Raw genomic sequence first — 115,343 nt, 5'->3', positions numbered from 1 at the left:
TACAGCCTCATCTAGCATTGCCCACATAAAGCCTCCAGCAAAAAGCGGACTTTCCTTATAGCGGTTCCAGAAATCTTCCAGGGCTGCGCCGTGTCCGTTATCGTATGTTCCGTGCATGAATTCAGTTGGGAAAAATACATTTTCACCTGCGTTAAAACGATGCATTCCAGTTAAATAAGTAGGATAATGATGCGTGTCCCAGCCATTAAAATCAGCCCAAGGATGAATTACAATTCTCTTTTGTGGATCTTTTTCTGCAAAAACCTTATCAGTATCATAATTCCAACCGCCTTCATTTCCGTTATCCCAAATAATTACAGAGGCGTGATTCACATCGCGTGTAATCATTTCATTTGCTAATTTGGCTCCAGTCTCAGTATCGTACGAGTTTTGCCAGCCAGCCAATTCATTCAAAACAAAAAGACCTAGCGAATCACAAACTTCTAAAAAGTGCGTGTCCGGCGGATAATGCCCTCGAACCGCATTCATATTCATGTCTTTGATTAATTTGACATCTAATTCGCTGATGCGTTTGCTGGTGCTTCGTCCGCCTTCTGGCCAAAAAGAATGGCGGTTGATTCCCTTCATCAAAATTTTAGTACCGTTGACATAAATTCCGTCTTGTTTTTTAAATTCTAACGTTCTAAAGCCAATGCGTTTATTGTATTGATGAATTGTAGTTCCGTTTTGTTTTAAAACCAACTGCAAATCATATAAATTAGGATTTTCTGGATTCCAAGGTTTAATATTTTTCCATTGTGCTGCAATCGATTCCTTTATGCTTTTTGCTTTAATCGGAAAAGTAAAAGTTTGAAAATTTTCTCCATTTAATCCTTTAAGAGTGGCTTCTAAAGTTGTGTTTTTAGAAATATTTTTAAGATCCAAATCAACAGTCAGAGAGCCATCCATTTTTGGATTCACGGCAATATTTTCAATGTGAGTTTTAGGAGAAACTTCCAGCCAAACCGGACGATAAATACCTCCAAAAAGCCACCAATCTGCTCTTCTTTCTGCTGCATTTACTGATTTATTGGCAGAATGTTTCCAGACATGAACTTCTAAAGTATTTTTAACACCATATTTTAGTAAAGTTGAAATCTCATATTTAAATTCATAAAAACCGCCTTGATGAATTGCTCCCGCCAGTTTTCCATTTACTTTAACTTCTGTATCCGTCATCGCGCCTCCAAAAACAATCAAAACATCTTTGCCTTTATAATCGGCAGGAACCTCAAATTCGTATTTGTATAAGCCTTCTTCTTTGCTTGGTTCTTTTTGGTTCAATTCTTTGTACCATCTTCCATATGTATATTCGCCAAAACCTTCTAGTTCCCATTGCGACGGAACATTTATTTTAGACCAGGTTTTACTGTTATTTCCTTCCGTACAATAAAAATCCCATTGTACAGGATGTTCAAAATCTTTTCCGGAAAGATAAATTTTATTTGTTTGCTGTGCGTTGCTGTTTTGGGTCAGAAAAAGCGTAAACGCAATAATAGAGAGGTTTTTGATAGTGTTTTTTAGCAGCATAGTAATTGAATTCTTTGATGGTTAATTGCCATCTGGTTTTGAAATTTCAAAGCGAGCACTCATTGGTAGAGTCCAGTTCGAAATAGAATTTGGTTTTTTCGGATTGTAATTTGGTATTTCTTTTTTAATCTGTTTTTTTAATGGAATATCAAGCTCACGAATGCCGCTTAGTACACAAAGTGCGATCTCATTTGCTCCAAAACTATTAAAATGAGTATTGTCATCCAAAGCTTTTTCTTGTCCTGGAAAAGTATTGGCAGGGTATTGCACAAAAGCTTTTCTAGAAGGTTCGTCGCCCCAAGCTTCGTATAATTCTGTTGTTATTTTGGTAATGTCAATAAGCGCAATCTTATTTTTTTGTGCAACTGCGCGCATCGCATCAGGAAATTCGCCGTGTGTTTCTTTTAAAGTTCCGTTTTCATTAAAAAACCGGCGCTGTGTTGGCGTTACTAAAACCGGAATTGCACCTTTATCTTTGGCTGACTGAACAAATTCGGTTAATAAGATGGAGTACGATCCCCATGCGCCATTTCCTTCGCCTTTTATTTTTTCGTCGTTATGCCCAAATTCGACAAATAAATAATCTCCTTTTTTAATTTGAGTAAGAATCTTTTTTAAGCGGTTTCCAGCTTTAAAAGAACTCAGTGCTGAACCAGAATAAGCATAATTTGATACCACAACAGAATCATCAAAATAGTTTGTGATAAATTGTCCCCAAGAGGCCCAAGGCTCAACATCTTGATCTGTAACTGTTGAATCTCCCGCTAAATAAACAACGGTAAGATTATCTTTTGGCGTAATTTTTATACTTTGGATAGATGCTTCTCCCAAAAATTCTAGTGTCAGTTTATCATCCCAATCTAAAATATCTTTTTCTCTATCTTTTAGAGTAACATTAATATTGTCATCTATTTTTGGATTTCTCACATTTACGTTGAAAATTTTGGTAACTGTTTTTCCCTTTTTAATAAAAAGCTGATCGAGCATTAATCGTCGCGATTCTGCTTTTATAGTAACATTTGATTCTTTTTCAGAACTTCCGAGCAGAACTTCAATTTGATAATTTCCTTCAGGAAGTTTTACTGAAAAATAGGTTGGTTTTTCAACAGAAAAAGAATTAGAATTGATTTTTACATTCGAAACTGAGTTAAAATCAAAGCCATATCCTAAAGTTGAATTATAAACCAAAGCATTATTTATGATTTTTGCTTTTGAAGTTTTTAAAGCAGTTCCAAATTGAAATAATAGAGGTTTAGTATTTTTAGTACTATCAGCCGAAATTTCTTTTGATAAAATTAAATTTCCATTTGAATGCATAGCAAAGAAAACAGCTGGCATGCAAAGACAAAAAGAGACGAGTAATATTCTAATTTTTATCAATTTTTTGAGATTTTAATTTATTTGATTTTCAAATCTAGCGGTTCATTTTTGATATACTATCCTGTACTATGATGTTAAAAACAATTTGAAATCGCTAAAATTTAATATAGTTTTTATATTTAATGAATCAGGTAGGTACAGGATACTATACCACAAAAAAACAAAGAAATTGCATCATAATTATTGAATCAATAAAATAAATACATAATAATTTTATTTTATGTTTATTTATAATTAGTCATTTTTACCATTTTATGAAAACAAAACGGCATTCTATTCAAATTCTAATTGTGTTGTTCCTTTTATGTTCAGTTATAACATTTGGGCAGGAAAAAGCAGTTCGAAAAATTCATTATGCGCCTGATGGAAATAGTTTTGTATTAAAAAATGGTACCCGAAAATTCAATCGTGCTCTATACGGTTCTAATACCGGATTTAGAGTCGAAACGGGCGATTTGCCTGAATTTGCAATGTACATGCCAGGAATGGGAGGAAATCTTAAATTAGGTTTGATAAATGGAAAAGAAAGCAAATGGATTACCGAAGCATCAAAAATTGATACTCGTTATGTTTTGGGAACCATGTGCTACGAAATCCAAGACCCGATTTTAGGAAACGGAAAGCTCTTTATTGACGTTGTCGCTTTAAAAGAAAAAGAAGGTTTTATTGTAAAAGCTTATGGTAAAAATATTGATAAAAAAATCAATTTACTTTGGACTTTTGGCGGTGCAACCGGAAAGAAGTTCAGTCGTGACGGCGATATCGGTGCAGATCCAGAATCGGTCTTTTATTTACAGCCTGAATATTGCATCAATAATACATACACTTTAAATAAGGATTTTTTTTTACTGGAATACGGTTCAGAAAGCAACAAACAAAAAACAGGAAACAATAAAAGTCTGTTTGGCTTTTTTCCCGACTCAGAAACACATTTAGCCAATGCAAATCAGCAAAATTCGCCTTTAGAACTTTATAATGCTAAGCCAGAATCTTTGCCAGTCATTACTGGAAAAACAAAAAATGTTCAAAAAGATATTTATTGGCTATTTTCTACAGAAGATTTAAAACTTAATGTTTCGCAAAAAGGTTTAGCAGAGCTTTTTGATAAATCAGTTCAAGAAACAGCGATTTTAGCAAACAGAGTTAAAGTAGTAACGCCGGATCCTTATATTAATACTTTAGGTTCAGCTCTTTCAATAGCGGCTGACGGAATTTGGGAAAGTCCAGCTTATCTCCACGGCGCAATTGCATGGAGAATGTACCTGAACGCGTGGCGCGGCGCATATACTGCTGATCCTTTAGGATGGCACGACCGTGCAAAATCGCATTTCTCGAGTTACAGCAATTCGCAGGTTACAACGCCAGCAAACGGCCCAGTTGTTTTTGATACTGAAAAAAATTTAGCACGCCAGAAAGAAGAAATGGGAACATCTATGTTCAGCAGCGGTTACATCAGCCGTAGCCCGAATAAAAATACGATTCCGCATCATTACGATATGAATTTGGTTTTTATAGACGAAATGTTGCGTCATTTTAAATGGACAGGTGATACAGCTTTTATAAAAGAAATGTGGCCAACCATTCAGAGACATTTAGATTGGGAAAAAAGAAATTTTGATGCAGATGGCGACGGACTTTATGATGCTTATGCGTCGATTTGGGCTAGCGATGCTTTACAATATAGCGGAGGAGGCGTGATTCATTCCTCAGCTTATAATTATTACGCGAATAAGACAGTTGCAGAAATTGCTAAAAATATAAACGAAGATGCCAATCCATTTTCTGCGGAAGCGGATAAAATTATAAAAGCCACAAATGATCAGCTTTGGTTAAAAAATAAAGGAATTTTTGCCGAATATAAAGATGCTCTAGGAAATAGATTATTACATGAAACGCCGGGAATCTGGAGTATTTACCATACAATCGATTCTGAATTGTCAACGCCTTTTGAGAGTTATCAAATGTTGAGTTATATTGATAATCAGATTCCGCATATACCCATTTCGGCCGAAGGATTAGATAAAAAAGACCTTTATGTAATTAGTACAACAAATTGGCAGCCGTATACTTGGTCGATCAATAATGTGGCTTTGGCTGAACAATTGCATACTTCTTTGGCTTTCTGGCAAGGAGGAGAAGCCGATAAAGCCTACACAATGTGGGAAAGTGCATTGATAGAAAGTATGTATCTCAGTCCTTCGCCAGGAGGTTTTGAACAGCTGATGTATCAAGATGCAATGCGAGGTGAATTGTACCGAGATTTTGCAGACCCAATTGGTATGGCGTCGAGAACTTTGGTTGAAGGTTTGTACGGAATTCAGCCTGACGCAATCGCTGGAGTTTTGACTATTCAGCCCGGTTTTCCTTCAAAATGGGATAATGCTTCTTTAGAAATTCCAGATGTTTCTTTTTCTTTTAAAAGAGAAAATAAGACAGATACTTATCATATTGAAAATCATTTTACTTCAAAAATGAATTTAAAATTGGTTCTCAGCGCCCCTTATGACAGAATCGAAAGCATTACCGTAAACGGAAAAGCGCAGAGTTGGAAAGTGATTCCGGAAAGTATCGGAGCACCAAAAATTAGTATCGAAGCGCCTTATAATTCAGTTTATGACATTAAAATAAATTGGAAAGGCGGTACTCTAGAAAAAATGTTTTCGAAATTAAATTATGCTTCAGGCGACGCACTGCATTTAATAACGGCTAAAGCTGAAATTGTTTCGGTTTATGATCCGCAATCTTTTTTAGGGGAAATTTCGAAGACAGAGAAAACTTTTCATTCTAGTGTAAAGGGAGATGGAAATAAGATGTTTTTTTTGCAGCTGAAACAAGGCGATTTTGCATGGTGGCATCCTTTAGAAATTATACTAAAATCTAAAATTGAATCGCAGGTAAAACTTTCTAATAGTATTTTAGAAATTTCGCTTAAAAACAATACAAACCAAAAGATTGAAGGAAATGTGGTTTTTGATGCTTCCGCTAAAGAAAATCAGGATAAAATTATTTTAGATTTAAAAGAGCATCAATCAATTCAAATTCCCGTTCAGGATTTAATGCCGGGAACAAATAGCTTTTCAATAAAAAACGATTCAAAAGTTATTCAAAAAATAACTTTTACGAATTGGGATATCCCTCTAAACTCTAAAAATAAATTTGAAACAGTTTCGCTTTCAGCTTTTTTTAATGCAAAAGTTACCGATATTTTTAATAACGAATATGTATCACCAAGACCCAAAACCACGTCAATCCAACTTCCAAAACAAGGAATTGGGAATTGGTGTTATCCAAATTTAGCTGTAAAAATTGATGATTCTGGCTTGCGCCAAAAAGCAAAAGCAAACGGACAGATTAGAACTCCAGAAGGGATTTCGTTTCAAACACCATCTGATGAAAATCAGAAAAATATTGTTTTCACTTCTATGTGGGATAATTATCCTGAAAGCATTAATATACCGCTTGAGGGAAAAGCTTCACACGCTTATTTTATGGTTGCCGGAACAACAAACCCAATGCAAAGCCGTATGATAAATGGCGAAATAAAATTCGAATATACAGACGGAACTTTTGAGATTTTACAGTTAAAAAATCCAGAAAACTGGTGGCCAATCGAACAGGATTATTTTACAGACGGATTGGCGTTTACGACAGATGCTCCAAAACCGCCAAGAGTTTATTTGAAATCAGGTGAAGTTTCAAGGAATTTTAACCATTTCAGCATCATAAAAGGATTTACAAATTATGGTGTTGACGGCGGCGCTGCAACAATTTTAGATTTGCCACTGAACAAAAATAAAACATTAAAAAGCCTGACTCTTAAAACAATTGCCAATGATGTGGTGATTGGTTTGATGAGTTTGACGTTAATCAGGTAATTAGTTTAATTAGAGAATGTGTCAATTTGAAAAGTAGATAATGTGGAATGAGAAAAACGAAATATGAAGGACTGTTTTATTTTCTTATAACACAATATTGTCATCCCGAGGAACGAGGGATCACACTAGAAATTCTTCACAGAATGTCGCCAATCGTTGTCTAGCTACTAGTGTGATTTCTCCTTCGTCGAAATGACAATACTGTGAGAACTGTAACTGTTAAAAAATAACCAAATGAAAAAACAACTTTTAATTACTTTATTTCTAATTGCGATTTCGTTATCGGCACAGCAGAAAATTGACCGAAAAGCATTAGTAAATCGCCATAATATTCAAATTTCTGCTATAGATACTTTGGCTTCTTTAACTGTCGGAAACGGTGCTTTTGCTTTTACTGTTGATGCTACTGGACTGCAGACTTTTCCAAAAACCTATCAGCACGGAATTCCGCTTGGAACACAGTCAGAATGGGGCTGGGACAGTTATAAGAACACAAATGGTTATAAATTCTCAGAAACTTTAAAAGATTACAAACAGTACGGAAGGGATATTTCATACACCGTTCAGATAAAAGAGCCCGCTCGAAAAGTTGAAGCGGTAAATTGGTTTCGCCAAAATCCTCATTTATTGCAATTGGGAAATTTAGGTTTTGAAATTATCAAAAAAGACGGAAGTGCAGTAATCCCATCAGACATAAAATCGATTTCTCAAAAGTTGAATTTATGGACTGGAGAAATAGAAAGTTATTTTGAAGTTGAAGGAATTCCAGTTACCGTTTTAACGGTTTCACATCAGCAAAAAGACGCAATTGGCGTAAAAGTAAAATCAGATTTATTACAGCAAAAACGCTTAAAAATAAGTTTGAGAATTCCGTTTCCAACTGGAGATTGGGCCGATATGGGAACAAAATGGGAGGGAAAAGAAGATTATAAAAGTACGCTTGTCGAAAAGTCAAAAACAGAAGCTGTTATAACGCATGTTATGGACAGCATTTCGTATAACGTCAGTTTGAATTGGAAAGGAAATGCGCAGATAAAAAAGACTTCGGATCATTATTTTGTTATTGAAGCATCAAATACGAATACTTTAGAATTGAGTTGTCTTTTTGCTTTAGCAGATAAAAAAGTTTCAAATTCATCTTTCGCAGAAATCGAAAACAGCAGTATAAAAGGCTGGGAACAATTCTGGAAAAGTGGTGCTGCGGTAGATTTTTCAGGAAGCACAGATCCGCGTGCAAAAGAACTGGAAAGAAGAGTTATACTTTCTCAATATTTGACAAAAGTACAATGTACTGGAAAAATACCTCCACAGGAAACGGGATTAACTTATAACAGCTGGTATGGCAAACCGCATTTAGAAATGCATTGGTGGCACGGTGTTCATTTTGCACTTTGGGGGAGACCAGAATTATTGGAAAAAAGTCTTCCGTGGTATCAAAAGGTTTTTGATAAAGCAAAAAATATAGCAAAAAGACAAGGTTTTGAAGGCGCAAGATGGCAAAAAATGACCGACCCCGATGGTAATGAAAGTCCGTCATCAGTGGGATCATTTTTACTTTGGCAGCAGCCGCATTTTATTACATATGCCGAATTAATGTACCGCGACAAACCAACAAATGCGACATTAAATTTATACAGCGAACGTGTTTTTGCAACAGCAGATTTCATGGCTTCGTTTGCAAATTATGACAGTAAAACCGATCGTTATGTTTTGGGACCCGGTGTAATTCCGGCACAAGAACGCTTTAAGGCGATGGAAACTTTTAACCCAACTTATGAATTGGCTTATTGGAATTGGGCCTTAAAAACAGCAATCGTGTGGAAGAAAAAATTAAACCAAAAAGTACCTGAAAAATGGGAAAATGTGTTGGCTAAGTTATCTCCATTACCCGTTGCAAATCAAGTTTATCTGGCAACAGAAAGCGCAACTGATTCGTACACAAACCCAGAATTCAAAACCGATCACCCATCTGTTTTGGGAACTTTTGGCATGTTGCCTGAAACTTCTCTTTTGGATAAAAAAATCATGAAAAATACTTTTGATCTGGTTTGGAATACTTGGTCCTGGGATAAAACTTGGGGTTGGGATTTTCCGATGACAGCAATGACAGCAGCGCGTTTGCAAATGCCTGAAAAAGCAATTGATGCCTTGTTTATGAACGTGACAACAAATACGTATTTAAAAAACGGACATAATTATCAAGCAGAAAGATTGACGTTATACCTTCCCGGAAACGGAGGTTTATTAACAGCAGTTGCTATGATGTGCGCTGGATGGGATGGAAATACGGAAGAAAATCCAGGTTTTCCAAAAGACGGAACATGGAAAGTAAAAAGCGAAGGATTTAAGAAGTTTTTTTAGTTTTTAGAGATGCTAAGATACTAAGTTGCTAAGGTTCTGAGTTGCTAAGGTTTTTGAGTTTAGTTTGTCATTCCGAGGAACGAGGAATCACACACGAAACTCGACAAAGATTTGTAATTCTCGTTGCGGAGCTACTCGCGTAGATTCCTCGTTCCTCGGAATGACAAGAAGACTAAAAAAATCTGCGCAAATTTGCTAAAATCATTAATCTGCGTGAAAATTTACAATTAAAATAATCAAGCCAATTATGAAAAAAATAATTCCACTACTATTATTGCTTTTATCAGCTTCCCTTTTTGCGCAAAGGCAAATGGAAAACCTTGATCGAGGCATAATTGTTATAAAAGACAAAGGCCAATTTTTTATTGGATGGCGCGTTTTAGGCACAGACTCTGATGCTTTAGCTTTCAATTTATATCGAAAAAGCGGTTCAAAAAAAGCAATCAAATTAAACGATAAACCTATAACTGGCGCAACTAATTTTCTGGATACAAAGGCAAATGCTCAGGAAGAAAATACTTGGTTTGTAAAAACGGTTTTAAAAGGAAAAGAAACGGATGCAAAAGGAAGTTTTACGATTCCGGCTTCTAGTCCAGATAAAGATTATTTGTCAATTGCTATAAAACCGGTTGAAGGTTATATTCCAAATGATCTTTCAACAGGCGATTTAGATGGAGACGGAAAATATGATTTGATCGTCCATATGACGGGAAAAGCACATGACAATTCGCATACCGGAATTACGGATCCTCCTATTTTTCAGGCGTATACTTTAGAAGGCAAGTTTTTATGGCAGATTAATTTAGGAAAAAACATCCGCGAAGGCGCACATTATACACAATTTATGGTGTATGATTTGGATGGCGACGGAATTTCAGAATTTGTCTGTAAAACGGCGGACGGAACAACGGACAGCCAAAATAACGTAGTAGGAGATGCCTCAAAAGATTGGGTCGATAGGGATCCTGCTTCAGGTACTTTTGGAAAAATTTTAAAAGGACCTGAATTTCTTTCTGTTTTTGATGGAAGAACCGGAAAACTAATTACAACAGTAGATTATATTGCTGAAAGAGGTGATCTTGCTGGCTGGGGCGGACATGGAGGCAGTGGGGGAAATGATACAAAAGGAAATAGAATTGATCGTTTTACGGCTTGTATTGCTTATTTAGACGGCATACATCCGAGTGTTGTAATGTGCCGAGGGTATTACGGAAGAACCGTTTTAGCCGCTTGGGATTTTAAAAACGGCAAATTAACTTCGAGATGGGTTTTTGACAGTAAAGATGCCGAAAATCCGTATTCTGGAATGGGAAATCACGGACTTACAGTTGCGGATGTAGATAACGATGGAAAAGATGAAATAATTTACGGCTCGATGTGTGTTGACGATAATGGAAAAGGATTGTATACCACAGGTTTTAGACACGGTGATGCTTTGCATGTCTCTGATCTTGATCTGGATGTTCCAGGTTTAGAGGTTTTTGGAATACACGAAATAGAAAACGGAACAACTGGACCTGGAGTAACTTTGGTTTCAGCAGCCGATGGAAAGGTTTTGTTTACGGATTCAATCAATGAAGATGTCGGCAGAGGCGTTGCAGATAATATTGACCCGACTAGAAAAGGTGCACAATGCTGGTGGTCAGGCTCTCCCAATTTATATGACATGAAAGGAAAAGTGATAGGAAAAGCACCAAGCTCTATTAATTTTTTAATTTACTGGGATGGTGACACTTCAAGAGAATTACTGAATTCAAATTATATTGATAAATACGATAAAGGAAGATTATTTACAGCAACAGGAGCAGTTTCTAATAATGGAACAAAATCTACACCAGCACTTTCTGCAGATCTTTTTGGAGACTGGAGAGAAGAGCTGATTCTGAGATCTGAAGACAATACAGAGTTACGAATTTATTCTACGACAATTCCAACCGAAATTAGGCAATACACTTTGATGCATGATCCTCAATACAGATTGAGTATCGCTTGGCAAAATGTAGGTTACAATCAGCCTCCTCATACAAGTTTTTACATGGGAAAGGACATGATGCCGGCGCCTAAGCCAAATATTTTTTTGGTGGTTAAGAAATAGCTTTTATTTAAGGTGCTAAGATTCTAAGATACTAAGGTTCTAAGGTTTTTTTACAAGAGGTTTTGTTGCAGACACACACAGCAGTGCGTCTATCGCATTTTATGAACACAACATTATCATTTCGAGGAACGAGAAATCATACTAGAAACACTACAAAGAATGGCGAAAAGCTGTGTAGATAAACAAGTGTGATTTCTCGTTCCTCGAAATGACAAACGATGCGGAAAAGCCTTAGAACCTTAGTATCTTAGAACCTTAGCCCCTTAGATAGAATTTCGATCAATAAAATTAAAAGGCACTTTAACCTGACCTTTTTCTTTGTTCAAAATCATTCTCGCAGCGGTTTCTCCCATTACATTGAAATCGGTTGACATTACGGTTATTCCTAAAAGCTCTTTAAGTGGTGTGTCGTTATAGGAGATCACGCCAATATCTTTGCCTAAAACATATTCTTCATCGCGAATCTGTTTCATTAAATTCACTAGGTCAGATTCTTCAATAGTAATAAACAAATCACCTTTTTTAAGAATCATATCATCGTAAACTTCGCTTAGAATCTCAAAATTGATTTCATGTTCTACACAAAATTTTCTGAAACCATGCAGGATCCTGCGCGGATAAGGATAAACTGCTTTTTCAGGATATACAAGAATTAGTCTTTTATATTTTGATATTTTCGAAAGCCCTTCTTTTAAGGCGTTATAAATATCATTTTCAAAATCCTGATAAATCTTGATAATTTCGCCTTCCATTCCAAGTTTTATATTATCCATTAAAACGAGCTTTTCGTCAGGAATTTTCTGGATTGCTTTGGCTACTTCATCGGTAAAACTTAAATGTTTTAACTCATCCGTTTTAAAATGGGTTGTAATAACATAGTAATCGTAAGCGCCTTCAAATTTGTCTAACAAATTCAAAAACAGCGTTTCGTCGCAATGATAAATGTGCAGGTCTGTATGGGCATTGGCTCCCAGTGTATTAATAAAAGAGCTGTAGGTTTTCATCTTATATGCGCTCACTTTATTAATTAAAAACAAAATATTTACTTTCGATTCTAATTTAGTTCGCGTGATGTAATATCCTTTTCCTCTGATTGAAGAGATAATTTTTCGCTCTTTTAAGATATTATAAGCCTTTTCAACAGTATCCCGCGACATATAAAACTCTTCGCTGAAACTGTTTATGGATGGTATTTTTTGATTTATTTTTAGATTTCCATTGGCAATATTCTGCAGGATTGAATCTACAATCTGCTTGTACTTAGGAACCCTGGAGTCTTCATCTATTTTTATTAGTTTAATCATTTTGTAGGTTCTTGCAAATTATGCTGAAATTTTCGGGACATAATTCTGAATTATAATTTGTATTCAAAAGGTTTATATAAAACCTGAAAAATAAGCGGTTTTGGTACTTTTCTCACAAAAGCATCAAAATTAAATAAGGCTTATTTTATGTTTTTGCTGATTTGTTTATTTATGGCTTATCGAGGATATAATAATTACGAAATCGATTGCTAAAATAGAAATTTTAAATTTATATTTCGACTTTAAATGCATTCTTCTTTGCAATAATCTTCGCTTTTAACATAATTGCAAAATCATAAAGGATAGTACAGGACAGTTTTCTTTTTTACATTCTCTTATTTTACAAAACCAGATTAACTATCAAATAACCACAAACTAAAATTATTAAATGGAATCATTACTCGGTATTATTTTTCACTCCATAGGAGGTTTTTCTTCCGGCAGTTTTTATATGCCTTTCAAAAAAGTTAAAAATTGGGCTTGGGAAAGTTACTGGCTCGTAGGAGGTTTTTTCTCTTGGCTGATTGTACCGCCAATTGCTGCATATTTAACTATTCCAAATTTTACCGAGATTATTGTTCATGCTGCTCCGTCTGTTAAAGCGTTAGCATTCATAATGGGATTGATTTGGGGAGTAGGTGGACTTACTTATGGTCTTGGCGTTCGCTATTTAGGAATGTCATTAGGAAACTCAATTACTTTAGGATTCTGTTCTGCTTTTGGAGCTTTAATTCCCCCCATTTATTATCATTTCAATACAGTCGAAGGCAAAGAATCAATTAGTGATATGTTTTCGAATTCAGGTGGACAAATGGTTTTGGCTGGAGTATTGATATGTATTATAGGTATTGCTATTTTAGGAAAAGCAGGAATGCTGAAAGAAAAGGATTTTGCAACGGGTCATGAAGATAAAGACAAAGATTTTAATCTGGTAAAGGGGTTGATTATTGCTATTATATCAGGTGTTTTAAGTTCATTCTTTAACTTCGGAATCGAAGCGGCTAAACCAATGGCTGCTGTTGCAAATGAGGCTTGGAAATTAGCAAATCCAAATCAGGGGGAATTTTTATTCCAAAATAATGTAAGTTATATTGTTATACTCTGGGGAGGATTAACAACCAACTTTATCTGGTGTTTATACCTTAATTTCAAAAACAAAACTTTCTCAGATTATGTAAATACACAAACGCCAATTGCTAAAAATGTTATGTTTTCAGCCATCGCGGGAACAATGTGGTTTTTGCAGTTTTTCTTCTACGGAATGGGTGAAAGCAAACTAGGAAACGGAGCTAGTTCATGGATTCTCCATATGTCTACAATTATCTTGACCGCTAATTTCTGGGGATTCTATCTGAAAGAATGGAAGGGCGTTTCTAAAAAAACATTCCGAACTTTTTTATGGGGAATTGGATTGATTATGCTTTCGATCGTAATCGTTGGAATCGGAAATTCATTGTAATACAGTAATAAAAAAATAAACAACCAAATGTCGAATATAAATACAAATAATATGAATTTTAAGCATGTAAGCTATCTTTGGGATGAGGCTAAGGCGGCAGCATTGGCAGGAGATGAAGTAGGGCTTTTTATTTATCGCTCTAATTTATTAGGAGCCGATTTAAGATTGACAAACTATGGAGGCGGAAACACTTCTGTGAAAATAACAGATAAGGACCCATTAACCGGAGCAAGCTCTGAAGTTATGTGGATAAAAGGTTCTGGTGGAGACATCGGAACATTAACAAAATCAGGCTGTGCGGCACTTTATTTAGACAGGCTTCGCAATCTTGAAAATGTGTACAGAGGAATTGAATTTGAAGATGAAATGGTAGAGTTATTCAACCACTGTATTTTCGATTTAGCGTCAAAAGCACCTTCTATTGATACGCCTTTGCACGGATTTTTGCCTTTCAAACATATTGATCACCTTCATCCTGATGCGGCAATTGCTATCGCTGCTGCAAAAGATGGAGCAAAAATTACCGAAGAATTATTCGACGGAGAAATTGGATGGGTAGGATGGCAGCGCCCTGGTTTTGACCTTGGACTTCAATTAAGAAGCTGTTTGGAAGAAGCTGAAAAGAAAGGAAAAAAACTTCGCGGTATCATGTTAGGTTCTCACGGTTTATTTACTTGGGGAGATACGGCTTATGAAAGTTATATTAACACGCTTGAAGTAATCGAGAAATGTGCTGATTACTTAGAAAGCAATTACGGAAAAAAACGTCCCGTTTTTGGAGGCAAGAAAATCGAAAGTCTTCCAGAAGCTGACCGTAAATTAAAAGCAGCAAAAGTAGCACCAATTTTAAGAGGTTTCTGTTCTTCAGAACGTCAAATGATTGGACATTATACAGATGATGCAAGAGTTTTAGAATTCATTAATTCAAATGATCTGTCAAAATTAGCACCGCTTGGAACTTCTTGCCCGGATCACTTTTTAAGAACTAAAATCAGTCCGCTTGTTTTGGCATTAGACCCAAACGAAGATTTATCAGATGTTGATGCTGTAAAAGCAAAATTAACACCTGCTTTTGAGGCGTACCGTGCTATGTACAAAGACTATTATAATGCATGCAAAAAATCGAATTCGCCTGCAATGCGTGACCCAAATCCGGTGGTGATTTTATATCCTGGAGTTGGTATGTTCACTTTTGCAAAAGATAAAACAATGGCACGTTTGGCCTCAGAATATTATGTAAATGCTGTGAATGTAATGAAAGGTGCTGAAGCAGTTTCAGAATATACTTCGTTACCGCATCAAGAAGCATTTGATATTGAGTATTGGTTATTGGAAGAAGCTAAATTACAGCGTATGCCTAAACCAAAAGCCTTATCAGGAAGAGTGGCTGTAATTACAGGTTCTGCCGGCGGTATTGGTAAAGCGATTGCTAAAAAATTCGCTCAGGAAGGTGCTTGTGTAGTAATCAACGATATTAACGAAGAGCGTTTAGAATCGGCTACAGCTGAATTTATTACGCTTTTTGGAAAAGATGCTGTTGCCAGTACATTATTAAATGTTACCGATGAAGTAAGTACAGAAAAAGCATTAGATCAGGCATCTTTAGCTTTTGGAGGTGCTGATATTATTGTAAACAATGCTGGAATCAGTATTTCTAAATCAATAGCTGAACATACACTTGAAGAGTGGGACAGATTATATGATATTTTGGTAAAAGGACAATTTATTGTTTCTAAAGCCGGAATCGAAGTAATGCGCAAACAAGGATTTGGCGGCGACATTGTAAACATAGTTTCTAAAAATGCTGTTGTGGCTGGACCTAACAATCCTGGATACGGTTCTGCAAAAGCGGCTCAAGCACATTTAACACGCTTAATGGCAGCCGAATTAGGCGCTGATAAAATTCGTGTAAACACCGTAAATCCTGATGCAGTAATATCAGACTCTAATATTTGGTCTGGAGGATGGGCAGAAGGGCGCGCAAAAGCATACGGCGTTACTGTTGCTGAATTGCCAGCTTACTACGCAAAACGTACGTTATTAAATGAAATTATATTGCCGGATGATATCGCAAACGCTTGTTTCGCTTTCGTTGGAGGTTTACTTGGTAAATCAACAGGAAATGCCTTAAACGTAGACGGCGGTGTATCAATGGGCTTTTATAGATAAAATTGTTTAGTTTTTTTTAAGTTTGTTTAAGCAAAAGTGGTTTTTTGTAATATCTAACGTTCGATAAGTTTTCGAACGTTAGATTTTTTAAAATTATAGAAACTGCTCTTAAGCAAATAATAGAATAAATAATAAAATAAAACACGGGCACAATTATAGAATGTTATACATTGTATGCTCTATTAAAATTTACTACTATGCTAATCCAATCAACCACTATAGCATCTCATAATGATGATTTGCTAAAAAAACATCAAAATAAATTAGTTTTCACAGCATCAGAAATTGCAAATACAGAATCAATAATTCAAAAATTAATTGATTTTCAAATTGCAATTCCATCTTGGGCTTTAGGAACTGGAGGAACAAGATTCGGACGTTTTCCGGGAGGCGGAGAACCGCGGTCATTAGAAGAAAAAATCGAAGATGTTGGTTTGCTTCATGCGTTAAACAATGCTTCTGGCGCTATTTCGCTTCATATTCCTTGGGATATTCCTACAGATTATAAAGCAATCAAAAACCTTGCTGCACAACACGGATTAAAGTTTGACGCCATGAATTCGAACACTTTTCAGGATCAGGCTTCTCAGACAAATTCGTATAAATTTGGTTCACTTCAAAATGTAAATAAAGCGGTTCGTAAAGAAGCGATCGCTCATAATATTGAAGTTATTCAGCACGGAATTGAGTTGGGATCTGAATCATTAACCGTATGGCTAGCTGATGGATCTTCTTTTCCAGGACAGTTAAACTTCCGTAAAGCGTATCAAAATACTTTAGAAAGTCTTGAGGAAATCTATGATGCTTTGCCTTCAAACTGGAAATTATTTTTAGAATACAAATGTGCTGAACCTAACTTTTACTCTACAACAGTTGCAGATTGGGGTCAGTCGTATTCATATGTTCAAAAATTAGGAGATAAAGCACAGACTTTAGTCGATTTAGGACATCATTTGCCAAATGCTAATATTGAGCAAATCGTTTCATTATTATTAATGGACGGAAAATTAGGCGGTTTTCACTTTAACGATTCAAAATACGGAGACGACGATTTAACTGCTGGAGCTTTAAAACCCTATCAATTATTTTTGATATTTAATGAGTTAGTTGAAGGAATGGATGCAAGAGGAATGAATCACGCCAAAGATTTAGGCTGGATGATCGATGCATCTCACAATATAAAAGATCCTTTAGAAGATTTACTTCAATCTGTTGAAGCAATTATGATTGCGTATGCTCAGGCACTTTCTGTAGACAGAAAAGCGTTAGAAATTGCACAGCAAGAAAATGATGTTGTTAAAGCACAGGAAATTCTTCAAAATGCTTTCCGTACAGACGTTCGCGCACTAGTTGCTGAAGCTCGTTTGCGTTCTGGAGCAGCTTTAAATCCGGTTGAATTATATCGTTCTCTTGCGGTTAGAAATAATTTAATTGAAGAAAGAGGATTAAAAACAATGGCTACAGGATTATAATTATGAATTGTAAATTATGAATTATGAGTTATGAGTTATGTTGGTGTTAGCCATAATAAATTTGTAACTCATAATTCTCAATTCATAATAATCCGCATTCAAAATTCACAACTCACAACTCACAATTCACAACTAATTAAATGAATGTAGTAGCAATTTTTGATATTGGTAAAACAAACAAAAAGGTATTTTTATTCGATGAGAATTATAAAATTGTTTGGGAAAAATCAGTAAATCTAGATGAAACTGTTGATGAAGATGGTTTTGCCTGCGAGGATATTGAAGTGCTCAAAAATTGGATATTAGATCGACTTTCGGAAATTAAAGAAAGGACAGATTATGTTCTTAAAGCAATAAATTTCAGTACTTATGGCGCTAGTTTTGTTTATATAGACGGGCACGGAAAAGTATTGACACCGCTTTATAATTATTTAAAAGATTATCCGGCAGATTTAAAAACTGGTTTTTATAATAAATATAAAGGCGAAGAAGTTTTTGCTGTAAAAACGGCTTCTCCTGTTTTAGGAAGTTTGAATTCTGGAATGCAGATTTACAGACTGAAAGAAGAGAAACCCGAATTATTTGAAAAAGTAAAATATTGCCTGCATTTGCCGCAATATTTGAGTTTTCTTTTAACGAATGAAGCATACGCCGATATTACAAGCATTGGATGCCATACTAATCTTTGGAATTTCAAAAAGATGAAATATCATAAATGGCTTAAAAATGAAGGCATTTCAGATAAGATTCCGCCGCTTCATTACGGGAAAGATATCATTAAAAAAGAAGACGGATTAGCAGTTGGAGTAGGGCTTCACGACAGTTCTTCGGCTATTATTCCATATACAATCAATTTTACAGAACCTTTTGTTTTATTGTCGACAGGAACTTGGAGTATTTCATTGAATCCTTTCAATACAAAACCTTTGACTTTTGAAGAGTTACAGCAAGATTGCTTGTGTTATATGCAGTATACAGAAAAGCCCGTAAAAGCGGCGCGACTGTTTTCTGGCAATGAACACGAAATTCAAGCGAAAAGATTGGCAACACATTTTGATGTTCCGTTTGATACTTTTAAAGACATTTATTTTGATAAAAAAATAGTTTCGAATTTAAGAGCGCTCAATTACCAGATTGTGTATCCAAAGAAATATGATTTTGATATTTTGAAGGAATGCCCTTTTCAAAAAAGAGATTTATCGTCTTTTAAAAGTTACGATATCGCCTATCATCAATTGATGCTTGATCTCGTTGAACAACAGGTTTTTTCGACTAATTTAGTGATTCATAATAGCCCTGTAAAGAAAATTTTTGTAGATGGCGGTTTCAGTAAAAATTCAATTTTTATGAATTTGCTTGCAGAGGCTTTTCCAGATGTTGAAGTTTACGCAGCGTCAATGGCACAGGCGAGTGCATTAGGTGCGGCGTTGGCCATTCATCAAAACTGGAATCCAAAACCAATCCAGAATGATTTAATTGATTTGAAATTTTATAAGCATTAATTAACAATTACGATTTAAAAATTAAAATCTGCTCAATCTGCAAGATCTGCGTGAAAAAATTAAAATAATTACCTTGTCATGAAAATCGGACTTTTTATACCGTGTTATGTTGATCAATTTTATCCAAAAGTTGGAATTGCAACCTATGAACTTTTACAGAAATTAGGCTGCGATGTTCACTTTCCGATGGGACAGACTTGTTGTGGCCAGCCTATGGCAAACAGCGGTTATGAGCATTTAACGAAAGGCTGTGATGCGAATTTCATTTCTAATTTTGCTGGATTTGATTATATTGTTTGTCCGTCAGGAAGTTGTGTTTTGCATGTTAAAGAACATTTACACGACGAAAAAATGGAAGTTGTTGCGGCTGAAATGCGAAAAAGAGTATTTGAATTAACTGAATTTATAACGGATATTCTCAAAATAGATCATATCGACGGAAGCTTTCCGTACAATGTAGGAATGCATGTCAGCTGTCACGGTCAACGCGGATTAAAGCTTTCGCAGATGACCGAATTAAACGCGCCATTTTTCTCTAAACCTGAACAATTATTGCATAACATAAAAGGTTTGAATTTGGTTTCTTTATCTAGAAAAGACGAATGCTGTGGCTTTGGCGGCACTTTTTGTGTAACTGAAGAAGCAGTTTCTGTTAAAATGGGTCAAGACCGAATTAAAGATCATGAAAATCACCATGTTGATTATATAACCGGCGGCGATATGTCGTGTTTAATGCATTTGGAAGGAATTCTGAAAAGACAGAAAAGCAGCATTAAAACGATTCATATTGCGGAGATATTAAATTCAATGGCATAACAATAAATTTAAACACATAGGAACATAGATTTTCTTTGTGTAAAAAAGATTAAAATAAATGACAAATCATTTACACATAGCTCTGTTTTTTCAAAAAAGCGAACATTCTTTTTAAGTTATAAAAACTATGTTTCTATGTGTTTAAATATAAAAACATGAAAAAAATAATTCTTTGTCTAACCCTTTTGCTTTCGCTTCTTTTTTTATCATTTAAGAAAGGTCAATCTTCTGTAACACAAACAGAAGTTACTGTAAAGGCACCATTTGAAATGCCCACAATCAAGATTCCGAATTTCAGCAATTGCAAAGAATTTTCAATTGTAGATTTTGGTGCTGTAAAAGGCGATAAAAATAAAACTTCAGATGCGATAAATACAGCAATTGCAAAAGCCAATAAAGCGGGCGGAGGTACGGTAGTAATTCCAGAAGGTGAATGGCTTACGAAGAAAATACACTTTAAAAGCAATGTAAATTTGCATTTGAATAAAGGCGCAGTTTTGCTTTTTTCAGAAGATCCAAAAGATTATTTACCGGCTGTTCGTTCGACTTGGGAAGGTTATGAATGTTACAACTACTCGCCGTTGATTTATGCGTATCAATGTAAAAATATTGCCATTACAGGCGAAGGCGAATTAAAAGCGAAAATGGATGTCTGGACAAAATGGTTCGCGCGGCCAAAAGCACATATGGAAAGTCTGAAAAGATTGTACTATCTGGCTTCTTATAAAAAGCCTGTGGAAGAAAGACAAATGGTAAATGATACGGCAAATTTGCGACCTCATTTTATTCAGTTCAATCGCTGTGAAAATATTTTAATGGATGGTGTTAAGATAACAAATAGTCCATTTTGGACAATTCATCCGTTCTTGTCAAAAGATGTTGTCCTTAGAAATTTAAAAGTTTATGCCCACGGACATAATAATGACGGCGTTGATCCAGAAATGAGTCAGAATGTATTAATTGAAAATTGTGTTTTTGATCAAGGAGATGATGCTATTGCAATTAAGTCGGGATGTGGTATAGATGCTTGGAATCTGCATACACCTTCAAAAAATATTGTAATGCGCAATTGTACTGTTAAAAACGGACATCAATTGGTTGCCATAGGAAGTGAACTTTCGGGCGGAATCGAAAATGTTTTTATAGATAATTGCACTGTCGTGGATGGGGCAAAACTGAATCATCTTTTATACATCAAAACAAATGAAAGAAGAGGCGGTTTCGTCAATAATATTTATATGACAAACATTACATCGGGTAAAATTGATGCAGGAATTCTAGGTATAGAAACCGATGTTTTGTACCAATGGCGTGATTTGGTTCCAACAATTGAACGACGCCTTACGCCAATAAAAAATGTGCATTTAGAAAATATAAAAGCGACTGACGTAAAATTCATTTCGAGAATTCAAGCTCAAAAAGAACTTCCGGTAGAAAACATTTTCTTGACCAATGTAACTGCTGATAATGTTCAAGGCGAGAAAGCAATTCATGAAAATGTAATAAATTTTGACAGCAAATAAAGATTTTAAAATTCCAAACTCGTTTTATATTAAACTATTAAAAGATGTCTTCAGAGAAAATAATAGAACATAGTGAAGCTGCTGCGCGTTTTAACAAAGATGTAAAACGGGTAGACTGGCATGATGAAACGCTTTGGTTTGTCCGTGAGAAGCGTGACAAGGCAGCACATCAGATTGAGGATTGGGAATTGCTTCGAGAAACGGCTTCGAAAATTAAAAATAATGTGCTTTCTAATATTCACGATTATTTAGTTGAATTTGAAGCAAATGCGCAGAAAAACGGAATCATAGTACATTGGGCCGCCGATGCAAAAGAACATAATGAAATTGTGCATTCGATATTAGAAAAGCACCATGTAAAGCAAATGGTAAAATCAAAATCAATGCTTACAGAAGAATGTCACTTAAATGAATATTTGACTGAAAAAGGCATTGATGTAATCGATTCAGATTTGGGAGAACGTATTGTTCAGTTAAGAAAAGAACCGCCAAGCCATATTGTTTTGCCTGCCATTCATCTTAAAAAAGAAGATGTAAGCGAAACTTTTCATGAATATCTGGGAACAGAAAAAGGAAATATCGATCCGCAATATTTAACCGAAGCTGCTAGAATACATCTTAGGGATACTTTTTTAACCCGAAAAGCATCTTTGACCGGAGTTAACTTCGCTATTGCCGAAACGGGTGAATTTGTGGTTTGTACAAACGAAGGAAACGCAGATATGGGCGCACATCTAGCAGATGTTCATATCGCCTGTATGGGATTTGAAAAATTGATTCCACAACGAAAACATTTAGGTGTTTTCTTGCGATTATTAGCCAGAAGTGCCACTGGTCAGCCTATTACGACTTTTTCAAGTCATTTTAAAAAACCAAGAGAAGACAAGGAAATTCATATTGTAATTGTTGATAACGGAAGAAGTACGCAGTTAGGAAGAGAAGATTTTAGAAATTCATTAAAATGCATTCGTTGCGGTGCCTGTATGAACACTTGTCCTGTGTACAGAAGAAGCGGCGGACACAGTTACCATAATGCAGTTGCGGGACCAATTGGAGCCATTCTCGCACCAAATCTAGACATGAGCAAAAATGCCGATTTGCCTTTTGCCAGCACACTTTGTGGTTCCTGTACAAATGTTTGCCCAGTAAAAATCGACATTCACGATCAATTGTATAAATGGCGTCAGGTTTTGGTAAAAGAAGGCCATACACCAACATCTAAAACTATTGCGATGAAAACAATGGCGACAGTTTTAGCGAATCCGACTATTTTTAATTTAGCAGGAAAATCGGGAAGATTTGTAATGAAAAATGTACCGGGATTAGTAAATAACAAGATGAATAAATGGTACGATCAGCGCGAAATGCCAGAAGTTCCAGAAGAATCTTTTAGAGAATGGTACAAGAAAAATTCAAGAGAAGCAAAAGCAAAAGACAATGAGCAGTAAAGCCGAAATATTAAAAAAGATAAAACAGAATCAGCCTGATTTTGTGACTGATTTGCCAAATTTAAATGCATTAGGTTCTGAACAGTTTGATGTTTTGCAAACGTATAAAACGGTACTAAAAAACATTGGAGGAGATTTTGTTGAAGTGGCCAGTTACACCGAAATAATTGATTTTCTTAAAAATAATTATTCACTCGAAAAGAGAATCATAAGCATGATTCCGGAACTATCTGAAATTGCAAATTTAGATTGGACGAATGACGATGCGCATTCTCTTGAAAATGTAGAGTTAACGATTATAAAAGCACATATTGGCGTGGCAGAAAACAGTGCCCTTTGGGTAACTGATGATCTTTTAGGACAGCGTGTTTCGCCTTTTATTGCTCAATATTTAGCCATTATTGTCGATAAAAACAATATTTTACCAACTATGCATCAAGCTTACGAACACATAGCAAATCAGGAATATGGTTTCGGAACTTTTATTGCCGGACCTTCAAAAACTGCAGATATTGAACAGTCTTTGGTGCTGGGTGCACATGGTGCAAGGGGATTAGTTGTTTTTTTGTTGACTTAATATTTTAGATGTTCAAAATCTACCAAAGATGTTTTAGATGATTTATAAAAGTATGATTTGAAATTCAATCAAATCAAAAAGAAGCCTAGAAAATCAACATATTTTCTAGGCTTCTTTTTGATAAATATTTAATGATTTTCTCCTCGCTCCGCGAAGAGTTCCTTTTTGAAGCTGCGCAAATGTCTCTGACTTTGCGCATTTTTTTTGCCTGTTAGAAATTGTAAACGTTATAAAGTCTCCTGAATTTTACTAACTCTTCTAATAAAAGGTTTAGATGAGTTCAGTTTTTTATTATAAACGGTATTTTTTATAATTTATATTAAATTTGGTTTAAAGTCAGAGACTTTTTCGCGTTTTCGTTTTTATATTTGATTTTGTAAATGTGTCGCAAAGTCAGAGACATTTGCGCAGCGCTGACGATGAAGACTTTGCGGAGCGGAGAATTAAATCAAGGCCATACGTCTAACCCACATGGACTAGCTGATGAAGTGAATAGAATACTTTATAATAATATTAGATATAAAGAAGAAGCTATTAGAAAAATTAATGAAGCTTTAAAAAAATAAATTAAATACAAAAGCCATGGAATATAACACCAATGAACTTTTTTATTATTTAAATCAATCTATATCAAAAGATATAACCTATAGAGAGTTATCAAATTTATGCTTAGCATTATTTTGTACCTGTAGTATTTTGCCTGAAAGATTTGAAACAACAATTATTAACAAAGAAAAATTAGCGATAATATTTTCTAAAATTGCAAAAGACAAAAATATTCTTTCTTATCCACCAACAGCTTCATTTTATGGAGCTTCATTTCATGACACACATAGTGAAGGACATTGGTTAGAGGTAATGGCTAGTGTATTGAAATTAGCACGAAAACCTAATATTGAAGAAGCTCAAAATTTACTTGTCTAAAACTCGATGGTTCGGAAATCGCAAAATAAAGTCCCCCCGCTCCGTGAAGAGTTCCTTTTTAAAAGCTGCGCAAATGTCTCTGACTTTGCGCATTTTTTGCCTGTTAGAAATTGTAAAAGTTATAAAATTCTCTTTACTTTTTACTAACTCTTCTAATAAAAAGGTTTAGATGAGTTCTGTTTTTTATTATAGAATGAACAAACTGTATTTTTTATAATTTATATTAAATTTGGTTTACAGTCAGAGACTTTTTCGCGTTTTCGTTTCTATATTTGATTTTGTAAATGTGGCGCAAAGTCAGAGACATTTGCGCAACGCTGGCGATGAGGACTTTGCGGAGCGGGGGGTAATAGAGGAAAAACTGATTGGAAAGGATTTGCAGTTTCTGGCGGATACGCGCCAGGATTGAAATTTGGAGCAAAATGGGGGGTATCAGATTATAGTTTTGCTCAATGGGCTGGCACTAATGGTAAAATCTATACTCGTCGCTAAAAATAAATTACTATGACTATCAAAATTAAAATAAATGACTACTATAATGATGAATTAATTTTATCCCATTTAAAGCATCATTTAATTCAACAAGGTATAAGCGAGGTTTTAGTTTTAAATAATAAACTCCTGCTTAAAAACAAATTCTTTAATACTCAAAGTAGAATGAATCGCTTTGCTTATATTAAAGATGGCTATCTTTACACTCGTCACTTTGAAACATATGGAATGCTTTATTACAAATATTCTAATTTTAAATTTCCATTATATATATTTTTTGCTTTATTATTCGTAAGTTTTTTTTGGAAAATCTTTAGGATTTTTACTTTAATCTTTTTTATTATTACTTTTCTTAATCAATTTATTTATCACTTAAGACAAAAAAACTTTATAAAGAAAAAAATTTCAGAATTTATGTCAAATAATTAAATTTGATTATTTATTAAGGTGATGTGATCGTCTCGCCCACTGGCACAAGCGTCCCTCTCGCGAACACAAACAGAATTGACAATTAAGAAGAGAATAAAGTAGCTTAGAAAATATTTTCTATTCAAAATTTAACAACGAAAAAGAGCAACTCATTTGAGTTGCTCTTTTATTTTTTATAATAAAAAATATTATTTTCTTCTCCCTCGCTCCGCGAAGAGTTCCTTTTTAAAAGCTGCGCAAATGTGTCTGACTTTGCGCAATTTTTTTGTCTGTTAGAAATTGTAAACGTTATAAGTCTCCTGACCTTTTACTTACTCTTCTAATAAAGGTTTAGAGGATTTCTGTTTTTTATTATAGAATGAACAAATTGTATAATTTACATTAAATTTGGTTTAAAGTGAGAGACTTTTTCGCGTTTTCGTTTTTATATTTGATTTTGTAAATGTGGCGCAAAGTCAGAGACATTTGCACAGCGCTGGCGATGAAGACTTTGCGGAGCGGGGGGAATGGTAAATAAACCGGGCACAAATAATCTATTTATTGAAATGAAAAAGTAAAATAAAATTATAATGAAAAAAATAAGATTTTTTATGGCAGTATTCTTTATCTTTTTTTTAAATATCACAGAGGGACAAATTATAAAACCAACCTCGTATAGATTTGAAGGAAAAGTAGAAAGTCCAAAATTTAGCACATATAATGTAAACATATTAACTCTAAATGTGGATAAAACATATAAGATTATATTCCAAACTGATGGATCGAAAAAGTTGGCGAGAAAAAATATTATTCGCGAAACAGAAATTGAAGAAGGTACTTGGAATATCAAAAGTTCAATATTAACTCTTTTATCCAATAATAGTAAGCAAGAATTAATATTTTCTTTAAAAAACAATAAAAAATTAACGGTTATAATTGATGACGTCGAAACGTCGTCTTTGGTTTGGGAAAAAATTGATAATAATTAAAGTATAATTGGATATACTGCCGCTCCGCGAAGAGTTCCTTTTTTAAAAGCTGCGCAAATGTCTCTGACTTTGCGCATTTTTTTGCCTGTTAGAAATTGTAAACGTTATAAAAGTCTCCTGACTTTTTACTAACTCTTCTAATAAAAGGTTTAGATGAGTTCTATTTTTTATTATAGAATGAACAAACTGTATTTTTATAATTTATATTAAATTTGGATTTAAAGTCAGAGACTTTTTCGCGTTTTGCGGAGCGGTGCAAACAATAAAAAAGTTATAACGAAAAAATAAAATGAAAGAAAATCCACATCTAATAATTTTTAAAAGCGCATTAACTAAACAAGTAGATCTAAGTAGGTCTAGGGTTTATCACATTAAATCATTTGAATATACGGAGTCCAATATGATGTTGTTTAATAAAAACAGAGATAACAGTAATTTTTATAACATTCTTGATAAGATGCAATATAATTCACAATCAAATAATGTAGACCTTTATTATGTTGTAAATCTAGAAGGTCAAAATGATATATATATGATCTCTGACCCGCTAGAATTATATGAGAAAGAGTATGTAATAGAAAAGTATTGTGGCACGCTAGATGAACGCGTTATGGGATTAAGTACGGTAAAACAAATCAATTAATAAAGCCCCCCGCTCCGCGAAGAGTTTCTTTTTAAAAGCTGCGCAAATGTCTCTGACTTTGCGCATTTTTTTTGCCTGTTAGAAATTGTAAACGTTAAAAAAGTCTCCTGACTTTTTACTAACTCTTCTAATAAAAAGGTTTAGAGGATTTCTGTTTTTTATTATAGAATGAACAAAATGTATTAATATTAAATTTGGATTTAAAGTCAAAGACATTTACGCAACGCTGACAATATAGACTTTGCGGAGCGGAGGTAATATTTTAGATGTTCAAGATCTACCAAAGATGTTTTAGATGATTTATAAAAGTATGATTTGAAATTCAATCAAATCAAAAAGAAGCCTAGAAAATTAACGGATTTTCTAGGCTTCTTTTTGATAAATATTTAAATGATTTCCTCCATTTTATTGGGCTTTTAAAAAAGTTAAACACAAAATGTGGAAACCCGTAAAAATTTAACAAATTAGTAAATTAGATTTGCGTACGAAATTAAATTTAACAACTGTTTATCCTAATTGTGTATGAAAAAACTTTACCTATTTTTTTCTCTTTTTTTACCACTTTTTACTTACTCTCAAGATATACTTTGGGAAAAATCATATGGCGGAACTCATGCAGATTATCTTTTTGATGCACAGCCAACTGCCGACTATGGTTTTATTTTGGCAGGAAGTTCTGTATCAGATAAAACAGGAAATAAAACAGACGATAATCATGGAGATCTTGATTACTGGATCTGGAAAATGAATGAAAAAGGTGAACTCGACTGGCAGAAAAGCATTGGAGGAAATGGTTTTGATTTGCTTCAAAGTATTAAAGGCACAAAAGATGGAGGTTTTATTTTAGCGGGTACTTCAAGCTCGGGAAGTGGTTTTCAAAAAGGCGAAGACTGTAAAGGAATAACTGATTTTTGGGTAATAAAATTAGATGCATCCGGTGGAGAACAATGGCAGAGAACAATAGGAGGAAATGGCCAGGATGAATTACTATGTGCCTTTCAAACGAAAGATGGAGGCTACATTTTAGGAGGTTCTTCAAGCTCAAATCCGCCGTCACTTTCAAATACTAAATCTGATGGAAAAACAACTGCAACAGCAAAAGCCGACTTGTATAATAAGTCTGAAAAAAGCAGAGGTAATATGGATTACTGGGTTGTAAAACTTAGTAAAGATGGCGCTATCGAATGGCAAAAAACGTACGGTGGACAATATGCTGATCTGTTGCGAAGCATGGAGCAGACGACAGATAATGGATTTATTCTGGCAGGTTATTCAAATTCACCAATTTCTGGAGAAAAAGCAGACAATAATAAAGGCGCTGGAGATTACTGGATTTTAAAAATAAATGATACAGGTGAAATTCAATGGCAAAAAACCTACGGAGCAGATGGAGACGATCAGCCATATGCAATTCATCAGACAATTGATGGAGGTTATATTATAGGCGGTAACTCTAACAGTACAAATGCATTGACTCCACAGGGTGGTATTGTAAGCAACGGAACCGACTTATGGCTTTTAAAAACAGATTCTGAGGGAGCCGTCGATTGGAGCAAAACCTACGATTTTGGGAAAGTCGACATTTTAACTTCTTTGGTTGAAAATTTAGACCACAGTTTTTTAATTGGTGGTTATGCCAAAACAGAAGCTAGCAAATCTGCAGCAGGTGCTCTTGCAAAGGCCGTTGGAGCAGGAGGTGATAAAGACGGAGTGAATGACTATATAGCACTTAAAGTGGATGAAAAAGGCGAGGAAATTTGGACCAAAACTGTAGGCAGCAGCGGAGAAGATATTCTCAGAAAGTTAATTGAAACCCGTGATGGCGGTTACCTGATGGCTGGAACTTCTAATTCAAACTCTTCAAAAGATAAAAATTCGAATATTGGCAGTAATGATTTTTGGGTTGTAAAATTAAAAGACAAAGCAAAAATCGAGAAAATAAAAGCCAGTATCGAAGCGATTCCAAACCCAGTTAAAACGTATACAAACGTCATAATCGGCTATGATTTTAAAGAAGGAACTGCAACTCTGGTAGATATTTCAGGACGCGTATTGCAAGAATTCGCAATTTCTAGCAGGACAGTCCCAGTTGACTTAAGCCGATATTCTGAAGGAATATATATCATTAACATCAAAACGGATGTAAAAACAGAGTCTGTAAAAGTTATTAAATCAGTTAATTAAAGAGAATGAAAATAAAAATACTATTCTTAGTCTTTGCCATTTTTTGCATGAACAATCTAAATGCTCAGCACAGTTCGGATGAAATTCAGCCTAATTATATTCCACCATCTCCTGCTACAGCCAGCTTAGGCAATTTTGGTAATATTCCTGTCGGATTAAATACTGGAAAGCCTAACATTAATTTAGAAATATTTAATCTAAAAGATGGAAATATTTCTGTTCCTATATCAATAAATTACAGCTCCAGCGGAGTTGCTGTTGATGCGGCATGTTCCCAATTAGGGCTTGAATGGAGCTTAATAGCTTCGGGAGTTGTCAGCAGACAAGTCAACGGACTGGATGATTTTAAATTTGCATTTTATTCACCTGATCCAAACACAACTGATTTTTGTAGTCCTAGTTCCGTATTGGCACAAGGAATTATGAACAGCAATACAGAAAAGGATATTTTTAATTATAGTGCTTTCGGAATTTCAGGCAAATTTATTTTTGATGGAGACAATATTGTCCAAATCAACCCAAATAAAAATAAAATAGAATTATTAAATCAGACATTTTCAGATGGTTCGGTGCATAAGTTTTTTAAAATCACTGATACCAGTGGTAACGAATATTATTTTGGTGATAATGAAACTTCACTTGAATGGTCAAATAACAGAAATTTATGCGGTGCTCCCGCACAGACGCCAAGTCATACAGGATGGTATTTAACTAAAATAAAAAAAACAGATGGAACGACTGCTTATTTTAAATATAATTTAAAATCATTTGATTTTACGCAGGCTTATTCTCAAAATGCAAAAGCTGTTGGAGGAATCCTAATCAATGATGCAGCTGTTGGATTACCTTGCGTCAGCAGTGCTGTAAACCATACTATTCCTTACCTTGAAGAGATTGATATTAATGATAAAAAGATAGTTTTCGAATATCAAAAACTTGATTCTCATACCGAAGATAGTAATCAGTTAACTAAAATTACAATTTATAAAAATGCAGTTGATATTTTAAAAACCTTTGATTTTAGTTATTATCTTATTCAGAGAAACAATAGTTCAGACGTACTAAATCAATATACTACAACTGCGGGTTTAGATACAAAACTGATATTTTTGAAAGAAGTAAAAGAATTTACGGCTGACAGAGTTTCTAATATATCAAAGTTTTCATTTGAATATTATAATCCTGAACAACTCCCTCCGAGATTTTCATTTTCTAAGGATATTTACGGTTATTACAATGCTGCTAGTAATATAGATTTTGTTTATAATAACTTGAATGAGGAGAATGGAGATTTTTATAAAGCATTTTTACTGGCCAGTGCTAATAGAAATGCCAATCCAAATACAGTTTATTATGGTATGCTTAAAAGTATTACATATCCGACTAAAGGAAAAACAGAATTAGTTTATGAGCCTAATTCAGTTAATATTGACAAAAAATTTTATCCTCCATCAACAACGACTGATGTAGCTTATCAGGCAACTGGTGGATTATTTGCAAACATTACGGTATCAGAACCTATTACAATTCCTTTTAATCAAACAATTACCTTAAACGGGATTGCTGACTTTTATCCAACTCCAGGACAAAACTGTACTTATGCTGACAGTCATGGAGCAGCATGTACAGTGGAGTTAATAAATATGGCTAACAATACAGTCGTGAAATCAATATTAGCAGAACCTAAAATCTCGGTTAAAGTAGATTTATTAGCAGGAACAACTTATCAGATACGAGTTACAACAAGGGGTGCATGTGTAAGTACTTTTGCATCTCTGGTTTATCACAAAGATCCCGTGTATACCATGAGAGTTAACGAGCCTGTTGCTGGGGTTCGGGTAAGCAAAACATTAGATTATGATGATAATGGGAAAGTAATAACTAAAAAATATTATTATGGTAGTTTAGAATGCTTAAATTGTAGTACAGGAAGTTTTGCTACAATAAATCCAGCAGCTGAACCAAGCTATGATGCGAAACCTCTAGCTAATAATTCGGGTAATTTATACACCATGTATTCAGGTCCCAAAAGCCCACTATCTTGCTTTGATGGAGCAATTCTTACATATGGAAAAGTAATTGAATCTTATGGAGAAAATTTTGAAAATGGGGGAGTGCTTCATATTTTTGATAATAATATGGATGAGCCTCCAGCATCAACATGCGGTGACTTCATTAGAGGAGGAACATATTCAAATGGTTTCTACAATGGCGAGATAAGTAATTTAACTTTTAGAAAACAAGGCAGTACTATTATTCCAATTTCTTTAGAAGAAATGGTTTACAATCATAACTCTTCTTTAGATGTTGCATTTAATAATTTTTTTGGAGGACTTGCGTATACTTTGAATCTTCCATACGGCGGATATACAGATTATTTCTATAATTTTAATATTTATCAAGTTAGAAGCCAATGGCATTACTTGTCTCAAAAGAAATCAACAGTTTATGATTTAAACGGGTTAAATCCAGTTACAACTATTACCAATTTCAATTATAATAATCCCAATCATTTACAGCTGACATCACAGACAACTACAAGTTCAGATGCTAAACTTATAGAAACTAAATATTTCTATGCTCAAGACACTGAAATGTCGAATAAACCATTTGTAAATGATTTGATTGCAAAAAATATTGTTGGTGCTCCGTTAGACACTCAGTCTTTTAAAGCTGGAAATAAATTATCTGAAAAATTAACTGTTTACGAAAACAGTATTGCAACAAATAATTTACTGCTTCCGAAATCTATTTATGCAGCCAAATTTCCAAATGCATTGCCAAGCATTGCCAATCTTGGAAATCTAGAGAAAAAAATCACTTTCGATAAATATGATGATAAAGGAAATGTACAGCAATACACCTTAGAGAGCGGTTCAAGTGTAACTTTTATCTGGGGATATGGCAAGACGCAGCCCATTGCTAAAATCGAAAATGCAACTATTGCAGAAGTTGCAACTGCTCTGGGAGTTTCAGATCTAAGTACTGTAAACGAATCAAATTTTACAGCCATAAATAATTTGCGCACTGGTTTGCCGAATGCAATGGTTACCACGTACAGTTATTTGCCACTGGTTGGAGTTAGTACTATAATTGATCCTAAAGGATATAAGACAACATACACGTATGATAATTTTAACAGATTAGAATTTGTTAAAGATCAAGACGGAAAAATCCTTTCTGAAAATCAATACCATTATAAAAACTAACCCAAAATGAGAAAAAATATACTACTTATTGTTTTATTACAAGTGTGTGTCGTTTTGGGATATGCACAAGAAAAGATTTCAACTCAATCACAAATAATTGTTACTCCCATGGGCAAGCCTACAGATCCTTGTCCAACTTGTCCTGTAAGCTATCAGTGGAATAGAGATACTGATGGAGATGGTTTTGGTAATCCAAGCCAGTCTACTTTTAGCGACACACAGCCTCCGGGATATGTAGCAAATCAAGCCGACTTAAATGATAATGATTTTTATATAACCGATATAACGCCGCACACGGTTTACAGAGATGCAGATGGAGATACTTTTGGTACAAGTGCAACTACGGCTTTGGCGAGTAATTCGCGTCCGGGATATGTAAGTAATGCTGCTGATTGTAATGATGCAGATGCTTCAATAAATCCCAATACAGTTTGGTACCGTGATGCGGATGCTGACGGATATGGAACAAGTTCATTAACAGCAATAAGTTGTACACAGCCGGGAGGGTATGTTCGAAACGCAGCTGATTATAATGACGGAACAGCTAATATAACCAACATCGCTCCACAGTATTTTTATTATGATGCTGATGGAGATGGTTTTGGGAATCCATCTATTTATATATATTATAGTTCTGGACTGGCAGGATATGTAACAAATGGATCCGATTGTAACGATGGTGACGGCTCTATTAATCCTAATACAGTCTGGTATCGTGATGCTGATGGCGATGGATTTGGAAATGGAGCAGTGCCCACATATAGTTGTTCACAGCCTGGAGGATATGTTAGAAATGCTGGCGATTATAATGATGGAACCGGCAATATTACAGACATGCCACCACAATATTTTTATCAGGATGCTGATGGAGATTGGTATGGGAATCCATCCGTTTATGTTTATTACAGTTATCAGCCGCCAGGTTTTGTAACGAATGGAGCGGATTGTAATGACGGAAATGCTTCTATCAATCCCAACACTATCTGGTATCGTGATGCGGATGGTGACGGATATGGAAATAACAGTTTAACAACACTTAGCTGTACACAACCATCGGGTTATGTTTCTAATAATGCTGACTGTATAGATTATGAAGCAAGCTTAAACCCTAATACAGTATGGTACCGAGATGCTGATGGAGACGGTTATGGAAATGGCGCAATAGCAACAGTTAGCTGTAATACGCCAATGGGTTTCGTCATGAATGCGATGGATTATGATGACAGTACAGCAAATATTAATTATATAGCACCCCACTATTTTTATCAAGATTATGATGGAGACGGGTACGGAAACCCATCTGTTTATGTGTATTACAGTTATCAGCCCAATCGTTATGTAACAAATGAATCTGACTGCAATGATGGTGACGGTTCTGTCAATCCAAATACGGTATGGTATCACGATGCAGATGGCGACGGATTTGGAAACGGTGGAATAACAGCAAACAGTTGTAATCAGCCAGGAGGTTATGTACGAAACGCAGCCGACTGTAATGATGGTGACGGTTCTATTAATCCAAATACAGTTTGGTATCTTGATGCGGATGGCGATACATTTGGAAATGGAAATGTAACAATAGTGAGCTGTAACAAACCACAAGGATATGTTAGAACTGCATCCGATTATAATGATGACACTGCAAATATTACCAACATTCCACCTCAATATTTTTATCATGATAATGATGGAGATGGTTTTGGAAATCCATCAGTATATGTTTATTACAGTTATCAACCTTCAGGTTTTGTATTAAATGGTGCAGATTGCAATGATGGAGATTCTTCTTTAAATCCAAATACAGTATGGTATCATGATGCTGATAATGATGGATATGGAAACGCTGGAGAACCAGCATACAGCTGTATTCAACCGGGAGGCTACGTTCGTAATGCCGGTGATTACAACGACGGAACCTCTACTATTACGAACATTCCGCCACAATATTTTTATTACGATTCCGATGGAGATGGCTTTGGAAATCCAGCGCAAGGGATTTATTATAGTAATATGCCAAGTGGCTATGTAACCAATAATGCCGATTGCAATGATAGCGACGTATCTATTAACCCAAACACAGTCTGGTACTTAGATACTGACGGTGATACATTTGGAAATGGAAATGTAATAATAGTAAGCTGTAACCAGCCACAAGGATATGTTAGAACTGCATCTGATTATAATGACGACACTGCAAATATTACGAACATTGCACCTCAGTATTTTTATAATGATGCTGATGGAGACGGATTTGGAAATCAGTATGTTTCTGTTTATTACAGTAATAAGCCAAGTGGTTATGTAAACAATAATGCCGATTGTAATGATGGCGACAGTTCTCTTAATCCCAACTCAGTTTGGTATCTAGATGCTGACGGTGATACCTTTGGAAATATCAATGTAACCTCAGTTAGCTGTACGCAACCTTTGGGTTACGTTCGAAATGCAGCGGATTATAACGATGGAACAGCCAATATTACCAATATTGCACCACAGTATTTTTATCAGGATGCTGATGGCGACGGTTTCGGAAATTCTTCTGTTTCGGTTTATTACAGTAATTTGCCTATAGGTTACGTTTCTAATACTTCAGATTGTAATGACGGTGATGCCGCTATTAATCCTAATACAAGATGGTATGCCGATAATGATCTGGACGGTCTAGGAGAACCTTCAAACTATGTCCAGCAATGTACTGCGCCAGCAGGTAATTATGTACGTGATAATACAGATAATTGCCCTTTGGTTTCTGGTACAAGCCCTGACTGTTCTAATATAGTGTCACCTTCGGCAGATCATAATTATATCATTACAAAAACGTATAAGGAGCCAACAGCAAGTGCATTAGTTTCTCCGACTGCTAATCAGGTTCAGACCAATATTACTTATTTCGACGGACTTGGACGACCTATGCAACAAATCGCTAATAGGCAGTCTTCGTCAGGGAAAGATATTATCACGCATATTGGTTACGATGATTTTGGCAGGCAGTTTCAGGAATATCTGCCTTACGCAGGAACCTCAACTAATATGGCATTCGAAAGCAGTGCAGCTGAAAATACGATCAGTTTTTATAATACCGAAAAATATGAAAACACCTCAAATCCGTTTTCGCAAAAACAGCTTGAATCTTCGCCACTCAGCAGAGTACTAAAACAAGCTGCGCCGGGAACGCCTTGGCAAATGGGTTCAGGACATGAAATCAAATTAGATTATCAGACTAATACGGCAAGCGAGGTAAAATTGTATCAGGCAACAGCAACTTGGAATGCAGGTTCTGGTTTATATGATATTTCTTTTTCTGATTCAGGAAATTATGCAGCCAATGAGCTTTATAAAAATGTTACCTATGATGAAAACACAACTGCAAATCCAGCAGAAAGTTCAGGATCAACGGTAGAATTTAAAAACAAAGAAGGTCAGGTTGTCTTAAAAAGAACGTACGATGCAGGCGATAAACACGATACATATTATGTGTATGATGATTATGGAAATCTGACTTATGTTATTCCGCCAAAAGCAGAAGGAGCAATAAATACTGATGTTCTGAATGATTTATGTTATCAATACAAATACGATTACCGAAACCGTTTGGCAGAGAAAAAACTGCCGGGCAAACAGTGGGAATTTATTGTATATGATAAATTAGACAGGCCAGTAGCAACAGGACCAGCATTATCACCTTTTAAAGATGATACTGCTTCAGGATGGCTGATTACTAAATATGATGCTTTCAGCAGGCCAATTTATACAGGCTGGAGCAGTCAGGCTTCGAATGCTTCCACCAGAAATTCGCTCCAGACGGCTCAAAATGCTGCATTAGTTTTGTTCGAAACCAAGCAGACATCTGGTACTATTGACGGTTTTGCCGTGTATTACAGCAATGCTGTTGAGCCTACTAGTTTTAAGCTTTTAACCGTTAGTTATTATGATGATTATGCTTTTCCAAGTGCTCAGACTGCACCCTCTGCAATAGAAGGACAAACTGTCTTGGTTAATGCTAAAAGCTTAGCAACCGGAAATTGGGCAAGAGCTTTAACAACAGCTTCGTCAACAGCAGGTGAAATAACGACAACGTTTTATGATGCTAAAGCGAGGCCAGTTAGAACGTATACGCAAAATTATCTAGGAGGCTACACGTATACAGACAGCAAACTCGATTTTACAGGAAAAGCATTATATACAATTGCCAAGCACAAACGTACCGCTGGAGATGCTGAACTTACCATAAAAGAAGAATTCACGTATTCGCCTCAGGATCGTCTGCTCACGCACACACATCAAATTAATGGCGGAGCGGTAGAGCTAATGGCATCAAATACCTATGATGAACTAGGACAGCTTACAAGCAAAAATGTTGGCAACAGTACCGGAAGCCCATTGCAGAAAGTCGATTTTAATTATAACATAAGAGGCTGGCTTACAGAAATCAACAAAACAGCCAATTTACAGCAAGGTTCAGATCCAACAGATTTGTTTGCTTTCAAAATTAATTATAATGCACCTCAGGCAGGAATTGCAGGCGTGAGTTCGCTTTATAATGGAAATATAGCAGAGATTCTCTGGAAAACAGGCTCTGATGCGACAGACCGAGGTTACGGATACAAATATGACAATTTAAACCGATTAAAGAATGCGGTTTACGAAAAGAGCGGTCTGACAACTAATGCCTACGATGAAAATTTAACCTACGATAAAAACGGAAATATCCTCTCTCTGACCAGAAAAGGAGACATAGACCCACAGGCAGGTACTATAGAAATTGATAATCTGGCTTACACCTATCCGCCAAATTCGAACCAGCTGAGCAAAGTAACAGACAATGCCAATAACACGAGCGGTTTTAATGATTTTAATAAAACGGGCGATGATTATACCTATGATGAAAATGGGAATATGATCACTGATAAAAATAAAAACATTACCGCGATCACCTATAACCAGCTGAATTTGCCAAAGAAAATAACATTTGGAACAACTGGCAGCATTGAGTATATTTACAGCGCAGCAGGCGAAAAACTGGAGAAAATCGTAACAGACGGACCTGTTACAGACAACACGAATTATTTAGACGGTTTTCAGTATAAAAATAATACTCTGGAGTTTTTTTCAACGGCAGAAGGGTATGTAAAAAATATTTCCGGCGCTCTATCGTATGTGTTTCAATACAAAGATCATTTAGGAAACATACGTGTTAGTTATGCTAAAAACCCGCAGACACAAGTTCTTGAAATTATTGAAGAAAATAATTATTATCCATTTGGATTAAAACACAAAGGGTATAATGATTATTTGGCTACAGGGAATAAGTATAAGTTTCTTGGTCAAGAGCGTCAAGACGAGCTAGGACTGAACTGGGACACGTTTAGGCATAGAAATTATGATTATGCTATTGGAAGATTTTTTGGAGTTGACCCAGTTTCTGAAGAATATATGTCGATTTCCCCGTATCAATTTGCTCATAATAATCCTGTATGGAAAATTGAATTAGAAGGTTTGGAAGGACAGGTAACAACAAATCAGGATATAGTAAATAGAGAACCAGTTTATATGACAACGAATATTATTATAAACACTACAAACATTCAGTCTGCTAAACCTCAAAACTCTAGACCAGGAGTTCCTATGCTTCGAATGGGAATTGGTGTTGATAAATCGTATAAAAAGGAATTTGGTAGTGAAAATGATGGAGCAACCGCAACCGCAACCGCAGCTAAAGCGAATGTTGGAATAGCTGTTTGTGTAGATGGAGAGAGAGTTGAGTATGGTTTGACAGTTGGGCAAGTAAGTGCTGACGGTAAAGTTGGAGGGCAAACAGTTGGAGAAGGACAGTTTACAACTTTTTCAGCTGAAGGTTCTTATAATATGAAAACTGGAGAGCAACAGTCAAACATAAGTACTTTCACAGGTGAAGTAACAACAGTTTTGGGAAAAGATAGTAAAGAAGCAGAAGATTTAAAGTTTAGTTTTAATGCTGTAGGAGCTTATATTGAAGCAAATTTGACAGAAGCAGGAAATAATTTAAAAGATTTTGCTAATTTGGTAACCTCATATCTTCAAGGTGCAACTCAAAGCTATTTCAATCAAAATAACACTAGTAATACAAATATAACGCCAGTTAAATAACAATGAAAAAATCAATTTTAATATTTAGTTTCGCTATTTATTTTATTTGTTTAATAATAAACATCGCAGAGTTGTTCATCTCAGATTTTAATTTTGAGACTATATTTCTAATTTTCTTAAGCTTACTGTGTCTTACATCATTATATTTTATTTTTGAAAAAAAGTATCTAAAAAACGCATTTATTTTTTTATCGATTGTTTATTTTTTACAATCTTTTAGTGTTATATTTTTAGGATTGACTTTTAAGCTCATAATAGGTCCAGATATTTCATTATATCTGGTAGATTCTTCGGATAATCTTCTCCGTCTTTCTACAAAATTGTTTAATGTTTTTGCTTATTTTAATTATGTGAAAAATGATAATACACTTGCTTTAGGAATTAATTTTATACATTTATTTCTTTTCCTTTCTTTTTATTTTGGTGCAAGAAAGATAAAAACTAATTAACTTTGAACATAATAAAAGCAAAAGCCACTCCAATTGAGTGGCTTTTGCTTTTATACCATTTTAAGGCATACCAAACTGTTAAAATAGAATCCACGTTATCCTGTAACTATTAAGGTAGCTGAATAGATTTGAAAAATAGGACTCAGAACATCCTCCCTCCCTGTATCGGCTGTTTCAGTACTAAATCCCACGATTTAAACCTCAAATTACCTCCCCGTACTATAAAATTGTGTACTTATACCAACCGATATCATCTGTGTTCCAAGTGAAAACTCCACAGTTTTTCAAATTTCCCAGAACAGTGTCTCACTTTGGAACACTTATTTACTAAGTAAAAAAAATATTTTTGAAAAAAAGTGCCAAAAAGCTACACTTTTCCAGATTCGTTAGTATTTATTGTAAAGATGCTTGACTAACCTCCTTGTATGGAGTTCTTGTATCTGATAATAACGAGATACTAATCAATCAACAAAATGAAATATGAAGATTTAAAGAAATTTATAATAAGCACCAAAGCAAGCAAAAGCACCATCTACAGATTCTACAAAAAGAATGAAGACCTATTTTCTGAAACTAAAAAGCCAAACGGAAAACGATTATTTCCAAGTGACCACGCCAGATATTTTGACAGCGAAATGATGTTCGATGAGAACAAAGTCCTAAGACAAGAAAATCAATCCATGAGAAACCTCATTGATTGTCTGGCAGACAAAGAGAGCCTGCAACATACTTTCTGGCAGATGGATTGGAGTTTCTTCTTCACGGTATCTTACAAATCGGAGCGCAACAAGACCAGCTGTTTTAAGCAGATGCACGGGCTTTATGATTATCTGAACAAAAAGTATCAGGATTCAACGGAACTCAGACTGTTCTTTACAACAGAACCTTTCACTAACAGAAGCGGTCACCACAATCATTTCGTTATCCATGTCGGAAATAAAAAGCTACATGAGCAGATTGTGACCGACATTCAGCAGTACTTCAACTACGACAGAACCGATGTGAGCATCTATGACCGATACAAAGCTGGACTGTTCTACATGAGCAAAGAAAAGCTCAATGGAGAGGACTGGGATTTTATCAGCAACACTGCCAAAACTAAAGAAGATAAGAGTCAGGCTTAAGTTTTCCCAGCTCAAACGAGTGCTGATGACCGAACCGCTCAAACTTCCCCGCTCCGCGAAGAGTTCCTTTTTAAAAGCTGCGCAAATGTCTCTGACTTTGCGCAATTTTTTTGCCTGTTTGAAATTGCAAACGTTATAAAAGTCTCGTGACTTTTTACTAACTCTTCTAATAAAAAGGTTTGGATGAGTTCTGTTTTTTATTATAGAATGAACAAACTGTATTTTTATAATTATATTAAATTTGGTTTAAAGTCAGAGACCTTTTCGCATTTTCGTTTCTATATTTGATTTTGTAAATGTTGCGCAAAGTCAGAGACATTTGCGCAGCGCTGGCGATGAAGACTTTGCGGAGCGGGGGATGGTGATAATAAATTTATGAATGGTTTAAGTAATACATTTTTCGGAATTGTTGGAACTGTTGGTGCCGTTGCTGCTATACCAGAAACAGGTGGTGCTTCTGGAATCGCTTTACCATTAACAATTGGTGAAACATCAATTGGAATTAGTCAGATGGCTGATTCATTTAGTGAAAAACCAAGTGATGTTCTTCACAATTACAGCACAATACCTGGACTTATGGCAGGACAAAGTGGTAGTGAATATGCTCCTTTAATTGAAGGTGTTGCGGGCTGGTTACCAGGAAGCATGTCTGGTGGAAATTTAAGAGGTGGTTGGGATAATTTTTCTGGCCTAGCTAAAGGACATGATCCAGTAAACAATGCTGCAAATCTTACTGATGCTATTTTAGATGGAAATGGTTTAATTCAGGGAGTAAGTTCAGGAGTAGAAACAATAAAAAAAAATAATTAATGATTTATAAATTAAGTTTATCAACAATATTAATAAAGCTTTTATTAGTAGGGATAGTATTCAACTGTTTGTTTTATTTTGCTACTAAAAATTTTGATTTTGTAGTTTATGTCGTTTCTTTTATAATAATTGTGGGATTAGAAGTTTTGATTTTCTTCTTAAAGCCTTTTTTATACAAAATCGTTATACTTGAAAATTCAATCTGTTTGTATTATAGAACTTATTTAATTAATAGCTTTTTTAAAGAAGTGAATCAAGAAGAACTTAGTTTCTCATACAAATCCGAAAAAGGAGCTAGAGGAAGTGAGGCTGACGAATTGAGATTTTACATGAATGGAAAGAAAATGACTGGAATCGGAAGAGGTCTTGATGGTTGGAATCAAGAAACTGTCAATAATATAATTGAAAAATTGGAAAACTTAAATATAAATAAAATATAAATGAAAACAAAAAATAAAATATTGATTCTAGTTATTGCTTCTGTCATTGGTATATTCTATTCAATACACCTGCTCTATAGCAAGAAGGGATATCTAAATACAAGTGATTATATAGCTTTAAGTGTTACCTCTATATTTGTGATAGGATTAGATTATTATTTTATTAACAAATGGAAAAAAGGGTAATGTATTAGATGTGTTGGCGGTTAATTATTGCATCAAACATTTACAGAAAATCGGTAGTGTTACAGATTAGGTGTTTTTATTATTTACCCCCGCTCCGCGAAGAGTTCCTTTTTAAAAGCTGCGCAAATGTCTCTGACTTTGCGCAATTTTTTTGCCAGTTAGAAATTGCAAGCATTATAAAAGTCTCCTGACTTTTTATCATTTTTCTTAAAAAAAGTAATATAAAACTTATATTTTTATCGAAAAAAAATAAAAATAGAAAATGAAAGAAGGATATGTAATTCGAGATCAAAGTCTGCCTCATTTTTTAACACCTACTGTTGTAGACTGGATAGATATTTTCTCTCGAAAAGTTTATCGCGATATAGTTATTGAATGTTTAGATTATTGCATCAAAAACAAAGGAATGATTTTGTACGGTTATGTTATCATGACCAATCACATTCATTTAATTGTACAGTCTGAAGATGGAAAGCTATCTGATTTAATTCGAGATTTTAAGAAATTTATCGCAAAAAATATATTAGAAAAAATACAAAATAATCCAGAAAGCAGAAAAGAATGGATGCTTGAGCGTTTCAAATTGGCATCAGAAAAACATCAACGCAATAAAAACTTTCAATTTTGGCAATATGGTAATCATGCTGAAGAAATTTACACAGCTGATTTTATGTGGTCTAAATTGCATTATATACAATTAAATCCTGTCAGATCCGGTATTGTTGCAAAAGCTTCCGATTATATTTATTCTAGTGCCAGTAATTATGTAAATGATTCTGGCTTATTGCAAATTGAAAAAGCAGATAATCCTGTAATAAATGTTTTAGAACCTAAATCTTTGATCGTTCATAATTTATATTAAATTTGGTTTAAAGTCAGAGACTTTTTCGCATTTTCGTTTTTATATTTGATTTTGTAAATGTGGCGCAAAGTCAGAGACATTTGCGCAGTGCTGACAATGAGGACTTTGCGGAGCGGGGGCAAGTAATTAATTGAATTAAATATGAGAAACTTAATATTTAGATTGTTTTTAATAATTATTACAGCGATTATATTTTTTACTTTTAGAGAATTAGCTTATTACGATTTTGTGATTACATTTTTATTGTTGATTGGCTTAATTATAAATTATCGAACAACAGAAAATACATATGATGTAATTTCAAATTATTTTTTTTGGATAATGATGTTTTTGTTTATTAACATTTTTAAAAAGATAGACCTTACTACTCTTTTAGATTCTTTTGTAATACTTTTAGTCCTTAAAAACATCTGTCTTAATGTACAATTATCTTAAATATAAAAATGTTGCTGTAAACAATTCATATTTGAGTAAGATTTGGATTTTTACATTTTGTTTGTATCAAGTTGAAATTATATTGAACAGTACGCATGGACTAAAAAATTTATGTTTTTTTCTTGGATTGCTTTCAGTAACTGAAACTTTTTTAATCATTTTCAGAAATAAAGAATGGAAATTTGAGAAACCATATTTTTGGTTTTAGATTTGATTTTATAATGTGGCGCAAAGTCAGAGACATTTGCGCAGCGCTGGCGATGAAGACTTTGCGGAGCGGGGAAAAAAGAAGGAATAAAATTCGACTATGCAAGTCCGATCAACGAACCGCAGTGGGAGTGGATGCCAAAACACGGCGACACAAACAGCCAGGAAGGAACGCCAGCAACGAATCAGGAAATTTATGATTTGACCAAATCGCTTTCGGAAAAACTAAAAGCTCAAAAAATGAGCACAGAAATTGTAATTGCTGAAGCGGGACAAATCAATTTTTTATATGAAAATGTAAATTCAGAAAATCGCGATAACCAGATTGATTATTTCTTTGGAAAAACAAAAACGAATATTTCGAAATTTTCAAATGTAAAAAGTGTTATTTTAGGTCACAGCTATTTTACAACGTGGCCAATTGACAAACAGGTTTTAAGCCGAAAATTAATCGCTGTAAATGTGAAACAGAATTCAGGATTAAAGTACTGGCAGTCCGAATATTGTATTTTAGAAAATCCGGGAGAAAATGAAATTCCAGGCGGTTCAGGCGGTGGAAGAGATTTAGGAATGCAGACGGCCTTATTCGTAGCGCGCTTGATACACAATGATATTGCGCTTGCCAATGCAGCTTCATGGCAATGGTGGACATCGCTAACGCGAGTTGATTATAAAGATGGTTTGATTTACCTAGATGATGGCAAAAGCAACGGCGGAACGGCTCCAGATTATGTTAGAAATGACGGAGAATTTCACGATTCTAAACTGCTTTGGGCTTTAGGAAATTACTCTTTATTTGTACGCCCTGGAATGGAGCGTGTTGATGTTCCAAACCAAAATGAATCAGATGCAGCAAACGATGTAATGTTAACGGCTTACAAAGATAAAGCAAACAAAAAACTGATTGTAGTTGCTGTAAACTGCGGAAAAGCAGCTCAAAAATACAAGTTTGATCTTTCAAAAGGAATAATAAAAAACAACGATTTTACGCCATATTTAACTTCTGAAAAGTCAAATTTGAAAAGAACCGAAATTCAAAAAATAGATAATTTAGAAATCCCTGCAAGGTCAGTAGTGACGTTTGTTGGTGAATTAGAATATTGAGAAAGTTTCAAGTTTCAAGAACCTGAAACCTGAAACTTGAAACAAAAAAATAACAAATAAAAAATAGCTATAGTGTTTACAAAAAAAATCTTGTTACCTGTTTTTCTCTTCTCGTGTTTGTCTGCTTTTAGCCAGATATCGTTTGGAGATTCTAAAAAAATTAATGACAACTGGAAATTTAATCTTCAAGATGTTTCAGATGCAAAAAACGAAACTTTTGACGACAGCAAATGGCAGTCTGTAAATGTGCCGCATGACTGGAGCGTAAAAGGACAGCTGAGTCCCACTTTAGCAAGTTGTACTGGTTTCTTGCCGGGCGGTATTGCATGGTACAGAAAATCAATCAATGTACCTCAAAACAAAGCGGGCGAAAAAGTATATTTATATTTTGAAGGAGTTTACAACAGAAGTGAAGTTTTCATCAACGGACATTCTTTAGGAAAACGACCAAACGGCTATATTTCTTTTGCTTACGATGCAACTCCGTTTGTAAAATATGGAGGAGAAAATACAATTTCAGTTCGTGTAGATCACAGTCAAAGTGCTGATTCAAGATGGTATACAGGTTCTGGAATTTACAGAAATGTTTGGTTGGTTTATGCAAATCCGGTTCATATTGCGCAGTGGGGCGTCTACGCTTATCCAGAAGTAAATAAAGGAACTGGGACTTTAAATGTTGAGGTTCATGTAGAAAACGGATCTACGGCAAAGACAAGTCTTACCGTTATTAATGAATTGATTTCTATAGACGGAAAATCAATCGCAAAAGCTTCTTCTAAAGTTGAGGTTCCAGCGAATCAAAGCGGTAAAATATCGGCTAAAATAAATGTGAAAAATCCTCAGTTATGGGATTTAGAAAACCCAAATTTATATCAGCTAAAAACAACGGTTTTAAAAGACGGAAAACAGATCGACCAGACCGTTACAAAAACTGGTTTCAGAACTTTTACTTTCGATCCAAACAACGGTTTTGCCTTGAACGGACAATGGATGAAAATGAAAGGTGTTTGCCTGCATCACGACGCAGGAGTTTTAGGTTCTGCAGTGCCTCGCGAAGTTTGGCTGACAAGACTAAAAACACTTAAAGAAATTGGCGTAAATGCAATTCGTACCAGTCATAATCCACAAGCACCAGATTTTTATGAGATTTGTGACGAGCTAGGATTATTGGTTTTAAATGAAGCCTATGACGAATGGGAATTTCCTAAGCGAAAATGGCTGGAAGGATGGAATTACGGAACACCAGGATTTCAAGGCTCGTTTGATATTTTTGCAGAATATGCAGAAAAAGACTTAGAAGATTTTGTTCGTCGCGACAGAAACCATCTTTCAGTTTTTGGATGGAGTATTGGAAACGAAGTAGATTATCCAAATGACCCGTATTCACACCCTGTTTTAGATAAAGGAAAAGAAGGTTTTGGACAAGCGGCTTACGGTGGTTACAAAAAAGATGCGCCCGATGCCATGCGTCTAGGGGCAATTGCAAAACGTTTGGTTGCCGCAGTAAAAAAGTACGATAAGTCCCGACCAACAACTGCTGGTTTAGCGGGTGTAGCCATGTCGAATGAAACAGAATATCCGGGGGCATTAGATATTACAGGATATAATTATACGGAAAGCAAATATCAGTCGGATCATGAAAAATATCCAAACCGTGTTATTTTCGGAAGTGAAAATGTCCACGATATGGAACCTTGGCTTGCGGTAAAAAACAACAAACATATTTTTGGGCAATTTTTATGGACAGGAATTGATTATTTAGGAGAATCAGGAAGATGGCCTTCAAGAGGATTTTACTCTGGATTAGTTGATTTTGCTGGTGTTATAAAACCTAGAGGATATTTCCGTCAATCATTATGGTCAGATAAACCAATGGCATATGTTGGAACTTATCCTTTAAAAAATCAAAAAGAAATTTCTAAAGATGCTTGGGCAATTTGGAATTACACTCAAGGTGAAATGATTCGCGTAGTGTGCTATACGAATGCAGCAAAAGCACGTCTAGAATTAAACGGAAAAGTTGTTGGGGAAGCAAAACCATACGACGAAAAAACCAGAATTATCTATTGGGATATTCCTTTTGCTTCAGGAAAACTAGAAGCAATCGGGCTAAATAAAGACAATAAAGAAGTAAGCAGCTATGCAATTAACTCTACACAGCAGCCAGTTGAGTTAACTATTGCAGATACTAATATTACCATTAATAAAGAAAAAGGTGTTGCTAAAATTATGGTTCAGGTTAAAGATCAAAACGGCCTGCCAGTAATGCTTTCCGATAATGAAGTTACCTGTACTATCAGCGGTCCTGGAGTTTTATTAGGACTTGAAGCTGGAAACAACAGTGACATGACAGATTATACAGATAATGTACAGCGTGTATTTCACGGACATATAGCAGCTTATATTCAAGCAACTGGAGAGGCACAGCCAATCAAAGTTACTTTCACCAGTCAATGGTTAAAGCCAGTTGAAGTTACTGTTAATGTAAAATAAATAATTTCTAAAAAGAAAATTATTAGTTAGTTATTTTAAATTGTCAATTGACCTGTTTGCTTTTTGATTCAGCAGACAGGTTAATTGTATAATTAGGAGAAAAGTTTATTATATTTGAAGTGTATATTTTACATTTATTACTATTTATCCCAATTAAGATGAAAATAAAAAATAGAATTGTTCTGGCTTTAGGTGTCGCTTTTGTTACAGTTTCTGCAGGCGCACAAAAAACAGCATTCAACAAAGACGAATTCAAACAATGGGCACAAACACCGCCAATGGGTTGGAACAGCTGGGATTGTTATGGTTCTACCGTCGAAGAACATGAAGTAAAAGCCAACGCCGATTATATGGTAAAAAACCTGAAAAAATTTGGCTGGAAATACATTGTTGTAGATATCAGATGGTTTGTAGAAAACGATAAAGCAGGAGGTTACAACCAAACAGATCCGCGTTATGTAATCGATCAATACGGCAGATATCAGCCGGCATTAAACAGATTTCCATCTGCAAAAGACGGACAAGGATTTAAGCCTTTAGCTGATTATATTCATAAAAAAGGTTTGAAATTTGGTATTCATATTATGCGCGGAATTCCTAAAAAAGCGGTAGAAGACAAAATGCCAATTAAAGGAACAAACGGAATAACAGCAGACCAAATTTATACTACCGCTTTGCAGTGTGAATGGCTCAAAGATAATTACACCATTTTAGCAGACAAACCAGGAGCTCAGGAATATTATGATTCTTTATTTGAACTTTATGCACAATGGGGCGTAGATTTTATTAAAATAGATGACCTATCAAGACCCTATCACGAAGGCGAAATCAACTTAATAAGGAATGCCATCGACAAATGCGGACGCAAAATTGTACTGAGTACTTCGCCGGGAGAAACGCCAATTTCAGCCGCACCGCATGTAAAAGAACATGCAAACATGTGGAGAATGGTAGATGATGTGTGGGATACCTGGCCACACATAACACACCTAATGAAAGTCAGCGAAAAATGGTATCCTTACATTGCACCAGGAACTTGGCCTGATTGTGATATGATTCCGCTAGGCCGTATTTCATTAAGAGGAGAACGAGGAGAAGACAGAATGTCGCGTTTAACAAAAGACGAACAATATACACTGATTACTTTTTTCAATATTTTTAAATCTCCTTTGTTTTTTGGTGGCGATTTACCAAGCAATGATGCTTTTACATTATCGTTATTAACGAACAAAGATGTAGTAAAAATGCATAATGAAAGCACAGATGTAAAACAGCTTTTTCAGAAAGACGGAAAAATTGCTGTGACTTCAAAAAATGTAAAAGATGGAAGTGTCTATTTGGCACTTTTTAATATTTCAGATACAGCTTCAGAAACTATAGCCGTAAATTTTTCTGATCTTGGAATTTCAGATTCTGTTGAAATTTTAAATATGTGGACGGGTGAGAAATCGAAAGTCGCTTCTGCAACAATTTCGGCGGTGTTAAAACCGCACAGTTCTATTCTATACCAATTAAAAAGTAAAAAGTAATGAAAAAAATACATTTTACTTTAGTACTATTTTTCACGATTTTTAATTTTTTGCAGGCTCAAAATAATAACCAAAAAGGTATTCCGACTGTAATTTCCGAAAAAGATTTAACCGCTTATTTATTTGTGTATTTTACTGGAAATTCTGTCGAAGAAGAAGCTGTACGATATGCTGTAAGCGCTGATGGTTATCATTATTATCATCTTAACAACAATAAACCTGTTATCGACAGCAAAGCAATAAGCTCTACAGGCGGCGTTCGTGATCCTCATATTTTGCGCGGAGACGACGGCAAAACATTTTATATGGTTTTGACTGATATGACATCTTCAAAAGGCTGGGACAGCAACCGGGCTATGATTTTGCTTAAAAGTATGGATCTTGTAAATTGGAAAAGCAGTGTGGTAAATATTCAAACTACTTTTCCGGGGAATGAAAATTTGAAACGTGTTTGGGCACCACAGACAATTTATGATGCTAAAGCGGGAAAGTATTTGATTTACTTTAGTTTACAGCATGCTGGCGGACCAGATAAGATTTATTATGCTTATGCAAATAAAGATTTTACAGGACTGGAAAGTGCTCCAAAATTATTATTTGTGCCAAAATCAGAAAAGTCTTGCATAGATGGTGATATTATTGAAAAAGACGGAATATATCATCTTTTCTATAAAACTGAAAGTGGAAAAGCAGGAATAAAAGTAGCCACGACAAACGATCTAACTTCTGGTAATTGGATAGAAAATGATAATTATCTGCAACAGACACAAGATGGAGTTGAAGGTTCGAGTGTTTTCAAACTAAACAATTCAGATGACTATATTTTGATGTATGATGTTTATACCAAAGGAAGATATCAGTTTACAAAAAGTAAGGATTTAGAAAATTTCACCGTAATAGACAATGAAATTTCAATGGATTTTAATCCGCGTCACGGAACTATTTTGCCAATAACGCGTTCTGAATTAAAGAGTATAACGGCAAAATGGGGAATGCCAGAGAAATTTCCAAAACTAAATAATAATCCGGTTTTAGAAGGATATTATGCTGATCCTGAAATTTTATACTCAAACAAAACAAGGAAATACTATATCTACCCAACAAGCGATGGTTTTGACGGCTGGTCTGGAAATTATTTTAAAACCTTTTCATCAGATAATTTAGTTGATTGGAAGGATGAAGGGATTATTTTAGATCTTAGAAAAGATGTAAGCTGGGCCAACAGAAATGTATGGGCGCCTTGTATTGTAGAGAAAAAAATAAACGGCAAGTACAAATATTTTTATTATTTCACAGCTGCCCAAAAAATTGGTGTTGCCTCTTCTGACAATCCAACAGGACCTTTTACAGACAGTGGAAAAGCATTGGTAAGCATGAGGCCACAAGACATAAAAGGCGGACAGGAAATTGATCCAGATGTTTTTACAGACCCTAAAACTGGAAAGAGTTATTTGTATTGGGGAAATGGCTATATGGCTGTAGCCGAATTGAATGCAGATATGATCTCACTTAAAGAAGGAAGTACCAAAATCATTAAAGTTGACAATACATTTCGCGAAGGCACTTATGTAATTTACAGAAAAGGAAAATATTATTTTTTATGGAGTGAAGATGACACAAGAAGCCCAAATTATAAAGTGAGATACGGAACTTCAAATTCACCTTTGGGACCAATTGAAATTCCTGAAAATAATATTGTAATTCAAGGAATTCAAGATCAGGGAATTTATGCAACGGGACATAATTCGGTTTTACAAATTCCAAATAAAGACGAATGGTATATTACGTATCATCGTTTTTCATATCCAACCGGAATAAAAATGGGAGATGCCGGAGGATTTCATCGTGAAGTCTGTATCGATAAATTAGAATTTAATGCTGATGGAAGCATCAAACAAGTAAAGCCAACACACGCAGGAGTAAATGCTATAAAGTAATTTTTATTAGAATTAATTTTAATCAAAAAAGGCTGTTTCTTTAATTAGAAACAGCCTTTTTTATATATTATTTAAATGAATTTTAAACCGTTTGATCGTCTACAGCAGCGTCTGGTGCATTTGATTTTACAGATGCAATTCCGTTATCTCTTGCAGAAGTACTTTCATACATTTCACTTGTACCAATTATTTGGCCGTTCCCAGCTTTTAAAGTAAAATAAGGTTTACCGCTCTTTGATTCTTCTTTGCTGTAACGAGAATCGTCTTGCGAGTTTGTTTTTACAGATTCGATTCCATTTACGGCTGATGCTTTGCTCGCATAACCTTCGCTTGTTAGAATGGTTTGTCCATTTCCAGCTTTTAAATTAAATTGAAATTCCCCATTGGCTCTTTTGGTGATAACAAATTTTCCCATATAGTTTTTTATTTAAGTTAAGTATTCCAAAATTTTGCTATTGATAAAAATACGAAACTTAGTTATATAAATTGTATTGGCTAAAAAATAATTGATTATTAGAATGTTAAAAAATTTGTTTCAAACTATATTATAGAATAAAATTTTAATAAAATATAAATGTAAAAGCCTTAAAACACTTATTTTTGTTAGTGATAGCAATTAGGAAATATGAAGGAAATCCGCGAAATTTTAAAAGCATATTCAGAGGCTAAAACGGGAGGAAAAAAGACTGCGCTGGCAACAGTTGTCAAAGTTGAAGGTTCTTCTTACCGACAGCCTGGCGCTCGTATGCTTGTTACCGAAGACGGCTCTCTGACAGGCGCTATCAGCGGTGGCTGTCTGGAAGGCGATGCGCTCCGCAAAGCCTTGCTTGCAATTCATCAAAAGCAAAATAAACTCATTATTTATAACACTAATAATGAGGATGATATTGAATTAGGATTACAGCTTGGATGCAACGGTATTGTTCATATTCTTTTTGAATATATTGATGATGGGGTTTCTAATAATCCAATGCAACTTTTAAAGCAATTAGAAATTGACCGCAAAGAAGCAGTGGTTGTGACATTATTTTCATTAAAAAAACAGGCGCCTCAAATCGGAACGGTCTTAATTTATAAGGTAGATACAACACTTTTGCAAAACCATAAAATTGCTCAAGAATTGCTTTCAGATGTGAAGCAAGTGTTAGAGAATAAAATGACAATTGTAAAAAATATTCAAGAAGAAACGCAAACCGAAGCATTAATAGAATATATAAATCCGCCTATTTCTCTTGTAATTGCTGGAGCTGGAAATGATGTACAGCCTCTTTCTGAAATGGCTTTTTTATTAGGCTGGGAAGTTAACATAGGCGACGGACGCGCAACGCATGCAACTCCAAAACGTTTTCCAGAAGCAAAACGAGTGTTTGTTGCAAAGCCGGAACAATTAATACAAAACACAAAAATTGATGCTCAAACGTATTTTGTTCTCATGACGCACAATTACAAATATGATTTAGCGCTTTTAAAATTACTTTTAGAAAGCGATTGCCCGTATATTGGTATTCTAGGTCCAAAAACAAAACTGAATCGAATGTTCGGTGATCTTTATAATGAAGGCATAATTATAAAAGAACAACAATTAAAATGCATTTATGGACCAATTGGACTCGATATTGGAGCCGAAACTTCTGAAGAAATTGCCTTGTCAATCATTGCTGAAATAAAAGCGGTTATAAGCGGAAAGGAAGGATCGCCATTGAAATATAAATTAGGAAAAATACACGAGAACGCGCCGTATGTCAAGTAAAGAAAATAATATTGGAATCGTCATTTTGGCGGCAGGAAATTCTTCTAGGCTTGGCAGACCCAAACAATTATTAGAATATAAAAATTCTACATTATTAAAAAATACAATTAAAGAAGCTTCTCTAGTCCAAAATTCGAACATTATTATAGTTGTAGGCGCCAATAATAAATTAATAGAAAAAGAACTACTTGAATTTCCTAAAATAAAAACAACGTTCAATCCTGATTGGCAATCTGGAATGTCATCTTCAATCGTAAAAGGTCTTTCAGAATTATTGGTTTTATATCCAGATTCTCAAAGCTGTATTTTTGCAGTTTGCGATCAACCTTATGTAACAGCAGCCGTTTTTGAAAATTTAATAAATGAAGCTGTAAAAACTAGAAAAGGAATCGCAGCTTCTGCTTATGCTGAAACTTTAGGAACACCTGTTTTATTTGATAAAAAATATTTTAATGCACTTTTAGAATTAAAAGGTCAGGAAGGAGCAAAAAAAGTCATCAATACATTTTTGAATGATACAGTTGCAGTTCCTTTCGAAAAAGGAAATATCGACATAGATACGGAAGAAGATTATAATGAGCTTATTTCTTGAATGAAGCTTCAAAGGTTCCTAGGTACAAAGGCATAAATTACTATGTAATAAAAGCTTTGCGATTTTACGTATTCGCTATATTATTTCTAAAAGCTTAAAAAAACTTTGTGTCTTAGTGTCTTCGTGGCAAAAAAAACTATGACAATTGGCGAAGCAAACTTAAAACACGCTCAATCGTTTCTTCAATCTCTTCAGCTGTTGTATATTGGCTTAAGCTAAATCGTATTGAACTCAAAGCATTTTCATCGGATAAACCCATCGCTTTTAAAACATGCGAAGGTTTGGAAGTTACAGCGGAACAAGATGAACCATTAGACACTGCAATATTTTGCAAAGCAAGAATTAGCTGTTCAGAATTTACTCCCGGAAAACAGATATTGGTTGTATTATAAATTCTGTTTTCAGTATCTCCATTAACAAATGAACCTTCAAATTGAAGTAATGCATTTTCAAGTTGATTTCTTAATTTAAATATTATTTCTTTGTTTATTAGTACTTCATTTTCAGCTATTTCACATGCTTTACCTAAACCAATAATTCCAGTAGAATTTAAAGTGCCGCTTCGCAGATTTCGCTGTTGTTCGCCTCCATGCAATTGTGCGGTAATTTTTATTTTGGCTTTCGCCGAAATATACAAAGCACCAACTCCTTTTGGCCCATAAAATTTATGTGCAGAAAGAGGCAAAAGATCAATTTCGAGTGTTTTAACATCTAAAGGAATCTTCCCTACAGCCTGAGTTGCGTCACACATTAAAAAGGCATTTTTGGCGTGAACAAGTTTAGAAATTTCTGCCATATTATGCATGACACCAGTTTCATTATTAACTATCATTATAATGACTAACAGTGTTTTATCCGTTATTGCTTCATTTAATACATTAATATCTAAAATTCCATTTGAGTTGACAGGCAAATACGTTACATCAAAACCAATTGTTTCCATATATTGGCAAGTATTCAACACAGCTTTATGTTCTGTCGAGGCAGTAACAATATGTTTTCGATCTTGATTAGACAAACTTTTTATAGCAAGATTGATAGCTTCAGTTGCTCCAGAAGTAAAAACAATTTCTTCTTCATCTGCTCCAATCAAATTGGCGGTTTGCCATGCAGCGTTTTCTACTGCTTCTTTTACAGATAATCCAGCAATATGCGCACTTCCTGCATTTGCATAATCGCTGGTAAAATAAGGAAGCATTGCCTCTAAAACCCTGTCATCAAGACGAGTTGTTGCATTGTTGTCTAAGTAAATGAGTTTTTGTGGAGACATAAATTTGGCTTATTATAGTAAAAATACAATTTTGAATTTTATTGAGCGATGATTTTTATCAATTGAAATTATTCTAAATAGTGGGTTTATGTGAATTTTATAACTATTTGTCAGCGAAGATTGTTAAATTTGTTAGGATGACAAAAGTGATTTTGCTAATTAAAAAATAGAATGAATGGCTGCTAAAAAATCAATTACGAATAAAGTAACCGAGGATGATTCGAACTCCCGTCGTGACTTTATAAAAAAATCAGGACTTTTTACCGCTCTCGCCTTGACACCACCTTCATTGGTAATGGCTTCAGAGAATAAATGGGATGAAAAAATAGCTGAATATTTAGAGACTGTGCCACTTTCTATTGAAGTAAATGGCAAAAAACACAACTTAAACGTTGAGCCAAGAACTACCTTGCTCGATTTATTAAGAGAAAATCTGCAGTTAACAGGTACTAAAAAGGGCTGTGACCACGGACAATGCGGTGCCTGTACAGTTCACGTAAACGGAACACGGATTTTATCTTGCTTGTCATTGGCTTCAATGCAGCAAAACGCTCAAGTAACCACTATTGAAGGACTTTCAAAAGGAAAAAAACTCCACCCAATGCAGGAAGCTTTCATTAAAAATGATGGTTTTCAATGCGGTTATTGTACTCCAGGCCAAATTATGTCTGGGATAGCCTGCATCAAAGAGGGTCACGCAAACAGCAGAGAAGAAATTCGAGAATATATGAGCGGTAATATTTGCCGCTGCGGTGCTTACCATAATATTGTTGATGCCATTACAGAAGTTAAGGAAGGAGGGATGCTGTCATGAAAAACTTTCAATTAATTAAAGCACTATCAGCTGGTTCTGCGGTAACCAGTATCAGCAAAGAAAGTTCAGCCATGTTTATCGCCGGCGGAACGAATTTGGTCGATTTAATGAAAAAAAATGTTGTAGCTCCAGATAAATTGGTAGATATAACTGCTTTAGATTTAAAGAAAATAGAATTCTTAACAGGCAAGACCTCAATAGGCGCTTTGGCAAAAAACAGTCAAGTTGCTGAAGATAAAGAAATAATACAAAAACATCCATTGCTTGCTTTAGCTTTAGCAGCAGGAGCATCACAGCAAATCAGACATATGGCAACTGTGGGCGGTAATATGCTGCAACGCACAAGATGTCCTTATTTTTACAATACCGATATGCCCTGCAACAAACGCGTTCCTAAAAGCGGCTGTGGTGCAATTGGCGGATCAAATCGCATGCATGCTATTTTTGGTGCATCAGATAGCTGTATTGCAGTTCACCCAAGTGATATGTGTGTAGCTTTAGCAGCACTTGATGCAACAGTTTTAGTAGAAGGCCCAAAAGGCAAGAGAGAAATAAAATTCACAGATTTTCATCGCCTTCCTGGAAATACGCCAGAAAAAGACAACACACTTCAGAATAAGGAATTGATTACTTCAATTGAAATTCCAAATAATAATTTCACTAAAAATGTACATTATCTAAAAGTTCGAGACCGAAGCAGTTATGCATTTGCATTAATTTCGGTTGCTGTGGCTTTAGAAATCAGTAATAATACAATTACAAATGCACGTCTGGCAATGGGCGGTGTAGCACACAAGCCTTGGCGATTAAATGAATCTGAAGAATTTTTGAAGGGAAAAACGGTTTCTGAAACTGTTTTCAAACAGGCAGCCAATCTGGCGATGAAAGGAGCAAGAGGTTATGGAGATAATAATTTTAAATTGACACTTGGACCTAACGCCATTACCGAAGCATTAACAATAGCATCATCTAAATAATTCGAATTATGAGCAAGACAAGTAATATTAATAGAGTTGATGGATTTGCTAAAGTAACAGGTGCTGCAACATATTCTGCCGAATATAAGATGCAGGGCATGGTTTACGCCTGTTTAGTTGGAAGTACAATTGCAAAAGGACGAATCAAATCAATAGATACAAAAAAAGCCGAATGGGCTCCAGGAGTTTTAGCTGTAATTACACATCTAAATGTTGATAAGCCATCCGGATACGAAAAGGCAAAAGACAAGCATAATTTTGGTCAGCCACTTCAAATTTTTAAAGATGATACCATCCTTTACTACGATCAGCCAATTGCAATGGTTGTTGCAGACACTTTTGAGCGTATGCAATACGCGGCGAGTTTAATTAAAGCAGAATACCTGAATGAAGAACATATAACAGATCTTCAAAAAGCAAAAGAAAAAGAGAAAAAAATTGAAACTGATAAAGGCGATGATTATCATCGAGGAACTCACGACGGATATAAAAATGCAGAAGTTGTATTAGAAGCAGAATATACGATTCCGACAGAAGTTCATAACCCGATGGAATTGGCCAATATTATTGCAAAATGGGAAGGAAATAAACCCTCTCTTTATACCAAAAGTCAAGGAGTTGAAGGAACCAGAAAAAGTGTAGCTGGAGTGTTTGGAGTTCCTGTAGAAGATGTTACCGTAAATTCTGAATATCTTGGCGGTGCTTTTGGTATGGGGCTGCATACTTGGCCTTACGAAATTGCAGCTTTGATTGGAGCAAAGAAATTAAATCGTCCGGTAAAATTAGTTTTGCATCGCGAGCAAATGTTTACTAATGTTGGATTTCGCCCTTACACAATTCAGAAAATGGGTTTAGGCGCTACAAAAGATGGAAAACTGACTGGTTTAACACACGAAGCTGTGGCAATGACTTCGAGCTATGAAGATTTTATGGAAGGAACCGTAAATATGTCCCGATTTATTTATGATTGCGCCAATGTTTCAACGCGCTATCGAATTGTACCTCTGGACACCTGCACACCAATTTGGATGCGTGGTCCCGGCGAGGCAACAGGATCATTTGCGTTAGAATCGGCAATGGATGAATTGGCACATAAACTAGATATGGATCCAATTGAATTTCGCAAGAAAAATTATGCGGAAAAAGATTTGGAGCAAAATAAACCATGGAGCAGTAAATACCTTTTAGAATGTTACGAAGGCGGTATGGAACGTATTGGCTGGAAAAACCGTAAAAATAAACCAGGTTCAGTGCGTGAAGGCGAGTGGCTTGTTGGTTACGGAATGGGAACAGGAACTTTTGGGTGTTATAGAAGTGCAACTTCTGTAAAAGCAAAATTTTTACCCGATGGCAATTTAGTGCTGCAATGCAGCGTAAATGATATGGGACCCGGAACCGCGACTATGATGACCGCAATAGGTGCTGAAATAACAGGATTGCCAGCTGAAAATGTTATTATAGAAATGGGTAAAAGCGGTTTGCCAAAAGGCCCTACGCAAGGAGGATCTGCTACAACTTCGTCTGTAGGTTCTGCGGTTCATGATGCCTGCAATTTATTGGTCAGTAAAATACTTGGATTAGCAACTGAAAATCCAACATTAAAAGGAACTCCAATTACAGAATTGTCTTTTTCTAATGGTTTGATTTCTTCTAAAAAAGACAATTCCAAATCAGTTTCTGTAGCTGCATTGCTTACTGCAAATAAATTAGAAGAAATTGAAGTTGAAAATCAATCAAAAGCAACGGAAGAAGCAAAAAAATATTCGATTTATTCGTTTTCAGTTCACTTCGTAAAAGTATTGGTGAATCCGAATTTGGGAAAAATAAGATTAGCTCACGTCGTTTCCTGTGCTGATATTGGAACCGTTATAAATCAAAAAACATCAGCAGGACAAATGTATGGCGGTGCAGTAGGAGGAATCGGAATGGGATTAATGGAAGCTCTCGAAATCGATCACCGTTTCGGCCGTCCAATAAACAACAATTTCGCAGATTATCATGTTCCGGTAAATGCTGATATTGAAAAACAAGAAGTATTTTTCGTCAATAAAAAAGATCCTATAAGCAACCCCATGGGAACTAAAGGTTTGGGAGAAACTGCTTTGGTTGGAATGGCGCCTGCAATTGCAAATGCTGTTTTTAACGCAACCGGAAAACGTGTTCGAGATTTGCCAATTACGTTGGATAAAATTATAGAACCTTCTGTGGCAACTGCTTAAACAATTCTAAAACATAAAAAATCCCTTTAGATTATTTCTTAAAGGGATTTTTAGTTTGAATGGGGGAATGTGAAAAAATGATGCATAATGTCATAAATCAATTTCGTAAATCACTGTCTTAATTTATTGAGGCACAAATTAAAAGAATGCTATGTAATTACTTAGTCGATTATAAAAAGATAGTTCTTTTAATTACTGTCTTTATTTCATTTTAAACCTTAATGTTACGTTCATGACAAATGCACCATTTTTTGCTTTGGTTCTGCTTAGTATAGATTTCTGATTGAATAATATTTAAGTTTTTTTTTAAAGATGTGGAACAATTTTCTTAATAATTATTTATCTATACCTCTCAAAAATAACCGTACACTAAATATCATTTTTATATAATTTTGTAAAAATGTTATATAATTCCCATATTTGTTAATTCAATTTATCTTGTAATTGCAAAGCCCTTATCGATGTATTTTTTAATTACCTAAATAAAAAAAAGCCGTCTCATAGGAGACAGCTTTCTGCTTTTTAAATACTCGAAAGTATTATTTAATCGTAATAGGCAATTCAACAGTTGTTTTGTCCCATCCAATAACTAAATTGGTTACTGTACCTTGAGTTGTAAAAGCAATTGACAAAGCTTCAATAGCAGTAGAAACTGGTTTTACCGGAACTGATACTCTAACTAAATCTTTGCTTTCGTCATAAGCGTAAGCTCCCCACATATCAAGTTCTTTGTTGATAATGATCGTCCATTTGTCTTTTTCTGGAATAGCAAATAAGCTGTAAGTTCCCACAGGAATTGCTACACCATTAATCGTTGCAGGTTTGTAAAATTTGATCTCTGTATTTTCATTTGCACCAACTCTCCAAACTTCACCAAACTTCAGCAGTTCTCCAAAAACAACACGTCCTTTTGCTGAAGGTCTTGCATAAGTAACTTTAATTGAAGGAGAAGGAGTGTCCGTTTTTTTGAATTTAACCGATCTGCTTGGGAAATAAGAAATATCAACTGGACTTGCATCTAACGGAGCAAATTTTACTACGTCTTGTGCTTTAACCGAAATGGCAACTAAAAAAATAACTGCCAGTAAACTAAATTTTTTCATAGGATAATTTATTTGGAATACACAAAGTAAGAGAATAACAAAGAGAAATCATACAATTATTACTCTTTTTTCTTCTTTGCGTACCAATCCTGCATAATATAAAAAGCTTTCTTTTTATTTCCGTCATTTGAGATTAATCCTTTACGGTTATATTCGTCCTGAATTCCCGGAAGCAAACGTCGCGGTGACCTGAAATCAACTAAAATCCAAGGACTTAATCCACTCAAGTGCGGAATTTTTTCAATCATCTTCAAATTTTGAATGTATAAATATTCTTGAAATTCTTCGGTCCAGCGTTCATTTTTTTCTCCGTGCAAGCCTTGTTTGGCATCGCCTCCAAATTCAGAAACTATAACGGGTTTGTTGTACTTGGTTTTCCAGAAGATTTTTTCAGCATCTTCAAGATTTCCGCCGTACCAGCCTAAATACTGATTAAACGAAATAATATCTAAATATTCGCCAATTGCATCATTAATAGTTCCAAATCCGTCAGCACCGCTTTGTGTTAATAAAGCCGCACTAATTAATCGGGTATTGTCTAAAGATTTTGTATGATCTACTAAATTTTTAATGAATAAATTTCGAGCATAAGAAATTGGCGTTTCATTTGCCATTGACCAAATAATAATACAAGCTCTGTTTTTGTCTCTTGTGACTGCGGCAGTCAATTGATCTTGAGCATTTTGATAGGTATCTTTATTAGTAAATTCTACTGTCCAATATACCGGAATTTCCTCCCAAACCATTAATCCCATTTTATCAGCTGTTCTGATAATGTTTTCGTTATGTGGATAATGTGCCAGACGAACATAATTACAGCCCAATTCTTTTGCCCAGTTTAACAAGCGTAATGCATCTTCTTCAGAATTAGCGCGTCCGCCTTTTGCATTTTCTTCGTGAATCGAAATTCCTCTTAAAAAAATTGGTTTTCCGTTTAATAGTATTTTGTCTTCTTTAGTTTCAATTGTTCTAAAACCAATATTATCGTTTAATTTTTGTCCGTTATAATCAATTGTTACATCATATAATTTGGGATTTTCTGGCGACCAATATGAGATTTTCTTAGCTGGAATTTCGAAGTTTAAAAAAATTCCGTCAGCACCAACTTTTCCTTTATAATTAATTTTTAATTCGGGAATAGAAATTGACACCTGATTTTGATTTTGATCTGGAGTATTGATTTTGATAAATCCAGAAATCAAACTTGGATTGTTCTTTTTAAGTTGAATGTTATAATCTTCAATAAACGAAGCTTCTTCTTCAATCAAAGTCACATCGCGCGTAATTCCGCCATAATTCCACCAATCGGTATTAATTGTCGGAACATCTTCCTTGTGGCGCGTATTATCCACTTTAATAACTAAATAATTATCTTTTGGCTTTACAATCGAAGTAACTTCATAATTAAATGGGGTAAAACCTCCAACGTGAGTTCCTAATTTTTTTCCATTCAAATAAACATCAGCTTTATAATTGATTGCTCCCAAATAAACAAAAAGGCGTTTTCCTGCCTTTAAATTATAATCGAATGATTTTTTGAACCAAACATTTCCTTCGTAATATTTGAGTTCCGGAATCTGTGAAGTAAAATCGCCAGGAATGTTAATTTTTGGAGATTTATCAAAATCATATTCAACCAATTCCTGTTTATTTACTGCGTGATAATTATTAAAATATGCAGCATTTGACGGTTTTGCCTGTTTGTCGTATACATCATGATGAAAGCTGTAATAGCCCGTTTCATAAGGGTCAACAATGTAATTCCAAACACCGTTTAGTGAAGTTGTATTTCTATTGGGAACATTTGAAATCAAGTTTTGATTTTGCGCAAATCCGAAAAGGGAAAAGGTTAGAAGTAATGTGGTTATTAGTTTTTTCATTAGTTTGTATATTTGTTATATTATAGTCAAATGATGCTTTAACCGCAATGCGCACTAAGGTTTACGCAAGGTTCGCAAAGTTAAATGCAAAAATTTGTGTGCCTTGCGATCGTTTCTTTGCGAACTTTGCGGTTAGATTAAGGTTCAATCTTCAAATATTCCCCTTTAAAACTCTGATTCAAAGCTGTCATTTCAATGGGTGTATTTGATCCATCTGGAACAACTTCAATCGAGGCTTTTCCATTTGCCATTTTAATCGATTCACTTCCTGTAGGAGTTCCTTGATTTTTCATGGTTTTCCCGCCTTTAAGACATTGAAAATAGACATTTTCTTCATAATCCAAGCAACGTAAATTATTATTGTCAATCGCAATTGCGGTAACCAGATAATGGCCGTTTTTTAATTTTTCAGAAGATAATTGCAGTGAAGTTGCCGCTTCATTTTTAGTAAAGCGATAGTTCACTTTTATAGTGTCTGAAACTGTTTTTCCGTCTTTAGATTCTCCTATCGCAATTAAAATATTCTCACCTTTAGAAAAATTAACATCCCAAGTTAAGCCATTTGCTGGATATAATGAAAGATTTCTCTTTTTTTCTCCAAGCGTTTTACCTTGATGATATAATGTAACTCGATCACAATTACTGAAAACACTAATAGTTCTGGGAGTATTTTCTGGTCCTTGGCGTTCTGTCCAAGTATGCGATTCGATATAAGTGAAAGGTTCATCGCTCCAATAACTTTTAAAAACATAGTATGCATCTTTCGGATTTCCGTTTCGGTCTACAAGTCCTTTTTGATTCATGTACGGAATATCATCTTCTGGTCGCAAAGGCGTTGCAAAATCCTTAAATGCCCATTGTACATTGCCCACAAACGTTGGGTCATTCTCGGATATATGCAAATGCCAATCGAATAAATCAACGATATAATTTTCGCTCCAATCGCCAATTTGAGCAATATTTGCAACTTTTGTCTGAACAATTGCTTCTTCCCAGCCTTCTGCCTTTATAATATTTTCGCCCGTTACCGGATTTTCACTGTGACGCCCAACATGACTGTCGCCGCCATATTCGGCATGAATAAAATGTTTGTATTCTTTTTTGTATAGGTCGATTGCTTTTTGATAGCTTTTGTAACTTCCAGAATACCAGCCCGACCAGATAGAAGGAGAGAAGACATCGACAATCTGCGAACCTTCGTAATATTTACGAATCGCTGTTTTTCGCGTTGGATCAAGTTTATGAGCAATATCGTTTAATTCGGTCAAAAACACATTGGTTTTATGTGTATTATCTCCGTCAGGAAAATCTGGAAGCCAGTTCATTTCATTACCCAAAGACCAAATAATAATGCTCGGATGATTGAAATTTTGATTGATGATTTCGCGCAGCATATTTTTTGTGTTTGTCTGCCAAAGTTCATCTCCAATACCGCCTCTGCACCAAGGCAATTCATCCCAAACCAATAAACCCAATTCATCACAAGCTTTGTAAATTTCAGGATCTTGCGGGTAATGTGCCAAACGAACAAAGTTAGCACCCATATTTTTTATAGATTTCATATCAGCCCAATGTTGCGCATTGCTCATTGCTGCGCCAACTCCGGCTTGTTCTTCATGACGATGAGTGCCGCGAAGCAATAATCGTTTTCCGTTCAAATAAAACGGACCGTGATCTTTAAACTCAAACCATCTAAAACCAACTTTTTCAGATACGCTGTCTTTGATTTGGCTGTTCTCTGATAAAAAAGCAGATACACTATATAAATTTGGTTTTTGAGTATCCCATAATTCTGGATTTTTAATGTTTTCGAAAGTTATTTTTGAAATTTTATTCGAAACAAAAACGGTTTTGCTTGCTACTTTTTTTCCTTTCGGATTTTTGAGAATTACAGTCAGCGATAAATCTTTTGAATTTTCAGGATTTGCTGTTTCTGCCATTATATTTAAAGAAGCTTTTTTAGCCGAGACTTCCGGCGTTGTAATTTTTAAATTCTCGATATGACTTTTATATTTCGAAATAAGCCAGACATCACGCGTGATGCCGCCATAAATAAAGAAATCACTTTTTTGAGACGGAATAATTTCGATATCATAACTGTTATCAACGCGAACAAAAATTTCGTTGTTTCCTTCTTTAATAAAGTTTGTAATATCAATCGTAAAACCAATATATCCGCCAATATGTCCACCGGCTTCTTTATCATTAACATACACTTTTGTAGTTACATTAGAACCTTCAAAATATAAATAATAACGTTGATTTTGATCTATTTTCGAAATATTAAGTTTCTTTTGATACCAGCTTGCGTCGCGTCTGTAACCCGGATTTAAATCGGTTGCATCTTCTGCATTCCAAGTGTGTGGCAGATTTAATTCAGTCCAGTTTTTTGCTTTTTTTGCTTGATCAAGGTTTGGTGTATTATTTTCTAAATACAGCCAGTTTTCATTAATGTTTGTTTTCGTCTGAGCAAAACTGCTGTTCAGACAAAACAGAAAGAAAATTAGAGTTACTATTTTAGAAAATGGCTTATAGCTGTAAAGTTGTTTTTTCATAAATTATAAAGCTTTTTTTAGGTTCTCAGGTACAGAGGCTGAAAACCTTTGTTGCTTTGTACCTCTGTGCCTTTGTTACTTTTTTCTTAGCAATGCTTCCAAAAAATAATAATCAGCATAGATAATTGGTTCGTCAATTTCGTCGTGTTTTGGCCAGTTTCCGGTACTGTGATCCAGAATAAATGGTGCATTAATTTTAGCGTCTAAAATGTATTTATCCGAATTTAAAGTCGCAATTATTTTATCGGCGAAAGCCAAATAACTTTTATTCTTTGTATAACTATAAAGTTCGTATAATGCCGAAGCCATAACCGTTGCAGCAGAAACATCGCGCGGTGCATTTGGAATGCTGGGATCTTTAAAATCCCAATACGGAACTCCGTCTTCAGGCAAATTTTTATTGGTCATAAAAAACTTCGCAGTAGCTTCGGCTTGTTTTATGTAAGCTTCATCTTTGGTATATCGGTACGACATGGTAAAACCATAAACTGCCCATGCCTGTCCGCGTGCCCAAACTGAATCGTCATTAAAACCCTGAAGTGTAGTTTTCTTTCTCACAGCTCCAGAAACAGGATCGTAATCAACAACATGATAACAGCTGTTGTCATCCCTAAATTGATTTTTTAAAGTGGTATTGGCATGTTTAATAGCGATATCTCTAAACTTTTTATTTCCAGATAATTTAGAAGCTTCAAAAAGCAATTCTAAGTTCATCATATTGTCAATAATAACAGGATAATCCCAAATTTCCCTGTTGAAATCCCAAGAACGAATTGCACTCACTTTTGGATCAAATCTTGTACATAAAGTTTCTGCGCCTTTAATAATTACATCTTTGTATTCTTGCTTGTTTTCCACTTTCAGCGCTTCTCCAAAACTGCAAAACACTTTAAAACCAACATCGTGCGAATTATTGTTAACGCTTTCTTTTTTGCTGAAAGCTGTCCATTTTGCTGCTTGTTCTTTGTATTGAGGATTTCCAGTCAAACGATATAATTGCCAAAGATTTCCAGCAAAAAAACCGCTTGTCCAGTCTTTTGAAGGAACTTTTTTAATTGAATTTGTTTTGGTAGTCATACTTCTAGGCATTGACAAAGAATCTACAGGATATTCCAATAGCATATTATATCGGTTTTCCAGAAGTTTTGATGCAGAAATATTTTGGGAATTAATTCCGGATTTGCACGCTGTCGCCAGCAGTGCAAACCCAAGAATTAAAGTAAAAAAACTAACTTTATTCATACTAATTAATCTAATGTTTAGTAACCAGGATTATTTGGTTTTAAATTTGGATTGATTGCCAATTCAGTTCCTGGCAATGGAAAAAGATAATCTTTTGCCGGATCAAAATTGGCGTGCGGTTCTAATCCGTTTGGACCAAAAACTTCCGGGCCGTTTTTCAATCTTTTGATATCATACCATCTGATATATTCAAAAGCAAATTCTAATCGTCTTTCTTCAATAACCATTTTTTTAAAATCGGCTTTTGATAAACCTGGCGTTACGTTTGCAGGAAACGAAACTAATCTTCCAGCTTTGTTTCTTGCTCTAGCACGAACTCGATTTACATAACCATCGGCTTCTGTAGTTCCGGGTGTAATTTCGTTTAATGCTTCTGCTGCTGTCAATAAAACTTCGGCATAACGCATTGTAATATAGTTGTGCTGTGAAGTTCTTCCGTTTGCACCAGCTTTACCCGGAAAACGATAATATTTCGCAATATGCGGACGAGGCGCTTTTTCGTTATCGCTTGAAGGATAAACTTGCAATGCACCGCCTGGACCCGTTTTCTTTCTAATAATTGTATCAAAACTTACGGCTCTTCTGTAATCTCTCTGATCCCAAGTGTTAAAAACTTTTAAGGACGGAACCGCAACAGAAAAACCTTGTCCATAACTGTAACTGTCATCTTTAAGTGATCCAGTAAAAAAAGCGGTATAGTCTTGACCGTAATTTCCTGAAACTAAGTTGTTGAAATCGATTGTAAACAAAGGTTCTTTTAAAGCTGCTGTTTTTGTAGCGTTAAATAAATCCTGAAAATCAGCATCTAAACCTAAACCAAATTTTGCTTCGTTTGTAATTACATATTTTGCTTCATCATATGCTTTTTGATAATTTCCTAAAGTTAAATAAACAGAAGCCAAATAACCTGCCGCTGTACCTTTTCCAGGAACCGCCTTTACTTTTGGTTTGTCTTCAAGCCATTGCTTTGCAAATTCTAAATCGGCTATAATTTTTGGATAAACATCTGCTTCTTTAGTCCTGCTTAAAGCATTTACCTGCGAAACATCGTTTACAACAAAATCAATGTATGGAATATCTCCAAAAAGACGTACCAAATGATAGTACGTAAAAGCTCTTGCAAAATAAGCCTGAGCTACAATTGCGTTTACTTTTGCGGGATCTCCTGGCGTTTTTTTCGCGCCTTCGATTGCCTGATTTGCTGCTGTAATGATAACATAAGATTGAGGCCAAAAGTTAGCAACAAGCGCGTTTGTATCGTTCATACTCATGTCGTTCACATCGATACGTGCGGCTTGAGTTGTCCTGTCGCCAATGTCAGACATGTCATCACGAAGCATTAAGGCAATTGTAAATTCTCGTCCCCAATAATTATTGTGTGCGATGTTGGCAAAAGCTCCGTTTACCGCAGCTTGCAAATCATCTGTATTATTAAAGAAATTGTCAGGACGAATAATTCCTACCGGATGTTCTTCTAAATCTGAACATCCTAAAGCGAACATTCCTAAGAAAAGAAAAGCTATATATTTTTTCATGTGTAGATAATATTTGATTTTTTAAACTAAAATTTTAAGTTAAAACCCATTGTAAATGTTCTTACATTCGGGTAACTTCCATAATCTAAACCTAAGTTGGTGTTGCTTCTGGCATTTGTATCGTTCAGATAATTGGTCTCTGGATCAGAACCTGGATAATCTGTAATGGTCCATAAGTTTTGTGCACTGATGTAAAAACGAACTTTGCTTAATCCCATTTTCGAAACAAATTTTTCATCTAAACTATAACCAATAGAAATGTTTTTTAGACGGATATAACTAGCGTCGTACACAAACCTTGATGTAATTCTTTTTGTTCTTGCAGCATTTGTCGGAACATTTGTATCTGTATTTGTTGGTGTCCAAGCGTCTAGAACTTCTGTTGTAGCATTGTTGTTCCCAGAAGCCAATTCCATCAAAGTATAGTTCAAGATTTGATTTCCTTCTGAACCTTGAAAGAAGATATTTAAGTCTAAATTTTTATAAGTGAAATCATTATTCAAGCCAAATATGAAATCCGGATTTGGATTTCCGATAATTGTTTTATCATTAGAATCTAGTTTTCCGTCGCCATTTATATCTTTAAATTTTTCGCCGCCTGGAGCAGTTTCAAAATTACCCGGAAGAACTGTTTCTCCTTGTTGAATTACGCCATCATAAATAAATCCGAAAAATGATCCCACTGGCTGTCCAACTCTTAAAATTTGAGATTCTGTTGCAAGGAAATGCCCTGGTGCAGAGTTAATCAACAAGTCTTTATTATCAGCTAATTTCAATACTTTATTTTTGTTAGAGGAGATGTTGAAATTTGTTGACCAAGTAAAATCAGGTCCAGTAAAGTTTTTAGTATTAATGCCCAATTCCCATCCTTTGTTTTCTAATTGTCCAACGTTTTGAAGCTGAGAAGCAATTCCAGAAACTCCTGGCAATGGTCTGTTAAACAATAAATCTTTGGTAATTGTTTTGTAATAATCTGCAGTAAGGCTGATTCTGTTATCAAATAAACCCAAATCAATTCCGTAATCCTGCTGATATGAAGTTTCCCATTTTAAATTCGGATTATCCAAAGAGGTCAACTGCACCGCATTTACAATAACGTCGCCGCTCACATCATAAATTTCAGAGAATCTTGATAAAGTAGAGTAGGCGCCAATTGACGGATTTCCGGTTGCACCATAACTTGCTCTCAATTTAAGATTTGAAACTGTTTTGCTGTCTTTCAAGAAGTTTTCTTTCGCGATATTCCAGCCAATTGCTCCCGAAGGAAAAGTTCCGTATTTGTAATTTTTACTAAAACTTGAAGAGCCATCGCGTCTGGCAGTAAAAGTCAATAAATATTTATCGTCGTAATCAAAGTTCAATCTTCCGAAAGCAGAAATTAATTCGGTTTCAGATAAAGAAGAATCGGGTTTTAAATACACTGTTCCGGCTCCTAAATTGTGATACGAATTGGTATTCGTCAAAAATCCTCTTGAAGCTGCAGAAGATGATTCGCTTTTATTTTTTTGATACGAATAACCTCCAAGAACTGTCAAAATTCCTTTTTCGATAATTTCTTTTTTATAAGTCAAATAATTCTCTGTCAAGAAAGAAGAAAATCTATTGTTGCTTACAGAAGCTTCTCCTTTAATTGTTTTTCCAGCAATTAAAGTAGATGGAATATATCTACCGGTTTGAGAATTTGTTTCGTTTAATCCTAAAGTTGTTTTAAAATCAAGATCATTTGTGATTTTATATTGTGCAAAGAAATTAGATCTGTTTACGATAGAAACCGTTTCTAAAATATTTTCCATTGCTGTTGCGTACGGATTATCGATATCATCTCCAATTGGAGCTGTAGAGGTGTAACTTCCGTCTGCATTGTAAATTCCTTTATCTGGCATAAATCGGTACGCCGCTGCAATTACGCCCGCTGCGCCAGTTCCTCCAGCTCCAGTCTGGCTTATGATTCCATCTTTGTTTTGTTTGCTTTGAAATAAATTCAAACCCACTTTGAACTTATCAGATAAATCAGCTTCCAAATTGCTTACAATTGAATATTTATCAATTCCTGAATTTATTACAACTCCATTTTGATTAAAATAATTTCCAGAAACATAATACCTCACTTTTTCTGATCCTCCCGAAAATGATAGTTGACTGTTCGAAATCATTCCGTCACGGTAAATTACATCTTGCCAATCTGTATTAGATCCTGCCGCTGTATGCGTGGTAAAGCTTTTTCTATATGCCACAAACTGATCTGCGTTTAATAAATGTAATTTATTGTTTACAGATTGTACCGAAGTTGAATTGCTGAATTCGATTACTGGTTTTCCTGCTTTACCTTTTTTAGTTGTAACCATGATAACGCCATTCGAACCTCTCGATCCATAAATTGCCGTTGCAGAAGCATCTTTTAAAACTTCAATAGAAGCAATATCTTGTGGCGCGGGCATCGAAACCCCTGCAAAACCATCAACAACAATAAGGGCATCTCCGCTGGCATTAATTGAGGTTCCTCCACGAACTCTGATTTTTACCGGAGCACCAGGCTCACCGCCATTATTAGTTTGTACCGAAACCCCTGCAGCACGGCCTTGCAAAGCCTGTTCTGCATTTAATAAAGGATAAGCCGTTAACTCTTTTGCAGTTACAGATGAAACTGAACCCGTAATGTCACTTTTTTTACGCGTACCGTAACCCACAACAATTACTTCGTCAAGATTTTTGGTGTCTGGCTTTAAACTGACATTTACGGTGGTTTTATTTCCAACCGGAATTTCTACCGTTTGATATCCCACAAAGTTGAAAACCAATACTGCGTTTTTCTCAGAAACTATAACAGTATAATTCCCGTCCATGTCTGCAGATGCTCCAACTGAAGATCCTTTAATATAAACATTGGCACCAGGAAGCCCGAGCAAATCTTCACTAGAAGTTACTTTTCCTGTAACTTTTCGTTCCTGTGCATTCATCACAATATTTGCCAGTAAAAAGGCCGCCAGCAAACACCATTTAAGCGATTTGATTTTTTGGTTTGTAAACATTCATTTTTTGGTTTAAGGTTAATGTTAGATAAAATAAAAAAGCAATAAACTCATTCCTATTATGACTATCACAAATAGAATTTGCAGTAGTATGAATTTTGTTTTTTTGATTTTCATACCACAAATGTATCAGGCGGAACCGATATAGAAATACAAAAAAGGGTATCTAAAAATACAGATACCCTTTTTTAAAGCGTTTAAAAATGCAGATTATTTAAAAAACTTCTGAAGATTTGAAAAATTTGTCAGCAAATTGTGAAGGCGTTTCTCCGTACTTTTTCTGAAAGCATTTGCTGAAGTATTTTGGATTGTTGAAACCCACTTTATAACTGATTTCAGAAACGTTTAATTTATTTTGTTCTAATAATTGAGCAGCACGTTTTAATCGTATTTCATGAATAAATTCGTTTGGTGTATAATTCGTCCAAGCTTTGATTTTTAGAAATAACATCGTACGGCTTACGCCTAATTCTGAACAGAAAAACGGAATATCAAATTGCTCGTTTGAAATATTTTCTTCGACAATTTTAAATGCTTTTTTCAGCAAATCTTCGTCTAAAGAAGAAACCGTGATTTCTGACGGAATAAAATTATCATCGCTTGTAAATTTGTTTTTGAGTCTTTCGGTTGAATTTAAAAGATTTTTTACGCGAAGTTTAAATTCAATTAAATTGAAAGGTTTGCTGATGTAATCATCGGCACCGCTTTCGAGTCCTTCAAATTTATAAACCAAAGATGATCTCGAAGTCAGTAATATAACCGGAATATGACTTGTTTTGAGATTTTCTTTAATTTTAGAACAAAGCTCTGTTCCCACCATTTCTGGCATAATAACGTCGCTGATAATTAAATTTGGAATATGTTTTATTGCTTTGTCGTAGGCAATTTTCCCGTTTTCGGCTTCAATAATATTGTATTCTTTTTTGAGAAGATTTTTCATAAATGAACGAAGTACTTTATGATCTTCAACAATCAAAATAGTCTGTTTTTCTTCATTAACTACAAAATCATTAATGTCTTCAGGTTCTGAAATTTCCGAAGTTTCTAATTGAGAAGTGTATTGAACAATATCATCACTGATTTTAAAATCTTGAATAATTTCACTGTCTAAAAGATGTTCTCTGCCCAGCGGAAGTGTCACTTTAAAAACAACCCCTGCCTTTTCTTTATTGGTTACTTCAATGTTTCCCTTATGTAGTTTTACAATGTTTTTTACAATTGACAAACCAATTCCAGTTCCTTTATTATAGTTTTTCTGAACATTGTTGTGCATCGGAACTTCAAAAAACAAATCAAAAATTTTATCTATATGTTCTGCTGCAATTCCAACTCCAGAATCCTCAATAGCAATAAAAATATTTTCGCTGTCGTGCGATATTTTAAGATGGATTTTGCCGCCTTTTGGCGTATATCTAAAAGCATTTGAAATCAGATTGTAAAAAACACGCTCTAATTTGTATCGATCAAAATAAACCAGAATTTCTTCTTCAGATGATTCAAAAGTATAAGTGTAACCGCCGTCTTTTGCATATTCAATAAAAGACAAAAAGATTTCTTTAGTAAATTTTACAATATTTCCCTTTGCTGATTCGAGTTTCACTTGATGATTTTCTAATTTTCTAAAATCCATTAAACGGTTAATGAGACTTAAAAGATGATTGGCGCTTCCTTCAATAACCAAAAGCTTTTTATACATTTCATTGGTTCCGTTATAATCGGCTAAAATCTGTTGTAATGGACCTAAAATCAGTGTTAAAGGTGTTCTGAATTCATGCGAGATATTGGTAAAAAAGTCAAGTTTTGCTAAATTGTTTTCTTCAATTCGTTTGGTTTCTAAATACTCCAATTCCAATTTTTGTTTAAGCCTGGCTTTTGATTTCATAATCCAAATTAAACCGTACAATCCGAGCCCAATTAAAATTCCATACAATAAAAAAGCCCAAATACTGCGCCAAGGAGCTGGATTTACAATCACTGTTAAAGTTGTTGGCACCTTATTCCAAACACCGTCATTATTGGCTCCTCGAACTTCAAAAACATAAGTTCCCGGATTTTGAATGGCAAAAATAGCTTCCGTATTTTTAGTAATGGTCCAATTGTTTTCCAATCCCGTCAAGCGGTAACTGTATTGATTGTTTTTTGATCGAATGTAATTTGGAATCGCAAAATCTATTGAAAAATTGGCTTTATCGTAATCAAGCGTAATGGTTTTGGTGTAGCCAATGCTTTTTTCTAAAATCTCAGCTGCATCATTTGCGTTGATCGTTTCATTTTTGATTTTCAGATTAGTGATTAAAACCTGCGGTGCATATTGATTTATGGAAATTTTCTTGGCATCAAAATAAGTTGCGCCAGACGGGCTTCCAAAATAAAACTTATTTGAATCGAGTTTTAACGCCGAATTATCATTGAATTCATTACTCGCCAAACCATCTTTCTGGTCATAAATAACAACGGTTTTTTGAGTGGTACTGTATTTTATAATTCCCTGATTCGTACTGATCCATAGGTTTTTATCGTCATCTTCGAGTATCGAATGTATAGATGTAATAACCGTATTTCCAACTCTTAAATTAATTTTATTGAATTTTTTCCCATCATAATAATGAAGCCCTTTCGCTTTGGTGCCAACCCAAATTTTCTTGTGGCTGTCTTGAAACAAAGTCAAAATATCATCACCAGATAAAGAAGAACTATCAAAAAAGTAATGTTTAATGGAATAATTATTTGGACTAAAATTATTACTCGGAATAAAATTTAGACCGTTTTGAGTTCCAACCCAGATACCATTTTTTTGATCTACTAAAATGGTTCGGATAATATTATTGGTTAAGAAATTAGGTTTAGCAGCATCATTGCCAATAACTTGAAAAGTTTTAGCAATGGTATCGTAACGAATTAATCCTTTGCCAAAAGTACCAATCCAGAGAATGCCATTTTTTTCTGATTTAATAGAATAAACACCGGATTCTTTTAATAAGGCATTTAAATCAGAACCAATTCTGTTGTCTTCAATTCTTTTAGAAATAGTATTGTAAGCAGACAAACCTTTCGAAAAAGTTCCAATCCATAAAATGTCGTCTGCAAGACACATTGATTTAATATCATTTTTTGTAGTCTGACCACTTTTGCTGTTGATATAACTTGTAGTTTCACTATTCTTATTATAAACAGTGATGCCGCCACCTTCTGTTCCAAAATAAATGTTCTGATTTTTATCAGCAATAATCGAACTTACGACATCAAAACTCATCGGAATTTTTTTCGAATTCTGATTATAGTTAGAAAAATTGACATTCGAAATATCCCAAATATTAACCCCTTTGTAATAGCATCCAATCCAAACCGAACCTTTTTGATCAATAAAAACAGATTTTACTTTGTCGATTCCGTTACTGTTGTTGTTGCTGTTTATTTTTTGCAGGCTTTTGTCTTTGCCTAAAATGTAGATTCCGTCATAAGCACCAATCCATAAAGAACCCTGACTGTCAATTGCCAATGAACGAATATCAGTATTGATTTCGCGATATTTTTCATCAGATAAAAAAGAGACAAATTGATTAGAAGCTTTATTGAATTTTAAAAGGCCTTTATTTTTTGTCCCGATCCATAAATTCCCTGAAGTATCTTCGGCAATTGCCTGAACATTTAGCTGATCAACAGGATTTAAAAGGTAATTTTTGAAGATAAATTTTCCGTTTTTTCTGCTGAGAAGATTACATAATCCTTTTGTAGTTCCAATCCAGATTTCGCCTTTTTTTGTTTTTAAGATTGTAATGATATTATTGCTAGGCAGAGTATAAGCGTCTGTATCCGAATGAAAAATAGAAGTGAATTTGCTGTTTTTTTTGTTGTAAATTGTTAATCCTTTTGAAGTTCCAAACCACATTTCATCGCCAATTTCCTTTATAGACCAAATAGCGTTACTGCTTATGGTATGATTGGTTTTGGTATGAAGATATCTTGTAAATGTATTCTGAACAGGATCGTAACAGTTTAGCCCATTGTAAGTTCCAACCCAAATTTTTCCTGAATTATCTTCCTCAATCGATAAAATATCGTTGTTGCTGATCGAATGTTTATTTGTCACATCATTTCTAAAAATGGTGAATTTGCTTCCGTCATATTTATTTAGACCGTCACGCGTACCAAACCACATCTGGCCAAATTTATCCTGATGTATAGCAATAACAGAACTCTGCGAAAGTCCATCAGCAGTAGAAATATTTTTAAGCCGATATTTATTTTGGGAAAATATATTTCCTAAAACAGATACGATTAATAGAAAAGCTATTTTGTATTTCATGGCATGAGGTTTTGGCCACAAAGCCACAAAGACACAAATAATTTTATACTAAACTTTGCGACTCTGCTGCTTTGCGCGATTAAATCTAATCTTGAAAAAAAACTTTGCTCCTTTGTGACTTCTTGGCATAAATCACTTCAAGCGTTTTAGCAGTTGATAATCATACAGTGAAGGAATTTTATCCATTGGTGTATTTACAAATTCAATATAAGCGTCGGGTTCATATTTTATTTCGAATTTGGCATTTCCGTTAACGCCTATAATTCTGGCAAATGGTCCGTCTTTCATTCCGTATAATAAAACTGCTTTAGAATCTGGATTTGCAACGTCTATATTTAAATTCCAAAACGTACTGAACGGTCCGTGTGAGGGTTTCCAATAATCAGCACCGCCACCGCCAAATAACAGGTAACTGTTGTTTTTATCTGGAGTTATGTGAACGGTTATATTATCGAATAAATTTTGATGATTGGCTCCAGAATGCTGATCTAAAAGTGGATCAGCAAAAATTTCACAATTCTGATATACATTTTTCGTCGCAAAAGTATTGAAGCTCAGCGGATGAACTGTTTTGTTATAAATTTTAAGATTTTTGACCAAAACATTATGCACACCGCCTAAAGTCACAGTATAATGAGCCATATGATCACCATTTGTAATGATATCTTGAACCGTAACATTTGAAATTTCTTCAGCTAAAATACCGCTGTCGGCATTGGTAATGGTAACATCTTTGACCCAGCTGTTAAAAAGACGCGTTAAAAACATCGCATTATTTCCCGGCTCGACATGATGCGCAACTCTTGGAATATCAGGAAAAGTAAAACGCAGATGCTCAATTCCAACTTCATTTAAATGTTTCCATTCTACCAATTGTGCCTGATAACTCGGTTTTATACCAATGGTTAAAGGTGTTTTTATAGTTATTTTAGAACCTGAAATCTTAGTAATTTCTACTTGTTGTCTAACGATTGGAAGTTTCGGAAATTTCCAATGATGCGAACCTGGTTTTACATTGGCACCGTTATATAAATCTTTGATGATTTCGCCTTTTTCTCCATCTTTATTGAATAACTGAAGTTCGACAATATCTCCGACTTTTAAATTTTTGACATCAGAAACTGTAATGCTATGTTCGCCCATATTGCCAGAGCTGACTTTCGCTAAAACATTTGGAGTTGGCTCGTATTTATCTAAATACGATTTTACACGCTCATTCGGGACTTGTGTCCAAATAAAACCTCCAGACCAGGCATATTGCGAAAAAGGCAAATCAATATTGTTTTCTGGTTCGCGCTGTCTTTTGTCGAAAGTGGTTAAATATTCTCTTAATTCTGCAAGTGATTCAGGATCTTTAAGATACATCAGCGGTCGAGGACAATAAATTTCTGTACCATTTTCTCCTGAACCTGCACCTCGAAGTACAAAATTGCTTCTTTCGATGTATACTACATCACTTAGAATAATTCGTCCGGCGGGTAATTGCAAAATTACATTTCCCTGTGTTTCATTCGCAATTTTTAAAGCCTTCAAAAGTGCTTTCGAATCATCTAAATTATCATTTGCCTTTACGCCAAAATCTGTGGCATTAATAACTTTTCCTTCGTTTTGTGAGATTTGGCTTTCGCCGAAATGATATCCGGCATAGCTGAAATCAGGGAGATAATTGGTTTTTGAAGTAATAATCTTGGGTATTTCCTGTGCCATTAAAGTGTCCATAAAAAGAACACAGGAGATAAGAATGGCTTGGCGAATCATGGTTTTGTGGTTTTTTGTGGTTAGTTAGTTTTTTTTGAGCTTTTGCCGCTACGCTAAGACACTAAGTTTTTATTTCTCTCGCAGATCTCGCCAGATTTAGCAGATTACATTTAAAAGTGTAGTTTGTCATTTCGAGGAACGAGAAATCACACTAATAGCGCTGTAAAGATTATCTGTTTTCTTTTAGAATTTCGAGTGCGATTCTTCCTTCGTCAGGATGACAAAAAATCCGCTAAACCTGCGAGATAAAAAAAATCTCTACCTTCTTCGCAACAAACTTTTATAAAGATCTCTTGATCCCCATTTCAAGACCGCGCAATTCTGCAAGACCTCTTAAACGGCCAATTGCAGAATAACCCGGATTTGTTTTTTTATTCAAATCGTCCAGCATTTGATGCCCGTGGTCAGGGCGCATCGGCAAGCTGCTTCCGTTTCTTTTTTCTACTTCGATAATTGCTTTTACAACTTCGTACATATCTACATCACCCTCAAGATGATTGGCTTCATAAAAACTTCCTTCTTCGTCTCTTTCGGTACTTCTTAAATGAATAAAATTCATTTTATCGCCATGACGTTTTACAATTCCTGGCAAATCGTTGTCTTCTCTTACGCCGTATGAACCTGTACACATCGTAAAACCGTTTGATTTAGAAGGCGCAGCATTCATTAATTCAGTTAAGTCTTCTTCGGTGCTCACAACTCTCGGCAAGCCTAAAATCGGGTGGGGCGGATCATCAGGATGAATCGCCATCAAAACGCCTTTACTTTCGGCTACTGGAATAATTTCTTTTAAAAAGAAAAAAAGATTTTCCTTTAATGCTTTTCTGTCAATATGATTATAACCACTCAAAGTCACTAGAAAATCTTCTACAGAATAAGCTTCTTCAGCACCTGGAAGCCCTGCTAGAATATTTTGCTGCAATCTTACTTTATCATCATCGCTCATGGCGTTAAAGTATTTAGAAGCCTTTTCAATTTGTATTGAGGTGTATTCTCTTTCTGCTCCAGGTCTTTTCAAAATAAACAATTCAAAAGCAGCAAAAGCATTAATGTCAAAACGCAAAGCCTTTGATCCGTCTGCTGTTACATAAGCCAAATCAGTTCTTGACCAATCTAAAACCGGCATGAAATTGTAACAGATGCATTTTATCCCGCATAAAGCTAAGTTTCGAATGCTTTCTTTATAGTTTTCAATGTATTGAAGGTAATTTCCAGTTTGTTTTTTAATGTCTTCATGAACCGGAACACTTTCTACAACAGACCAAGTCAGGCCAGAAGCACCTTTTTTAGGATCTCCATCCTGATGTTCAATTTCGACTTTACGTTTTATAATTTCGTCGATACTCCAGACTTCTCCATTCGGAATATGATGGAGAGCGGTAACAATTCCGGTTGCTCCGGTTTGTGCGATATCTTGTAAAGAAACAGGATCATTTGGTCCGAACCATCGTAATGTTTGTTCCATTCTAATTTGCTTTTTGATAATTATTTAAATACTAGAAGCCGAAAATCCTCCGTCTACTTTTATAATGGTTCCTGTCACAAATTTTGACATGTCGCTGCATAAAAATAAAAGCGCACCATCAATATCTTGCGGCGTTCCAAATCTTCCCATTGGAGTATGATCGATAATTTTTTCACCTCTTGGAGTTAATTTTCCTTCTGGAGTAAGCAATAAAGCTCGATTTTGTTCTCCGATGAAAAATCCAGGTGAAATAGCGTTTACACGAATTCCTTCGCCATATTTTGTTGCCAGTTCAACCGACATCCATTGTGTGAAATTGTCAATCGCGGCTTTCGATGCTGAATACCCAACAACTCTCGTCAGAGGTCTTTGTGCTGAAGCTGATGAAATATTGATGATAATTCCCTTTTTTTGTTTGGCAAAAAGCTCAGCAAATACTTGGGAAGGAAGCATTGTTCCAATAATATTCAGATCTACTACTTTTTGTAAATCATCAACCTGCATGTCATAAATAGCTTGATCTGGACTAATGGTTGCTCCGGGCATATTTCCTCCAGCAGCGTTGATCAGAATGTCAAGTCGGCCGTATTTTTCAACAATTAAATTTTTTGCGTTTTCTAGTTCTTCTTTATTCAAAACATTTGCCTGAATTGCAAAAGCTTTTCCGCCATTGCTTTCGATTGCTTCTACCGTTTTCTTGGCTTTTTCAATCGATTGAGAAACGATTCCGACAATAACGCCCTGATTAGCCAAAACGTTTGCAAAGTTGCTTCCTAATACACCGGCGCCGCCCGTTATAAGTGCTATTTTTCCTCTTAGGTTAAATATTGAATCCATATTTATATTTATTTTCTAATCGTCTGAACTATTTCAAGAACTTTCCTTGTTTCATTGGCAATTACATCATAATCAGCTTCGTCCATACGTTTTTTACTGATTAGTTTGCTTCCCAATCCAACAGAAGAAGCTCCTGCCAAAAACCAGTTGTGAATGTTATCGTGTGTAGTATCGACACCGCCTGTTACCATAAAAATTAGGTTTGGAAATATATCTTTAATACTGCTCAAAAAATCTGGACCTAAAATATTTCCAGGAAAAAGTTTTACGAATTTTATTCCAGCATTTTCAGCGGCAATTATTTCTGTTGGTGTCATACAGCCAGGAGCGTACAAAACGTTTTTGCTTTTTAAATAAACAGCAACCTCAGGCACAAAACCAGGACTTATAAAAAAGTCAGCTCCAGCAGCATAAAATTCTTCTGCCTGTGATACATTTTTTATAGTTCCGATGCCCAACAGCATTCCAGGCATTTCTGCATTTCGCACTTCAACCATTTTTTTGAAATTGAATATTGCTTCTGAACCTCTGTTGGTATACTCAACAGCTCTGATTCCTGCATTGTACAATGTTCTAAGAACATCAATACTGATCGTTTGATTGGTATTGAAATACAGCGGAAGAATTCCTTGGGCTGCGACAATGTCTATTGAATTTTGGATAGTACTCATGCGTCTATTTTTACTTTAATAACGATTTTTTTTAGCGTGCCTTCGCCAATCATTGCAGCGTGAACATCTTCTGGGAATAATATAGCAAACTGTTTTTCCTGTAATTGAAAAAACATATCTGGCTTGTCATGAAAAAAGCGAACGTCTCTCTCATCGCTGTAATCTCCATTTGGACTGATGCATTTTTCTCTCGGTTTCCAAGCAAAAGTTTCTGGACCTTTTATTGAAATTTGTATGTCTATATTTTTATCATGACATTCAAAACCTTTAATGCTTTCTTCTTTAGTCGTTCCTTCGCCAACTATTACAATTACTTTTAGTCCTTCGGCAATTTCAATAACGCCTTCTTCAAGTTTGCTTATGTCATTTTGGTTTACATAATCAAATGCTTTTTTGAAATTAGGATGCAGGCTATGATATTTGGCTGCATTTTGTAATGAATCTACTATCATTTTTATGTTTTATATATTTTAATTATTAATTTTGCGTGTACGCACACGGATTATTACAAATGTATATAAAAAGTTAAGTAAAACAACTTATATTTACTGAAAATAATAATAATTTTAGGTCTTTAACAACTTCATTTTAACTTAAAAAGAAAGAATATCATAACTATTAAAAAAATTGCAGCACTTGCAAACGTTTCGCCGGGAACGGTTGACCGCATTATCCATAATCGTGGGCAGGTAGCTCAGGAGAATGTAGATAAGGTAAATGCTATTATAGAAGAATACGGCTACAAACGAAATATTCTGGCTAGTAATCTGGCATTAAATAAGAAGTTTCGATTTGCTGTTTTTCTTCCAAAATATGAAAATTTAGAATACTGGAAAAGTCAGATTATCGGAATTGAAAAAGCCGCTGTCGAATTTGGAAAATTTGGAGTTATTTTAGATTATTTCTTTTATGATTTTAATGAAGTTTCTTTTAAGGAAATGATCAAAAAAGTACTCGATTTTGAGTGTGACGGATTATTATTCGCACCTATTTTTTACGAAGAATCGGTACGTTTTTTAAATGAATATGAAGCTAAGAATATTCCAGTAGTCATGATCGATTCTAATATTTCAACTGATGAAGAACATGCTTATGTAGGTCAAGATGCTTTTCAGAGCGGTTATCTTGCAGGAAGGCTGATTAGTTTTGCTGTGAAAAATGAAAGGCAGATTTTGATTTTTAAGATTACGCGCGAAATTGAAAGTACATCTGTTTATTTGCAGCGTATCGACGGATTTTATTCTTTTTTTAGAGATAACCATGAACTTACAAATTTCAAATTTTCAGAAGTTACCATTAAAGATTCTGGTATTGATCAACTGAATTTAGAAATGTTTTCTGGGATAAACAGTGTTTTTGTTCCAAATTCCAGAGCTTATATTGTAGCCCGATTTTTATATGAAAACAATATCAAAGGCGTCCGAATTATAGGTTACGATTTATTAAAAGAAAATATCGAATACTTAAATAAAGGTGTAATTGATTTCTTGATTAACCAAAGACCAGAAGAACAAGGTTATATGGCTGTAAATCATTTGTATAAAAAATTAGTGCTTCAGGAAACAGTTGAAAAAACGCATTATATTCCGTTAGAGATTATTTTGAAGGAGAATTATTTTCCTGTGGGGAGAAAAAAATAGCCCGCGGGTTTGGCGGATTTAAGAGGGTTTTCGCTGGTTTATTATTCTCATTTTTGTCATTTCGAGGAACGAGAAATCACACATGCGACGCTACAAAGATTAGTGATAATTTTGCGGCATTTCTTGTGTGATTTCTCGTTCCTCGAAATGACAAGATTGTGTGTTATTTTCATTTTTTTTAATAACAAATCAGCGAAAACCCATTTAAATCCGCTAAACCCGAGGCCTCAATAATTTACTTCTTTACCTTAACACTAAGCGGATTATTTATTTTTTCAGCAAAAGAACTCAAATACTTTTCCCATTCTTGTTGGGTTTGAAACGGACTTCCTTTTTTCCATCCAAAACCGGTGTAATAGATTGCCTTCTTTTTCTTTATGCTGATATTTGCGTATAAATTACTTAAGTCTTTGTCGTTAGTTACATAATTCTCAAAACTAAGCAAGGTGTTGTTTGGAGCTACAATTCCCGTTCCGATTTCCGAATCATCGATAGGTTCCCAATGACTTATCCAGCCTTCTTTTACATTCGTACCAATAATTCCTTTTTTGTCATGTAGCGTTAATCCGGCAGCAATTGTTTTGCTTCCTTTGATATTGATTTCGAAGCGAGAAAGATAACTTCCATAATCTAAACTGATTAATTTCGATTCAGTTATTTTATGTCCTTTTGCATCCCAATTCGCATAAGTCAAAATAAAACTTGTTCTGATTGGTCCTGTTGTAATAGTTTTCCAGCTGATGAAATTCTTAGAAAAATAATATTTTCCGTCTACGTTTACAGCAATTCCGCCAACGCCTCGGCTGTCTCCAACATGAAAATTATCCAAACCTTCGCCTGTATCTTTATGGTACGTTCCGGTTCCTAAAGTTGCTTTTTCATACCATTTATTAATAATGGGATAATCGACTCTTTTTAACCAAGCGTCAATTCCGCTGGTCAAAGTTCCTCCGGCAACATTGTCTTCAACCATTTTTTGTGCAACTGGGCCATAGGTTCTAAAAGCAACTTTATTATTTTCCCAAGCATAATCGTCTGTCCTTTCTGGAACAAATCTGGAATAGCAATTAATGTTTTTTGATGGTTCAGAATTAGAAGCGACAATTTCGAAATCTTTGCTTGACGAAGCGCCTATTTTTGGCTGAAACAATAATACATCCATATTTCCGTCGCCATCGTTATCAACGCTTTGCGTTTCTAAATATAAATTGGTGCTTGCTTCTTTAATACTAAAATTTTCGAGCTTTGCTGATTTTGGCAAACCAAGTGATTTTTTTGTCAGTTCTACGGTTTCAAATTCACGATTTACTGGAAGTGAATTTATTACGGTAATTGTTTTATTTTGAGATTGAACAGCAAAATTAGCTGCTAAAATTGCGATGAATAAAAGTGGTTTTTTCAAAATAGGATATAATTAATTTCTTTAAAGAAATGATTTTTTGATTTCATAAAAATACAAATCAAATAGCATATATAAATACATAAAAGGTATAAATAAGTACAGAATCTTGATAATGAGATTAATTCGAAAAAATCTTGCAATTAAATAGTATCTTTAGTTATAAAATCAGGATAACATGAAACAAAGCGCCGGCATATTAGCATACAAATTTATAGGTAAAACAATTTTTTTCTTTTTGGTTCACCCAGGCGGGCCATTCTGGAAAAACAAAGATTTAGAAAGCTGGTCAATTCCGAAAGGAGAATTTACAGAGGAAGAAGACCCTCTTGATGCTGCAGTACGCGAATTTAAGGAAGAAACGGGTTTTGAAGTCGAAGGCGATTTCATTAAACTAGAATATGTAAAATTAAAATCCGGTAAAATAGTCCACGCTTGGGCAGTTGAATTTGATCTTGATGAAACTATGATAAAAAGCAACGATTTCGAAATGGAATGGCCCCCAAAATCTGGAAAACTTCAAAATTTCCCCGAAATAGATAAAGGCGATTGGTTTCAGACAGACGAAGCTTTGAAAAAAATAAATCCCGCACAAGCTGATTTTATTATTCAAATAATTTCTAAAATTTCATCCTCACTTTAGATTTTGGGCATTTTAGGCTGTGAGCTTCAAACAGATTTTAAAAAAGCTTCTGGCTTAAAGCCTACAGCTTATAAATTGTAAAAAAAAAAGTATGGAAGTTAAATGTATAATTTTTGATTGTGATGGCGTTCTCGTAGATACTGAAAAAATAGGCAACGGCATCTTGCTTTCAATGGCTGCCGAATATGGCTTTCAAATGAAAATAGAAGATGCTTACCGAAATTTTAACGGACGCAGTTTAAAAGAATGTTTTCTTCAAATCGAGAATTCTATCGCTAAAAAACTTCCAGATAACTTTGAAGCAGATTACCGCCAAAAAAGTTTCGAAGCTTTCAAAACGCAAGTGACGCCTATGGAAGGTATCTTCAAATTCATAGAAAAATTAAAAATTCCGTATTGTGTGGCTTCAAGCGGTCCCGTTGACAAAATCAGACTGAATCTCGAAGTAGCAGGTTTGTTAGATAAATTCGAAAATAAAATATTTAGTTCGTATGAAATTAACAGCTGGAAACCAGATCCTGGAATCTTTTTACATGCCGCCAAAGAAATGAGTTTCGGTGTAAAAGACTGTATAGTTATTGAAGACAGCAAAGCCGGAGTAATTTCTGGAATTGGTGGAGGTTTTAAAGTGTACGGTTTTGCAAACGGTTACAATAATGAAGATTTAGAGAAAGAAGGTGCAATTCTTTTTCATTCGTATGAAGAGTTAAGCGATATTTTAGGATTTTAAAGTTTCAGGTTTCAAGTTTCAGGTTTCAAGTTTCAAGTTTCAGGTTTCAAGTTTCAGGTTTCAAGTTTCAAGTTTCAGGTTTCAAGTTTCAAGTTTCAAGTTCAGCGACTTTGTCAAAGTTTGCAAATTATCTAATTATCTAATAATCGAATTGCAAGATTATCAAAATCGAATGTAATTTGTTACATTAAAATAAATTTTTATATATTTGAATTTCGACATTCTCTTTTTTGATTGATAATTAATGTTAAATTATTAAGCTTTGATTGAAAAATTGGATGGTTTTTTATCTGACGAAAAGCTTTTCCCAAAGAGCTTTTTTCAGAAGTGATTTCCCAAAAGTCACTACATAACCTACATACAGAAACAAAAATGACGAAATTTATAATTAGAATTTTAGTTCTATTAATATCGCTTATTTCTCCAATTCTTAATTCCCAAATTAAAAAAATTGGCGTTCCTTTTATAACAAATTACAGTCCGAAAACTTATAAAGCAGCTTCAGAAAATTGGGATGTTCTCCAAGATTCTAAAGGAATGATGTTTTTTGCCAATCATTTCGGGATCATGCAGTTCGATGGTGTGCGATGGAGTATAATTACCCAGCCTGAAAACAAAAGTATGGTGCGTTCTCTTGCCATTGACAAACACGACAAAATCTACGTTGGCGCGCAAGGCGATTTTGGTTATGCATTTCAGTTGCCAAACGGACAGTATAAATATACTTCTCTAGCAAAATTACTCCCTGCTGCAGCCAGAAATTTTGGTGATGTTCTGCACACGGTTTTATTTAATAATGAAGTAATCTTTTTTTCAAGCGAAAAAATATTCATTTATAAGAATAATAAAATCAAGGTTATACAGTCAAATTCTAATTTTGATGAATTTTTTAAAGTCAATTCGGATATCTATGTTTTAGATAATGCAAAAGGTCTAATGAAACTTAAAGATGGCGTTTTGCAACCCACAACCGATGGGCAACAATTCGCTGGAATTAAAATTAGAAAGGCATTCGACACAAAAGAGGGATTATTATTGCTGACCCAAAAAAATGGGCTTTTTATTTATAAAAACAATCAAATAAAGCCTTTCGCTACTGAAGCTGATGATTTGCTCAAACAAAATCAAATCTCTACCGCAATACTACTTTCTGATGGATATTACGGAATCGGAACACGACAATCTGGGTTGATAGTTATAGATAGTGCAGGACATTTGATCCAGCACATCAACAAACAAATGGGGTTGCAGAACGAGTATGTAACGAATCTCAAGGTTGATAAAGAAGATAATTTGTGGGTGACGCTTAAAGAAGGTATTTCATTGATTCAGATTGCTTCGCCTTTGTCAAAAATTCGCGATACCTCAAATTCAGAAACTAAAATATATTGCAGTCACATTTATCAAAGCAAACTTTATATTGCTACAGACAATGGTGTATTTTGGCTTGATTGGGATGCCTATAAAAACGGTCAGCATGAAAATGTACATTTTCAGCATATTTCTGGTATGTCAGAAAACGTATGGAATGTTGGAGTTTTTGGAAATTCGCTGTTGGCTTTTGAGAAGAATGGAATTTTCGAGATAAAAAATAATACAGCCAAATTATTAGCAAAGATAGATGGCGCTTGGCAAGGTATAATTGTACCAAATCACCCTGATCTTTTGCTCGTTGGCGGTTACACGGGACTGTATTTATTAAAAAATAGAAACGGATCGTGGGCTTATCAAAATAAAATTAAAGGCTTTGAAGAAAGCAGCAGAATCATCGTAACGGATAAAGAGGGAAATATTTGGATTGCTCACGGCTATAAAGGAATTTATAAACTCAACTTTAATAAAACATTCGATGCTGTTTCAAATGTTCAGTTTTACAATCAGGCGGATGGTTTTCCGTCGAGCTTGTTTCTCAATACTTTTAAAATAAATAACGAGATGCTGTTTGGAACAACAAAAGGTATTTATAAACAAAATACGGTTTCAAAAAAAATGATTCCAGATCCAGTTTTTAAGAAATACTTGGGCTTAGAAAGTCATATCCGTTTGCTTAAAGCTGATAATCAAAATAATATCTGGTATATCTCAGGAGAAAATACAGGCAAAATGAGCCAGAAATCAAAAGGAAATTTTGAGATAGAAGAATTGCCTTTTCGAAAACTTCGATATTTATATGTACCAGGTTTTGAGAATATTCAGACGACTTCAAGCGGTGATGTTTTTTTTGGAACTCAAGACGGTTTGATTCATTATAATGCAACTAAAAATAAAAGATATCAATCTAAATATAAGGCAGTTATTTCTGAAGTGAAATCTATTTTTCCGAAAGACAGTTTATTATATTCCAGCAGGTATGATGTACTGCCAACGAATACGGAAACAGCAAATAATGTACTTTGTCCTGTTTTATCTTATTCAAATAACGCTTTGCATTTTTCATTTGCTTCACTGTGTTATGATGAAGCCGATGCAACAAAATACGAATATTGGCTTGAAGGTTTTGAACCAAAATGGTCAGAATACAGTCTTCAAACCGAAAAAGAATATACAAATTTGCCTGAAAACGAATATATCTTTCATGTGAGAGCAAAGAACATTTACGATGTGGTAAGTGAAGAAGCTGTTTTTAAATTTGAAATTCTACCGCCTTGGTACAGAACCGGTTGGGCTTATATTTTGTATTTGGCACTTTTTGGAGTTTTAATTTATGCGATTATCCGTTATCAAAAAAATCTTGCTGAACGTGATCGTGAACAGTTAATATTGAATCAGGAAAAAGAACTTTTACGAAACCGCGCCGAATTAAACGAGCAAAAACTCGCTTTAGAACAAGAGAACATGGCTATAATCCGTGATAATCTTGAAAACACAATTAATCTCCAAAATGCAAAAGTAGCTTCAAACACCGTGAACCTTATTCATTTGAATGAAATTCTTCTTTCTATAAAAGAACTGATTGGACAAATTGATAAGAAAAATGAACCAAATGTAAACTTCAGTTTATTAGCTAAAATAAACAAGTTAATCGATCATGAACTTCAAGGTGATAAACATTGGAATGAATTTGAAGAAATTTTCAATCAGCTTCACGATAATTTTATGCAGCGCCTCAAAACAAGCTATCCGGAATTAACGCCTCGCGACATGCGTTTGTGCGCTTACCTGCGAATGAATTTCAATACTAAAGAAATTGCACCGCTTTTAGGAATTTCGGTTCGAGGTGTTGAAGACACACGATATCGTATTCGAAAAAAATTACAGCTTCCTTCTGATGCAAACATAACCGAATTCATTCTAAATTTTTAGTTTTTTATTATTAAGTAAAATCTCAAGTAGTTTTACGCTTTTTGACGGCTATTTATTACATTTTTTTATAAACACCGTAGTCAAACCGTACCCCAAAATGTAAGTCTTGCCTGATTTATTTGTTAATATTGTCGGATTATTACCAAAATAACAATCTATTTTCTACAAAACAGATTTTATCAGCGTAATAAACTGTACTAACAAAAACTAAAAAAAAATGAAACAAAAAGACTCTTTTTTCGGCCGACCACCGAGAAATAATTATTATTTTTTGAAAAGGTATGTAATGCTTTTGCTCTTATTTTTATCGCCCTTTTTCAAAATTTATTCGCAATGCAACACGCTTATTTGGTCAGATGAATTTAACGGCACAACCGTCGATTTAACCAAATGGCAAAGTATTTCTGGAAACGGCTGTCCCTCGCTTTGCGGATTCGGAAATGCAGAGGCTCAGCGTTATGATCCTAATCAGGCCACAATTGTTAAAGAAGGAACAGACAGTTATTTAAACATTCAGGCGAAATACGAGCCAAATGCTTCCTTTCCGCAACAGCCTTATGCTTCGGCAAAATTGACGACGGAAGGAAAGTATGCTATTAAATATGGAAGAATCGAAGCCCGTATGAAATTATCAAGTGGAATGGGAGCTTGGCCAGCATTTTGGATGCTTCCTGCGGGAACTTCAAATTGGCCATACACAGGTGAAATTGACATCATGGAAGCCAAGCACAGAAACCCAAAATCGATTGATGGAACAATTCACTACGATGGCGGTGGTTATCATTATACAGGAAGAAGTTATAGTTCTCCTACTGATTTGTCTACAGAATTTCACGTTTATGCGGTAGAATGGGGACCAAATATCATTAAATGGTTTATTGATGGAAATTTATTTCATACCGCTACCCCAAATACAACTGTAAATGGCGGCTGGCCTTTTAATGACCAGCAGTTTTACATCATTTTGAATCTTGCTGTAGGAAGTTTAGGAACACCTTACACAAGTGTAAACGGTGCGGGCGTAGAACCCATTCCAGCTGATTTTCCAGCAAAATTGCAAGTTGATTATGTTCGCGTTTACAGTGGCAGTTTTACTTATGGCGTACTAGGTGATGCAAAAGTATACAACAATGAAACGGGTAAGACGTATTCTATAAATGCAATTGCAGGTGCCGCCTACAATTGGACAGTTCCTGCAGGCGCAACTATTACATCAGGACAAGGTACAAACACGATTACTGTAAACTGGGGGACATCTGGAGGAGATGTTTCTGTAGCGACGACAGTTTCAGGATGTGCCGCTAATACTTATAAATTGGCGGTAACGACAGAAGTGCCTTTACCAGTAGAAAGAATTTACGAAGATTTTCAATCGAACAGAAATGTTGTATACGGAAATAAAACAGGAGTCTTGACAGAAGCAGTTGCAAATCCTTCAGCTACTGGAATTAATACTTCGGCTTTGGTTGGTAAGTACGTTCGCAATTCCTCTGAATTGTATGATGTCTTAAATATCAAAAATGTAGTGATCAGTAATGCAAACGATTATGTTTACGGCAGAAAAAAGATCTCTTTTGATATTTATACTTCGGCGCCTGTTGGAACTAAAATTTCGATGCAGTTAGAAAATAGTTTGGTTACAACTGCAACAAATTTTCCATCAGGACGACACAGCGGTTATAAAGCGACAACAACAGTTCAAAACAAATGGGAAACAATTGAGTTTGAATTCGAAAAAGTAATCGACCCAAATACAAGTGCACTTACAATTAACAACGTAGTTTTCCTTTTTGAATCCAATTCTAATTCAGGAGCTACATATTATATTGATAATCTGCTTACAAAGGCAGCTCCAGAAAAACCAATTATTGCGACCGATGTTTTACAAAATTACGACGGCATCAATAAAATTATAAAAGGCACTACAACCGGAACGTATTCTGTTGTGGCAAATCCTGGAACTAATTCCGTTAATTCTTCCCCAAATGTGGCGAAGTACGTTCGAAATGTAACGGAGCAGTATGATGTTCTTTTCTTTAATACCCAAAGCACCATTGAAGATGCTGGTTTGTTAAAAAATCAGACCAATAAAATTATGATTGATGTCTATACTTCTGCACCAATTGGAACAGTTGTAAGTCTTAATTTAGAGAATAGTGCGACATCGCTTCCAGCTAATTTTCCAACAGGAAGAAATAGTAATTATGTAGCAATCACGACCAAACAAAATCAATGGGAAACGTTGACTTTCTATTATAATTCAAGTCCAGATGCAGGAACTTCAAATCTGGCAATCAACCAAATGGTAATATTAGCAAATTCAGGTTCTTATACAAGCGATACGTATTATTTTGATAATATCAGAATAGGTTCTACAAAACTTCCGGATACTTACACAGCTGGAGTTGTTTATGAAGATTATCAAACGGTTCATAATATTTCTTTCAGAGATGCTATCGGAACTTATACGCCAAACACTGCAAACCCGAATGCAAGCGGAATTAATACTTCATCAAATGTTGGAAAATATGTTAGAAAATCAACTGAATTGTATGATAATTTTTCATTCAATACCAGTTTAACCAATATTGGGGATTTCAAAAACGGAACTAAAAAATTTGCTATGGATGTATATACTTCAGCTCCGGTTGGATCTATAATTTCGTGGCAGGCAGAAAGCAGTGCTTCTGTTCCGTCTAATTATCCTGTAGGGCGACACAGTATTTATCAAGCAGTTGTAAAACAGACAAATACTTGGCACACACTTATATTTACGTATGCAAGCTCGCCAGATGCATCGACATTAGACAGCGAAGTAAATCGTTTTGTTTTCTTGTTAGAACCGGGTACAAGTTCTGGAAATACCTACTATTTTGATAATATCAGAGCAGTAAATTTAGTTTCTACAGAAAATCCTCCAGCTGGATTGCCATCACCTTGGATCAGTACCGATTTAGGAGCTGTCACTCCTGCGGGAGAAGCAACTCACGCTAACGGAACTTTTACCATAAAAGGTTCAGGAAGTGATATTTGGGAAACAAGCGATCAATTTCAATTTGTAAACCAATCCATTACTGGTGATGCCGAAATTATTGCCAAAGTAAATTCTCTAACCAACACAAATACATACGCTAAAGCGGGAGTGATGTTCCGTGAAACGCTTACGCCAACATCTAAACACGCTTTGACCGATGTAAGTGCCGCTGCGGGTATAGAATTTTTAACACGAGATGCTGTTTCAGGAATTACGACGGCTCAGGTTGTTGCGGGAACAGCTCCAAAATGGGTTCGTGTCGTACGATCAGGAAATGTGTTCACATCTTATTCATCTGATAATGGAACAACTTGGACACAACTTGGAACCCCAAAAACTATTGCAATGGCAAACACAATTTATGTAGGAATGGCAGTTACCTCTCATGTAAATGGAACATTAGGGACAGGAGTTTTCAGCGATGTTATTGTGCGAAATATTACGCCAAATCCTAATGTGAACTTAGCTTTAGCTAAAACGGCGACAGCCTCTACAGAAGAAAATGCTACTTACTCATCGGCGAAAGCCACAGATGGAGATGCAGCAACACGTTGGGCAAGCAGTTTTGCGAACGCAAGCGAGTGGATTTACGTTGATTTGGGAAGCAATTACAATATTAATCGTGTAGTTCTAAAATGGGAAGCCGCTTTTGCAACTCAATACAAAATTCAAATTTCGACAGATAATGTTTTTACCGAAAACGAAACCATAAACACACAGACAGCCAGCGATGGAGGAACTGATGACTTGGCAGTAAGCGGATCAGGAAGATATCTCCGAATATTATGTACGTCAAAAGCTTTAGCGCCTTACGGATATTCTTTGTTTGAAATCGAAGCTTACGGATCTGCATCAACAGCCAAAAAAGCAGCTGCTGTTATTGATGATGCTCCAGCAGAAATTACAGTTTTTGCAATGTATCCGAATCCGGCAAACAATTATGTACAGCTTTCAGTACCTGAAAAATTAGATAATAAAGTGATAACAATTTATGATAATTCAGGAACACTGATATTGCAGAAAGAATTGAATTCTGGGACCACTGAAAATGCTATAGACATCAGCAAACTCAGTAAAGGAATTTATATACTGAATTTCAAATCAGACCAAAAAAGCTGGACTAAAAAATTAATTAAACAATAACAAAACCCGTTGGGTGTGATGATCCTAAATAATTGCACCCAACTTTTTACGCCTAATTATTTTCTCATTCTTACTATTAATTAAAACCAATTTATTAACCCAAATAAAAAAATCAATGAGGAATTTTAAATTACTAAAAAGTGTTTTTGCGACAGTATTATTTGTATTGCTGTCTAACTTTATGTATGGGCAGGGTCCTATACCGTTTACAATCAGTAATACTTCTACATTTAATGACAGCGAATTATATGTGGCTATTGTGGGTATTGATTACACCACTGGAAATCACGTCTGGGTAAATGCCAAAACGAGTCAGGTTTTGCCAATGAGTTCATCTTATAATACTGTAACCGGACCGACAATTGGCGGAAATACCGGACCGGGACAAAACTCAAAATATGCTGCTTGTTTTACTAAATTGAGCGAAATTCCGAATAAGACTTTTACACTGCCACAAATTGCAGGCTGCAGGGTTTTTATTTCGAAAGGGCAGCAATTGTATTTTTACTTTTTTGGAGCAAGTGGAGCGCCATCGGGATATACTTCACCAAATCCGCTGAATGCTACAGATCCGAATCAGGGAATTTTATATGAAATCATTGAATTGACTAACAATCAATATGGTTTCTTCGGAAATCCTTCTCGAGTGGATTCGTATAAATACCCAATGGGATTAGAATTATTTGGAGCCAATGGATATCAGAAAAAAGTAGGTGAATTAAAAAAGCACGAGGATATTGTTGCAGCCTTCAAAGCCAATGTTCCATCAGAATTTCAAGGTTGTGTCAACGATGCAACGGGAGAAATTACAGCACCGTCTAAAACGCCTGCTTTTGCAGACGGAACAGGAGGAACCAGTGTTGGACCACAAGCTAATTATTTGAAATCTTATATTGATGCAATTTGGAACAAATACAAAAATGAAGATTTGATCTTTTACGCCGGAGATGCCGGAGTTTTTAAAGGAAGAGTTATTGGCGAACAGCTTGAAATGGTTGGGCAGTCTGGAGGTTTTGTCGGTCGTACAGGAAGGGTTCAAAACAGACCTTCGACTCAAGAAGCACTAGAAGGGAAAGGTGTTCTGGACAGAAGATTGGTCGATGGAGATTTAGATCTTGTTATTCAGGCACAATTAACTGCAGCTATAAACAGGCATGTTGTAAATACTACAACTGCAAATCCGGGACAGCAAAATTGGTACGATGCTTCGAAATTTTATCAGGTAAATCCAACGAATCATTATTCTAAATTTTGGCACTTGCCTGGAATAAGCGTTGATAATCTTGCTTACGGATTTGCTTATGATGATGTTGCTGATCAATCGCCATCACTTCATTCGCCACAACCTACTAAAGTTATCGCAAGTTTTGGAGGATACGCAGGAATTGTTCCCGCTGTTCCTGCAACAACAGATGTAATCACGGTTTATAAAGATTGTAATTACACTGGATTTTCTGGCGGATTGACAATTGGAGATTATAATCTGGCACGTTTAAATACTTTAGGTGTTTTAAATGATGATATTTCTTCGCTTAAAATTACTCCTGGTTTTCAGGCAATTTTATATCAAGATGATAATTTTACTGGAGCCTCAACTGTAATTAATTCTGATAATGCTTGTTTAAACACAACGTGGAATGACAAAGTAACTTCTATCAGAATTTTGGCAAACGGAACAACAACTTTAGGAAATCAGACTTTCTTTTTGCAAAATAGAAATAGCGGTTTGTATATGGATGTTTGGAATTCAAGTTTATCTAATGGCGCAGGAATCAATCAAGGTGCTCTTAATTCCGGAAATAATCAGAAATTTACTTTTACACATCTAGGAGACGGATTGTATAAAATTATTGCCAATCACAGCGGACAGTCTTTAGATGTAAACAATTTTAATAAAGCCAATGGTGCGCGTGTAGAACAATATCCATACAATGCCACAACGAATCAGCAGTTTGTACTAGTTTCTACAGGCGATGGATTTTATAAAATTGTAGCCAGACATAGTGGTAGAATTGTAGAAGTTGCAGGAGCAAGTACAGCTTCTGGCGCTATTGTACAGCAATGGGACAATAACAATCAGACTTGTGGACAATGGAAATTAGTTCCAGCTACAACGTCACAGACTTCAGTTTTAATTCAAGCCGAGGATTATTCTGCAATGAGCGGTATTCAGGTTGAAGCTACAACAGATGCAGGCGGAGGCTCAAACGTAGGTTACACAGAAACTGGCGACTGGTTAGCATATAACAGTATTAATTTTCCAACAACAGGCTCTTATTTAATAGAATACAGAGTAGCAAGTGCTGTAACAGGCGGCAGGTTATCATCTGATTTAAACGGAGGAACAATTGTTTTAGGAAATGTGGATATTCCAAATACCGGTGGATGGCAGAACTGGCAAACTGTTTCGCAAACTGTAAATGTGAATGCTGGAACTTACAATTTCGGAATCTATATTCAAAATACGGGAATGAACATCAACTGGATAAAAATTACTAAAGTTGGTGCTGGTTTAGCTGCAAAAACGGCTTCTGCACCAGTTGCCGAAGAAATTCCAGTTGAAACAGCTTTAAATGTTTACCCGAGTCCGGCAGACAGTGCAATTTTCTTTACGACAGATGTTTCTGGAGAAAATGTAAAAATTGTTGATTCTCAAACGGGAACAATGGTTTTATCTCAAAAAATCAATAATAACAGTATGGATGTTTCTCATTTAAAAAAAGGAATCTATTTTGTTGTTTTTGAAAAAGAGGGCAAGCAGACTATCAAACGTTTTATTAAAAAATAGTTTTAAAAACTGATTTTTGGCTTTAAATTTTAGATAATAATAAGTAGTGTTAGTTCTACGAAATTAGATTCCAAATTAATCTAAAATTTAAAGTCTTAAATCTATCCCGTCCCGAAGCTTCGGGATAGGGATTAAAAAAATACAACTCAAAAACCTCCCCATAATTTACGAGTTTATTAATCTATTAAAACAATTATTATGAAAAACAATTACAGAAGAATGCTGCAGAAATGCATACTTATTTTAGTTTTGGGTGTTTTTAACTTAGCAGTAGCCCAAAAAAAAGTTATCGCTTATATTCCAAACTGGATTGATTTAAATGCTTTTTCGAGCACGATTCAATACAGTAAACTAACGCACATCAATATTGCGTTCGAAAACCCTGATGCAAATGGATATCTGACTTTCAATTCAGGAAGCAATACTATTATCAATGCGGCGCACGGACAAAATGTAAAAGTTTTTGTTTCGCTTGGCGGAGGTTCCGTTTCAGAAGGCGGTGCAATTCGCGATAATTATTTTAACCTCATTACACCGGCAAACAGAACTGCTTTTATTCAAAAAATCTACGATTATGTTGTAGCTCATAATTTTGACGGAGTCGATGTCGATCTTGAAGGCCCAGCAATTAACGGAGATTACGGCGGATTTGTAATAGCTCTGGCTAATAAATTACATGCTAATGGCAAGCTGATTTCAGCAGCGCTTTCAGAAGGTTATGGCGGTGCAAATGTACCTTCATCAACTTTTGCAACATACGACTGGATTAATATTATGGCTTATGACGCAACAGGTCCTTGGGCGCCTGGAAGTCCAGGACAGCATTCTCCTTACAGTATGGCAGTAAATCAGTTTAATTACTGGACAGGAAGAGGATTACCAGCAAGCAAAGCTATAATAGGATTGCCATTTTATGGTTATGGTTTTGGAGCTGCGGCTAATCAAGGAATTTCATATGCAAATATCGTAGCGCAATATCCTGGAGCTGAAAATTTAGATCAGGTAGGAAATACAATTTATTATAACGGAATTCCAACAATAAAAGCAAAAACAACTTTCGCGATTCAAAATGCGGGCGGTGTTATGATCTGGGAATTATCACAGGATGCTGTTGGTTCTAAATCATTATTAACAGCTGTTAACCAAGTTATTACAGGAAGTCAGCCACCAGCAACAGGAACTTTGATTCAGGCTGAAAGTTATAATGCTATGAGCGGGATTCAAACAGAAGCAACAACAGATACCGGAGGCGGTTTAAATGTTGGTTATGCAGATACAGGAGACTGGCTGGCGTATTACAATATCAATTTCCCAACTTCAGGTTCTTATGTAATTGAATATAGAGTTGCAAGTGCTGTTTCAGGCGGAAGATTATCTTCTGATTTAACTGCAGGAACCATTCAGCTTGGTGCTGTGGATGTACCAAATACAGGTGGATGGCAAAATTGGCAGACGATTACGCAAACCGTAAATGTAAATGCCGGAACATATAACTTCGGAATATATGTTCAAAATACAGGCTTTAATCTAAATTGGTTCAGAATCACAAAATCAGGTTCAGCTTTAGCGGCAAAATCGGCTTCTACAGATAAGATTGAAAGTCTGACTGTTTATCCAAGTCCTACAGAAGATACACTTTTCTTTTCTGCAGAAGTTTCTGGAGCAGATGTAAGTGTAATAAATTCTCAAGACGGCGGTACAGTTTCTACACAAAAAGCAAATAACAACAGTATTGACGTTGCTGGTTTAAAAAGCGGTATCTACTTGATTTTAGTTGAAAAAGACGGAATCAAAACAGTACGACGTTTTATTAAAAAATAAGTTTTTGCTTTATTGTAAAATTATTTAAACACATAGAAACATGTTTTATTTTTTTAATAGAGTTGATTTTAAAACGCCTCTATGACGAATTATAAACCATGTATCTATGTGTTAAAATTCATAATTTAAAATTGTAATCCCCTTTAACCCCCAAATTAATATGAAAAACAATTACAGATTTCGATTAAGTTTACTTTTATTTCTGGCTTTTGGCTATTTTGCAATGGCTCAGACTTCTTTAGGTTCCAGTAAAACTTTTATGAACAATTTAAAGAAAGAATTGGTAAAATCAACTGCTTCAAAAAGTACAGATAAAACAGTTTTGCTTGAAGCAGCAAATTCAAAAACCTTTACTGGAAAAATCAATTACAAAGAATCAAATGAATCAAGCGAATTTTTAATTGGAGAGATTAAAAATGTTGCAGAATCTTCTTTTTACATTAAAGTAAAAGATAAATCACTCGAAGGTCATATCATTTTTAAGAAAACAAGAGAAGCCTATAAATATTATTCTGATGCTCAAGGAAATGCCTACGTTTCTAAAGTTGATATTAATACACTAGTCTGCATCGATTATAAAAATGTTCCTTCAAATACTGCTAACACAACAAGTAAAACTGCCGCAGCACAAATTGCTCCTGCATTATTAAATCTGCAAAGTTTGCCAGGCGCAGCCGGATGTGTAATGTTAGATTTTGACGGTTATAATATGCCGGCAGGAAATCTTTGGAACAACGGAAATGCCATAAACGCAGCTCCATCAGGAATGAGCGATGCTGATGTACAGCAACATTGGGAAGTAGTTTCAGAAGATTATAGACCTTTTAATCTAAATGTAACGACAAGCGAAGCGGTTTTCAATTCGTACCCAAGAAATAGAAGAATGCGCGTGGTGGTAACTCCAACCAATACTGCAGCTCCGGGAGCAGGAGGTGTAGCTTATATTGGTTCCTTCAATTGGGACAATGATGTACCTTGCTGGGTATTTATTACTTCAGGTAAATCTGGTGGAGATGCCTCAGCGCATGAAGTTGGCCATACTTTTGATCTTGGTCATGACGGACGTACGAATCCAGCTGAGGATTATTTTCTTGGAATTGACGGAACTTCGTGGGCGCCGATTATGGGTGCAGGTTATTACAGACCTGTGGTACAATGGAGTAAAGGTGAATACAATTATGCCAATAATCTGCAGGACGATGTAGCCACAATTGCTGGCTCTAAATTTGGAGTTGGCTATCGTGGAGATGATTATGGAAATACTACGGCTTCTGCAGCAAATTTAGATTATAACGGAAGCGGAGCCATCAATCAGAAAAACGGTATTATTTCGAGTGAAGCTGATTATGACTTCTTCACTTTTACAACTGGCGGAGGAAATGTTTCAATAAATGCTAATACGGTTTCCAGAGATGGAAATCTGCATCTTTTGCTTCGATTGTATAATTCGGCTGGAGCTGAAATGGGAACGTATTGGAATTCAGATCCATTTGCTTTGAATGCTTCTATGAATGTTAATCTTCCGGCTGGTAAATACTTTATTGGAGTTGATGGAAACGGAGCAGGAAATACAGGTTATGGAGGATATTCTGCCTACGGTTCTATCGGGAGTTATTCTATTACAGGGACAATTCCCCCGGGAGGAACTATAGCGCCTTCTACAGATGTAATCACAGCTTATAAAGATTGTAATTACACAGGATTTTCTGGAGGATTGACAATTGGAGATTATAATTTAGCACGTTTAAATTCTTTAGGAATTTTAAATGATGATATTTCGTCTCTTAGAATAACGCAGGGATTTCAGGCAATTTTGTACCAAGATGATAATTTTACCGGAGCTTCAACTGTAATCAATTCAGATAATTCGTGTTTAAATACAACTTGGAATGATAAAGTTAGTTCTATCAGAATTTTGGCAAACGGTGTTACTACTTTGGGGAATCAGACTTTCTTTCTTCAAAACAGAAACAGCGGTCTTAATATGGATGTCTGGAATGCCAGTTTAGATAATGGAGCCAATGTTGCCCAAGGAACAGCAAACACAGGAAACAACCAAAAGTATACATTCACACATTTAGGTGATGGCTTATATAAAATTATTGCCAATCACAGCGGACAATCTTTAGATGTAAACAATTTCAACAAAGCAAACGGTGCGAATGTAGAGCAATATCCGTATAACGGAACTACCAATCAACAGTTTATTTTAGTTGATACTGGAGATGGTTTTTATAAAATTGTAGCCAGACACAGCGGCAGAATTGTTGAGGTTGCCGGAGCAAGTACGGCAAATGGTGCCAATGTACAGCAATGGGATAACAACAACCAGACTTGTGGACAATGGAAATTGATTTCTACAACTGCGTCGCAGACTTCCACTTTAATTCAAGCCGAAGACTATTCGTCAATGAGCGGTATTCAGGTTGAAGCTACTACAGATACTGGCGGAGGTTCAAATGTTGGCTATACTGAAACCGGTGATTGGATGGCTTATAACAATATTAATTTTCCATCAACGGGTTCTTATTTAATAGAATACAGAGTAGCAAGTGCTGTAACCGGAGGAAAATTATCATCTGATTTAAACGGAGGAACTATTGTTTTAGGAAATGTTGATATTCCAAATACGGGAGGATGGCAAAACTGGCAGACCGTTACGCAGACTGTAAGCGTAAATGGTGGAACGTATAATTTTGGAATCTACATTCAAAATACCGGAATGAACATCAATTGGATTCGTATTACAAAAGTAGGAGCAGGAGCGCCAATTGCGTCAGCGAATATTAAAGAAGAGGGAGAAATCAAAGAAGTTGCATTTAATGTATATCCAAATCCAGTTTCTGAGACGCTTTTCTTTACAAAAGACGTTTCTGGAGGAAGCCTGAATGTGGTTGATTCTCAAACTGGAAATGTAATTTTATCTCAAAAAATAAATGACAATAGTTTGAATGTTTCGAATTTGAAACAAGGAATTTATTTAGTTGTTTTTGAGAAGGATGGAGAAAAGACAATTAAGCGTTTTATTAAAAAATAATCTTAACCCATTTGCCATAATGGTTTTTGATACATTAAATTTAAGGTTTTAATGTAGTGGAAGGCTGTCAGAAATGACAGCCTTTTTTTGATAGATTTGAATATTTTGCTAATCAGATATTTATTAAGCATTCAGTTTTAGATCGTAACGTTCATCACGAAAGTTTTTTCCCCATTGATTTATCTCAATAGATTCTGTAAGTGTAAATCCTGCCATTTTATACATTTCGAGCGCTTTATTTTGCATGCTCGTTGTGAGTAGAAAAATGTTTTTAAATTTTTTATCTTGACAGAAATCCAATGCATCAGTTAAAAGTTTTTTTCCTATTCCGAGTCCTCGAAACGCTGGGTCTAGTAAAAACCATCTCAATTGTGCTTCTTCTTTGGTTTTATGCTGGATAGCAACACAGCCAATAATTTTGTTATTATATTCAGCCATCCACAGGCGATCTTTTTCGGGGGTATAATGTTCTAAAAAATCATAGAATGTCTTTATGACATATTTCTCAAATTCATTCGAGAAGTTAGATTCCTTATCGTATAACATTCCGTGTAAATAAATTATATAACCAATATCTCCCGGAGTAATTTCATGTCGGTATTTAATGTCGCTATGAACTAATTTATTGTCCGATAACAAATTCTTTACTACATGCATTGAATTTACCAATTCTAGTTTTTCAGTATAATTCAGCTTTTCTATTTTATTTTCTAACTGATTATCAACTTTTTCATTGAAAGCTTTTAATAACTCATTTCCTAATGCAGTAAGTTCAATATTCAAGGTTCGTTTATCGCTGGTAGATAAAACTTTTGCAATTATATTTTCCTTTAAAAATCGTTTTAATATTCTGCTTAAATAACCTTTGTCAAGACTAAGAATTTCTGATAGTTTTTGAGCTGTTATTGTTTTGCTTTCACCAATTTCATAAATAATTCTTACTTCGGTAAGCGAATAATTACTGTCGAGATAACGTTGGTTTAGTATATCTAAATAGGAAGTATAAAATCTATTAAAGGATCTAATTTCTGATGTAGTATTTTCCATGTTTAAAATTATTTAGCATAATGCAAATATAATAATTTAGTTGCTTTTGTCAACTAAATTAAAATAAAGTTCAGTAAAATTATTATTCCGTAACAATACGATAAACTCATTTCAGCTTTTAATCCATAAAATTGCTTGTATTTAAAAACGTTACCTATTTTAATAAATTACATTTTTCAAAAGCTTTCAACCTATGAATTTAAAATATACTTTCAGATTGATTATACTGTTTTTTGCATTCTTCAATTATACAATTTCAGCCCAAAAACCAGCAAATTTAGACGGAGTACAAGTCGCATTTTTATCAGATGTTCACTTACAGGATTTGTTCGGAACATTTTCTGATAATGATTTTAAGGGAGTTATAAATACCAAAACCGGAAAATATACGTTAATAAGAACAATGGCATCGCAGTTGCATTCGACGAGAATTTTCAATGAAAATTATTTTGCTTTCATTGCAGCCTTAGAAGATATCGCAAAGCGAAAGATAAAATACGTTGCGCTTCCGGGAGATTATACAGATGACGGACAGCCGATACACGTAAGAGGATTAGAAAAAATTTTAGAACAATACAGAAAAAAATATACTATTGAGTTTTTTATCACAACAGGAAACCACGATCCTGTTGGACCATTTGCACAGGAATCTGGCAAAGAAGATTTTCTAGGTAAAGACGGAAAGAGTCAGCCCATTTTTAGCAAAGACGGCATGTATAAGCCGAATTTAACTACTGAACAGCCCGTTGTCATAACAGCCGATATTGCTAAAATGGGTTATCTAGGAATCACAGACGGATTAAAAAACTTTGGTTTTTATCCGAATAAAAAATACAAATTTTGGGCAACTCCTTTTTCAACTTACACGAGCGAAAATTACAGTTATGCAAAAGCAGCTGAAAGTGCTTTATTATCTAATCGAGTGTATAATGTTGCCCCCGGTTATGAAGTTCCGGATGTAAGTTATGTGGTTGAACCAGTTGATGGACTTTGGCTGATGGCCATCGACGGAAACGTTTATATGCCGAAGAAAAATGATGGTGATCCTAAAGATTCTAAAAGTTATTCTGAAGCAAGCACGGGTTATAACAATGTACTTTCAAACAAAAAACATTTAATTAAATGGGTCGAAAAAATTTCGGCGGAAGCCAAACTTCGAGGTAAAACTCTAGTTGCTTTCAGCCATTTTCCAATGATTGATTTTAATGATGACGCTTCTGCAGAAATAAAAGAATTATTGGGTCCAAATAAATGGCAGTTAAATCGCGTTCCGGTTGAAGAAGTAGCGCAGGTTTTTGCAGATGCAGGATTGCAGCTTCATTTTGGCGGACACATGCATATTAACGATACTGGAATCCGCAGGACGGAAAAAGGCAATACTTTGGTTAATATTCAAACGCCGTCTTTGGCGGCTTATATTCCAGCATATAAACTTTTGACAATCAAAAAAGACAATTTGATCGATATTCAGACCATTACAATTGATGCAGTTCCGAGATTCGACGAGCTTTTTGATTTGTATAAAATGGAATATCAGTTTTTGCAAAGTCAAAATGCAAAAGACATTTGGAATGTCGCTATTTTAAAAACCAAAAATTACCACGATTTTACCGATTTTCATTTGAAAGAGTTAGTTCGTCTCCGATTTTTAGCCGATGATTGGCCTTCTTCTTTTAGAGATTTTATTCTAAATGTTTCTGCAAAGGATTTATTGGTATTAGCGAATATAAAATCGGATCAGGATTTGGATTTTATTCTAAAAAACAAAGAAAACTTTCAAAAAGAATGGAATGAAGCAGAAATAAAGTCGGAACAAATTTTAACTCAAAATCAGCTTGAAAAAGAAAATTTCAATTGGACAGGAAATGATCTTTTAATTGACTTTTACCGTTTTAGAAGTGCCGATGAATTGGCTCTTGTAGATGTTGGAGAACAAAGAGTTAAAGAATATAAAATATTGTCAAAGTTGTTTTTAGAAAACTTAAATGAAAAACCATTGCAAAAGCAAATGAAGTTGTTTTTTATCATCTTCAATAAATTCATGCACGAAGTTCCCGCTGATCATTTTACAGTCGATTTGAAGACAGGTAAAGTTAACCGCAAAGAGCGCTAAGGTTTACGCAAAGGGCGCAAAGATTTTTATTTTTGTCATTTCGACTGAAAGGAGAAATCTCACTAGTATATCGACAAAGATTGAAGACTTTCTTTGCGGATTAACGAGTGCGATTTCTCCTTTCAGTCGAAATGACATAGTGTATGTTTCAGGTTTCAGCCTGAACTTGACAACTGAAAAATAAAACTTGAAATTAATTATTAACCGGATCCAATCTCACATAAGTCCCATCATCATATTTAATTTGATAAGGAGAATTGAAGAAGGTACTCGGTAAATAATAATCGGTTGTAATGATTTGTGCGCCAGAATTTTTAGCGGCATTAAAATGCGAATAATCATTTGCGCGTGCTTCTTTTGTATCAGCATCAGCTCTAGTTCTTATAATGTATCCTTTTTTAACTAAATCAGCAATTGCGTGATCTTCTGGATTGTTGCGGAATAAAGTTGCCGCTTCTGGTTTTCCAGGTTCTGCATTAATAAAAACAGCACGTCCTTTTAATGAAGGATGATTTAAAGCATACAAATCTCTTTTGGCTCCATTGTTATCCAAAATAAATAAAAATTTCCCCTTCGCTTCTTTTAGCGTTGGCCAGTTATTATTTAAAACGGCTTCTTCTAAAGTTTTATATTTTCCACGAACCATATCTGGTGTGATCAATTTGTTTCCTAGACCTTTTCGAAGTTCTTTGTCTAAAGCATCAAATAATTCAGGTGTAAATTTCTCAGCTTTTGTACCTAAGAAGCTATCGTCATCTTTTGGCTCCAAAGTAATAAAAACAGGAACGTGATCGGGATTTGCATCAGACCATTTTTTAAGTTCTGCAAGACAATTTTGAAGTGTATAGCAAGATGTTCTAAAATCAATATCGATCATATGAAAAACTTTAAAACCTGGTTTTTTCATTTCTCCTTTTGGATCGTATGCAGTTTCAGATTTTGCAATATCCAAACCTTTTGGGTGCGCATATTTTCCACCTTTAGTATCACCTTGAACATCAATTTCAAGATTTCTTAAACCTTTATTTAATTGTTCTGTAATGCTTATGTGTGTGTATTGCAGGCCTTTCAGCGAACGCGTTGTGTCTTTTGCCTGAAGGGTATTATATAAATCAGTTTCGATCGCTTGGCGGTAACTGTTATGCGACCCGATAACTTGAAGCTGATTAATTTTTAGATTGTCATTTTGTGCCTGAGCATTGCAATTTAGAGCGCTGGCAAGAAATAATGTAAACAGAATTTGTTTCATGATTTGAAAGTGTAAATTTTATTAATACTGAGGACGCAGCAATAAAGAAAATTACCTTTTTTTGAAAACACTAAGTTAAAATCAGTATTTGAATTTTATGTTAGTTAAAGAAAAAGAAATCGCAAACAGATTGTCATTTTTGTGCAAAAATAGTAGTATTAATACATCAAAAAAAATCATTATTTAATTTAAAGATAACCTTCAGGAAAAAAACATTGGCATAACATTTTATTATTTTACATCACCAAACACTACCAAAATAAGCTATGAAGAATCCTGAAGTTTTTGAAAAAATGTATACTGATTACTGGAAAAAGCTAAATGCTTTCTCGTATACGATGACTCAGGATAAAGACTTGGCACAGAATATAGTTCAAGACGTTTTTATCGATTTATGGGAACGAAAAGACGACCTTAATATAAATGCTATCGAGCCGTATTTATTTAGAGCGGTCAAAAATCAGGTCTTTAAACATTATCAAAATAACCGTTTCGACAAGACCATTCTTGAAGATAAATTTGAAGATTATATTATTGATAATTTCGCTTCAATTGATCCAGAATTAATGGATTTGCTTTATTCTTTATTAGACAAACTTCCTGAGAAAAGAAAAGAAGTTTTGCTGATGTATAAATTTCAAGATATGTCAATTGATCAAATTGCAGATGAACTCGGAATTTCGAAACAAACTGTTAAAAATCAAATATCTTCTGCTTTAAAACAATTGCGCGAAGGCCTGAAAGACTTGGCTTGGCTTGCTCCATTTATCATTTTTCGTCAAAATTTTTAAGATAACTTTGTGTTAATGGTTTCATAATATTTCTCAATAGTACGATTTAAAGTTTCTGGTACTTACTGGTAATAATAAGTATTATGATAAAAAGAATCAAACATAGTTTAGAACATCTTGTAGACAAAAGTTCACGAAATAAAACTTCAGGAGCAGAAGAAAATCTATTGAACGATTTTGCTTTTGACCAATATCAGAATTCAAAATATAACGAAGCTTCGATGGGAAATTCAGATGAAGCTTCAAAAAATATATATGACGGAATTCAGCTTCGAATAGTGAAGAAGAAAACCATCAATCGTTATTTAAAATATATGGCAGCTGCCAGTATTCTTTTTCTTGTTGGTTTAGGATTTTTATTCAAACCAAGCATTTCATCAGAAAAGCAATTATCATTTAAAACTTCGTCGATCCCCAAATCTATCAAACTAAGTGATGGTTCGAAAATTTATCTGGCAGCAAATTCATTATTTCAATATCCTGAAAAATTTGAGGGAGAAGAAAGAAAAGTTTCGCTTATAAAAGGAAATGCATTTTTTGAAATTGCCAAAGACAAAAGACATCCTTTTATTATTGCTTCTGGCGAACTAAAAACCAAAGTGGTCGGAACCTCATTTCACATTCAATTATCAAAATTAAAGTGCGAAGTTATTGTCGTAACCGGAAAAGTAAATGTTACATCAAAAGGACAAAGTGTCGATTTAGTTCCAAATGAAGAAGCCTTATTTGAGTCTCAAAAGTTAACCAAACAATTGGCAGATAAAGCTTATTTGGTGAATTGGTACTCGACAGATGTAACGCTTAATCAAACCACTCTTAAACAAGTAATTACCATTTTACAATATAAATACGGCGTTTCATTTCAATTTAAAAATGAGCAAGTATTAGCAACGCCGTTAACGGTATTCATAAAGAAGGACGCAACATTAGAGAATGTTTTAGAACAAATAAATTATATCACAAACCTAAAATTTAAAGTTTATGGCGAAATAGTAAAAGTAAACTAAAAAACAAAAAAGCAGTTGCTGAGAACAACTGCGATTAATAATTAAGTATCGTAAAAAAACCAATAACTTAAATCATGTATTTTAAACTTTCCTATTTAAATCTAAAGAGAATTGTCTTTTTAGTACTGGCGTTACTGGCCATTCAAAATGGTTACAGTAAAACTAATTTTCTTGAAAAATCAAAAGTAAAAAATAAAATAGAAAAAGCAACTTTAGTTTCTATTTTTTCAAAATTGAGTCAGCAGACTGATTATAAATTTAGTTACGGACAGGCTATTATTGCTGATAATACTGTTTATACGGTAAATTATACAAACGAATCCATTGCTTTAATTTTAAGTGACCTTTCTAAAAAAGCTAATTTCAATTATAATATTAATGGCAAATTAGTTTTGATTCAAAAAACAGAAGCGCCAAAAACGATAACTCGCAAAGCAGCTGACAAAATTAAGATAAAAGGAAAAGTAGTTGACGAAAATAAAGTGCCAATTCCGGGTGCAACAATCATGGAAACAAGCTCTTCAAACTCGACAGTTACTAATTTTGATGGGGAATTCGAAATTACTGTTGGCGATGGCAAAACAATCGAAATCTCTTATTTAGGCTATAAAAGCAAAACAGTTGCGGCTCAAAGTGGTTTTATGACCATTCAGCTAGAGCCAAATACTTCTGAGTTAAATGAAGTATTGGTTGTAGGTTACGGAAAACAATCTAAAAAAGATGTTACCGGAGCAGTTACACAGCTTGAAGCAGCAAATTTCAAACAAGGCCCTGTTATTTCTCCAGACAATTTATTGCAAGGAAAAGTAGCCGGTGTTCGTGTAGTTAGCACAAGCGGTGAGCCGGGAGCTGGAGTAAATGTTACCATTCGTGGAGTTGGATCTATCAGAAGCGGGAGTACACCTTTATTTGTTGTAGATGGTGTGCCATTATCAAACGATGATGTAAGTCCTGCAGCAACTAACGTAGGTTTTGGAAGTTCTCAGGCAAAAAATCCATTAAACTTTTTGAACAGCAGTGATATTGAATCGATTACGGTTTTGAAAGATGCTTCTGCGGCGGCGATTTATGGAGCAAGAGGTTCTAACGGAGTTGTTTTAGTTACAACAAAAAAAGGATCTAAAGGCGAAGGAACTTTAACTTTTGATTCGTATACAGGAATTTCGAATGTTGCTAACAAATTAGATGTTTTAAGCGCAGATCAATACAGAAAAGCGATTAAAGACCCAGCATTCGATCACGGAGGAAATACAGATTGGCAGGACGTAATTTACAGAACTGCAATCACGACAAATAATTCACTTTCGTTCTCAAAACAAACAGAAACTGGAAATTACTACGCTTCTGCAGCTCAGATGAATCAGGAAGGTATTATCAGAAACAGTAATTTTAAACGTATGTCGGGTAGAATTAATGCTGCTGAATCGTTTTTAGACAACAAACGTTTGAAAGTAAAAATGAATCTTACTGCAAGTGAAACTAAAGATGACGGAGTTCCCACAAGTGATGACGGTGGTTCTAACGGACAATTGATCGTGCATACATTAATGGCAAACCCAACGCGTTCTGTTTTTGATTCAAACGGAAATTACACCAACTTCAACATGAATGCCCATTATAATCCAGCGTATTTGCTGAGCATTTATGATGACCAAACACGTACTTTAAGAGTTTTAGGAAACTTAGAAGCGTCACTTAGAATTGTTGACGGATTAGAATATAAATTGAATGTTGGTTTTGACCGTTCTACAGCGGAAAGAAACACGACAATTTTTCCAAACTTGACAGATTTGAATCCAAAAGGGAAATATGTTCAAAATAATTTAGATTCTAAAAACTCTTTGATCGAACATTATTTGACTTACAATCTTTTATTAGACAAACACAAATTTGAAGTTTTAGGCGGATTCTCATATCAAAAATTTGAAAGATCAGGAACAGCTTTCAGTATTGACGGTATTTCAAATCAAGGAGTTGGTATCGCACCATCAATAAATCCTGGTTTTGCTGGTACGCAATCTGGAGTTTCTGGATATGCGCAGGAAAATGAACTGCAGTCTTATTTTGGAAGATTAAATTATACTTTCAACGAAAAATATCTTTTGACGGCTTCTATGAGAGCAGATGGTTCTACTCGTTTCGGAAAAAATAACAAATACGGTTACTTTCCTTCATTTGCTTTAGGCTGGAATATTTCTAAAGAAAGTTTCTTAGAAAATGTAGAAGCTTTGAACAATTTAAAATTAAGAGCGAGCTGGGGTCAGACAGGAAATCAGGAAGTTGAAAATAAAATCACACAGGCAAGTTATTCATTATCTGGAGCTGACGGATATTATTTGTACAATGATTTGAATTTGGTAAACGGAATTTCAGTAAACAGAACGCCTAATCCTGATTTAAAATGGGAAGTGGTAACACAATATAACTTAGGTTTGGACTTTAGTTTTTGGAATGATAAATTCTACGGAACTTTAGATTATTTCAACAAAACAACAACTGATGCAATTTTGAATGTTCCTTCACAGGCTTTGAGTCCAACAACTACAATTTGGACAAACATCGACGGAAAAATCATCAATAAAGGTTTTGAATTTATGGTAGGATCAAAATTAATTGATCACAAAGATTTCTCTTGGAACATCGACATGAACGGAGCAACTTTAAACAATAAAATTGAAGATTTGCCAGTTTCAGAAATCTTGACCGGAACTATTTCAGGACCTGGACAATCAGGCGTAAATGCAAATATCTACAAAAGCGGTTACGCTGCAGGTTCATTCTATTTATTAGATCATATTGGTTTTGATGCAAATGGCGCTAATATCTTTAAAGATCAAAACGGAGACGGAAAAATTGACAACAGCGACAGAATTATTATCGAAGGAGCGCTGCCAACATTCTACTACGGATTTAATAGTGATATGAGATACAAAAACTTTTCGTTTTCTTTCTCTATCATCGGTCAAACGGGAGGTTATTTGTTGAATAACACAGGATTGAATGCCTTAAACATAAACAACTTAGCATCTGACAGAAACGTTGCTACAGGTTATTATGAATCAGGTGCAAATGCTACGAACTCTCCAATTTTATCGACTCTTTTCTTAGAAAAATCAGATTTTATTAGATTGAATACAGCTCGCGTTGGTTACAATTTTGATTTAAAAGGAATCAATTGGCTAAACGGATTAACGCTTTACATTACAGGACAAAACTTAATTACGATTACGAATTATTCTGGTTACGATCCTTTAATCAACAGTCCGAAATCAAACGGAGGAAACCAATCAATTGGTATTGATTACGCTAGTTATCCAACTTCTAGAACATTCAGTTTTGGAGCAACTTTAAAATTATAATATTATGAAGACAAATACATTTTTTAGTATAAAATTAATCACATTATTCTCTTGCATCTTTTTATTTGCAAGCTGTACAGATCTTGACGAAGTTGTTTTAGATGAAGTATTAGGAGAAAATGCTTCTAATCCTGCTGGAGCTTTGGCGGCGGCTTACGACAGACTTGGAGATGGAACTTTTGTAGATCACGGAGGCGTTTTTTCTTTACAGGAATACACGACAGACGAAGCTATTTTGCCAACTCGAGGAAGTGACTGGGGAGATGGAGGAAAATGGAGAGACATGCATGAATTTACATGGAAATCTGACAATGCAATTGTGGGAGACAACTGGAATAAATTAACAAACGGAATTACGCGTTCATTGACTGCAATTCAGTCTGCTGAAGAAAGTTCAATTCCGGAAAAGAAATTGTTTCTTGCTGAATCAAAAGCTCTTTTAGCGTATTACTTATACACGACTTTAGATTTGTACGGACAAGCGCCATACAGAGATCCTTTAAATCCAAATGCACCTTTGCAGATTTTAAAAGCAGATACTCAAATTGATAAATTAATTACAGATGTTGAAGCTTTATTGCCTGATTTGGCAGATGTTGGTCAACAGCAAACGCACACAGGAAGATTTACAAAACAGGCAGCGTATGGTTTTTTAAGTACGATGTATTTGAATCGTGCTGTATTTAAAGATCGTTTTAATGCTACTTCAAACTTCAATTTTAATGAACCTGCAGTAAGCGGAGGAGGAACAGATATGGATCGTGTTATTTATTACACTTCATTGTTGATCAATTCAGGAAAATATACTTTAGAAAGCAATTATTTTAAAAACTTTGCAAGAGATAATAATACGGGAACAGAGCTTATTTTTGCGATTTCTCAAAAGATAGATTACATACGAAATGGTTCAAACAGTTTCGCTTATGTATGTATGGAACGTAACCAAAGAACATCTGCAGCAAACAGAGGGACAAATGCTGCTTGTACAACTCCAGAATTTTACGCTACTTGGGATAATAATCATGATGATCCAAGATTTAATCAAGCATATCAATACGCAGATGGAACTTGGTTTACAAACGACGGAACAACTCCAAGTGTTCCTGCAACAGATATTGTACCTAAAAGTGCTAATTTGCCTTGGTTCCACTTTACAAGAGGAATTGTTGCAGGACCACAATACGGACCAATATTATTGGCTTCTGGATCGTTAGAAATGGTTAATGGCCGTATCAAAGTTTCTCCATTGTATATGGAAAAAAGCACTACAACCAGAATGGATTTTACACCGTCATTAACATTTAAAAATCCTTCTCAAGCCGTTTTTGCTCAAAACGAAATCAATCAAGGTGCTCGTATTTTTAAATATGAATTTGATCCAGAAGGAGGAAACGGTAACAGTAATGTTGATATTCCATTGTATCGTTTAGGTGGAATTTACACCATGAGAGCAGAAGCGTATTTCAGAAAAGGAAATACAGCTTTAGCAATGGATGATTTAAACAAATTGCGTACCAGCAGAAAAAGAGAATCATTATATGCAAGCGCGCCAGGAAAAGCACTAACATCATTAGATGTTACACAATTGTATAACGATATAGGTTTCGAATTATACTGGGAATTATACAGAAGACCTCAAATGATTCGTTTTGGAAAATTTGATTTGCCAGGAACTGCTAAACCTGCTTCTCAGCCTTTCAGAAGAGTTTTCCCAATTCCGCAGTCAACGATAGATGTAACGAAAGAGTTTACACAAAATCAAGGATACAATTAAGTTTGTGTTAGTTTATTTTTTATTTTTTTACAAAAAGCCTGTTTCGAAAGAGACAGGCTTTTGTTTTTTTGTTTAAAGTTGCAGGTTCAAATGCGACTTGAATGGAGCTGATTTTTAACACATGGTTGGCAAAGATTTTTTAATTTAAATTGTTTTTACAAACATAAAAGACCCAAAGCTTTGCGAACTTAGCGTTTCTAAAAATTAACCTTTATAAAAACCTTGCGAACTTTGCGGTTAAATTCACAACAAATGGCAAACCTGAAACCTGAAACCTGAAACTTTAAACCTGAAACCTGAAACTTTAAACCTGAAACTTGAAACCTGAACCAAATCAATCATTAAAAAAACTCTGTTCGTATAAATCCCAAACGCTTCCGCTGCTTACAGCCTCTTTCATTTGTGCCATGATTATATTATCGCCATCGCATCTTAAATTAATCATTCCGTATTTTATTTTGGTTGAACTGTCAGAAACAGAACGTGCTAATTCGGTCGAAAATACAAGAGGTCTTTTAGATTTCGTATATTTTCCTGCACAGCCAATAGCATCAGCTCTTGGGTGCGAATACGATTCATTGTCTCCAGAGGAAATTACCGTTGCATACGGATTTACCTTATTCATAAAATCGGTTGTAAATTCAGAAGCTCCATGATGACAGGATTTTGCCACGTCAACTTCAAACGGATTTGTATTTTGATAATGCTTGAGCAAATGATCTTCTGCCGGAATATTCAAATCGCCTCCATATAAAAATGAACGGTTGCCGTAGGTAATTTTCAGTACAATGCTATGACCGTTAATGGTGTGCGCTTCATCATCAAAATATTTATAGGCCAATTTGCCATTAATTTGTGAAGTTACAGGGCCTAGAACCTCAATCTTAAAATCTTTAGCATTAATGTTTTTTACAGGTATTGCACTTGTATGATCAATTCGCTTAAAACTATCGAGTCGGCCTTGAAGTTTGGCATTGTTTACAGCACCGAGAAATTTTTCCTGTAGATCGAGCATACCTCCTTTAATTTTCAAAGCGTTAAATTCGTCCAAAGTACCAAAGCAGGTTTCTAAATAATATTCGCCTTCGTGTTTGAATTTTTTTCCGAGTTCAGAATTGTATTCTAATTTCGGAAAATTGATTTTTTCATTATTGAATTTTGCTATTCCGTTATGAAAAATAGTTCCCATCGTATAATGTTCATCATTAATAATATCAATTAATCCTTGATAATGATCCTTATCAAAATGACTTACGAATATGTAATCAATATGAACTTTTTTGTTATTGTCAAAGTAATATTTGTATTGCCATTTGCTTAAGTAACGGCTTAAATTATCATTTGGTCCTCCGTCAATGATAATTTTTAATCCGTTTTCATCATTTCCAACTTCAAGCAAAGCACCGTCTCCTTGTCCAACATCAACATAAAAACATTTTAAGGAAGGCGAGAGGCCAATACAAGTTTTATCAATCCAGCCTTCTTTGCTAAAAGCATACACTTTTTGCCAGTTTGCATTTTCTTCGGGTAAAATTTTAACGAATGAACCCATAAGAATCGTGTTGTTTTTTGATTTAGGTTTTCCATCTGTTCCAATATTTTTATAAACATCAGCATAAAGACTGGTAATAACTTTGTAAACGTCTGCCATAATAATTAGGATTTAAGTTAATAGATTTAATTCATTTGTAATGAATAAATTTTTGGTTATGTAGTATTAATACTATTACAAATATATGTAAATCAATCACATAGAGGTTATTTTTGTAAGATTTTTTTTGTTTCGAACGTGTTATTAATTGACAAAAAAGCACACTAAATGGTTTCATTTTATAATTTGAAACCATTAAAATTCAATATGCCATATGTCTGTTTTTATTTTATAAATAGCTTTGAGCCAGTTTTATATACAAGTGAAAAAGTCTATTATAAAACAAGAATTAATTAAAATTCTTATGGTTTGTAGAATTGATCTTCTTCATTTTACCAAGAATTAATTTGCCTAACTAAAAAGCAAATTCATGAAAAATAAATTACTCACCCTAAGGAGTACTTCTTCAGTGCTAAATATTTCCTGTAATAAAAATTTTCGGCGATACTGCAACCGAAAGATTCGTGAAATTTAATTGATGAAGACTTGATTTAATTTAAAACAAAAGAAGAAGTTTTAATAATACTTAAACCATTTATTAAACAAATTAAAAAATCAAAAATTATGAAAAAGTATCATGTATTATTCGTTGTTTTTTTCTTTTCGCTGGCAATGTCAGCCCAAAGTGCCCAGTCATTTTTGCTTAATTTATATGGAGGTTATACCTTTTCAGACAAAGTAGATTTTGACAATTCGTATGCAAAAGTAGAAGACGGTTTTGAGTATGGATTAGGTCTCGAATATTTTTTTATTGACAACCAATCAATTGAATTAAAATATAACAGATTTGATACAAATATGCCTTTGTACACAAAGATTGCCCTAAATAACGGTACCATTCCTCCTGGGACTCAGCTTAATGCCGGAGATGATAAAGGTGCAATTAATTATATATTAGCAGATTACACCTATTATTTCGGATCAAGTTCTCAAAAAGCAATTCCATTTATAGGAGCCGGTGCAGGGATTTCGATTCTTGAAACGCCACAGAGCGGCAGTGGCACTTACTTTGCCTGGGAAGTTAAAGCAGGTGTAAAAGTAAAAACTAATTCGCCATTGTCAATTAATCTTCATGCATATTTGCAATCTATGTCGGCAGCAGTTGGATATGACTATTATTGGGACTACTATTTTGGGCCATTAGCAGTTACTGATTATGCATCAACATTTCAATTTGGACTTGGAGCTTCGTTAAGTTATGATTTCAGTAAATAAATAAAAACAGATAAAGGAGTTTCAATATCAAAACAAAAATTATGGAAAAGATATTTTTACTGCTCGTACTTGTATTATCCCTTTTTTAATATCTACTTCAAAAAAATAAAAGAATGAAACGCCAACTGATATTTAGTAACTCATTGTCTCAGTAAATTAGAGTCTAAAAAAAAACATAGTTATTTTATAAAAATAGGTTGAGATGATATAAAGAATCAATCGTATTCTTGAACTATTTTTGATAGACAATTATTAAAATGCGAAATCATTTTAACCGTCCTTACTAACTTTCAAAAATTAAAAATATCATGATACATCAAATTGACACAGCAGATAATATAGTTGCTTTTAGAGCATTAGCAGAAGTAACAAAAGATGATTTCCTTACTGTAGTAACTCCTGCGGTCGAACATTTAGTAAAACAAACTAATGAAATTAATTTTTTGCTCGTTCTTGACACTGATCTTGAGAACTTTAGTGCCGGTGCATGGCTTCAAGATGCGTTACTGGGATTAAAACATCTGGGAAAATGGAACAGAGCTGCGATAATTACAGATTCGGAAGAAATTATTTCTTTTACAAACGGATTTAGTTATGTGGTTCCAGGAGAATTTAAAGGTTTTAAAAAATTAGACTTTAATAGAGCTTTAAATTGGGTTGAAGGAAATATTGAGGTTAAATAAAATACCGTAGTTTAAGACTAGTCTTTAAACCAAACATACAAATATAAAAAAGGCCTATAGAGATATAGGCTTTTTTGTTGGAATTTGGAATTTGCATAAAAAAAAGCATTTCTAAATAGCACAAGTGTGATTATAGAAATGCTTTCTTATAATTTTTATTCCGTTTTAATGATTGTATTCAATACCGCTATGGTGGATATCTTGACTTGTAGCTGAAATTCTATTTTTGTATTTTTTGTAAAAAGCAGAAGCTAATAAAGGAAGTGCAAGACTTGCAACAAAAGCGCCTGTTTTATTTTGGCCAGCCTTTTTTAAGACTGCTCCAATTACTAAAGTACTTACTCCAGCACAAGCCAATTGTTTAACTGATAAATTTAATGTTTTATTTTCTAAAGCTTCAGGAACAATTCCGTGTAATAATGGGTCTATGAAATTTAAATTTTCCATGATTGTAATTTGTTTGATTATACTTAATTATATTTATGAAGATAGTTTTTCACTATCTGTTTCATTTTCTATTTTTTCAATTTCTACCTTTTCTTTTTTTATAGCCTGCCTAAGCAAAGCAAAAAGACTCATATAGGCATTTGCTACAAATACCAGCGAGAACCCTGCCAAAACATAGCCTCTCCAATCATTTAACAAAAGTTTATATTCGCATAAAAACAAAAATAAAATAGTTATGTAATGGCTAAAACAATACTCGCAGGTAAATAGATAAAAAACTTTTCTTGATAATAAAAATCGGTCATTTTTTGAATGGTTTACGCACCATTCTCGAGGTTCTTTAAAAATTTCTTCATGCGTAACAGTCCAGCTTATACATGCTATTGGAATAGCTAAAATAAATAACCAGATTATTTGTGTTGTAATTTCCATATACTTTTGCCGTTCTAAATCAATTTTATTCTCTTAAAATCAATAATTTTAAAATTAACCTAATTCAATTTTAGAGTGGTTATATAGTTTTGTTTTTTTGTTATACAATTAAGATGAAAACACCGGAAAATAAAATAACCGTTAAGTAATTAGCTTAACGGTTATTATTTATATTTTGACATAATATTTTAGAATCTATCTGGATTAACACCTGGAAAAGGATCGTGAGAAACTTCGCTTAAGTTTAAATCCTCATCAACGTCATCTAAATCATCGTCGTCTTCTAAATCTTCATCATCAAGATCGCCATCTTCTTCTAAATCATCGTCATCAAATTCATCTGGATCAAGATCATTCGTAATTTGATTTTCTCCATTCAAAACGGGCTCATTTGGAAGATTTTCATTTCTATTGAAGTCATTTGTTTGATGGTTGACATCATCAATAAATTCTTCTTGATTTTGATGGAGATCTTCTTCTTGAATATTTTCATTAGAAGCTCTTTTTTCTTCTTCAATCAAATTCTCTTGATTTTGATTGTTAAAATTCCGATTGTTTTGATCGTAATTTTGGTTGTTTTGTGTTTCCATAATTCAATAGTTTTAGAATTAGTTATTTTTTAGTTGCCGCCGGCTTCTTAGCCTCTTTAGCTTCAGGTTTAGTCTCTCTTTTTGGAGAAGTTTCCTTTTTATCTATTTTTTTGTCTGTAGACTTTGCACCTGATGTTTTAGTGCTGCTGTTTTTTTGATCTTTAGTATTCATGATATTAAGTTTTAATTGTTATGTTACAAATCTACTTCGGAAGGGGAGCTAATGCCTTACAAAAAAAACAAATGTAATTGTATAATTAACAGCACTTTATAATATAAGGTTTCGTTTTAATGATATAACTTTTACATTGTATATGTAGATATTTTTTAAGATTTTATTATTTATGTTATTTTTTCATTATAAGTGTTTAAATGATGTAATCTTTGATCACAATCTTATAAAATATGCATTGTTTTGAGACTTAAATTTGCCTGTCTTGTTGTGGATTTTTTAGTAATAATAGATTGTCCACAAACTCGATCTTTAAAAATCTGAAAAATGAAAAAATTTATATATCAAAATAGTCTGTCGATTGTATTTTTACTGCTTTTTATTGGCGCTTTTATTGGCCAGATTTTTTTTGGTATTGAAGAGTATAACAAGGATCTTCTCGAAAATGGCGGTCATGCCGTTGCAATGAAGGAATATTTAACGACTGGACATTTTATAGAATCAACTTTTGAAAATTGGGAAAGTGAATTTTTGCAAATGGCACTGTTTGTATGGCTTACTATCTTTCTGAGACAAAAAGGTTCTTCAGAATCAAAAGGATTAGATGGAAAAGAGGAAGTCGACCGCGAACCTTCGGCTGAAAGAAAAGGAGCGCCATGGCCTGTGAAAAAAGGCGGACTTTGGCTTAAACTTTATCAAAATTCTTTAACCTTAAGTTTATTTGTTTTATTTTTTGCTTCTTTTGCACTTCACTTTTATGGAAGTTTAAAAGATGAAAATCAAATGAATGTTTTAAAGGGAAGCCCAGAACTTTCTTTTACAGAATATTTATGTGATTCAAGACTTTGGTTTGAATCTTTTCAAAATTGGCAAAGCGAATTTCTTTCTGTATTTGCTATCATAATATTATCTGTTTTTTTACGTCAAAAAGGCTCATCGCAATCTAAGCCAGTCGATGCTCCAGATAGTGAAACAGGTGAATGAATTAATACAAATTTTGTTTGGTATTTTAAATCAATTAGAAATTTTATTCACTAAAAAAGACTACATTTGGCGAGATACGTCAAATTAATTTTAAAAAAAATTGATGTAATGTTAAAGATCCTATAAATTGTTGAAAAACAACTTTCTATAATGTCTTTCTCTAAGCTTAACAATGATATGACTGAAATCCTAACGTTATATTATACGTTTTTCACATTTACTGTAT

At 34.7% G+C, this 115,343-nt stretch carries 72 protein-coding genes (1 of these 72 cut by a window edge); 47 read left to right on the top strand and 25 right to left on the bottom strand.

All coding sequences use genetic code 11. From position 1 onward, the window contains the following. Positions 1–1,530 carry the 5' portion of a glycoside hydrolase family 2 TIM barrel-domain containing protein gene (locus IRZ83_RS14210; protein WP_194569730.1) on the bottom strand. It extends 1,332 nt beyond the left edge of the window, so the window shows 1,530 of its 2,862 coding nt (coding positions 1–1,530); its start codon is at positions 1,528–1,530; the stop codon falls past the left edge of the window. A 21-nt stretch (positions 1,531–1,551) separates the two neighbouring features. Next, positions 1,552–2,847 (bottom strand): rhamnogalacturonan acetylesterase, encoded by a 1,296-nt coding sequence (locus tag IRZ83_RS14205; RefSeq protein WP_228520700.1) that lies wholly within the window; start codon positions 2,845–2,847, stop codon positions 1,552–1,554. A 317-nt stretch (positions 2,848–3,164) separates the two neighbouring features. Between IRZ83_RS14205 and IRZ83_RS14200 the strand changes: the two genes are divergently transcribed. The 3 genes from IRZ83_RS14200 to IRZ83_RS14190 all read left to right on the top strand — a co-directional run bounded on the left by IRZ83_RS14200 (position 3,165) and on the right by IRZ83_RS14190 (position 11,241). Beyond that, positions 3,165–6,785, top strand: coding sequence for a DUF4450 domain-containing protein (locus IRZ83_RS14200; protein WP_194569726.1), 3,621 nt, complete (start codon positions 3,165–3,167; stop codon positions 6,783–6,785). A 234-nt stretch (positions 6,786–7,019) separates the two neighbouring features. Beyond that, positions 7,020–9,146, top strand: a complete 2,127-nt coding sequence (locus tag IRZ83_RS14195) for a hypothetical protein (RefSeq protein WP_194569724.1) — start codon at positions 7,020–7,022, stop codon at positions 9,144–9,146. A gap of 247 nt (positions 9,147–9,393) precedes the next feature. Continuing rightward, positions 9,394–11,241 carry a rhamnogalacturonan lyase gene (locus IRZ83_RS14190; RefSeq protein WP_194569722.1) on the top strand — a complete coding sequence of 616 codons (1,848 nt, stop codon included), beginning with the start codon at positions 9,394–9,396 and terminating at the stop codon, positions 11,239–11,241. Positions 11,242–11,504: 263 nt separating this feature from the next. Here IRZ83_RS14190 and IRZ83_RS14185 read toward each other — a convergent pair whose 3' ends face one another. Continuing rightward, entirely contained in the window at positions 11,505–12,545 is a 1,041-nt protein-coding gene (locus tag IRZ83_RS14185; RefSeq protein WP_029272598.1) for a GntR family transcriptional regulator, read from the bottom strand. 388 nt (positions 12,546–12,933) lie between these two features. Between IRZ83_RS14185 and rhaT the strand changes: the two genes are divergently transcribed. The 23 genes from rhaT to IRZ83_RS14070 all read left to right on the top strand — a co-directional run bounded on the left by rhaT (position 12,934) and on the right by IRZ83_RS14070 (position 50,062). Then, positions 12,934–14,004 (top strand): L-rhamnose/proton symporter RhaT, encoded by a 1,071-nt coding sequence (rhaT, locus tag IRZ83_RS14180; protein ID WP_029272597.1) that lies wholly within the window; start codon positions 12,934–12,936, stop codon positions 14,002–14,004. 27 nt (positions 14,005–14,031) lie between these two features. Further along, positions 14,032–16,173: a bifunctional rhamnulose-1-phosphate aldolase/short-chain dehydrogenase gene (locus IRZ83_RS14175; protein ID WP_029272596.1), complete on the top strand. Its 2,142-nt coding sequence runs from the start codon at positions 14,032–14,034 to the stop codon at positions 16,171–16,173. 197 nt (positions 16,174–16,370) lie between these two features. Continuing rightward, positions 16,371–17,645, top strand: coding sequence for a TIM barrel protein (locus IRZ83_RS14170; protein WP_194569720.1), 1,275 nt, complete (start codon positions 16,371–16,373; stop codon positions 17,643–17,645). A gap of 140 nt (positions 17,646–17,785) precedes the next feature. Then, entirely contained in the window at positions 17,786–19,147 is a 1,362-nt protein-coding gene (locus IRZ83_RS14165) for an FGGY-family carbohydrate kinase (protein WP_029272594.1), read from the top strand. Positions 19,148–19,225: 78 nt separating this feature from the next. Further along, complete coding sequence (locus tag IRZ83_RS14160) at positions 19,226–19,963, top strand: (Fe-S)-binding protein (RefSeq protein ID WP_194569718.1); 738 nt, start codon at positions 19,226–19,228, stop codon at positions 19,961–19,963. 155 nt (positions 19,964–20,118) lie between these two features. Continuing rightward, the gene (locus IRZ83_RS14155) at positions 20,119–21,486 is read left to right on the top strand and encodes a glycoside hydrolase family 28 protein (protein WP_194569716.1); all 1,368 of its coding nucleotides are present in this window, start codon (positions 20,119–20,121) and stop codon (positions 21,484–21,486) included. A gap of 44 nt (positions 21,487–21,530) precedes the next feature. After that, positions 21,531–22,934, top strand: a complete 1,404-nt coding sequence (locus IRZ83_RS14150) for a lactate utilization protein B (RefSeq protein WP_194569713.1) — start codon at positions 21,531–21,533, stop codon at positions 22,932–22,934. Beyond that, complete coding sequence (locus IRZ83_RS14145) at positions 22,924–23,511, top strand: lactate utilization protein C (RefSeq protein WP_194569711.1); 588 nt, start codon at positions 22,924–22,926, stop codon at positions 23,509–23,511. Before IRZ83_RS14150 ends, IRZ83_RS14145 begins: the two co-directional genes overlap by 11 nt. 582 nt (positions 23,512–24,093) lie before the next feature. Continuing rightward, positions 24,094–24,435, top strand: a complete 342-nt coding sequence (locus IRZ83_RS14140; protein WP_194569709.1) for a hypothetical protein — start codon at positions 24,094–24,096, stop codon at positions 24,433–24,435. A gap of 504 nt (positions 24,436–24,939) precedes the next feature. After that, positions 24,940–25,356, top strand: coding sequence for a hypothetical protein (locus IRZ83_RS14135; RefSeq protein WP_194569707.1), 417 nt, complete (start codon positions 24,940–24,942; stop codon positions 25,354–25,356). Between the two features lie 569 nt (positions 25,357–25,925). After that, entirely contained in the window at positions 25,926–26,324 is a 399-nt protein-coding gene (locus IRZ83_RS14130; protein ID WP_194569705.1) for a hypothetical protein, read from the top strand. A gap of 289 nt (positions 26,325–26,613) precedes the next feature. Beyond that, positions 26,614–26,967, top strand: a complete 354-nt coding sequence (locus IRZ83_RS14125) for a hypothetical protein (protein WP_194569703.1) — start codon at positions 26,614–26,616, stop codon at positions 26,965–26,967. Between the two features lie 522 nt (positions 26,968–27,489). Next, positions 27,490–29,151, top strand: a complete 1,662-nt coding sequence (locus tag IRZ83_RS14120) for a T9SS type A sorting domain-containing protein (protein WP_194569701.1) — start codon at positions 27,490–27,492, stop codon at positions 29,149–29,151. Between the two features lie 5 nt (positions 29,152–29,156). After that, positions 29,157–32,360, top strand: a complete 3,204-nt coding sequence (locus IRZ83_RS14115; RefSeq protein WP_194569699.1) for a hypothetical protein — start codon at positions 29,157–29,159, stop codon at positions 32,358–32,360. A gap of 6 nt (positions 32,361–32,366) precedes the next feature. After that, the gene (locus IRZ83_RS14110) at positions 32,367–38,486 is read left to right on the top strand and encodes a DUF6443 domain-containing protein (protein ID WP_194569697.1); all 6,120 of its coding nucleotides are present in this window, start codon (positions 32,367–32,369) and stop codon (positions 38,484–38,486) included. A 922-nt stretch (positions 38,487–39,408) separates the two neighbouring features. Next, complete coding sequence (locus tag IRZ83_RS14105; RefSeq protein ID WP_194569695.1) at positions 39,409–40,059, top strand: hypothetical protein; 651 nt, start codon at positions 39,409–39,411, stop codon at positions 40,057–40,059. Positions 40,060–40,434: 375 nt separating this feature from the next. Next, positions 40,435–40,869 carry a hypothetical protein gene (locus tag IRZ83_RS14100; RefSeq protein ID WP_194569693.1) on the top strand — a complete coding sequence of 145 codons (435 nt, stop codon included), beginning with the start codon at positions 40,435–40,437 and terminating at the stop codon, positions 40,867–40,869. Then, positions 40,869–41,309 (top strand): hypothetical protein, encoded by a 441-nt coding sequence (locus tag IRZ83_RS14095; RefSeq protein ID WP_194569691.1) that lies wholly within the window; start codon positions 40,869–40,871, stop codon positions 41,307–41,309. The genes IRZ83_RS14100 and IRZ83_RS14095 overlap by 1 nt, the downstream gene beginning before the upstream one ends. A gap of 448 nt (positions 41,310–41,757) precedes the next feature. Further along, positions 41,758–42,357: an REP-associated tyrosine transposase gene (locus tag IRZ83_RS14090; protein ID WP_194569689.1), complete on the top strand. Its 600-nt coding sequence runs from the start codon at positions 41,758–41,760 to the stop codon at positions 42,355–42,357. Positions 42,358–43,086: 729 nt separating this feature from the next. Continuing rightward, on the top strand, positions 43,087–44,103 hold the full coding sequence (locus IRZ83_RS14085; protein WP_317174569.1) for a glycoside hydrolase: 1,017 nt from the start codon (positions 43,087–43,089) through the stop codon (positions 44,101–44,103). A gap of 72 nt (positions 44,104–44,175) precedes the next feature. Further along, positions 44,176–46,596, top strand: coding sequence for a sugar-binding domain-containing protein (locus IRZ83_RS14080; protein WP_194569687.1), 2,421 nt, complete (start codon positions 44,176–44,178; stop codon positions 46,594–46,596). A 158-nt stretch (positions 46,597–46,754) separates the two neighbouring features. Then, positions 46,755–48,125, top strand: a complete 1,371-nt coding sequence (locus IRZ83_RS14075; RefSeq protein ID WP_194569685.1) for a glycoside hydrolase family 27 protein — start codon at positions 46,755–46,757, stop codon at positions 48,123–48,125. Beyond that, positions 48,125–50,062, top strand: a complete 1,938-nt coding sequence (locus IRZ83_RS14070) for a family 43 glycosylhydrolase (protein ID WP_194569683.1) — start codon at positions 48,125–48,127, stop codon at positions 50,060–50,062. Before IRZ83_RS14075 ends, IRZ83_RS14070 begins: the two co-directional genes overlap by 1 nt. 82 nt (positions 50,063–50,144) lie before the next feature. Here IRZ83_RS14070 and IRZ83_RS14065 read toward each other — a convergent pair whose 3' ends face one another. Then, positions 50,145–50,477 (bottom strand): YegP family protein, encoded by a 333-nt coding sequence (locus IRZ83_RS14065; RefSeq protein ID WP_029272578.1) that lies wholly within the window; start codon positions 50,475–50,477, stop codon positions 50,145–50,147. A 210-nt stretch (positions 50,478–50,687) separates the two neighbouring features. Here IRZ83_RS14065 and IRZ83_RS14060 point away from each other — a divergent pair, with 210 nt between their 5' ends. Together IRZ83_RS14060 and IRZ83_RS14055 are read left to right on the top strand one after the other, a co-directional pair. After that, complete coding sequence (locus tag IRZ83_RS14060) at positions 50,688–51,812, top strand: XdhC family protein (protein WP_194569681.1); 1,125 nt, start codon at positions 50,688–50,690, stop codon at positions 51,810–51,812. Beyond that, a complete protein-coding gene (locus tag IRZ83_RS14055) occupies positions 51,802–52,404 on the top strand; it encodes an NTP transferase domain-containing protein (protein ID WP_194569679.1) in 603 nt (200 codons plus the stop codon). The genes IRZ83_RS14060 and IRZ83_RS14055 overlap by 11 nt, the downstream gene beginning before the upstream one ends. A gap of 136 nt (positions 52,405–52,540) precedes the next feature. On the opposite strand, the gene IRZ83_RS14050 is transcribed toward IRZ83_RS14055, so the two are convergent. Then, on the bottom strand, positions 52,541–53,674 hold the full coding sequence (locus tag IRZ83_RS14050) for a cysteine desulfurase family protein (RefSeq protein ID WP_194569677.1): 1,134 nt from the start codon (positions 53,672–53,674) through the stop codon (positions 52,541–52,543). 175 nt (positions 53,675–53,849) lie between these two features. Between IRZ83_RS14050 and IRZ83_RS14045 the strand changes: the two genes are divergently transcribed. The 3 genes from IRZ83_RS14045 to IRZ83_RS14035 are packed head-to-tail and all read left to right on the top strand — an operon-like array spanning position 53,850 to position 57,684. Beyond that, on the top strand, positions 53,850–54,488 hold the full coding sequence (locus tag IRZ83_RS14045) for a 2Fe-2S iron-sulfur cluster-binding protein (protein WP_194569675.1): 639 nt from the start codon (positions 53,850–53,852) through the stop codon (positions 54,486–54,488). Next, entirely contained in the window at positions 54,485–55,465 is a 981-nt protein-coding gene (locus IRZ83_RS14040) for an FAD binding domain-containing protein (RefSeq protein ID WP_194569674.1), read from the top strand. The genes IRZ83_RS14045 and IRZ83_RS14040 overlap by 4 nt, the downstream gene beginning before the upstream one ends. An 8-nt stretch (positions 55,466–55,473) precedes the next feature. Next, complete coding sequence (locus IRZ83_RS14035; RefSeq protein WP_194569672.1) at positions 55,474–57,684, top strand: xanthine dehydrogenase family protein molybdopterin-binding subunit; 2,211 nt, start codon at positions 55,474–55,476, stop codon at positions 57,682–57,684. Between the two features lie 539 nt (positions 57,685–58,223). Here IRZ83_RS14035 and IRZ83_RS14030 read toward each other — a convergent pair. From IRZ83_RS14030 to IRZ83_RS13975, 12 genes are all read right to left on the bottom strand, one after another. Further along, entirely contained in the window at positions 58,224–58,787 is a 564-nt protein-coding gene (locus IRZ83_RS14030; protein WP_029272571.1) for a DUF2911 domain-containing protein, read from the bottom strand. Between the two features lie 59 nt (positions 58,788–58,846). Then, positions 58,847–60,667 carry a glycoside hydrolase family 2 protein gene (locus IRZ83_RS14025; RefSeq protein WP_194569670.1) on the bottom strand — a complete coding sequence of 607 codons (1,821 nt, stop codon included), beginning with the start codon at positions 60,665–60,667 and terminating at the stop codon, positions 58,847–58,849. A 137-nt stretch (positions 60,668–60,804) separates the two neighbouring features. After that, entirely contained in the window at positions 60,805–63,222 is a 2,418-nt protein-coding gene (locus IRZ83_RS14020; RefSeq protein ID WP_194569668.1) for a glycoside hydrolase family 2 protein, read from the bottom strand. Between the two features lie 75 nt (positions 63,223–63,297). Beyond that, on the bottom strand, positions 63,298–64,464 hold the full coding sequence (locus tag IRZ83_RS14015) for a glycoside hydrolase family 88 protein (protein ID WP_194569666.1): 1,167 nt from the start codon (positions 64,462–64,464) through the stop codon (positions 63,298–63,300). Positions 64,465–64,481: 17 nt separating this feature from the next. Next, complete coding sequence (locus IRZ83_RS14010) at positions 64,482–65,999, bottom strand: RagB/SusD family nutrient uptake outer membrane protein (RefSeq protein ID WP_194569664.1); 1,518 nt, start codon at positions 65,997–65,999, stop codon at positions 64,482–64,484. A 26-nt stretch (positions 66,000–66,025) separates the two neighbouring features. Then, positions 66,026–69,028 (bottom strand): SusC/RagA family TonB-linked outer membrane protein, encoded by a 3,003-nt coding sequence (locus tag IRZ83_RS14005; protein WP_194569662.1) that lies wholly within the window; start codon positions 69,026–69,028, stop codon positions 66,026–66,028. A 214-nt stretch (positions 69,029–69,242) separates the two neighbouring features. Continuing rightward, positions 69,243–73,334, bottom strand: coding sequence for a two-component regulator propeller domain-containing protein (locus IRZ83_RS14000; protein ID WP_194569660.1), 4,092 nt, complete (start codon positions 73,332–73,334; stop codon positions 69,243–69,245). A gap of 132 nt (positions 73,335–73,466) precedes the next feature. After that, positions 73,467–75,092, bottom strand: coding sequence for a hypothetical protein (locus tag IRZ83_RS13995; protein WP_194569658.1), 1,626 nt, complete (start codon positions 75,090–75,092; stop codon positions 73,467–73,469). 280 nt (positions 75,093–75,372) lie between these two features. Further along, a complete protein-coding gene (gene uxuA / locus IRZ83_RS13990) occupies positions 75,373–76,557 on the bottom strand; it encodes a mannonate dehydratase (RefSeq protein ID WP_194569656.1) in 1,185 nt (394 codons plus the stop codon). 24 nt (positions 76,558–76,581) lie between these two features. Further along, positions 76,582–77,394 (bottom strand): SDR family oxidoreductase, encoded by an 813-nt coding sequence (locus IRZ83_RS13985; RefSeq protein ID WP_194569654.1) that lies wholly within the window; start codon positions 77,392–77,394, stop codon positions 76,582–76,584. Between the two features lie 8 nt (positions 77,395–77,402). Next, a complete protein-coding gene (locus IRZ83_RS13980; protein ID WP_194569652.1) occupies positions 77,403–78,065 on the bottom strand; it encodes a bifunctional 4-hydroxy-2-oxoglutarate aldolase/2-dehydro-3-deoxy-phosphogluconate aldolase in 663 nt (220 codons plus the stop codon). Beyond that, complete coding sequence (locus IRZ83_RS13975) at positions 78,062–78,517, bottom strand: YhcH/YjgK/YiaL family protein (RefSeq protein WP_194569650.1); 456 nt, start codon at positions 78,515–78,517, stop codon at positions 78,062–78,064. The genes IRZ83_RS13980 and IRZ83_RS13975 overlap by 4 nt, the downstream gene beginning before the upstream one ends. Positions 78,518–78,673: 156 nt before the next feature. On the opposite strand from IRZ83_RS13975, the gene IRZ83_RS13970 reads away from it, so the two are divergent. After that, complete coding sequence (locus IRZ83_RS13970; protein WP_317174568.1) at positions 78,674–79,705, top strand: LacI family DNA-binding transcriptional regulator; 1,032 nt, start codon at positions 78,674–78,676, stop codon at positions 79,703–79,705. A 235-nt stretch (positions 79,706–79,940) separates the two neighbouring features. Here the strand turns inward: IRZ83_RS13970 and IRZ83_RS13965 are convergent, their stop codons facing one another. Beyond that, a complete protein-coding gene (locus IRZ83_RS13965; RefSeq protein ID WP_194569648.1) occupies positions 79,941–81,107 on the bottom strand; it encodes a DUF4861 family protein in 1,167 nt (388 codons plus the stop codon). A 175-nt stretch (positions 81,108–81,282) separates the two neighbouring features. Between IRZ83_RS13965 and IRZ83_RS13960 the strand changes: the two genes are divergently transcribed. The 7 genes from IRZ83_RS13960 to IRZ83_RS19525 all read left to right on the top strand — a co-directional run bounded on the left by IRZ83_RS13960 (position 81,283) and on the right by IRZ83_RS19525 (position 97,603). Then, entirely contained in the window at positions 81,283–81,747 is a 465-nt protein-coding gene (locus IRZ83_RS13960; protein WP_194569646.1) for an NUDIX hydrolase, read from the top strand. Positions 81,748–81,838: 91 nt separating this feature from the next. After that, entirely contained in the window at positions 81,839–82,477 is a 639-nt protein-coding gene (locus IRZ83_RS13955; RefSeq protein WP_194569644.1) for an HAD family hydrolase, read from the top strand. Between the two features lie 372 nt (positions 82,478–82,849). Further along, entirely contained in the window at positions 82,850–85,780 is a 2,931-nt protein-coding gene (locus tag IRZ83_RS13950; RefSeq protein WP_194569642.1) for a triple tyrosine motif-containing protein, read from the top strand. Positions 85,781–85,997: 217 nt separating this feature from the next. Then, positions 85,998–89,957 carry a family 16 glycosylhydrolase gene (locus IRZ83_RS13945; RefSeq protein WP_194569640.1) on the top strand — a complete coding sequence of 1,320 codons (3,960 nt, stop codon included), beginning with the start codon at positions 85,998–86,000 and terminating at the stop codon, positions 89,955–89,957. 115 nt (positions 89,958–90,072) lie between these two features. Beyond that, a complete protein-coding gene (locus IRZ83_RS13940) occupies positions 90,073–92,745 on the top strand; it encodes a beta-1,3-glucanase family protein (protein ID WP_194569638.1) in 2,673 nt (890 codons plus the stop codon). Between the two features lie 198 nt (positions 92,746–92,943). Next, positions 92,944–94,566, top strand: coding sequence for a glycosyl hydrolase family 18 protein (locus IRZ83_RS13935; RefSeq protein ID WP_194569636.1), 1,623 nt, complete (start codon positions 92,944–92,946; stop codon positions 94,564–94,566). Positions 94,567–94,726: 160 nt separating this feature from the next. Then, positions 94,727–97,603 carry an RICIN domain-containing protein gene (locus IRZ83_RS19525; RefSeq protein WP_228520698.1) on the top strand — a complete coding sequence of 959 codons (2,877 nt, stop codon included), beginning with the start codon at positions 94,727–94,729 and terminating at the stop codon, positions 97,601–97,603. Positions 97,604–97,726: 123 nt separating this feature from the next. On the opposite strand, the gene IRZ83_RS13925 is transcribed toward IRZ83_RS19525, so the two are convergent. After that, entirely contained in the window at positions 97,727–98,650 is a 924-nt protein-coding gene (locus IRZ83_RS13925) for a bifunctional helix-turn-helix transcriptional regulator/GNAT family N-acetyltransferase (protein ID WP_194569634.1), read from the bottom strand. A gap of 193 nt (positions 98,651–98,843) precedes the next feature. Here IRZ83_RS13925 and IRZ83_RS13920 point away from each other — a divergent pair, with 193 nt between their 5' ends. Next, positions 98,844–100,763: a metallophosphoesterase family protein gene (locus tag IRZ83_RS13920; protein WP_194569632.1), complete on the top strand. Its 1,920-nt coding sequence runs from the start codon at positions 98,844–98,846 to the stop codon at positions 100,761–100,763. 193 nt (positions 100,764–100,956) lie between these two features. On the opposite strand, the gene IRZ83_RS13915 is transcribed toward IRZ83_RS13920, so the two are convergent. Further along, positions 100,957–102,012, bottom strand: coding sequence for a phosphatidylinositol-specific phospholipase C1-like protein (locus IRZ83_RS13915; RefSeq protein ID WP_194569630.1), 1,056 nt, complete (start codon positions 102,010–102,012; stop codon positions 100,957–100,959). A 266-nt stretch (positions 102,013–102,278) separates the two neighbouring features. On the opposite strand from IRZ83_RS13915, the gene IRZ83_RS13910 reads away from it, so the two are divergent. From IRZ83_RS13910 to IRZ83_RS13895, 4 genes are all read left to right on the top strand, one after another. Next, entirely contained in the window at positions 102,279–102,803 is a 525-nt protein-coding gene (locus IRZ83_RS13910) for an RNA polymerase sigma-70 factor (RefSeq protein ID WP_194569628.1), read from the top strand. A gap of 83 nt (positions 102,804–102,886) precedes the next feature. Beyond that, positions 102,887–103,810 carry a FecR family protein gene (locus tag IRZ83_RS13905; protein WP_194569626.1) on the top strand — a complete coding sequence of 308 codons (924 nt, stop codon included), beginning with the start codon at positions 102,887–102,889 and terminating at the stop codon, positions 103,808–103,810. Between the two features lie 74 nt (positions 103,811–103,884). Further along, the gene (locus IRZ83_RS13900; RefSeq protein ID WP_194569624.1) at positions 103,885–107,169 is read left to right on the top strand and encodes a SusC/RagA family TonB-linked outer membrane protein; all 3,285 of its coding nucleotides are present in this window, start codon (positions 103,885–103,887) and stop codon (positions 107,167–107,169) included. Positions 107,170–107,173: 4 nt separating this feature from the next. After that, entirely contained in the window at positions 107,174–108,943 is a 1,770-nt protein-coding gene (locus tag IRZ83_RS13895) for a RagB/SusD family nutrient uptake outer membrane protein (protein WP_194569622.1), read from the top strand. Positions 108,944–109,277: 334 nt separating this feature from the next. Here IRZ83_RS13895 and IRZ83_RS13890 read toward each other — a convergent pair whose 3' ends face one another. Next, on the bottom strand, positions 109,278–110,594 hold the full coding sequence (locus IRZ83_RS13890; protein ID WP_194569621.1) for a ComEC/Rec2 family competence protein: 1,317 nt from the start codon (positions 110,592–110,594) through the stop codon (positions 109,278–109,280). Positions 110,595–111,158: 564 nt separating this feature from the next. Between IRZ83_RS13890 and IRZ83_RS13885 the strand changes: the two genes are divergently transcribed. Together IRZ83_RS13885 and IRZ83_RS13880 are read left to right on the top strand one after the other, a co-directional pair. Then, the gene (locus tag IRZ83_RS13885) at positions 111,159–111,809 is read left to right on the top strand and encodes an outer membrane beta-barrel protein (RefSeq protein ID WP_029272543.1); all 651 of its coding nucleotides are present in this window, start codon (positions 111,159–111,161) and stop codon (positions 111,807–111,809) included. A 308-nt stretch (positions 111,810–112,117) separates the two neighbouring features. After that, a complete protein-coding gene (locus IRZ83_RS13880) occupies positions 112,118–112,492 on the top strand; it encodes an STAS/SEC14 domain-containing protein (RefSeq protein ID WP_194569619.1) in 375 nt (124 codons plus the stop codon). A gap of 165 nt (positions 112,493–112,657) precedes the next feature. Here IRZ83_RS13880 and IRZ83_RS13875 read toward each other — a convergent pair whose 3' ends face one another. From IRZ83_RS13875 to IRZ83_RS13860, 4 genes are all read right to left on the bottom strand, one after another. Continuing rightward, entirely contained in the window at positions 112,658–112,939 is a 282-nt protein-coding gene (locus tag IRZ83_RS13875) for a PrgI family protein (protein WP_194569617.1), read from the bottom strand. A gap of 33 nt (positions 112,940–112,972) precedes the next feature. Next, positions 112,973–113,371 carry a hypothetical protein gene (locus tag IRZ83_RS13870; protein WP_194569615.1) on the bottom strand — a complete coding sequence of 133 codons (399 nt, stop codon included), beginning with the start codon at positions 113,369–113,371 and terminating at the stop codon, positions 112,973–112,975. Between the two features lie 188 nt (positions 113,372–113,559). Then, positions 113,560–113,961: a hypothetical protein gene (locus IRZ83_RS13865; protein WP_194569613.1), complete on the bottom strand. Its 402-nt coding sequence runs from the start codon at positions 113,959–113,961 to the stop codon at positions 113,560–113,562. A gap of 22 nt (positions 113,962–113,983) precedes the next feature. Continuing rightward, complete coding sequence (locus tag IRZ83_RS13860) at positions 113,984–114,133, bottom strand: hypothetical protein (RefSeq protein ID WP_194569611.1); 150 nt, start codon at positions 114,131–114,133, stop codon at positions 113,984–113,986. 327 nt (positions 114,134–114,460) lie between these two features. Here IRZ83_RS13860 and IRZ83_RS13855 point away from each other — a divergent pair, with 327 nt between their 5' ends. Continuing rightward, positions 114,461–115,117 carry a DUF6766 family protein gene (locus IRZ83_RS13855; protein ID WP_194569609.1) on the top strand — a complete coding sequence of 219 codons (657 nt, stop codon included), beginning with the start codon at positions 114,461–114,463 and terminating at the stop codon, positions 115,115–115,117. Positions 115,118–115,343 lie beyond the last annotated feature (226 nt).

It is taken from the genome of Flavobacterium sp. JLP, from assembly GCF_015350755.1.
Taxonomy (GTDB): Bacteria; Bacteroidota; Bacteroidia; order Flavobacteriales; family Flavobacteriaceae; genus Flavobacterium.
This window is presented reverse-complemented; position numbering and strand designations above follow the sequence as displayed.

Excerpts from the sequence above, each read along its gene's own strand:
- IRZ83_RS14205 (WP_228520700.1), bottom strand. The coding sequence starts at position 2,847 with ATGCATTCAAATGGAAATTTAATTTTATCAAAAGAAATTTCGGCTGAT.
- IRZ83_RS14200 (WP_194569726.1), top strand. The coding sequence starts at position 3,165 with ATGAAAACAAAACGGCATTCTATTCAAATTCTAATTGTGTTGTTCCTT.
- IRZ83_RS14195 (WP_194569724.1), top strand. The coding sequence starts at position 7,020 with ATGAAAAAACAACTTTTAATTACTTTATTTCTAATTGCGATTTCGTTA.
- IRZ83_RS14190 (WP_194569722.1), top strand. The coding sequence starts at position 9,394 with ATGAAAAAAATAATTCCACTACTATTATTGCTTTTATCAGCTTCCCTT.
- IRZ83_RS14185 (WP_029272598.1), bottom strand. The coding sequence starts at position 12,545 with ATGATTAAACTAATAAAAATAGATGAAGACTCCAGGGTTCCTAAGTAC.
- rhaT (WP_029272597.1), top strand. The coding sequence starts at position 12,934 with ATGGAATCATTACTCGGTATTATTTTTCACTCCATAGGAGGTTTTTCT.
- IRZ83_RS14175 (WP_029272596.1), top strand. The coding sequence starts at position 14,032 with ATGTCGAATATAAATACAAATAATATGAATTTTAAGCATGTAAGCTAT.
- IRZ83_RS14170 (WP_194569720.1), top strand. The coding sequence starts at position 16,371 with ATGCTAATCCAATCAACCACTATAGCATCTCATAATGATGATTTGCTA.
- IRZ83_RS14165 (WP_029272594.1), top strand. The coding sequence starts at position 17,786 with ATGAATGTAGTAGCAATTTTTGATATTGGTAAAACAAACAAAAAGGTA.
- IRZ83_RS14160 (WP_194569718.1), top strand. The coding sequence starts at position 19,226 with ATGAAAATCGGACTTTTTATACCGTGTTATGTTGATCAATTTTATCCA.
- IRZ83_RS14155 (WP_194569716.1), top strand. The coding sequence starts at position 20,119 with ATGAAAAAAATAATTCTTTGTCTAACCCTTTTGCTTTCGCTTCTTTTT.
- IRZ83_RS14150 (WP_194569713.1), top strand. The coding sequence starts at position 21,531 with ATGTCTTCAGAGAAAATAATAGAACATAGTGAAGCTGCTGCGCGTTTT.
- IRZ83_RS14145 (WP_194569711.1), top strand. The coding sequence starts at position 22,924 with ATGAGCAGTAAAGCCGAAATATTAAAAAAGATAAAACAGAATCAGCCT.
- IRZ83_RS14140 (WP_194569709.1), top strand. The coding sequence starts at position 24,094 with ATGGAATATAACACCAATGAACTTTTTTATTATTTAAATCAATCTATA.
- IRZ83_RS14135 (WP_194569707.1), top strand. The coding sequence starts at position 24,940 with ATGACTATCAAAATTAAAATAAATGACTACTATAATGATGAATTAATT.
- IRZ83_RS14130 (WP_194569705.1), top strand. The coding sequence starts at position 25,926 with ATGAAAAAAATAAGATTTTTTATGGCAGTATTCTTTATCTTTTTTTTA.
- IRZ83_RS14125 (WP_194569703.1), top strand. The coding sequence starts at position 26,614 with ATGAAAGAAAATCCACATCTAATAATTTTTAAAAGCGCATTAACTAAA.
- IRZ83_RS14120 (WP_194569701.1), top strand. The coding sequence starts at position 27,490 with ATGAAAAAACTTTACCTATTTTTTTCTCTTTTTTTACCACTTTTTACT.
- IRZ83_RS14115 (WP_194569699.1), top strand. The coding sequence starts at position 29,157 with ATGAAAATAAAAATACTATTCTTAGTCTTTGCCATTTTTTGCATGAAC.
- IRZ83_RS14110 (WP_194569697.1), top strand. The coding sequence starts at position 32,367 with ATGAGAAAAAATATACTACTTATTGTTTTATTACAAGTGTGTGTCGTT.
- IRZ83_RS14105 (WP_194569695.1), top strand. The coding sequence starts at position 39,409 with ATGAAATATGAAGATTTAAAGAAATTTATAATAAGCACCAAAGCAAGC.
- IRZ83_RS14100 (WP_194569693.1), top strand. The coding sequence starts at position 40,435 with ATGAATGGTTTAAGTAATACATTTTTCGGAATTGTTGGAACTGTTGGT.
- IRZ83_RS14095 (WP_194569691.1), top strand. The coding sequence starts at position 40,869 with ATGATTTATAAATTAAGTTTATCAACAATATTAATAAAGCTTTTATTA.
- IRZ83_RS14090 (WP_194569689.1), top strand. The coding sequence starts at position 41,758 with ATGAAAGAAGGATATGTAATTCGAGATCAAAGTCTGCCTCATTTTTTA.
- IRZ83_RS14075 (WP_194569685.1), top strand. The coding sequence starts at position 46,755 with ATGAAAATAAAAAATAGAATTGTTCTGGCTTTAGGTGTCGCTTTTGTT.
- IRZ83_RS14070 (WP_194569683.1), top strand. The coding sequence starts at position 48,125 with ATGAAAAAAATACATTTTACTTTAGTACTATTTTTCACGATTTTTAAT.
- IRZ83_RS14065 (WP_029272578.1), bottom strand. The coding sequence starts at position 50,477 with ATGGGAAAATTTGTTATCACCAAAAGAGCCAATGGGGAATTTCAATTT.
- IRZ83_RS14060 (WP_194569681.1), top strand. The coding sequence starts at position 50,688 with ATGAAGGAAATCCGCGAAATTTTAAAAGCATATTCAGAGGCTAAAACG.
- IRZ83_RS14055 (WP_194569679.1), top strand. The coding sequence starts at position 51,802 with ATGTCAAGTAAAGAAAATAATATTGGAATCGTCATTTTGGCGGCAGGA.
- IRZ83_RS14050 (WP_194569677.1), bottom strand. The coding sequence starts at position 53,674 with ATGTCTCCACAAAAACTCATTTACTTAGACAACAATGCAACAACTCGT.
- IRZ83_RS14045 (WP_194569675.1), top strand. The coding sequence starts at position 53,850 with ATGGCTGCTAAAAAATCAATTACGAATAAAGTAACCGAGGATGATTCG.
- IRZ83_RS14040 (WP_194569674.1), top strand. The coding sequence starts at position 54,485 with ATGAAAAACTTTCAATTAATTAAAGCACTATCAGCTGGTTCTGCGGTA.
- IRZ83_RS14035 (WP_194569672.1), top strand. The coding sequence starts at position 55,474 with ATGAGCAAGACAAGTAATATTAATAGAGTTGATGGATTTGCTAAAGTA.
- IRZ83_RS14030 (WP_029272571.1), bottom strand. The coding sequence starts at position 58,787 with ATGAAAAAATTTAGTTTACTGGCAGTTATTTTTTTAGTTGCCATTTCG.
- IRZ83_RS14025 (WP_194569670.1), bottom strand. The coding sequence starts at position 60,667 with ATGAAAAAACTAATAACCACATTACTTCTAACCTTTTCCCTTTTCGGA.
- IRZ83_RS14020 (WP_194569668.1), bottom strand. The coding sequence starts at position 63,222 with ATGAAAAAACAACTTTACAGCTATAAGCCATTTTCTAAAATAGTAACT.
- IRZ83_RS14015 (WP_194569666.1), bottom strand. The coding sequence starts at position 64,464 with ATGAATAAAGTTAGTTTTTTTACTTTAATTCTTGGGTTTGCACTGCTG.
- IRZ83_RS14010 (WP_194569664.1), bottom strand. The coding sequence starts at position 65,999 with ATGAAAAAATATATAGCTTTTCTTTTCTTAGGAATGTTCGCTTTAGGA.
- IRZ83_RS14005 (WP_194569662.1), bottom strand. The coding sequence starts at position 69,028 with ATGTTTACAAACCAAAAAATCAAATCGCTTAAATGGTGTTTGCTGGCG.
- IRZ83_RS14000 (WP_194569660.1), bottom strand. The coding sequence starts at position 73,334 with ATGAAATACAAAATAGCTTTTCTATTAATCGTATCTGTTTTAGGAAAT.
- IRZ83_RS13995 (WP_194569658.1), bottom strand. The coding sequence starts at position 75,092 with ATGATTCGCCAAGCCATTCTTATCTCCTGTGTTCTTTTTATGGACACT.
- uxuA (WP_194569656.1), bottom strand. The coding sequence starts at position 76,557 with ATGGAACAAACATTACGATGGTTCGGACCAAATGATCCTGTTTCTTTA.
- IRZ83_RS13985 (WP_194569654.1), bottom strand. The coding sequence starts at position 77,394 with ATGGATTCAATATTTAACCTAAGAGGAAAAATAGCACTTATAACGGGC.
- IRZ83_RS13980 (WP_194569652.1), bottom strand. The coding sequence starts at position 78,065 with ATGAGTACTATCCAAAATTCAATAGACATTGTCGCAGCCCAAGGAATT.
- IRZ83_RS13975 (WP_194569650.1), bottom strand. The coding sequence starts at position 78,517 with ATGATAGTAGATTCATTACAAAATGCAGCCAAATATCATAGCCTGCAT.
- IRZ83_RS13960 (WP_194569646.1), top strand. The coding sequence starts at position 81,283 with ATGAAACAAAGCGCCGGCATATTAGCATACAAATTTATAGGTAAAACA.
- IRZ83_RS13955 (WP_194569644.1), top strand. The coding sequence starts at position 81,839 with ATGGAAGTTAAATGTATAATTTTTGATTGTGATGGCGTTCTCGTAGAT.
- IRZ83_RS13950 (WP_194569642.1), top strand. The coding sequence starts at position 82,850 with ATGACGAAATTTATAATTAGAATTTTAGTTCTATTAATATCGCTTATT.
- IRZ83_RS13945 (WP_194569640.1), top strand. The coding sequence starts at position 85,998 with ATGAAACAAAAAGACTCTTTTTTCGGCCGACCACCGAGAAATAATTAT.
- IRZ83_RS13940 (WP_194569638.1), top strand. The coding sequence starts at position 90,073 with ATGAGGAATTTTAAATTACTAAAAAGTGTTTTTGCGACAGTATTATTT.
- IRZ83_RS13935 (WP_194569636.1), top strand. The coding sequence starts at position 92,944 with ATGAAAAACAATTACAGAAGAATGCTGCAGAAATGCATACTTATTTTA.
- IRZ83_RS19525 (WP_228520698.1), top strand. The coding sequence starts at position 94,727 with ATGAAAAACAATTACAGATTTCGATTAAGTTTACTTTTATTTCTGGCT.
- IRZ83_RS13925 (WP_194569634.1), bottom strand. The coding sequence starts at position 98,650 with ATGGAAAATACTACATCAGAAATTAGATCCTTTAATAGATTTTATACT.
- IRZ83_RS13920 (WP_194569632.1), top strand. The coding sequence starts at position 98,844 with ATGAATTTAAAATATACTTTCAGATTGATTATACTGTTTTTTGCATTC.
- IRZ83_RS13915 (WP_194569630.1), bottom strand. The coding sequence starts at position 102,012 with ATGAAACAAATTCTGTTTACATTATTTCTTGCCAGCGCTCTAAATTGC.
- IRZ83_RS13910 (WP_194569628.1), top strand. The coding sequence starts at position 102,279 with ATGAAGAATCCTGAAGTTTTTGAAAAAATGTATACTGATTACTGGAAA.
- IRZ83_RS13905 (WP_194569626.1), top strand. The coding sequence starts at position 102,887 with ATGATAAAAAGAATCAAACATAGTTTAGAACATCTTGTAGACAAAAGT.
- IRZ83_RS13900 (WP_194569624.1), top strand. The coding sequence starts at position 103,885 with ATGTATTTTAAACTTTCCTATTTAAATCTAAAGAGAATTGTCTTTTTA.
- IRZ83_RS13895 (WP_194569622.1), top strand. The coding sequence starts at position 107,174 with ATGAAGACAAATACATTTTTTAGTATAAAATTAATCACATTATTCTCT.
- IRZ83_RS13890 (WP_194569621.1), bottom strand. The coding sequence starts at position 110,594 with ATGGCAGACGTTTACAAAGTTATTACCAGTCTTTATGCTGATGTTTAT.
- IRZ83_RS13885 (WP_029272543.1), top strand. The coding sequence starts at position 111,159 with ATGAAAAAGTATCATGTATTATTCGTTGTTTTTTTCTTTTCGCTGGCA.
- IRZ83_RS13880 (WP_194569619.1), top strand. The coding sequence starts at position 112,118 with ATGATACATCAAATTGACACAGCAGATAATATAGTTGCTTTTAGAGCA.
- IRZ83_RS13875 (WP_194569617.1), bottom strand. The coding sequence starts at position 112,939 with ATGGAAAATTTAAATTTCATAGACCCATTATTACACGGAATTGTTCCT.
- IRZ83_RS13870 (WP_194569615.1), bottom strand. The coding sequence starts at position 113,371 with ATGGAAATTACAACACAAATAATCTGGTTATTTATTTTAGCTATTCCA.
- IRZ83_RS13865 (WP_194569613.1), bottom strand. The coding sequence starts at position 113,961 with ATGGAAACACAAAACAACCAAAATTACGATCAAAACAATCGGAATTTT.
- IRZ83_RS13860 (WP_194569611.1), bottom strand. The coding sequence starts at position 114,133 with ATGAATACTAAAGATCAAAAAAACAGCAGCACTAAAACATCAGGTGCA.
- IRZ83_RS13855 (WP_194569609.1), top strand. The coding sequence starts at position 114,461 with ATGAAAAAATTTATATATCAAAATAGTCTGTCGATTGTATTTTTACTG.